At 60.8% G+C, this 108,846-nt stretch carries 114 protein-coding genes and 8 pseudogenes (1 of these 122 cut by a window edge); 74 read left to right on the forward strand and 48 right to left on the reverse strand.

The window, feature by feature from the left end; translation table 11 throughout:
• The 6 genes from ACPPVR_RS16705 to ACPPVR_RS16730 all read left to right on the forward strand — a co-directional run.
• Positions 1 to 11: the final stretch of a hypothetical protein gene (locus ACPPVR_RS16705; protein WP_426615283.1), read on the forward strand. The gene continues 310 nt to the left of window position 1, outside the view; only the last 11 of its 321 coding nucleotides appear in the window; its start codon lies beyond the left edge, outside the window; its stop codon occupies positions 9 to 11.
• A gap of 37 nt (positions 12 to 48) precedes the next feature.
• A complete protein-coding gene (locus ACPPVR_RS16710) occupies positions 49 to 669 on the forward strand; it encodes a general stress protein (RefSeq protein ID WP_426615284.1) in 621 nt (206 codons plus the stop codon).
• 69 nt (positions 670 to 738) lie between these two features.
• Entirely contained in the window at positions 739 to 1,194 is a 456-nt protein-coding gene (locus tag ACPPVR_RS16715) for a YidB family protein (RefSeq protein ID WP_426615285.1), read from the forward strand.
• A gap of 24 nt (positions 1,195 to 1,218) precedes the next feature.
• Positions 1,219 to 1,482 carry a GlsB/YeaQ/YmgE family stress response membrane protein gene (locus tag ACPPVR_RS16720; protein WP_426615286.1) on the forward strand — a complete coding sequence of 88 codons (264 nt, stop codon included), beginning with the start codon at positions 1,219 to 1,221 and terminating at the stop codon, positions 1,480 to 1,482.
• Between the two features lie 282 nt (positions 1,483 to 1,764).
• Positions 1,765 to 2,244 carry a hypothetical protein gene (locus ACPPVR_RS16725; RefSeq protein WP_426615287.1) on the forward strand — a complete coding sequence of 160 codons (480 nt, stop codon included), beginning with the start codon at positions 1,765 to 1,767 and terminating at the stop codon, positions 2,242 to 2,244.
• Positions 2,245 to 2,464: 220 nt separating this feature from the next.
• Entirely contained in the window at positions 2,465 to 2,686 is a 222-nt protein-coding gene (locus tag ACPPVR_RS16730) for a hypothetical protein (protein ID WP_426615288.1), read from the forward strand.
• Between the two features lie 11 nt (positions 2,687 to 2,697).
• On the opposite strand, the gene ACPPVR_RS16735 is transcribed toward ACPPVR_RS16730, so the two are convergent.
• Positions 2,698 to 3,342 (reverse strand): response regulator transcription factor, encoded by a 645-nt coding sequence (locus ACPPVR_RS16735; protein ID WP_426615289.1) that lies wholly within the window; start codon positions 3,340 to 3,342, stop codon positions 2,698 to 2,700.
• 102 nt (positions 3,343 to 3,444) lie between these two features.
• Between ACPPVR_RS16735 and ACPPVR_RS16740 the strand changes: the two genes are divergently transcribed.
• Positions 3,445 to 4,761 carry a histidine kinase gene (locus ACPPVR_RS16740; protein WP_426615290.1) on the forward strand — a complete coding sequence of 439 codons (1,317 nt, stop codon included), beginning with the start codon at positions 3,445 to 3,447 and terminating at the stop codon, positions 4,759 to 4,761.
• A 98-nt stretch (positions 4,762 to 4,859) separates the two neighbouring features.
• Positions 4,860 to 5,231: a nuclear transport factor 2 family protein gene (locus ACPPVR_RS16745; RefSeq protein WP_426615291.1), complete on the forward strand. Its 372-nt coding sequence runs from the start codon at positions 4,860 to 4,862 to the stop codon at positions 5,229 to 5,231.
• Positions 5,232 to 5,410: 179 nt separating this feature from the next.
• Here ACPPVR_RS16745 and ACPPVR_RS16750 read toward each other — a convergent pair whose 3' ends face one another.
• Entirely contained in the window at positions 5,411 to 5,644 is a 234-nt protein-coding gene (locus ACPPVR_RS16750; RefSeq protein WP_426615292.1) for a hypothetical protein, read from the reverse strand.
• 141 nt (positions 5,645 to 5,785) lie between these two features.
• Here ACPPVR_RS16750 and ACPPVR_RS16755 point away from each other — a divergent pair, with 141 nt between their 5' ends.
• Positions 5,786 to 6,130 carry a DUF1236 domain-containing protein gene (locus ACPPVR_RS16755; protein ID WP_426615293.1) on the forward strand — a complete coding sequence of 115 codons (345 nt, stop codon included), beginning with the start codon at positions 5,786 to 5,788 and terminating at the stop codon, positions 6,128 to 6,130.
• Between the two features lie 75 nt (positions 6,131 to 6,205).
• Here the strand turns inward: ACPPVR_RS16755 and ACPPVR_RS16760 are convergent, their stop codons facing one another.
• Both ACPPVR_RS16760 and ACPPVR_RS16765 read right to left on the reverse strand, forming a co-directional pair.
• Positions 6,206 to 7,096, reverse strand: coding sequence for an HWE histidine kinase domain-containing protein (locus ACPPVR_RS16760; protein ID WP_426615294.1), 891 nt, complete (start codon positions 7,094 to 7,096; stop codon positions 6,206 to 6,208).
• The gene (locus tag ACPPVR_RS16765; protein WP_426615295.1) at positions 7,018 to 7,560 is read right to left on the reverse strand and encodes an MEDS domain-containing protein; all 543 of its coding nucleotides are present in this window, start codon (positions 7,558 to 7,560) and stop codon (positions 7,018 to 7,020) included. Before ACPPVR_RS16765 ends, ACPPVR_RS16760 begins: the two co-directional genes overlap by 79 nt.
• 63 nt (positions 7,561 to 7,623) lie before the next feature.
• Here ACPPVR_RS16765 and ACPPVR_RS16770 point away from each other — a divergent pair, with 63 nt between their 5' ends.
• From ACPPVR_RS16770 to ACPPVR_RS16785, 4 genes are all read left to right on the forward strand, one after another.
• Positions 7,624 to 8,025, forward strand: a complete 402-nt coding sequence (locus ACPPVR_RS16770) for a hypothetical protein (RefSeq protein ID WP_426615296.1) — start codon at positions 7,624 to 7,626, stop codon at positions 8,023 to 8,025.
• 88 nt (positions 8,026 to 8,113) lie between these two features.
• Positions 8,114 to 8,422 carry a hypothetical protein gene (locus tag ACPPVR_RS16775; protein ID WP_426615297.1) on the forward strand — a complete coding sequence of 103 codons (309 nt, stop codon included), beginning with the start codon at positions 8,114 to 8,116 and terminating at the stop codon, positions 8,420 to 8,422.
• A 244-nt stretch (positions 8,423 to 8,666) separates the two neighbouring features.
• A complete protein-coding gene (locus ACPPVR_RS16780; protein ID WP_426615298.1) occupies positions 8,667 to 9,761 on the forward strand; it encodes a DUF1236 domain-containing protein in 1,095 nt (364 codons plus the stop codon).
• A 25-nt stretch (positions 9,762 to 9,786) separates the two neighbouring features.
• Positions 9,787 to 10,098, forward strand: coding sequence for a hypothetical protein (locus tag ACPPVR_RS16785; RefSeq protein WP_426615299.1), 312 nt, complete (start codon positions 9,787 to 9,789; stop codon positions 10,096 to 10,098).
• On the opposite strand, the gene ACPPVR_RS16790 is transcribed toward ACPPVR_RS16785, so the two are convergent.
• Entirely contained in the window at positions 10,047 to 10,346 is a 300-nt protein-coding gene (locus tag ACPPVR_RS16790; protein ID WP_426615300.1) for a hypothetical protein, read from the reverse strand. The two genes, ACPPVR_RS16785 and ACPPVR_RS16790, sit on opposite strands and share 52 nt — an antisense overlap.
• On the opposite strand from ACPPVR_RS16790, the gene ACPPVR_RS16795 reads away from it, so the two are divergent.
• From ACPPVR_RS16795 to ACPPVR_RS16825, 7 genes and pseudogenes are all read left to right on the forward strand, one after another.
• Entirely contained in the window at positions 10,339 to 10,899 is a 561-nt protein-coding gene (locus ACPPVR_RS16795) for a hypothetical protein (protein WP_426615301.1), read from the forward strand. The genes ACPPVR_RS16790 and ACPPVR_RS16795 overlap by 8 nt on opposite strands.
• Before the next feature lie 110 nt (positions 10,900 to 11,009).
• Positions 11,010 to 11,150 (forward strand): hypothetical protein, encoded by a 141-nt coding sequence (locus ACPPVR_RS16800; RefSeq protein ID WP_426615302.1) that lies wholly within the window; start codon positions 11,010 to 11,012, stop codon positions 11,148 to 11,150.
• A 35-nt stretch (positions 11,151 to 11,185) separates the two neighbouring features.
• The gene (locus ACPPVR_RS16805) at positions 11,186 to 11,383 is read left to right on the forward strand and encodes a hypothetical protein (RefSeq protein WP_426615303.1); all 198 of its coding nucleotides are present in this window, start codon (positions 11,186 to 11,188) and stop codon (positions 11,381 to 11,383) included.
• A gap of 1,291 nt (positions 11,384 to 12,674) precedes the next feature.
• Positions 12,675 to 14,136 (forward strand): annotated as a pseudogene (locus ACPPVR_RS16810) (glucan biosynthesis protein G).
• Positions 14,124 to 16,265 (forward strand): glucans biosynthesis glucosyltransferase MdoH, encoded by a 2,142-nt coding sequence (gene mdoH / locus ACPPVR_RS16815; RefSeq protein WP_426615304.1) that lies wholly within the window; start codon positions 14,124 to 14,126, stop codon positions 16,263 to 16,265. The pseudogene ACPPVR_RS16810 and the gene mdoH overlap by 13 nt, the downstream one beginning before the upstream one ends.
• Before the next feature lie 684 nt (positions 16,266 to 16,949).
• Positions 16,950 to 17,111 (forward strand): DUF2934 domain-containing protein, encoded by a 162-nt coding sequence (locus tag ACPPVR_RS16820; protein WP_426615305.1) that lies wholly within the window; start codon positions 16,950 to 16,952, stop codon positions 17,109 to 17,111.
• Between the two features lie 15 nt (positions 17,112 to 17,126).
• Entirely contained in the window at positions 17,127 to 17,726 is a 600-nt protein-coding gene (locus ACPPVR_RS16825; protein ID WP_426615306.1) for a sensor histidine kinase, read from the forward strand.
• Between the two features lie 98 nt (positions 17,727 to 17,824).
• Here the strand turns inward: ACPPVR_RS16825 and ACPPVR_RS16830 are convergent, their stop codons facing one another.
• Complete coding sequence (locus ACPPVR_RS16830) at positions 17,825 to 18,064, reverse strand: hypothetical protein (RefSeq protein ID WP_426615307.1); 240 nt, start codon at positions 18,062 to 18,064, stop codon at positions 17,825 to 17,827.
• 64 nt (positions 18,065 to 18,128) lie between these two features.
• Positions 18,129 to 19,409 (reverse strand): DUF892 family protein, encoded by a 1,281-nt coding sequence (locus ACPPVR_RS16835; RefSeq protein ID WP_426616125.1) that lies wholly within the window; start codon positions 19,407 to 19,409, stop codon positions 18,129 to 18,131.
• A gap of 1,176 nt (positions 19,410 to 20,585) precedes the next feature.
• Here ACPPVR_RS16835 and ACPPVR_RS16840 point away from each other — a divergent pair.
• From ACPPVR_RS16840 to ACPPVR_RS16850, 3 genes are all read left to right on the forward strand, one after another.
• Positions 20,586 to 20,813, forward strand: coding sequence for a hypothetical protein (locus tag ACPPVR_RS16840; RefSeq protein WP_426615308.1), 228 nt, complete (start codon positions 20,586 to 20,588; stop codon positions 20,811 to 20,813).
• Between the two features lie 100 nt (positions 20,814 to 20,913).
• Positions 20,914 to 21,447, forward strand: coding sequence for a cell envelope biogenesis protein TolA (locus tag ACPPVR_RS16845; protein ID WP_426615309.1), 534 nt, complete (start codon positions 20,914 to 20,916; stop codon positions 21,445 to 21,447).
• A gap of 77 nt (positions 21,448 to 21,524) precedes the next feature.
• Complete coding sequence (locus tag ACPPVR_RS16850; RefSeq protein ID WP_426615310.1) at positions 21,525 to 21,752, forward strand: hypothetical protein; 228 nt, start codon at positions 21,525 to 21,527, stop codon at positions 21,750 to 21,752.
• 114 nt (positions 21,753 to 21,866) lie between these two features.
• Here the strand turns inward: ACPPVR_RS16850 and ACPPVR_RS16855 are convergent.
• A pseudogene (locus ACPPVR_RS16855) lies at positions 21,867 to 22,133 on the reverse strand (hypothetical protein).
• Between the two features lie 426 nt (positions 22,134 to 22,559).
• Between ACPPVR_RS16855 and ACPPVR_RS16860 the strand changes: the two are divergent.
• Together ACPPVR_RS16860 and ACPPVR_RS16865 are read left to right on the forward strand one after the other, a co-directional pair.
• Complete coding sequence (locus tag ACPPVR_RS16860) at positions 22,560 to 22,979, forward strand: CopG family transcriptional regulator (RefSeq protein ID WP_426616126.1); 420 nt, start codon at positions 22,560 to 22,562, stop codon at positions 22,977 to 22,979.
• 5 nt (positions 22,980 to 22,984) lie between these two features.
• On the forward strand, positions 22,985 to 24,160 hold the full coding sequence (locus ACPPVR_RS16865) for an extracellular catalytic domain type 1 short-chain-length polyhydroxyalkanoate depolymerase (protein ID WP_426615311.1): 1,176 nt from the start codon (positions 22,985 to 22,987) through the stop codon (positions 24,158 to 24,160).
• A gap of 216 nt (positions 24,161 to 24,376) precedes the next feature.
• Here the strand turns inward: ACPPVR_RS16865 and ACPPVR_RS16870 are convergent.
• A pseudogene (locus tag ACPPVR_RS16870) lies at positions 24,377 to 24,908 on the reverse strand (alpha/beta fold hydrolase); the annotation flags it as partial.
• 399 nt (positions 24,909 to 25,307) lie between these two features.
• On the opposite strand from ACPPVR_RS16870, the gene ACPPVR_RS16875 reads away from it, so the two are divergent.
• Positions 25,308 to 26,153: a hypothetical protein gene (locus tag ACPPVR_RS16875; protein ID WP_426615312.1), complete on the forward strand. Its 846-nt coding sequence runs from the start codon at positions 25,308 to 25,310 to the stop codon at positions 26,151 to 26,153.
• Positions 26,154 to 26,162: 9 nt separating this feature from the next.
• The gene (locus ACPPVR_RS16880; RefSeq protein ID WP_426615313.1) at positions 26,163 to 27,125 is read left to right on the forward strand and encodes a hypothetical protein; all 963 of its coding nucleotides are present in this window, start codon (positions 26,163 to 26,165) and stop codon (positions 27,123 to 27,125) included.
• Positions 27,126 to 27,460: 335 nt separating this feature from the next.
• Here the strand turns inward: ACPPVR_RS16880 and ACPPVR_RS16885 are convergent, their stop codons facing one another.
• Both ACPPVR_RS16885 and ACPPVR_RS16890 read right to left on the reverse strand, forming a co-directional pair.
• A complete protein-coding gene (locus tag ACPPVR_RS16885) occupies positions 27,461 to 27,745 on the reverse strand; it encodes a hypothetical protein (protein WP_426615314.1) in 285 nt (94 codons plus the stop codon).
• Between the two features lie 536 nt (positions 27,746 to 28,281).
• The gene (locus ACPPVR_RS16890; RefSeq protein WP_426615315.1) at positions 28,282 to 29,091 is read right to left on the reverse strand and encodes a hypothetical protein; all 810 of its coding nucleotides are present in this window, start codon (positions 29,089 to 29,091) and stop codon (positions 28,282 to 28,284) included.
• Positions 29,092 to 29,713: 622 nt separating this feature from the next.
• Here ACPPVR_RS16890 and ACPPVR_RS16895 point away from each other — a divergent pair.
• A complete protein-coding gene (locus ACPPVR_RS16895; RefSeq protein ID WP_426615316.1) occupies positions 29,714 to 30,184 on the forward strand; it encodes a hypothetical protein in 471 nt (156 codons plus the stop codon).
• Positions 30,185 to 30,289: 105 nt separating this feature from the next.
• On the opposite strand, the gene ACPPVR_RS16900 is transcribed toward ACPPVR_RS16895, so the two are convergent.
• From ACPPVR_RS16900 to ACPPVR_RS16910, 3 genes are all read right to left on the reverse strand, one after another.
• Positions 30,290 to 31,441, reverse strand: coding sequence for a DSD1 family PLP-dependent enzyme (locus ACPPVR_RS16900; protein ID WP_426615317.1), 1,152 nt, complete (start codon positions 31,439 to 31,441; stop codon positions 30,290 to 30,292).
• Positions 31,442 to 31,680: 239 nt separating this feature from the next.
• On the reverse strand, positions 31,681 to 32,142 hold the full coding sequence (locus tag ACPPVR_RS16905) for a RidA family protein (RefSeq protein ID WP_426615318.1): 462 nt from the start codon (positions 32,140 to 32,142) through the stop codon (positions 31,681 to 31,683).
• 143 nt (positions 32,143 to 32,285) lie between these two features.
• Complete coding sequence (locus ACPPVR_RS16910) at positions 32,286 to 32,696, reverse strand: tautomerase family protein (protein WP_426615319.1); 411 nt, start codon at positions 32,694 to 32,696, stop codon at positions 32,286 to 32,288.
• Positions 32,697 to 33,093: 397 nt separating this feature from the next.
• Here ACPPVR_RS16910 and xylB point away from each other — a divergent pair, with 397 nt between their 5' ends.
• From xylB to ACPPVR_RS16975, 13 genes and pseudogenes are all read left to right on the forward strand, one after another.
• The gene (gene xylB, locus ACPPVR_RS16915; RefSeq protein WP_426615320.1) at positions 33,094 to 34,539 is read left to right on the forward strand and encodes a xylulokinase; all 1,446 of its coding nucleotides are present in this window, start codon (positions 33,094 to 33,096) and stop codon (positions 34,537 to 34,539) included.
• Between the two features lie 127 nt (positions 34,540 to 34,666).
• The gene (locus ACPPVR_RS16920; RefSeq protein WP_426615321.1) at positions 34,667 to 36,190 is read left to right on the forward strand and encodes a sugar ABC transporter ATP-binding protein; all 1,524 of its coding nucleotides are present in this window, start codon (positions 34,667 to 34,669) and stop codon (positions 36,188 to 36,190) included.
• Positions 36,183 to 37,223, forward strand: coding sequence for an ABC transporter permease subunit (locus tag ACPPVR_RS16925; RefSeq protein WP_426615322.1), 1,041 nt, complete (start codon positions 36,183 to 36,185; stop codon positions 37,221 to 37,223). The genes ACPPVR_RS16920 and ACPPVR_RS16925 overlap by 8 nt, the downstream gene beginning before the upstream one ends.
• Before the next feature lie 100 nt (positions 37,224 to 37,323).
• Positions 37,324 to 38,271, forward strand: a complete 948-nt coding sequence (locus ACPPVR_RS16930; protein WP_426615323.1) for an ABC transporter substrate-binding protein — start codon at positions 37,324 to 37,326, stop codon at positions 38,269 to 38,271.
• A gap of 169 nt (positions 38,272 to 38,440) precedes the next feature.
• A complete protein-coding gene (gene gmd / locus ACPPVR_RS16935; protein WP_426615324.1) occupies positions 38,441 to 39,511 on the forward strand; it encodes a GDP-mannose 4,6-dehydratase in 1,071 nt (356 codons plus the stop codon).
• On the forward strand, positions 39,492 to 40,448 hold the full coding sequence (gene fcl, locus ACPPVR_RS16940) for a GDP-L-fucose synthase (RefSeq protein ID WP_426615325.1): 957 nt from the start codon (positions 39,492 to 39,494) through the stop codon (positions 40,446 to 40,448). Before gmd ends, fcl begins: the two co-directional genes overlap by 20 nt.
• Before the next feature lie 265 nt (positions 40,449 to 40,713).
• Positions 40,714 to 42,102 carry an MFS transporter gene (locus tag ACPPVR_RS16945; protein WP_426615326.1) on the forward strand — a complete coding sequence of 463 codons (1,389 nt, stop codon included), beginning with the start codon at positions 40,714 to 40,716 and terminating at the stop codon, positions 42,100 to 42,102.
• A 121-nt stretch (positions 42,103 to 42,223) separates the two neighbouring features.
• Complete coding sequence (locus ACPPVR_RS16950; RefSeq protein WP_426615327.1) at positions 42,224 to 43,051, forward strand: 3-keto-5-aminohexanoate cleavage protein; 828 nt, start codon at positions 42,224 to 42,226, stop codon at positions 43,049 to 43,051.
• Between the two features lie 135 nt (positions 43,052 to 43,186).
• Positions 43,187 to 44,392 carry an MFS transporter gene (locus ACPPVR_RS16955; protein WP_426615328.1) on the forward strand — a complete coding sequence of 402 codons (1,206 nt, stop codon included), beginning with the start codon at positions 43,187 to 43,189 and terminating at the stop codon, positions 44,390 to 44,392.
• A gap of 183 nt (positions 44,393 to 44,575) precedes the next feature.
• Positions 44,576 to 45,805, forward strand: coding sequence for a CaiB/BaiF CoA transferase family protein (locus ACPPVR_RS16960; RefSeq protein ID WP_426615329.1), 1,230 nt, complete (start codon positions 44,576 to 44,578; stop codon positions 45,803 to 45,805).
• Positions 45,805 to 46,679: pseudogene (locus tag ACPPVR_RS16965) on the forward strand (3-keto-5-aminohexanoate cleavage protein). The gene ACPPVR_RS16960 and the pseudogene ACPPVR_RS16965 overlap by 1 nt, the downstream one beginning before the upstream one ends.
• Before the next feature lie 104 nt (positions 46,680 to 46,783).
• Complete coding sequence (locus tag ACPPVR_RS16970) at positions 46,784 to 46,999, forward strand: hypothetical protein (RefSeq protein WP_426615330.1); 216 nt, start codon at positions 46,784 to 46,786, stop codon at positions 46,997 to 46,999.
• A gap of 99 nt (positions 47,000 to 47,098) precedes the next feature.
• Positions 47,099 to 47,491, forward strand: coding sequence for a RidA family protein (locus ACPPVR_RS16975; RefSeq protein WP_426615331.1), 393 nt, complete (start codon positions 47,099 to 47,101; stop codon positions 47,489 to 47,491).
• A gap of 4 nt (positions 47,492 to 47,495) precedes the next feature.
• On the opposite strand, the gene ACPPVR_RS16980 is transcribed toward ACPPVR_RS16975, so the two are convergent.
• Positions 47,496 to 48,167: a TetR/AcrR family transcriptional regulator gene (locus ACPPVR_RS16980; protein WP_426615332.1), complete on the reverse strand. Its 672-nt coding sequence runs from the start codon at positions 48,165 to 48,167 to the stop codon at positions 47,496 to 47,498.
• 220 nt (positions 48,168 to 48,387) lie between these two features.
• On the opposite strand from ACPPVR_RS16980, the gene ACPPVR_RS16985 reads away from it, so the two are divergent.
• From ACPPVR_RS16985 to ACPPVR_RS17005, 5 genes are all read left to right on the forward strand, one after another.
• Positions 48,388 to 49,623, forward strand: coding sequence for an acyl-CoA dehydrogenase family protein (locus tag ACPPVR_RS16985; protein ID WP_426615333.1), 1,236 nt, complete (start codon positions 48,388 to 48,390; stop codon positions 49,621 to 49,623).
• A 148-nt stretch (positions 49,624 to 49,771) separates the two neighbouring features.
• Positions 49,772 to 50,830, forward strand: a complete 1,059-nt coding sequence (locus ACPPVR_RS16990) for a phosphotransferase family protein (RefSeq protein WP_426615334.1) — start codon at positions 49,772 to 49,774, stop codon at positions 50,828 to 50,830.
• A 64-nt stretch (positions 50,831 to 50,894) separates the two neighbouring features.
• The gene (locus tag ACPPVR_RS16995; protein WP_426615335.1) at positions 50,895 to 51,182 is read left to right on the forward strand and encodes a tetratricopeptide repeat protein; all 288 of its coding nucleotides are present in this window, start codon (positions 50,895 to 50,897) and stop codon (positions 51,180 to 51,182) included.
• Between the two features lie 436 nt (positions 51,183 to 51,618).
• A complete protein-coding gene (locus ACPPVR_RS17000; RefSeq protein ID WP_426615336.1) occupies positions 51,619 to 52,863 on the forward strand; it encodes a tyrosine-type recombinase/integrase in 1,245 nt (414 codons plus the stop codon).
• Positions 52,864 to 53,037: 174 nt separating this feature from the next.
• Complete coding sequence (locus ACPPVR_RS17005) at positions 53,038 to 53,409, forward strand: hypothetical protein (protein WP_426615337.1); 372 nt, start codon at positions 53,038 to 53,040, stop codon at positions 53,407 to 53,409.
• On the opposite strand, the gene ACPPVR_RS17010 is transcribed toward ACPPVR_RS17005, so the two are convergent.
• Positions 53,406 to 54,362: an IS481 family transposase gene (locus tag ACPPVR_RS17010; RefSeq protein ID WP_426612209.1), complete on the reverse strand. Its 957-nt coding sequence runs from the start codon at positions 54,360 to 54,362 to the stop codon at positions 53,406 to 53,408. The genes ACPPVR_RS17005 and ACPPVR_RS17010 overlap by 4 nt on opposite strands.
• A gap of 493 nt (positions 54,363 to 54,855) precedes the next feature.
• Between ACPPVR_RS17010 and ACPPVR_RS17015 the strand changes: the two genes are divergently transcribed.
• Both ACPPVR_RS17015 and ACPPVR_RS17020 read left to right on the forward strand, forming a co-directional pair.
• Positions 54,856 to 55,551, forward strand: a complete 696-nt coding sequence (locus ACPPVR_RS17015) for an alpha/beta fold hydrolase (protein ID WP_426615338.1) — start codon at positions 54,856 to 54,858, stop codon at positions 55,549 to 55,551.
• Between the two features lie 249 nt (positions 55,552 to 55,800).
• A complete protein-coding gene (locus ACPPVR_RS17020; protein ID WP_426615339.1) occupies positions 55,801 to 56,205 on the forward strand; it encodes a hypothetical protein in 405 nt (134 codons plus the stop codon).
• Positions 56,206 to 56,245: 40 nt separating this feature from the next.
• Here ACPPVR_RS17020 and ACPPVR_RS17025 read toward each other — a convergent pair whose 3' ends face one another.
• The gene (locus ACPPVR_RS17025) at positions 56,246 to 56,728 is read right to left on the reverse strand and encodes a phage terminase small subunit P27 family (protein WP_426615340.1); all 483 of its coding nucleotides are present in this window, start codon (positions 56,726 to 56,728) and stop codon (positions 56,246 to 56,248) included.
• Positions 56,729 to 56,888: 160 nt separating this feature from the next.
• Complete coding sequence (locus tag ACPPVR_RS17030) at positions 56,889 to 58,502, reverse strand: winged helix-turn-helix domain-containing tetratricopeptide repeat protein (protein ID WP_426615341.1); 1,614 nt, start codon at positions 58,500 to 58,502, stop codon at positions 56,889 to 56,891.
• A gap of 303 nt (positions 58,503 to 58,805) precedes the next feature.
• Here ACPPVR_RS17030 and ACPPVR_RS17035 point away from each other — a divergent pair, with 303 nt between their 5' ends.
• From ACPPVR_RS17035 to ACPPVR_RS17050, 4 genes are all read left to right on the forward strand, one after another.
• Positions 58,806 to 59,792, forward strand: coding sequence for a Bug family tripartite tricarboxylate transporter substrate binding protein (locus ACPPVR_RS17035; protein WP_426615342.1), 987 nt, complete (start codon positions 58,806 to 58,808; stop codon positions 59,790 to 59,792).
• 188 nt (positions 59,793 to 59,980) lie between these two features.
• Positions 59,981 to 60,544, forward strand: a complete 564-nt coding sequence (locus ACPPVR_RS17040) for a hypothetical protein (RefSeq protein ID WP_426615343.1) — start codon at positions 59,981 to 59,983, stop codon at positions 60,542 to 60,544.
• A 522-nt stretch (positions 60,545 to 61,066) separates the two neighbouring features.
• On the forward strand, positions 61,067 to 61,531 hold the full coding sequence (locus ACPPVR_RS17045; RefSeq protein ID WP_426615344.1) for a cupin domain-containing protein: 465 nt from the start codon (positions 61,067 to 61,069) through the stop codon (positions 61,529 to 61,531).
• A gap of 475 nt (positions 61,532 to 62,006) precedes the next feature.
• Positions 62,007 to 62,987 (forward strand): ABC transporter substrate-binding protein, encoded by a 981-nt coding sequence (locus ACPPVR_RS17050; protein ID WP_426615345.1) that lies wholly within the window; start codon positions 62,007 to 62,009, stop codon positions 62,985 to 62,987.
• A gap of 103 nt (positions 62,988 to 63,090) precedes the next feature.
• Here ACPPVR_RS17050 and ACPPVR_RS17055 read toward each other — a convergent pair whose 3' ends face one another.
• The gene (locus tag ACPPVR_RS17055) at positions 63,091 to 63,636 is read right to left on the reverse strand and encodes a cupin domain-containing protein (protein ID WP_426615346.1); all 546 of its coding nucleotides are present in this window, start codon (positions 63,634 to 63,636) and stop codon (positions 63,091 to 63,093) included.
• Between the two features lie 312 nt (positions 63,637 to 63,948).
• Here ACPPVR_RS17055 and ACPPVR_RS17060 point away from each other — a divergent pair, with 312 nt between their 5' ends.
• The 5 genes from ACPPVR_RS17060 to ACPPVR_RS17080 all read left to right on the forward strand — a co-directional run bounded on the left by ACPPVR_RS17060 (position 63,949) and on the right by ACPPVR_RS17080 (position 70,181).
• A complete protein-coding gene (locus ACPPVR_RS17060; RefSeq protein WP_426615347.1) occupies positions 63,949 to 64,941 on the forward strand; it encodes an ABC transporter substrate-binding protein in 993 nt (330 codons plus the stop codon).
• 237 nt (positions 64,942 to 65,178) lie between these two features.
• Entirely contained in the window at positions 65,179 to 65,763 is a 585-nt protein-coding gene (locus ACPPVR_RS17065) for a DUF1349 domain-containing protein (protein WP_426615348.1), read from the forward strand.
• Positions 65,764 to 66,786: 1,023 nt separating this feature from the next.
• Positions 66,787 to 67,431 (forward strand): helix-turn-helix domain-containing protein, encoded by a 645-nt coding sequence (locus ACPPVR_RS17070; protein ID WP_426615349.1) that lies wholly within the window; start codon positions 66,787 to 66,789, stop codon positions 67,429 to 67,431.
• Positions 67,432 to 68,050: 619 nt separating this feature from the next.
• Positions 68,051 to 68,173 (forward strand): hypothetical protein, encoded by a 123-nt coding sequence (locus ACPPVR_RS17075; protein WP_426615350.1) that lies wholly within the window; start codon positions 68,051 to 68,053, stop codon positions 68,171 to 68,173.
• Positions 68,174 to 68,306: 133 nt separating this feature from the next.
• Complete coding sequence (locus tag ACPPVR_RS17080) at positions 68,307 to 70,181, forward strand: sensor histidine kinase (protein WP_426615351.1); 1,875 nt, start codon at positions 68,307 to 68,309, stop codon at positions 70,179 to 70,181.
• A 195-nt stretch (positions 70,182 to 70,376) separates the two neighbouring features.
• Here the strand turns inward: ACPPVR_RS17080 and ACPPVR_RS17085 are convergent, their stop codons facing one another.
• Positions 70,377 to 70,541 (reverse strand): Flp family type IVb pilin, encoded by a 165-nt coding sequence (locus tag ACPPVR_RS17085; RefSeq protein WP_426615352.1) that lies wholly within the window; start codon positions 70,539 to 70,541, stop codon positions 70,377 to 70,379.
• 200 nt (positions 70,542 to 70,741) lie between these two features.
• On the opposite strand from ACPPVR_RS17085, the gene ACPPVR_RS17090 reads away from it, so the two are divergent.
• From ACPPVR_RS17090 to ACPPVR_RS17115, 6 genes are all read left to right on the forward strand, one after another.
• Positions 70,742 to 71,005, forward strand: coding sequence for a hypothetical protein (locus ACPPVR_RS17090; RefSeq protein ID WP_426615353.1), 264 nt, complete (start codon positions 70,742 to 70,744; stop codon positions 71,003 to 71,005).
• Positions 70,986 to 71,237 carry a hypothetical protein gene (locus tag ACPPVR_RS17095; RefSeq protein ID WP_426615354.1) on the forward strand — a complete coding sequence of 84 codons (252 nt, stop codon included), beginning with the start codon at positions 70,986 to 70,988 and terminating at the stop codon, positions 71,235 to 71,237. Before ACPPVR_RS17090 ends, ACPPVR_RS17095 begins: the two co-directional genes overlap by 20 nt.
• A 126-nt stretch (positions 71,238 to 71,363) precedes the next feature.
• Positions 71,364 to 71,843, forward strand: coding sequence for a DUF2441 domain-containing protein (locus ACPPVR_RS17100; protein WP_426615355.1), 480 nt, complete (start codon positions 71,364 to 71,366; stop codon positions 71,841 to 71,843).
• Between the two features lie 364 nt (positions 71,844 to 72,207).
• Positions 72,208 to 72,480 carry a PilZ domain-containing protein gene (locus tag ACPPVR_RS17105; protein ID WP_426615356.1) on the forward strand — a complete coding sequence of 91 codons (273 nt, stop codon included), beginning with the start codon at positions 72,208 to 72,210 and terminating at the stop codon, positions 72,478 to 72,480.
• Positions 72,481 to 72,578: 98 nt separating this feature from the next.
• On the forward strand, positions 72,579 to 73,013 hold the full coding sequence (locus ACPPVR_RS17110; protein WP_426615357.1) for a hypothetical protein: 435 nt from the start codon (positions 72,579 to 72,581) through the stop codon (positions 73,011 to 73,013).
• A 104-nt stretch (positions 73,014 to 73,117) separates the two neighbouring features.
• On the forward strand, positions 73,118 to 74,203 hold the full coding sequence (locus ACPPVR_RS17115; RefSeq protein WP_426615358.1) for a hypothetical protein: 1,086 nt from the start codon (positions 73,118 to 73,120) through the stop codon (positions 74,201 to 74,203).
• Positions 74,204 to 74,479: 276 nt separating this feature from the next.
• On the opposite strand, the gene ACPPVR_RS17120 is transcribed toward ACPPVR_RS17115, so the two are convergent.
• From ACPPVR_RS17120 to ACPPVR_RS17200, 17 genes and pseudogenes are all read right to left on the reverse strand, one after another.
• Positions 74,480 to 74,836 (reverse strand): hypothetical protein, encoded by a 357-nt coding sequence (locus ACPPVR_RS17120; RefSeq protein ID WP_426615359.1) that lies wholly within the window; start codon positions 74,834 to 74,836, stop codon positions 74,480 to 74,482.
• On the reverse strand, positions 74,833 to 75,225 hold the full coding sequence (locus ACPPVR_RS17125) for a hypothetical protein (RefSeq protein ID WP_426615360.1): 393 nt from the start codon (positions 75,223 to 75,225) through the stop codon (positions 74,833 to 74,835). Before ACPPVR_RS17125 ends, ACPPVR_RS17120 begins: the two co-directional genes overlap by 4 nt.
• Positions 75,226 to 75,261: 36 nt before the next feature.
• A complete protein-coding gene (locus ACPPVR_RS17130) occupies positions 75,262 to 75,639 on the reverse strand; it encodes a hypothetical protein (protein ID WP_426615361.1) in 378 nt (125 codons plus the stop codon).
• 82 nt (positions 75,640 to 75,721) lie between these two features.
• On the reverse strand, positions 75,722 to 75,985 hold the full coding sequence (locus tag ACPPVR_RS17135; RefSeq protein ID WP_426615362.1) for a hypothetical protein: 264 nt from the start codon (positions 75,983 to 75,985) through the stop codon (positions 75,722 to 75,724).
• A 56-nt stretch (positions 75,986 to 76,041) separates the two neighbouring features.
• Positions 76,042 to 77,034, reverse strand: coding sequence for a hypothetical protein (locus ACPPVR_RS17140; RefSeq protein ID WP_426615363.1), 993 nt, complete (start codon positions 77,032 to 77,034; stop codon positions 76,042 to 76,044).
• Entirely contained in the window at positions 77,031 to 77,210 is a 180-nt protein-coding gene (locus tag ACPPVR_RS17145) for a hypothetical protein (protein WP_426615364.1), read from the reverse strand. Before ACPPVR_RS17145 ends, ACPPVR_RS17140 begins: the two co-directional genes overlap by 4 nt.
• Positions 77,207 to 78,043, reverse strand: coding sequence for a DUF3102 domain-containing protein (locus ACPPVR_RS17150; RefSeq protein ID WP_426615365.1), 837 nt, complete (start codon positions 78,041 to 78,043; stop codon positions 77,207 to 77,209). The genes ACPPVR_RS17145 and ACPPVR_RS17150 overlap by 4 nt, the downstream gene beginning before the upstream one ends.
• 120 nt (positions 78,044 to 78,163) lie before the next feature.
• Positions 78,164 to 78,472 (reverse strand): helix-turn-helix transcriptional regulator, encoded by a 309-nt coding sequence (locus tag ACPPVR_RS17155; protein WP_426615366.1) that lies wholly within the window; start codon positions 78,470 to 78,472, stop codon positions 78,164 to 78,166.
• Positions 78,473 to 78,588: 116 nt separating this feature from the next.
• Complete coding sequence (locus ACPPVR_RS17160) at positions 78,589 to 79,257, reverse strand: hypothetical protein (protein WP_426615367.1); 669 nt, start codon at positions 79,255 to 79,257, stop codon at positions 78,589 to 78,591.
• The gene (locus tag ACPPVR_RS17165; RefSeq protein ID WP_426615368.1) at positions 79,254 to 80,606 is read right to left on the reverse strand and encodes an integrase arm-type DNA-binding domain-containing protein; all 1,353 of its coding nucleotides are present in this window, start codon (positions 80,604 to 80,606) and stop codon (positions 79,254 to 79,256) included. The genes ACPPVR_RS17160 and ACPPVR_RS17165 overlap by 4 nt, the downstream gene beginning before the upstream one ends.
• Positions 80,607 to 81,032: 426 nt before the next feature.
• A complete protein-coding gene (locus ACPPVR_RS17170) occupies positions 81,033 to 81,929 on the reverse strand; it encodes an alpha/beta fold hydrolase (protein ID WP_426615369.1) in 897 nt (298 codons plus the stop codon).
• A 209-nt stretch (positions 81,930 to 82,138) separates the two neighbouring features.
• Complete coding sequence (locus tag ACPPVR_RS17175) at positions 82,139 to 83,125, reverse strand: ABC transporter substrate-binding protein (protein ID WP_426615370.1); 987 nt, start codon at positions 83,123 to 83,125, stop codon at positions 82,139 to 82,141.
• Between the two features lie 200 nt (positions 83,126 to 83,325).
• Positions 83,326 to 83,830, reverse strand: a pseudogene (locus ACPPVR_RS17180) (transposase); the annotation flags it as partial.
• 124 nt (positions 83,831 to 83,954) lie between these two features.
• Positions 83,955 to 85,283 carry a sensor histidine kinase gene (locus ACPPVR_RS17185; protein WP_426615371.1) on the reverse strand — a complete coding sequence of 443 codons (1,329 nt, stop codon included), beginning with the start codon at positions 85,281 to 85,283 and terminating at the stop codon, positions 83,955 to 83,957.
• A 462-nt stretch (positions 85,284 to 85,745) separates the two neighbouring features.
• A complete protein-coding gene (locus ACPPVR_RS17190; protein WP_426615372.1) occupies positions 85,746 to 86,096 on the reverse strand; it encodes a DUF1330 domain-containing protein in 351 nt (116 codons plus the stop codon).
• 181 nt (positions 86,097 to 86,277) lie between these two features.
• Positions 86,278 to 87,288, reverse strand: a complete 1,011-nt coding sequence (locus tag ACPPVR_RS17195; RefSeq protein ID WP_426615373.1) for an ABC transporter substrate-binding protein — start codon at positions 87,286 to 87,288, stop codon at positions 86,278 to 86,280.
• A 281-nt stretch (positions 87,289 to 87,569) separates the two neighbouring features.
• Positions 87,570 to 87,857: pseudogene (locus ACPPVR_RS17200) on the reverse strand (transposase); the annotation flags it as partial.
• A gap of 326 nt (positions 87,858 to 88,183) precedes the next feature.
• Between ACPPVR_RS17200 and ACPPVR_RS17205 the strand changes: the two are divergent.
• The 5 genes from ACPPVR_RS17205 (at position 88,184) to ACPPVR_RS17225 (ending at position 90,589) form a co-directional block, all read left to right on the forward strand.
• A complete protein-coding gene (locus ACPPVR_RS17205; RefSeq protein WP_426615374.1) occupies positions 88,184 to 88,471 on the forward strand; it encodes a hypothetical protein in 288 nt (95 codons plus the stop codon).
• A gap of 99 nt (positions 88,472 to 88,570) precedes the next feature.
• Positions 88,571 to 88,948 (forward strand): hypothetical protein, encoded by a 378-nt coding sequence (locus ACPPVR_RS17210; protein ID WP_426615375.1) that lies wholly within the window; start codon positions 88,571 to 88,573, stop codon positions 88,946 to 88,948.
• Between the two features lie 46 nt (positions 88,949 to 88,994).
• Positions 88,995 to 89,258, forward strand: coding sequence for a hypothetical protein (locus ACPPVR_RS17215; RefSeq protein WP_426615376.1), 264 nt, complete (start codon positions 88,995 to 88,997; stop codon positions 89,256 to 89,258).
• A gap of 15 nt (positions 89,259 to 89,273) precedes the next feature.
• Positions 89,274 to 89,504, forward strand: a complete 231-nt coding sequence (locus tag ACPPVR_RS17220) for a hypothetical protein (protein WP_426615377.1) — start codon at positions 89,274 to 89,276, stop codon at positions 89,502 to 89,504.
• 332 nt (positions 89,505 to 89,836) lie between these two features.
• Positions 89,837 to 90,589 (forward strand): hypothetical protein, encoded by a 753-nt coding sequence (locus ACPPVR_RS17225; RefSeq protein WP_426616127.1) that lies wholly within the window; start codon positions 89,837 to 89,839, stop codon positions 90,587 to 90,589.
• Here ACPPVR_RS17225 and ACPPVR_RS17230 read toward each other — a convergent pair.
• Positions 90,526 to 91,725: an FAD-dependent monooxygenase gene (locus tag ACPPVR_RS17230; RefSeq protein WP_426615378.1), complete on the reverse strand. Its 1,200-nt coding sequence runs from the start codon at positions 91,723 to 91,725 to the stop codon at positions 90,526 to 90,528. The genes ACPPVR_RS17225 and ACPPVR_RS17230 overlap by 64 nt on opposite strands.
• An 83-nt stretch (positions 91,726 to 91,808) precedes the next feature.
• Between ACPPVR_RS17230 and ACPPVR_RS17235 the strand changes: the two genes are divergently transcribed.
• Complete coding sequence (locus ACPPVR_RS17235) at positions 91,809 to 92,852, forward strand: Bug family tripartite tricarboxylate transporter substrate binding protein (protein WP_426615379.1); 1,044 nt, start codon at positions 91,809 to 91,811, stop codon at positions 92,850 to 92,852.
• Between the two features lie 848 nt (positions 92,853 to 93,700).
• Here the strand turns inward: ACPPVR_RS17235 and ACPPVR_RS17240 are convergent.
• Positions 93,701 to 93,897 (reverse strand): annotated as a pseudogene (locus ACPPVR_RS17240) (IS110 family transposase); the annotation flags it as partial.
• Positions 93,898 to 94,096: 199 nt separating this feature from the next.
• Here ACPPVR_RS17240 and ACPPVR_RS17245 point away from each other — a divergent pair.
• Positions 94,097 to 94,481 (forward strand): annotated as a pseudogene (locus ACPPVR_RS17245) (IS256 family transposase); the annotation flags it as partial.
• Positions 94,482 to 94,676: 195 nt separating this feature from the next.
• On the opposite strand, the gene ACPPVR_RS17250 reads toward ACPPVR_RS17245, so the two are convergent.
• The 8 genes from ACPPVR_RS17250 to ACPPVR_RS17285 all read right to left on the reverse strand — a co-directional run bounded on the left by ACPPVR_RS17250 (position 94,677) and on the right by ACPPVR_RS17285 (position 102,763).
• Positions 94,677 to 96,281 carry a terminase large subunit gene (locus ACPPVR_RS17250; protein ID WP_426615380.1) on the reverse strand — a complete coding sequence of 535 codons (1,605 nt, stop codon included), beginning with the start codon at positions 96,279 to 96,281 and terminating at the stop codon, positions 94,677 to 94,679.
• Positions 96,282 to 96,701: 420 nt separating this feature from the next.
• Positions 96,702 to 96,923, reverse strand: a complete 222-nt coding sequence (locus ACPPVR_RS17255; RefSeq protein ID WP_426615381.1) for a hypothetical protein — start codon at positions 96,921 to 96,923, stop codon at positions 96,702 to 96,704.
• A 154-nt stretch (positions 96,924 to 97,077) separates the two neighbouring features.
• Positions 97,078 to 98,298 carry a VapE domain-containing protein gene (locus tag ACPPVR_RS17260; RefSeq protein WP_426615382.1) on the reverse strand — a complete coding sequence of 407 codons (1,221 nt, stop codon included), beginning with the start codon at positions 98,296 to 98,298 and terminating at the stop codon, positions 97,078 to 97,080.
• A gap of 12 nt (positions 98,299 to 98,310) precedes the next feature.
• A complete protein-coding gene (locus tag ACPPVR_RS17265; RefSeq protein WP_426615383.1) occupies positions 98,311 to 98,706 on the reverse strand; it encodes a hypothetical protein in 396 nt (131 codons plus the stop codon).
• Between the two features lie 117 nt (positions 98,707 to 98,823).
• Entirely contained in the window at positions 98,824 to 99,048 is a 225-nt protein-coding gene (locus ACPPVR_RS17270) for a helix-turn-helix transcriptional regulator (protein WP_426615384.1), read from the reverse strand.
• Between the two features lie 69 nt (positions 99,049 to 99,117).
• Positions 99,118 to 99,627 (reverse strand): hypothetical protein, encoded by a 510-nt coding sequence (locus ACPPVR_RS17275; RefSeq protein WP_426615385.1) that lies wholly within the window; start codon positions 99,625 to 99,627, stop codon positions 99,118 to 99,120.
• 179 nt (positions 99,628 to 99,806) lie between these two features.
• The gene (gene argE / locus ACPPVR_RS17280; RefSeq protein ID WP_426615386.1) at positions 99,807 to 100,994 is read right to left on the reverse strand and encodes an acetylornithine deacetylase; all 1,188 of its coding nucleotides are present in this window, start codon (positions 100,992 to 100,994) and stop codon (positions 99,807 to 99,809) included.
• A 983-nt stretch (positions 100,995 to 101,977) separates the two neighbouring features.
• The gene (locus tag ACPPVR_RS17285; RefSeq protein WP_426615387.1) at positions 101,978 to 102,763 is read right to left on the reverse strand and encodes an SDR family NAD(P)-dependent oxidoreductase; all 786 of its coding nucleotides are present in this window, start codon (positions 102,761 to 102,763) and stop codon (positions 101,978 to 101,980) included.
• A 134-nt stretch (positions 102,764 to 102,897) separates the two neighbouring features.
• On the opposite strand from ACPPVR_RS17285, the gene ACPPVR_RS17290 reads away from it, so the two are divergent.
• The 3 genes from ACPPVR_RS17290 to ACPPVR_RS17300 all read left to right on the forward strand — a co-directional run bounded on the left by ACPPVR_RS17290 (position 102,898) and on the right by ACPPVR_RS17300 (position 106,528).
• Positions 102,898 to 103,596 carry a histidine phosphatase family protein gene (locus ACPPVR_RS17290; protein ID WP_426615388.1) on the forward strand — a complete coding sequence of 233 codons (699 nt, stop codon included), beginning with the start codon at positions 102,898 to 102,900 and terminating at the stop codon, positions 103,594 to 103,596.
• 67 nt (positions 103,597 to 103,663) lie between these two features.
• Positions 103,664 to 104,431 carry an SDR family NAD(P)-dependent oxidoreductase gene (locus ACPPVR_RS17295; RefSeq protein ID WP_045008231.1) on the forward strand — a complete coding sequence of 256 codons (768 nt, stop codon included), beginning with the start codon at positions 103,664 to 103,666 and terminating at the stop codon, positions 104,429 to 104,431.
• Between the two features lie 129 nt (positions 104,432 to 104,560).
• Complete coding sequence (locus ACPPVR_RS17300; RefSeq protein ID WP_426615389.1) at positions 104,561 to 106,528, forward strand: AI-2E family transporter; 1,968 nt, start codon at positions 104,561 to 104,563, stop codon at positions 106,526 to 106,528.
• Between the two features lie 5 nt (positions 106,529 to 106,533).
• Here ACPPVR_RS17300 and ACPPVR_RS17305 read toward each other — a convergent pair whose 3' ends face one another.
• Positions 106,534 to 107,757 carry a serine hydrolase domain-containing protein gene (locus tag ACPPVR_RS17305; protein ID WP_426615390.1) on the reverse strand — a complete coding sequence of 408 codons (1,224 nt, stop codon included), beginning with the start codon at positions 107,755 to 107,757 and terminating at the stop codon, positions 106,534 to 106,536.
• 376 nt (positions 107,758 to 108,133) lie between these two features.
• On the opposite strand from ACPPVR_RS17305, the gene ACPPVR_RS17310 reads away from it, so the two are divergent.
• The gene (locus ACPPVR_RS17310; RefSeq protein WP_426615391.1) at positions 108,134 to 108,298 is read left to right on the forward strand and encodes a hypothetical protein; all 165 of its coding nucleotides are present in this window, start codon (positions 108,134 to 108,136) and stop codon (positions 108,296 to 108,298) included.
• Positions 108,299 to 108,846 lie beyond the last annotated feature (548 nt).

Below are 108,846 nucleotides of genomic sequence, written 5' to 3' on the forward strand. Positions count from 1 at the left end.
CCGCCAAGTGACCGATCGCTCAGCAGCGAAAACCGAGGAGGATTCGATATGACCATTACCATTTCACGTCTGTACGACAATTATGCCGATGCGCAGCGGGCCGTGACCGGTTTGGAGGCGGCCGGCGTGCCGCATTCGGATCTGAGTATCGTCGCGAACAATTCCGACAGCTGGTACAGCACTGACAGGAAGGTCGATCGGGATCGCGATGGTGTCGACGATCGTGCCGAAGGAGCGGCTACGGGCGCGGGCCTTGGCGCGGGTCTTGGAGCCGCTGCTGGTTTGCTCGCGGGCCTTGGTCTCCTGGCCATCCCCGGCCTCGGTCCGGTCGTCGCAGCCGGATGGCTTGCGTCGACGGCTCTGGGTGCGACTGCCGGGGCCGCCACTGGCGGGGTCGTCGGCGCCTTGACGCAGGCCGGCATCTCCGACGAGGAGGCACCTCTTTATGCTGAAGGGGTGCGGCGCGGGGGCACGCTGGTTTCGGCTCGCGTGCCAGATACGGATCGGGCGCGATACGAAGCGATCCTGAATCAGTCCGCCGTCAACCTGCGCGACCGCAGCGCGGCCTGGCAGAAGGCCGGCTGGAAGAGCTTCGATCCCGCCGCCCAGCCTTACGGCGCGGAGGAAGTGCGCAAGGAGCGTCAAATTTACGGCACTGGCGCGCGCTGACTTTCGCGGCCCGCTTAGGCGGGCCGCTTTTTTGGCTGCTGTAGTCTCCCTCGGATCAAGGAGTCGAAAATGAGCCGCGGAATGCCATCGATGACGGCTCTTTTGGGCATGCTTGCACTCGCCGGCTATCAAAATCGAGACAAGCTGGCGGAAATGTTTCGCAGCGCTACCGCGGGTCAACCGGCAAGCGGCGGGAACAATCCTTTGAGCGGCGCGCTTGGAAATTTAGGCGGGCTACTGGGCGGGGGTGGCGCGGGCTCGCTTCTCAACGGCGGGATCGGGGAGTTGCTCGAGCACTTCAAGCAGAACGGTCATGGTGAGGCCGCGCAATCGTGGATCGAGCAAGGCCCCAACCGGGAAGTGACGCCGCCCGACCTCCAGAAGGCCATCGGGCTGGACGTTCTGCAGAAATTGGAGGAGCAAACCGGCCTGTCTCAACAAGAGATCCTCGAGCGGCTGTCTCGCGAGCTTCCGCCCACCATCGATAAATACACCCCTGATGGGCGGCTTCCAGTTACGGGATAGCCACTTGCATTTTCGGAGAGAGACATGAGCATTATTTGGACGATCATCATTGGCTTCGTTGCAGGCGTTATAGCGAAGTTCGTCATGCCGGAAGACAACGAGCCGTCGGGATTCATTCTGACAACGATTCTTGGAATCGTCGGGGCTTTCGTGGCTACTTATCTAGGCCAGGCTCTCGGCTGGTATCGGCTGGGAGAAGGAGCCGGTCTCATCGGCGCCATCGTCGGTGCCATCATCGTGCTGTTCGTCTACGGTCTGATCGCCGGTCGAAGCCGTCGTGCGATCTAGCCGGCCCGGCTTAGCGCGAAGGGTGGTCATCGCCGAACGCCAAAGGATTTCGCGCGACAACGGTTCAGCGACCGATCCCGCCGCGATGCTCATCCAGCTTCTGAGCGGCGGTGCGCGCCTCTTGGTCCGGAGAGCGGGAGGCTATCGAGCGGCTCCTGTCGAACGACCTCGCTGTCGTGCTTGAACCGAGACCGGAAAGTGATTTCGATTTCGCGAAACACAAACGGCTTGAAACGCGGATGGTCTTCCCGTTTTTCGTATCGGAGCATGGAGGAGCCGAATATGAGCACAAGTCCAAACGCGACCTTGACGACTGCCTTGTTGGCCTTCGTCGCTTCGGCATCCGTGGTGTCGGCGCAGCCTGTAAGGTGGATGACCTACAACATCCCCGAGACCGGCACCTCCGTCGACTTCCCTGCCTCGATCTTCAACGAAGAGGCCGGCAGGCCCGACGGCCGGGGACAGCGCTTCCGAACGTCAGACGGCCGAGCCGACTTCACGGTCCAGGCAGCGCCGAACATCTCCAACGATTCGCCGGCGGTCTTTCTCGCGAAGAAGCATCCGCCTTCTCGCATCCAGTACAAGCGAGTGACGTCGCGCTTCTTCGCGGTCTCCAGCTATAAGGGCGATAAAGTGTTCTATGACCGCTGCAACTTTTCCGCTCGAATGGTCCACTGCGTGATGATCAACTATCCCGCAAACGAAGAGCACGATTGGGACGACGTCGTCACTCGCATCAGCCTGTCGCTCCGTGGCAGATAAAGGCTGCACTGGGCCGCATAGGCCGAACGATACCGAAGAGCCCCAAATGCGAGCGCAATCCGGGCAATGTCGCCAGATGAACCGAGCACGTCCTAGACCTCGGCTTGCGTCCCAGGCGGTGGTGCCCCCCGGCGGTCTCAAACGACGCATCGAAAACCTCGGTCCCTACCAGTCACTGTTTCTCTTGGCAGTGCCGACGGCAACGGTAGAGCCTTTGAAATTGGTCGCGGTCGCCATTGCCGGGGAGGGCCACTGGATCGCCGGGACGGCGATGATCGTGACGTGTTATCTGCTCAGTTTGGTCCTGATCGAACGGCTATTCGTCATCGTCAAGCCGAAGCTGCTGACCATTCCGTGGTTTGCGAAGGTCTTGATGACAATCCTCGCTGTGCGCACCTGGGCCGTCGCGTCGTTCCGGCGGCTGCGTGAAGGGACGAGCTGAGTGGCGCTTCGTCAGTGCAGATTTATCTCGACGGCGATGCGGACGAGGTCCGAGTGGCTTTTGGCGCCGAGCTTGGGCTTGAGCGCCGAGGTTATGTTCGCGACGGTCTTGTAGGAGATCCCAAGTTCGGACGCGACTTCCGATATTCTGTCGCCCCGACCCAACAGCCGCAGTATCTCGAGCTCGCGTGCGCTGATCTGTGTCAGGGGGCTGGCCTTGATCGCCGCGCCGGCGAAGGTCGTCGCTTCGGCCACGCGGGGCGAGACGAAGCGCTCACCCGCGGCGACCTTCCGGATTGCCTTCGCCAGGATCCGTGGATCGTCGCTCTTGGAGACGTATCCCTGTATGCCCATTTCCACTGCTCTTGCCACAAAGGCCGGATCATCGCTCACGCTGAGCATGACGATCCGTGCGGCCGGGTCGTCCTTGCGGATCCGGCGCGTCAGTTCGAAGTCTGTCAGGTCGGGGAGCCTGAGGTCCACGACGGTCACGTCCGGATGCTTCTGCAGGTATGCCCGATGACCTGTCTTCGCGTCGAAGGCCTCCTCGATCTCGATGGAAGGGTCCGATGCGAACAGAGCGCGACATCCCGATACGACCACAGGATGGTCGTCGACGATCAGCACTCGAACGACCGATTTTGCCTTATCCTGCACCAACGCTTCCTCGATTCACACGACAGGAACGCCGCGAGGGCGTCATTGGTTCGAAAATTACTCGCATAGAAGACTAGTGCACTACGCTCAAAGGAGTACGAATTGGGCAAGATCTGGAACGTACTTTCCTTCCGACAGCGGCTGTTGCTGCCGATCGCCGCCATGATCGTCAGCGCATTAATGTCCGGAGGGGTCGCGCTTCTCGTCTTCTCGCCGGACCAGTTCGAGTACGAAAACGAGCAGGAAGCCGGCTCCGCGCGAGCGGTAGCGAACGCTCTCAACGCGGCACTGAAGGCTTCCCGCAATCCCGAGGAGACGCTCGACGCCTTCGGCACCAATCTCGGAAACGTCGAGGCAGTCGGGTATCTTCCTGCAGGTACGGCCGCGCCTACGCAGACCGCGCGCTCTCACGGCGGTAGAGTTCCGGCCTGGTTTGTCTCGAACCTCGCTATTCCTGACCTCGCGAAGAGCTATCCGGTCGACATCGGCACTGCCCCGGTCGGCGCCATCGTATTCTCTCCGGACCTGTCGGCCGACATCTGGGAAAAGTGGATGGGCTTTCTTGCGATCGTTTCGACCGGTTCGCTACCGATGCTGTTCGCCGCATTCGGCACACATCTTGTTGCCGGAAGGACGATCCGGCCGATGGAGCTGCTCGGCGCTGGCCTCACCCGGTTGCGCGAGGGCGACTACGATACGGTCATTCCTCTTGCTGGTCCGCCGGAGATCCGTGAGTTCTGCCGCGAGGCCAACCGGCTCGCCGCGACCTTGAAGCAATTAAGTCGCGACAACCGAGATCTCCTGCGCAAGCTCGTCTCGCTGCAGGACGAGGAGCGCCGTAGGGTCGCGCGCGAACTTCACGACGAGATGGGGCCGCTGCTTTTCGCCATCCGTGCCAACGCGGCGGCACTCTCGGAAAACGCGTCCGACCCAAGCGTGCCGTCGCAAGGCCTCGTCGAGGCGGCCGAAGCCCTGCAGCAGGTCAATAAGCGTATCCTGCAGGGATTGAGTCCACTCTATCTCGAGGAACTGGCACTGTCCGGAAGCCTCGATGCACTGTTGCGCGACGCACGCAAACAAGCGCCCAACCTACGGATCCGATCGAATATTGGACGCGATCTCGATGCCCTCGACGGCCTATTGTCGCAGACGACCTACCGCGTGTTGCAAGAAGGCGTCACGAACGTGCTGCGCCACGCGAACGCGGCCCACTTGGAGGTTTCGGCGCTGCTAGACGGCGAAAATCTAATCATTGAAGTCGCGGATGACGGCCCCTCACTTCCGGACCTAAAGTTCGGTCGCGGTCTGACCGGCATGTCGGAGCGCGTTCGTGTGCTCGACGGCAAGCTTGAGCTTTCCGCGCGAGAACGGGCGCACGACAGTACGCTGCAGTCTTCCGATCCATCCCGCGACGCTTGATTGATCCTAAACGCAAGCAGAACGGACGGTTCATGCAGCGTTCAACCCGCTCGGTCTAACAAACTCCCGCCACCGGGGACAAGTACGCGAGGTGGAATATGTCGGATTCGGGAACGGATTTCGACCCCGTCGGGGTCGTGATCGATTGGCTTGATGCGTGCCGCCAGCGTCGCTTGGTGGATCTGTTGGAGCTTTATGCCGATGAGGCGACGCTCGATTGCTGCGACGGCGGACGCTTCGTCCGGCGGAGCGGCTTGCTTCGCTATTGGCAAGGCAAGCTGCAGGCCGCAACGTCGGCCGCTTTCGAACTCCACGAGGTGCTGCCCGAAGGGGATTGCGTTATCCTGGATTACCTAGATTACGACGGCACGGCGGCGCAGACCAAATTCTGGTTTGATGAAGACGGAAAGATAAGCAGAACACGCTGCACCCCGCTCGGTCGTGCTGGCTTGAGATCCAACGCTGCGTAGCTGGGCCGAAATCACGTGAGCTACGGTGAAGAGGTCGCCGCATTTCGGCGAGCCTCTTCACCGCCGCGTCGAGATCAGTGCATGTGACCGATCAGGTAGATGCCGCCGCCGACGAAAAGGACGGCCGGCACGCCCCACAGAGTCAGAACGGGCATCGTCGTCTCCCTGAGTTGCTTCGATTAGTTAGAGGAGCAGACCTTGACGGTCTTCATCCCGGCTTCGGCTTCCGTGCGGCTCTTGTAAACCGTGCCGGACGGGCTCACGACTGTCGTGGTCGTGTCGACGGGCTTCCTATCGACAATGGTGCAATGCTTGGTCTTGGCGTCCTGCACGACGTAGAATTCGACGGCCGCGAACGCCGGGGTCACGAAGGCCGCGATCAGTGTCGCAGCGGCAAGAGTCTTAAAGGTCATATCGTCTCCTCCGATGTTCCCGAGGCATATCCACGGGCGGTCAACAACGGGAAAAAGTGGCAACTTGTTCCTGCCCGTGAGGAACATTGCCATGGTGGAAAGGTTCTTCGCTGCGCCGCATCCAGCGGCGAGGAGAACGTGATGAAGAAGTTGTTGCTGATTTCCGCCGCCGCCGTGCTGGTCTCGACGAGTGCATTCGCTCAGACGACGGTCGTTACGACGACGGGAACGGGACATTCCGGCGCCGTGCAGATCGAACCGGAGTACCGCACGAAGATCCGGAGCTACGTCACCGAGCACAAGATCCGTCCGGTCGAGACCCGGGAGAAGATCGTGGTCGGCTCGCCGGTGCCGCGCGATGTCGAACTCGAGGCGGTGCCGACTGAGTGGGGCCCTTCGCTCACGAAGTACCGCTACGTATACTCCGGCGAGCGCGTGATGTTGGTCGATCCTGAAACCCGCGCCGTGATTCAGGAAGTCGAATAAGCCGTCGCGGCGGGTCGTGGAGGAGGCGCCCGCCGCGAACTCGATCCCGACGTGCTCGAAAGAGATCGGCTCCGCTCAAGCGAGCGGGATTTCGATCTTGGCCTTGAGCCCGTCGGGATCGAACTTCATGTCGACCCGGGCACCGAACTGATGCGGAAGAAGGCGTCTGAGAAGTTGCGTACCGAAGCCCATCCTGGCCGGTTGTGAGGAAAGGTAGACGTCCTTTTCGATCCATTCGAACGCCAAGCCGTTGGCAACTCGGTTCCAGACCACTTCGAGCTTTCCGCCGCGGGGCGACAGGGCGCCATGCTTGATCGCGTTGGTGGTCAGTTCATGCAGTGCCATGCCGAACGCCATGGCCGGCTGCGCTCCGAGAACGACATCAGGCCCAGCCATCGAGACCCGGTCGCGGTTTTCGTCGCTGTACATAGCCAATTCATTCTCCAGGAGCTCGCGCAAGGCGACATGCTCCTGGCCGCCCGCGGTGAGCATGGAATGCGTCCGCGAGAGCGCCCCGGTGCGGCCGTTTAACGACTTCTCGAACTCTTCCAGTGAATGCGCGCTGCGGATCGTCGAGCCCGCCAGTGCCTGAACGGTCGCTAGGCTGTTCTTGATCCGGTGTTCGAGTTCCTGAACCAAAAGAGACAGTCGCTGCTCGGTCGCGGACCCTCTCGCGAGCTCGCCGCCGCTGGCGGCCATCGCGGTCCACCCACCTCCGTTGCGACCGAGTGTCACGTCGTGTCGGCAGACCACGTCGAGAACGTCCCGAGGCCCGCAACCGTCCAGGCAGTAGCTGCACAGCGAGATCATGCGACGGCCCTTCAGGCCGCGCGATACCCGCGCTTCGTAATCCTGAAAGTCCGTCCACTGGTCGCGCCGCAGCCAGCCTATGTTGCCATTTGTCCGAAAGCCGTTGTAGCCGCCGTCACGCGCCTGCTCTTCGCTGCGCAGCAAGCCGTCGGCCATACGTTCGCTGTCAATGGCACCCGCGGCGTCGTACCATGTCCGTACGTCGTGGATCTCGTTTGCTTCTCCAACTCCCTTCGGTCGAGGTCGCCGACTGCCGCCCGCAATGCACTACGGGCGTCGTCGGCTCCGAAGGGAGCCATCGCGACGAGCAGACATCGCTCGTCGTTCTCGAGGCCCGCCTTGAAATAGGGAACGATCGCATCGCGAAGCTCGTCGCCGTTGGCGAAGAATTGGCAGAGATGCGAGCCCCAAGGCAGTTCATCGATGCCGGCAAGGCCGACGGGGGCGTGACCCGACATGCGCACTTTCGAAATTCCACGCCGCTCATCGGCGGGAATTTGTGGCAATTTATTGTAAGCTGGGAATATGGTCTGCGACAAATGTGCCGCAGAATCGCTGCGGCCGCTTGCACCCTCGGAATGCCGAAAGTTCCTGTGTTCACTACTCTGCCGACTCGTCATTGCGCGACCATCCGCAGACGGACTTACATCGGTTTCTTAGCCGCCGTTCCACAGAGCGACAAATTGAACTTTCAGGTCACGGTGTTGAAGATCCTGGTGAGTTACCCGCGAGGCCATGCCTCGATGGCCGACATCAAGCGCGATATGGCGATACTGGCGACGAGCGGGCGGGAGTGGGCCGAGCGCACCAGGCGGCTCGCGGCGCGGGTACCGGACCTCGACGTCTTCTCGCAAGGACTGGTGGAGCGTCTCGACGGCGGTTGGCGGATCACCGACAAAGGCCGGGCCGTGCTCGAGATGATGGAGGCACGACCGGAATTCGAGCCGCCCCAAGCGTCCGAGCCCGTCCGCGGATCTTTCCGCCAAACGGACGGCGACCCCCTTGCGCTGCGGAATCAGCGCAGGCAGAAGCGCCGTCGACTGCGCCGCGCGGCGGTGGCGAAGCGCATATCGTCGGCTCAATAAACTGGGATAGCCCAGCGCCGAGACAGGACATCCGGGCCGCAACCTTGTTCGATCTGATGCGTTCGCTTCGACCGAACCAGGAGGTCCCATGTCAGCCAAGCTGCGATTCTTTATTTCCGGCGTGGTAACGACCATCGCCATCATCGCCGCGGGCTTTGGCGGCGGCGCTCTGTTCGCTAGTTCAGCATCGAAGCAGGTGCGACCGGCCCGCATCCAACACCAAGCGACCGCGCCCACGCCCGCAGTACGCGTCGCTCTTCCCGCAACATCCGAGCCCATCACTCCACCGCCGGTCGTCGCGGTCGACCTTGCTGAGGAGAAGTCGCAGCAGACGCAGCTTCCGCCGCAGGCTCGGTATGAAGGGCAGACAGACGAACGTCCGAAGACGAGGCGGTAGTTGCGCGAGGAGCGTCGGAAACAGCGAGAGGAGCGACGTGCCGAGAGTCGGGAAAAGCGACATAATCGTAAGGCTTCGCAGCAGCAGGATGCGAGCGGGAATGGCGAGATCGCGCCTCAATAGGGCGCGCCAGCCGAACGCGGCGGAGTTCCCAAGGCTCCAAATAAAAACTGCCACTTTTTCCCGATTGTAGGAACGGTCGCCTGGACGCGCGGTTGGTGTGCGCTTTTTGTTGGAGGACACCATGATCAAACGCCAGTTGATGACGACGACTGCAGCCATTCTGATTTCGACCGCCGCTTTCGCGCAGAGCAATTCCAAGGACGTTCCGGGCTCGAGCCCCTCGGCACAACAAACCGAGAAATCGGCGCCGAGCCCGCAGACGTCCGACCCATCGACCACGACGTCGGCGCAGTCGCAGGCCTCGCCTCCGCCCGCTTCGTCCCAGACTCCATCCGCGCCTACCACCTCTCAGACGCAGCAGAACAGGGCCACCGACAGTAGCCGCACCAACCAGAACTCGACGGCCACGAACGGCGGCAGCAACAACACGTCCGCTCAGAACAGTCAGCAGCCGGCTACGGTCAGCCAGACCCACTCCGGCCAGCCGGCGAACAGCCAGCAGCAATCGACCAATCCGCCGCCAACTACGGGTGCCAACCAGGCCCAACAGACGCCAGCGACGGGCAACTCATCGAACCCTCCGGCGCAACGGCAGGATACCCAGCAGAATGCGACCGGGGGAACGGGCTCGGAAAGGACCAATGTTTCGGTCCAACTCAACGACACGCAGCGGACCCGCGTCAGCGAATCCGTCTCGCATGTGAACGTCCAGCCTCTCACCAACGTCAATTTCTCGGTGTCGGTGGGTACGGCCATTCCGCGCGACGTGCGCCTCCAGCAGCTTCCGGCCGACGTCGTCGAAATCGTTCCGCAGTACCGGGGCTACAACTTCGTCCTGGTCCGCGACGAGATCGTGATCGTCGATCCTTCGAGCTATCAGATCGTCGCTACGATGCCTTACTCGGGGCGATCTACGGCGGCGGCGCCGGCGCCCCGCGAGCAACGCAAAGTAACCTTCAGCGACCGTGATCGGGAGACCGTGCGCAAGCACGTTCGTGCGGCGCCGGTCGAACGGCGAACGACGACGACGGGAAGCACTGTGCGGACAGAGATCCGCAGAGGCGAACGCGTGCCCGACAGCGTCGAGATCGAAACCTTCCCGGAGGAGGTCTATCGGGATGCGCCGACGCTGCGGGAGTACCGCTACATCCACCGCGATAGCCGAACCTACATCGTTGAGCCGCAGGAGCGGCGCGTCATCGAAGAGATCGATTAACCATAGCCAACAGGAGGAGAGAACGATGAAGACCATTCTGCTCGTAGCCGCCGCGGCGGCATCGCTCGCAACCGCGGCTTCGGCCGCGCCGCTAAACGCCAGCGGCCTGGCCACCGCAGAGACGACAAACGTCGAACAGGTCCGCCTGGTCTGCGACGAATACGGCCGTTGCTTCCGGACGCGAGGCCCTCGCTACGTCCAGCGCTACTACGACGACGACGCCTACGTCGCGCGCCGCAGCTACGGCTTTTACGGTGGACCGGGCTATTACGATCGCGGCTACGGCTACTCCAGCGGGCCAAATATCGGCTTCAGCTTCGGCACCCGCGGCTGGTGATCGACGAGACCTTCGACGAAGGGGCTGCCCGCTCGGGCGGCCCCTATCGTTTTATCCACCTCGAGGCTCTTCAGAAACTTCACCCCTTCCACCGCCAACGCCTCCGCGCTCAGGCCGTCCGCGGCCGATCGCTCCTCGACGAACCGCGTGAGGGCCGCGTGGCGCACGTCGTCATCCTTCGCCGTCGGGTTGATCATCGTGTAGGCTTCCCATGCGCGGGCCGCCGCGGCGCTGCTTTCGGTGGACATCGACATCGCTCCTGATCGGAGCAACCCTGCACTATTTCCCGGATCGTTCAAACGGATATCGACCCCGACTGCGCCATCAAAAGGGAACGATTGCCGAAAATTCCCGTTGTTGCGCAGGCTCGACCGTCGGGCTCGTTCAGCGGGGGGGGGCATGCCGGTCTACAGATATTTCGTTTTCGTCGGCAGCGTGCTTTTCGGGCTGCTCTTGGCAGCCGATCGGTATTTGCCTGAGCCCGCAGAGCGCTCGGCCGCAATCGACGTGGATCGAAGCATCATCCGAATCCGCTCGGCGCGAAACCTCCCGGAGAAGATCGTTTTCGACACGGCGAGCGCGCCCATGGTGATGGCTTCCGGTCCGGCCGAGATCGAGAAGCACGAAGATCCGCGGCACGCACTCGCGATGATGCCGCAGAATAGTCGAGCCGCACAGCTCGCGCCGACCCTGGTCAGCCGCCTCGCCGAGCGTCGCGCTCCCCGCCCGCATCGTGCGATTCGAAAGCCGACCGAGCCACGCGTGGCGATGGACCGCCATGAACTGTTCGGCGGGTGGTAGCCCGGAATTGAAATTCGAACGTGTGGGAGTGCCCCGGACCCGCATGCTTGGCATCGCCCCGTTGGCCTCGACCCAGGACGATGCTGTGATTCAGGTGCGCGGCGGCGGCCATGGTTACGGCCATCATGGCTGGCATGGCGGTCGCGGTCACCACTACGGCTGGTACCGCGGGCGCGGTAACTGGCGGCATCGTCACTAACGGCGGCGACTGGGCCGGTCTCGACGGCTGGCCCGACCTCGATGCGACTTGAGTTTAGCGCGCATCATCGTTCTGCTGGAGAGCAATATGACCATGAAAGTGCGCGAACTAGTGCGAGAACTTCAGGCGTTGCCAGATCAAGACGCGATCGTTGTCATCGGCGAGGGCTCGAACCCTTTGGTTTGGCTTCTAGTGACCGGGATAATCGAAAGAGGAATTGCGTTCTTGGAAGAGAACCCGGACTTTGCTAGGCCCGGTCCCCGTCGCGCTTACGAAATCGTGTGACGCGTTCCGAGAAGCGGGAGCAGGTTTTCGACGGCGACAGCACCTTCGCTGCGAGACATTTGGTTGGGTCCGGTCGGGGCATCGTCGCGGCGATTTGCTGCACTTAACTCGGTCAATGGGCCAGGGCGCCGTGTGCAAACGATCGGCATCGCGCCAGACTTGGATCGCCTTTAAACCAGGTCATCTGGCCGCGTCCGGGGGTGGGAATGAAACCTGCTTCCATTTCACCCTTACACCTGACGCAAGATAATTGATCTGTCATCATTCGATTCCTTCGCTTGCCGTCCTGGCTTTCTTTGTTTGCCGTTCCGCAAACCGACATGTACCACCGCAAGCGCAAATTTCATTGACCGTGCGCAGCGACGTTCGCCATGAGCTAAGACATACCGCGAATCATTCATGTTTGGGCGACAAGCGCTGCCGGTCGCAACGCACCGTTGCTCAATCTGTGTGTACTTGGAATCGTATGCCACGCCTAAAGCATCCCAACCGACGTGAAAAATTAACTGCGACAAGCTGCTGTTTCTGGCCTGCAAGAGTTGCAGAAGTCTGAGATCTCGCATTGAGCACACTGCCGGTCACGTCGACCGCTCAGACGGCTGCGTTCTTCTGGACAACGACCCCGCCGCGACGACGTCGCCTAGGCGAAGAACCTAGACAGGCCGACGGTCGGCCGAAGCGCATTTTTGTGGGAGCGTCAAAAAATGTCGCAGCTGTCATCGTCTGGCGATTCAGCCAATCGGGAAAAAGTAGAAACTTTCGCGGTCTATCCGAGTTGGCGTCGAACCATGTTTCGCTGCCCGGACCGTTGAGATGGAGGTTCGCGGCAATAGAAACAGCGTGGTCCTTTCCGTGCCGGGCATCCAGCGTCCGGAAACTTCGCGCAGCCGGTAGGGAAGCGCGTAGTGCGGACGCCGAGGAGTTGACGGGCTTTGACATGGCCAATTTCGTGCGACTGGTGGGCGAGGGATGCTGAGGCGAATACAGGCGCTTGTGCGTCGGTTGGCCAACGAGACCGCACGATCAGATTGGACGTTGCTCGCTTTGTCGTTTGCGGCTTCCGCAGCCATCGTGTCGGCGCTGCGTGCGCTCTTTGGCTAGGGAGGAAGGCAAGAGGATTGCGCAGCTTGCCCCGTGACCGGCCGCATCACGGCCTAATGCCAGCTCAGTCGTTGGTTTTCCGCGGAACTCCAGGGAACAGCGGCAGTTGCTCCCTCGCTTCGAAACCGGAGGCATAAACTTGAATCGCCGACAACTTCTTCGTGCATCAGTGGCTGTTTCAGCTGCAGCTGTGTTGCCGCGGGCAGCGGACGCACAGTCCGGCGCCGCCCTAACGTTTAGCCCATCCTACGTGCGCGAGCTTGCGCGTGCGCTTGCGACCAAGGCATTCGTCCCCCCGGACGAGAAGTTGCCGGACGCGCTAAAGAATCTCAACTACGACCAATACCGATCTATCCGTTTCGCACCAGAGAAGGCGCTGTGGCATGACGAAAAGTTGCCATTCGAGGTGCAATTTTTCCACCGCGGCTTCTTTTACAAGAACAGGGTCGATATCTTTCAGGTCACCAACAGGAGCGTCACACCGGTCGCATACCGACGCGATGACTTTTCATTCGGCGAGGGACTGGGACAATGGCCAGATGCAGACCTTGGGTTTGCCGGCTTCCGCATCCACACTCCGATCAACAAGCCGGATTATTACGACGAGCTTTGTGTATTCCTCGGTGCAAGTTACTTCCGGGCGGTCGCAAAAGGACAGACGTATGGTCTGTCCGCGCGGGGTCTCGCTATGGATACCGGCGAGAGCAAAGGCGAAGAGTTTCCGGTGTTCAAGGCATTCTGGCTGGAGAAGCCGGCGCCTAATGCCTCCTCGATGGTGGTCCACGCGCTGCTCGACAGCAAGAGCGCGGCAGCAAGCTATCGTTTCACCATCCGGCCTGGCCAAACCACGGTTTTCGACGTCGAGATGGCGCTCTATCCGCGGGTCGACGTCGAGCACGCGGGGCTCGCGCCGATGACCAGCATGTTCTTCTTCGGCCCGAACGATCGGAAGGACTTCGACGATTTCCGCCCCGCCGTCCACGACTCGGATGGACTATCGATCTTCAACGGCAGAGGTGAGCAGATCTGGCGACCGCTTAACAATCCGCACGATCTGCAGGTCAGCAGTTTTGCCGATGTCAATCCGGGCGGCTTCGGCCTCATGCAGCGGGAGAGGAATTATCTCGTTTATCAGGATCTGGAATCCAGCTTCGAAACGCGCCCAAGCCTCTGGTTCGAGCCGATCGGCGATTGGGGCGAAAGGGGCGGTGAAACTGTTCGAGATACCGACCAAGGAGGAAGTCCACGATAATATCGCGGCGCTCTGGCAGCCGAAGCAGCCCCTGACGGCAAAGAGCGAACACATCTTTACCTATCGATTGCACTGGGGGCCGGACGCGCCGAAAGCCGACGCGCTCGCGCGATTCACGCGAACGGGAATCGGCAGCCGAGGAGATGACAGCAAGCTGTTCGTCCTGGAACTTATGGGCGACCGCCTCAAAGGCGTTGATCCCAAGGCCATCAAAGGGGTGGTGACCGCTGAAAAGGCTGAAATCAGCAACATCGTCACGCAACCAAATCCCGCAACGGGCGGATGGCGTCTGAGCTTCCAGTGCGCGATCAAGGGGCAGGCGTCGATCGAACTGCGGGCGTTCCTGGCTCAGAACGATGCGCCGGTCTCAGAAGTATGGATCTATCGATGGACGCCTTGAAGCAGTCGCAGGCGCCGCTGCCAAGCGCTCGCAACCGTCCGTTCCTGCCGCAGGAAAGCCCGCTGTCTATGCTGCCGTGCCGGCTAGACCGCGCGGCCGACGTCAGGCGATCGCAAGCGCTGACGAGCGCCAACTTGACGGTTCGCCGTCTCTTCATCTTTGCCGGTACGGCCTTGTTGACGCTTGCAGGCGGCTACGGCATGTACGACGTGGTGAAAGTTGGCGGTGTGACCTTTCTCGAGGCGCTGCTGCTTGGTCTATTCCTTTTACTGCTCGCCTGGGTCGCATTCTCGTTCATGTCCGCCTTTGCCGGCTTCTTCGTTCTGCTGACGCGCGGGCAGCCCAGCCTGCCGATCGACACGACAGGCCCGCTGCCTCACGTCACCGCGCGCACCGCCATGCTGCTGCCTACCTATAATGAGGACCCGCATCATGTGATGGCGCGGCTGCGCGCAATGTATGAATCCATTGAAGCGACCGGATACGGCACACAATTCGACTGGTTTTTGCTGAGCGATACGACCGACCCGAACATCTGGATCAGCGAAGAGATGGCCTTCATCCGGCTACGCCGCGCCTGCGGCGCAGATCGGCTTTACTACCGGCATCGCTCCGACAACACCGCACGGAAGTCCGGCAACATCGCCGACTGGGTCACAAGACATGGCGCGGCCTATGATCACATGATCGTCCTCGATGCGGATAGCCTCATGGAGGCTGACACGATCGTTCGCATCGTCCACGCGATGGAGCGCCACCCCACTTGTGCGCTGATCCAGACGCAGCCCGTCATCGTCAACGCGCGCACCCTGTTCAGCAGGCTGCAGCAATTTTCGGGGCGCGTGTACGGCCCCCTCATCACGGCGGGCAATGCCTGGTGGCACGGCGGCGACAGCAACTATTGGGGCCACAACGCCATCATCCGGCTACAGGCCTTCGCCGCGGAGGCCGGACTGCCGGAACTCCGCGGTCGCAAACCTTTCGGAGGACACATCCTCAGCCATGATTTTGTCGAGGCCGCGTTGATGCGCCGCGCCGGCTGGGCGATCTATATGGTGCCGGCCATTCGCGGCAGCTTCGAAGAAGTCCCGCCGTCGCTGCTGGACTTTGCGGGGAGAGACCGCCGCTGGTGTCAAGGTAACCTGCAGCATCTCGCGGTCCTGCCCGCGCGCGGGCTCCACTGGGTCTCGAGGCTGCATCTGCTCACCGGCATCGGCTCCTACGTGACGGCGCCGCTCTGGCTTCTGTTCCTGTTGCTCGGCCTGCTCATTTCACTTCAGGCACACTTCATCCGGCCCGAATACTTTCCGAAGGGCTTCAGTTTGTTTCCCACCTGGCCGCAGCAGGACCCGGTCCTTGCGGCCTGGGTCTTTGCCGCGACAATGGGGCTTCTGATCCTGCCGAAGCTGCTGGCCTATCTGGTTCTGATCAGCAATCGTGACGAGCGGACCGGATTTGCAGGAAGCTTTCGTGCCCTGGCGGGAGTCGTTTGCGAGACGTTCGTAGCGGCATTGCTTGCTCCCTGCATGATGATCCTCCAGACCAAGGCCGTCGTGGAAATTCTCGCTGGCCGGGACGCGGGCTGGCAAGTGCAGCGCAGAGGCGATGGACAGCCTGCCCGCGGCGAAGTCTATCGAAAGCTCGCCGGGCCAACACTCTGCGGCCTCCTCCTGTCGCTCTGCGCCTATGCAGTCTCTTTGCCCCTGCTGCTCTGGATGTCGCCTGTGGTGCTAGGGCTCCTGCTTTCGATCCCCTTGGGGATCATGACGTCTTCGCGGTTGAGCGCGCCCGGAGTTTTTGCCACGCCGGAAATTAACAGCCCGCCGGCCGTGGTGCTTCGCGCGAACGAGCTCGCCGCATCTGAGCCCACTAAAATGGCCGGGGCTCTACGCCAGCTTGGCCGGGATCCGGAATTGCTGGTCGAGCATCTGGGCTCGCAATCGCTTGCCAGCCCTCGCAGATTTGGTCCTGTCGACGTGCCCCTCGCGACTGCAACCGCCAAGGTCGAGCAATGCGAAAGCTTAGACGATGTCGTCGCTTGGTTCGACAAGCTGGAAATAGGCGCGGCTCTTGAGAATCCCACGCTGTTGAGAAAAATCCTTGAGCTCCCTCCCGGCGGCCAAGATTAGGATAGCGGCGCTCCGTTTGGTCCAACCCGCGCGGCTTGCGCCGAAACGACCGATGCGCCTGTTCCGCCGGTGCGTCCCCTCGCGGAGCGGGCGAAGTGAAGGCGGGAACGGCGCGCGCGCCGTCGCAAAGGTCGCGAGCGAACTCGAGCGACCGCGTCCTGAGGCGCGAGCGCTTCAGGAGGCTGTGAAGTCCAGGCCGTATCTCATGCGGCGACGAGTGAGACCAGTAGTCCCAGACAGCAGAAGATCGCGATGGTCTTAAAGCCCTCAAAGAGGCGTTGATTTCAACAGTGTCGAAGCGCTTCAGATAGTGCCCGAACCATTCCGGCTGTGGGATCTGGGCATAGAAAGTATCGCGCCATTTCCAGTAACGCCATCCGGAGCATCCAATATGAAGAGATTTCGCCCATTCGGGTAGACCCTTCGTTGCCCCCTCCATCTTGAGCCGGGCCGCATGCATTTTGGCCGCACGGTGTCGTTGTCCCCACGCTGTTTTTCACGCCGCAGGCGCCTTCTTCCCCGACGCTCTTCCCGCGTCAGATCTGCCCATGGGGCTGATGTGTTTCTGCGCGGCATGATCTTCTCCGAGGTCCTAACGCCTGACCAGCGGGAAGAAGCTCTTTCTAAAGGAACTTTGCAGTGAGAGCCGCATTCATCGCTCGTTCGCAAACAGGAGTGACAGCCATGGCCGGACCGACGGAAGACGAAATTCGTTCGCGTGCCTTTGAGATGTGGGAGGAGGCAGGGAGACCGGACGGCGAGATGGAACGCTACTGGTATGCGGCCGAGCAGGAATTAATGCAGCAGCGGGGCGATGGACCGCCGCCCGATGTGTTGCCTGGCTGACCGGGCGCACAGTGGATGGAGCGCTCCGGAACAGCGAATCCCAAGCAAGCGAAAGTGGTTTCGGAAATCAAGACCGCGGCGGGCCGCTCGACGCAAATTCTCAACGATTTGCTCGATCTTACGCGCTTATCTTTCGGCACAGAAATTCCGATAGCTAAAACGACAATCGACATCGCTTCGCTCTGTCAGGAAATCGCAGATGAGCTTCGTGCCATCAACGCAGATCGGCGTTTTGAAGTTAGGCATGACGGCGATCCAATAGCTTCATGGGACCGCGCGCGCCTGGGACAGGTGTTAACCAACCTGTTGGGCAACGCTGTTCAGTATGGCGACCTATCAAGCCCGATCACGGTGAGGGTCGCAGGCGCAGATCCTGATGTGGTTACTATAACCGTGCATAATCTGGGCTCACCAATTTCCCCTGAAACACAAAAGTTGATTTTTATATCTTGGGCACGCGGTCAGGACGTCAATAATCCGACTGAACACGGCACACACCTTGGCCTTGGCCTCTACTTCGCAAAATTGATCGTCGAAGCTCATGGCGGCGAAATTTCCGTCACCTCAAATGAACAAACAGGGACGACCTTCTCCTTTCGGCTTCCACGCATCTAAGTCTCACAAAATGCTGCGGCTAAAAGGAACGCGAGCATCACCTTGATACTTCGGTCCGCGCGCCGGGTGTCGATGATCGATTTCGACAGGGAATCGTATCAACGAGACAGCCGTTCAAAGTTGGCCGAGACGATCTTCCGGTAATTGTCGATGACTTCCTCGTAGTTTCCACCGCGGATGAGAATTGCGCCAGCATCCGTAAGAGCATCTGACTTTTCATCCACCAGCAAGAACAGCTCTTTGGAAGTCGCCTTCCCGGCGGCGACGAGGCGAAGTCGCATCTCTACGACCTGCATCGCGTCGATCATCAGGTTCAGCATCGGGAACCAGAGCAACATGGCAATCTCTCCGTGGAAGCAATGGGGCCGGCTCATGATGAACCGGCCCCGGGCGTTTTGCCGATTATTCCTGTTCTGCGCTTTGTTCGATCGCGTCGGGCATCTTAGCGACAGACATCAGGGTACGCGCCACTTGGTTTAGCAACTGGTCGGCGTTTTCTTCCTCTGCTAATGACTTCGACAGCAGCGATACGATGGCGCTGTGTCGAAGCTGCTGCGCCAAATTCTTAGCAGTAGTATAGCCGGATATCTCGTAGTGCTCCACGCGCTGCGCGGCACCAATCAACGCGAGGTCGGCGACCGCATCTTCCTTGTCTTCACCTTCAGCCATGACTTCCTGGCCCTCCTCAACGAGGCCCATCATACCCTTGCACGGCTTGGCGCGAGCGGTCTCACCGAGAAGCGAAAAGGACTCATTGAGGCGCTCGATCTGCCCTTCGGTTTCCACCAGATGGACTTCGAAGCACTCCCGCAAACGGTCAAACCGCGCCGCCTTTGCCATTTTGGGAAGAGCCTTCATCAGTTGCTTTTCCGCATGCAGGATATCCCTGAGCTCAACAACCAGCAGCTCGCTGAGACCTTCCGGCACCATCGGTGGTGAACTCTCCGTCTTAATTGCCGTCTCCTGATCTGTTTCGGGGGTCGATAGGGCGGGAGACGCAATGAACTCCCAGTCGCCGCCTTCATTCCACGGTCCGCGAGTATCAATCTCTCCTTCGTCCCCGGTTCCGGTCGAGTCATTGAAGAACTGATTCACGAGGCCGGGCGTGGGTGCGATCTTGCCGATCGAGAAAGCTGGCTTCTTCATGCTTTCCAGCGCCGCTGAAAAGGCCTTCATGTGAGTGATTTCGCGCGTCATAAGAAACTGCAACGCATCCTTGGTCCCCGCATCATCACAAAAATTGATCAGCCTTTCGTACACGATCTTTGCGCGTGCTTCGGCGGCTATGTTGCTGCGCAGGTCCACATCGAGCTCGCCTGTGATTTTCAAATAGTCGGCGGTCCAGGCATTGCCTTGCGAGTTGAACAGATTGACTCCGCCGCCGCCGGCGATAGCAATCAGCGGATCCGCTTCCGCCTTTTCGCGATCGAACTTCATGGGCTTGAGGTGAAGGCGGGCGAGCGAGCCTACCACTTCAAGGTGGCTCAATTCCTCCGTGCCGATATCCATCAGAAGGTCTTTGCGGTCGGGGTCTTCGCAATTCAGGCCTTGGATGGAATATTGCATAGCCGCCGCGAGTTCGCCGTTGGCCCCGCCAAACTGTTCAAGCAGCATGTTGCCGAAGTGGGGATCCGGTTCGTCGACGCGAACTGTGAACATGAGCTTCTTGACGTGATGATACATGGCGACCTCTAGGGCTGAGAATTGGGAAATACCGAGACCAATCGCGCCCTTCACCACATGTTCCTAATCGCGAACGCCGCGTCCGGGTCAAAACAAACGCGGGGTTGCCGGATGCCTCGTGGTTTCCAAAAAAAAGCGTTGTGTGCGCTCGTGCTCGTTCGGCAGGCCAGACAGTGTAGGAGCGGGCAGGCACGCGGTTAGATGATCTGCCCGCCGCCAGCCAAGCCGCGCAGCAATCAGCTAGCGAGTCTTATGGTCTGCGCCATTCGGTAGATCTTGAAACGCTTCTTCTAATACCAAAGCCAATTTGCGCTTTAGTGGGTCGCTCGGCTCGCGGATGGTCATCGAAGTTGCCCGCTGCTTGCGAGACGAGCACGAATAGCATCGGCCACCTGTGGAACGACGAAGTTAGGGCAGTGGTCGGAGGTCACACGCTGATGGCCCGAGAGATTCTCCGAAGGAGCCGCCAGCTTGGAACCTGCTAGACTCCTGCCGCTCAAGCTCGTCAGCCTCGGCGTGATACTGCGCAGAAATGGCCCTCAGCGTGCGGGACGCAGTGATATCGCTCATTGTGCTGGAGAGGCGCTCTGCTTGAAGGGCTTGTTCCCTCAAACGGTTTGACTGTTTGCTCGCAAATTGATTCCTCCCCAATGACTGTCAAACTTCAGTGGGCGGATTGGTTCCGGCTAAACAAGACCTTTGCACGAGATGTGCTTAAACTTCTCATCGAGGTTAGTCACTTACCGCCGGCATATTGCCGCGAGCATCGCGTACCATCTGCGAGGGATTCTTGACAGGTGTGAGCCTGAAGCGCCGTCTCTTCGGGAGCTCAGGCACTGCCAGCTGCGCGAGGTATTTGTCTCTAGCCCAATCATCCAGGGCCTACGGGGATGTCAGGCACTTGTAGATGAGGCGCAATAGGGATTGTTTTCAACCGCGTAAGCAGAAATGAGCCTCACGGCATCGAGCTGTTTGCGTGACGGCCCGTGAGCTCCCCGTCGCTCGATCCTTACCGTGCATCTGAGCCGGCGAAGAAACGGGAGCCCGTGCCCCTTCCACGTCCCGTCAGCAAGACGGTCATCGTCGGCTTCTCTAAGCGGTCGGAACACGGCGGAAGTCGGCTTAGGAACCGATAGGTCCCGAGGATGCTTGCTTCGGCAGACGTAGGAGGACTGTATGGATGCAAGCGAAACCGCGGCGATGAGAGAAGCCTCCGGGCTGACGAACGATCAGCACGGTTTTGAGAATCCTCTTCGGGAGAAGCCTTGGACGAAGAAGCAAGTGGACCTCGGACGCTCGGCGGAGGAATTGGCCGAGCGGCTCCGGCAGGTGACGGTGGAGGCGCCGTTGCGCTCGCTCTTGGCGGCTTTCGTGTTGGGAGTTTTGTTCGCACGTCGGCGTTGAGATCTAACGTGACGACCGCGCGGCAGGCTCCATGCCAAGAAAGCTGAGAACCTACCAGACCTCGCTGGGCTTTTATGATCTGGCGATCTCGGCACCTTCCATGAAGGCGGCGCTGGAGGCATGGGGTGCGGGCAGCAACCTGTTCCATCAGGGCGCTGCGAAGGAGACGGACGACCCCGACGTCGTTGCCGCGACTATGGCGCAGCCTGGCGTAGTGCTCAGGCGCCCCGCCGGATCGAACGGGTGCTTTGCGGAGCATTCCGACCTGCCGACCAACGAGGAAGTTGAACATCCTCGCGAGAGCCGATCGAAGGCGAAGAAGTCCGCAGGCCCGCAGATCGGCGAGAAAGCGGCAAGCAGGGCCGCGGTCGATTTCGAGCGGGAGCGGAAGCAACGTGATGCAGCGCGCCGGCGCGAGCTCGCTGAGGAAGCCAAGAAGCGCGAGCGGCGCGATCGGGCGGTCGCCAAAGCGCAGGCTGCTTTCGACAAAGCCCAGCGCGAACATGATGTCCGAGCAAGCGACATCGAAGCGGAGCGTGACGCCGTCGAGAAGAGGGCTCAAGACGAGGAGGCTCGTTGGCAGAGAGAGAAGGGGAAGCTGACCGATGGTTTGCGCCGCGCCCGGAACGAGTAGCGCCGATCCTTGCGTGTGGGAACGGAGTGCGTCCGGATCCGTTGGATTCATACATCATTCACGATCGGAGAACTCAGATGAAATGGATTTTGGCAACGGCTTGCGCAGTCGCGATTTCTCTCGCCGTGGCGCCCGCTGCGGACGCCAAGGGCTGCATTAAGGGCGCCATCGTCGGTGGCGTCGCCGGACACATGGCGGGGCACGGCAAGGTCGGCGCTGCGGCCGGCTGCGTTGTCGGTCATCACGAAGCGAACAAGGCCGATGCCAACAAGGCAAACGCTCAGGCACCTGCGGACCCGAAGTAATCGGCCTCCATGTTCGCGCGCCAAGTCGGCGCGCGGCTTTGGGAGGCATCTTCTAGTCTTAGACCCAAGCGCTTTACGGCACGGCAAGCCTGTCGTGTGCGCTCGCTTGCCCGCCTAGCGTTTGGGCGCGCATTCCGGGCAAGTGTCGCCGATTGATCCGAGCGCGTCGCCGATTTCCGTGACCGCGTCCTCCGGCGAGACACCAGACGGCGGGTCTAGGCGGGCGATGTCGAAGGCGCGTTCTCGGGCATGAGGATCGGCGCGATCCTGCGCTCAGCCGTGCTCTTCGCATTCGTGGATTGCGCCGGCCTCTTGCAATACACCGAACGCCCAGCCTCGCAACGTTCGGACCGCCGGGCGTCTCTGTTTCGTCATCAGCATGGCGTCGCTCCTGCCGGGACGAATCCTTCCGCCACCGCGGTCGTTCCGGCCGGTTAGCACGGGGCAGGGATTCAGAATCGGCATGGCGAAGGATTCTCCACCTGTTCCACTAGAGCGGTCGGCGTCGTCATGTTCGTTGCAGATGCGGAGTATCGGGAAATCACTTCCAAGAGGCTGCTACGGCGGACCTCGTTCAAAGCTACTAAGCAGAAGTAGGTTCGTCGGCCTTCCATGCCGGGGTCGTTATTGACGAGCGCAACCATCCGGCTAAGGCCGCACTTTCTGCTCAACCGCCTCGATCGTCGTCGAGAAGGTTTTCGCCGCAGCGGACCAAGCCCTCCAAAAGTTCCATCACGCGCCCCTCTTGTAAGGGAAGGTGCGCCATCCATATGCCATCCACGCAGATGGTATATGGATGGCAAAAAGATGCCCTCGAATGTTCAAGAACTGAGGCCGAAGTCCCCGGAAACCGAAAAGATCACCATCAATCTCGGCTTCGTCGACCTGGGCCACGTCGATCTGATGGTGAGGGATGGGTTCTATTCGAATCGCACGGATTTCATTCGGACGGCGATCCGCAATCAGCTCGAGCGTCATGCCGACGTGGTCAAGCAATCTACCGCCCGTAAAGGCCTAGATCTCGGCCTCCGGAATTACACGCGCGCGGATCTCGAAGCGGCGCGACGAGCCGGCGAGATGCTGCACATCAATGTGCTTGGGCTTGCCAGCATCGCGCAGGACGTCACGGCCGATCTCGCCCGCGCTGCCATCGGCTCGGTTTCCGTACTCGGAGCTCTTCATGCCACCCCCGCGGTCAAGGCCGCTCTCGCCGACAGAACAAGGTGAACACGATGTTGAATCAGGACACGCTGCGTGAAGCCACGCGGTTGACTCGAGCGGGGCAACTGACCGAGGCCACGGCGCTGCTGCAGCGCATGTTCAAAGGCGAGTATGCGCCCGCTGCTCAATCACTCACCCCGCAGCTCATCGATCTTCCGGGCGGCGTTTCGCCCACCGTCGACCTCAAGTCTAACCGCGTCGGCAGGGCCGACCTCAAAGCTCCGGCTACCACGGCACGTCGGCACCGGCCGCTGTTCGAGCGAACCAAGGACGGCACTTGGCTGGGCCTGCGGGGCGCCAAGCACGCGCCTGCTTCGATCACCGACATCGTGCCAGAAGGAACGAAGTTCATCGACGGCACCTACAGCAACGATGCCGGAAGCCGGACCTACAAGCTGTTCATCCCAAGTGGCTACCAACGAGGTCAGCCGCACTCGCTGGTCGTCATGCTGCATGGCTGCACGCAGTCGCCGGACGATTTCGCGGCCGGCACTAGAATGAACTTCATCGCGGAAGAACAGAACTGCCTAGTGGTCTATCCAGCACAGCCTCGCGGCGCCAATCCGTCCAAGTGCTGGAACTGGTTTCGTGCGGCCGACCAGCGCCGCGACGAAGGCGAGCCCTCGCTAATCGCGGGCATCACTCGCCAAGTCATGCGTGACTACTCGATCGATCCAAAGTGCGTCTTCGTCGCCGGCCTCTCGGCCGGAGGCGCCGCGGCAGCGATCATGGGAGCCACCTATAGCGATCTATACGCGGCGGTCGGGATTCATTCCGGACTCGCTTACGGAGCCGCCAGCGATATGCCCTCGGCGTTCACCGCCATGCGGCAAGGGGGCAAAGGCGCTCGTCCTGCGGCGGCCGGTCCGATGATCCCCACCATTGTTTTTCACGGCGATCGCGACACCACCGTGCATCCCGACAATGGCGCCCTAGTCGTCGAAATGGCTATCGGAGCGACCAAGACGCAGAAGAAAGTGCATCGCGGGCAAATTCCGGGAGGGCATGGATATACCCGAACGACCCACGTCGACGGCCAGCGCGAGATCCTGGAGCACTGGAACATACACGGCGCCAGCCATGCCTGGTCTGGGGGGAGCCCCGCCGGATCCTATACGGACGGAGATGGGCCGGATGCCACGAAGGAAATGTTGCGATTCTTTCTGGAGCATCCGCACGCCGGATGAATCCTGAAGCAGAGCTACTCCGACGGTCGTCGTTCACGCCGCAATGCACGACGGCTCTTTCGAGCTCTGGATTGCCGACGGCTGGTCGGATGTGCCATGCGTCAAGGCGTTGCCTAGAAGGTTGGAGAGTAGCGGACCGACACGCGTGCGTCGCAATCAACCGGCCGGTCGAGCGCGAAATCGGCAAGGATTTCGCTTCCGGGTGATCCCATGCGCAGTTCGTCGACGACCTGTTCGAGTTCGGGTTGGAGCGGCTTTCGGGTGTCGCATCGCGGGCGCCATCTGGGTCGACCAGCCCATGTGATTGGACTCGAGGAACTGCAGCAGTTCCTCCATCTGTGCGGCGCTGAAGCCGCCGACGTATCCATCGTCGTTGATGTATCGGGCCGAGGGACCGACGAGAACGAGCTTGCCGAACATGCCCGGGGCCTTCTGCGCGGCCACACCCCGATCATGCTGCTGACGGAGTGCCCGACGAAGATGGCGTCTTCCAGTTCGAGTTCGCGGCCGATTTCGATGAGGTCGTCGGCATACCCCGATAGGCTGGAGTATATAGTCTTATCGTAGGCGGCGAGATCAGAACCGCCCGCGCCGACCTGGTCGAACGTCCCTGTCTCGAAGTCGTTCTCGAACGCCGGAGCCACAAAACAGCACATGTTCTGGGCGCAACGAATCCATGCCGGAACACGACAGCCCGATCCCCGGTTCCTCGAACGTTCACGTTGTTCCGCTCGATTACGCCTGACATCGAATACCTCAGAACTCACGGCGCGATGCCGCTTCGGCACCTTATCCGGGATCAGGTCGGGCTTGTGAGTCCTCAGCACGAACCCTGTCATCGGCTGTTCGACCGACTGGTTCGATCCGACTGAAGCCGGCCAGGCCCTCCTTAGCCCTCGTTGAGTGCCATATTTGCAAACCGAGTTGTGGGTCTTTCCGCTGTCATCCTGGCGGCCGGGGTATGACCTTTGAAACGTCTGGTTGTTCGAACCCCTCGGCCTGTTGAAATTCGCACGGCATTCCCGCGCCGCATTGACAGCCCTTCTCATTCCAAGCTTGGAAAGGGTGGTTCTCGCACACTCAGCCCAGCCCAAAGCAGATCTGGCAGTCGGGTGAAAACCACTGGCAGGAGCTTTTCGCCCGCCAGATGGGTGTTGCGCCCCGCGGTTACGAGCAAGCAAGGCGCCGTGCCCGTTCACTCGGCTTCGACTATATTGAAAATGAGCAGCTCGTCGGGCTGTCAGCCGAGAAGCGCCTTGAACGACTGGAAGCTCTCGTTTCGAAGGGCGTTACTGGCGATGCTGGGGCACGCATGGCGGTACTAGGGACCGAACGACGTCCTCCCTTCCTCCTCTCGAAGCTGTTCGTCGAGTACGAGGCAGCCACCAAGGTTGAGACGAAGGATTTCTCTCCGAGCCAGGTCCGGGTCTGGCGCAACGGGCGCAGCCGCGCCGTGGCCGAATTGGTCAAGTTGATCGGCGATAAGGCGATCACCGACCTCACTCTCGATGACGGCCTCGACTACTGCGAATGGTGGAGAGGTCGGTTGGTTGCCGGCGAAGGTAATGCAAAGAACGCTAACAAAGCCATCGGCCAGCTTAGCCGCATGCTGAAGGAGATGAACATCCGGCGGCGGCTCAATTTGCCGGATGTGTTTAAGGGCTTGCGCCTCAAAGGCGAGGTCGAAAAATCTCGCAGCCCGTTCGAAGCTGAGTTTATTCAAGAGAGACTGCTTGCAACAGGAGCGCTCGATGGAATGAACGAGGAAGCACGCCTGATCCTGTATGTCGTCGCTAGAACCGGCTTGCGCCTATCAGAGGCCGCCAATCTTCAGCCCCATACCGTCCATCTTGACACAGCAATTCCATACGTTCGTACATTTTTCAGCCTGGAAGAGGATGGCGCGCGGTCGGACAGTGATAACTACAAGCGCACGCGCGCCTTGAATGTCGATATTTCCGAGAGGCGCATCACGCCGCAACGTCAGAGGTGAGGTTTTCGAATGAAGACATCGCAGAACGTATCAGGCCAATCTAACCGAAAAGCTTCTTGCTCTCGTCTGCTGAGCTTCACGCACACTGCAACGCTGGTCGCCTTCTATATGGTTGCTTTTTGGGCCGAAATCGGGCCGGTCCTCGCGCAGACGGGTAGCAAGGCTAATGGTGATCAGTTCATCACGGTCACTGGTCAATTGCTGCTGCTGCTAGGTGCCCTTTTGACGGGCGGTGGGCTTCGGTATTTTTTAGAGCCAAGGTTGCAGCGGAGACGACTCCGTAGAGTCATGGCGACCGGCCTTTGGCTTTCTTGCTACGAGCTCAGAAGCCATCTTGAGGCAATAAAGACCACCCTTGCAAGGGGTGGCGATACGGCATTTGAAATGCGTAAGTCGCTCACCAAAATACCCAGCTACGACGTCGAAGACAACCCGGACTGGTTTGTGAAGACCGGCTACTTCTGCATGATAACCGCCTACAAGATCGCCGCCTTCTCAGCCTGGATGAAAATTTATCAAACAGCGGTCTTGCGCGCGCTGTTGGTAGCAAAGGGGAACAAATTCATTTCCTATTTGTTCCAGAATTTCGATGATTACAAAGTGGCTGCAAGTAACGCGACGCCGCTATGGTACAATTACATCGACTCAATTGGCGAATGGATGATTGTGACCGAGGGAGACCTTGCAAGCCCTATCGGCTTTGGTCAGTTCTGCAGCAAGTATAAAAACGACAGGGAGTTTCTGATATTTTTTGACCAGCTTAAGATGTTTGTTCATTTTTTGGGTAGGCCGGAGGAGGAGTTTGCGCCGAAATACGAAAAGGTCATGACGCAAATGATCGCTGCCTTAAAGAGCCTGGAAAAGTTTCTTGGTGATACGCGCGAAAATCTTCTAACGGAGTATCGCCCGAAAGAGCGAAACATCATCGAAGGCGGTGACGATCTCGACAAGGCGGTTAAGCGCACTGGCTGAATGCCACTGAGGTTGGGGGTTTCGGAGGTGGGCACCATGCAGCGGGCACTCCGAACCGCGTTCCCGACCGAGATGTTCAGCAGCATGTCGTGCCGGCCATGGACAGAGGTTGGCTAAGTTTTTCTTCCTGATCCTTGATCTAGGCGAGCAGCACGGATTTTCGCGCGCAGATAATGCTCCCCAAGCGAAAGTGCGGAAGCCTGCGTGTGGCGATAAGGTTGTAAATCTTTCTGCGGGCCCTATCGCTTCCGTACAGAAACAAAGCGATAGCTTCTGCGCCGTGAAGAATGTCGACAAAGCAGATCGATTGAGGGCTTGTCGGATTTGCGGCTAGCTCATGGGCAGATCAACAAAGGAGTGCCCATGACTACGACCATCACCATCGGAAAAAACTGATACCGCTTGAACAGATTGCCTTGATAGAGCCATTTGATCCGGAGGCCGCTTCCAACATCCAGACCGATCGCGTTTTCAAGACGCGTATCGTGCTTGTCGACCGGGACAGCGTCTTGATGGAAGAAGGAGCTTTCCGAGTTTGCGGAGCGGCACGGTTTCCGCACGCTGAGCGAAGATGAGATTGCAACCAATCCTGAAGTCCACTTCAGCGTCGAGGCCTTCACGCCGAGCGCCGGCTTTGAGCCGAGGAAGCCTTACCAGAGCCGCCTCGTTTGGCGGGACCTGGATGGAGAACGCCAGAGCAAGCTGCTTCTAGCGGCGGCCCCTGACGTTCTTGCCATCACCGTACGCGGCGAGTTGGGATGGCCTACAAACACGCCGCCCGCGGCAAAGACCACTAATCGCCCTCGCAGGCGTCCCTCATCTCCCGCACCCCTTTGAGGGCGCGCCCTTCGGACCGGGCTCTAGGCGCTTTGCGCCCCGGTTCGCAATGGGTCTCGGCGCTTAGGATAACGATCTCTCGCGCAGCTTCCTTGCTTCCGGCCGATTTAAGCTTGGGGCAGGGGGCCTGCGGCCCCCCAACCGTCAAGGCTCAAGACGAGCGGAGGGCATTCGCCCTCCGGCCTTGACGGACCCCCCCGCCAAGAGGACTGCCATCGGGTTTGCTGCGCAAACCCGCTTTTGAAGAAAGCGGTTTTGAAACTGGGCAGCCAGGAGCAGGAAGAAATTCCGGATCGCCGCTCGATGTCCGTGAAATGCGCTATTCTTTTGTAACCATAAATCGGGTCCTCGCGACGCGCTCCTCTCGGGAAAGTTCATCAAAGCCGGAGAGGCTCTTGGGGTCTTTCCTAAAATCCGGGTTGTCGCTCCACAATTGCCGTCGCGGCTGGTAGAACTCCGAAAAATGGTACTTCTGGATTGAGGTGATCAGTTTTGCGCCTGAAAAGAAAGCAACATTGAAATTGAAGGGATCTGCAAAGATGTGTTCTGTCGACATGACGAACAGGTTTTTGTTCATCTCGCCGGTAATGTACTTTCGATCGCTCTCAGGGAGAGCGCGAATACTCAGATAAAGAACTCCGTTGTACCCAGCATGTTCAGCATGCATGCCGATCCAATTCGATATGGTTCCTCCGCCCTCCGACATTTCAAGCGATAAGCTTAGCAGATCACTGGGTTCTAATTCTCGTTTAAGCCCGGTTCGATTGAAATGAGCCGCCAAATCGGAAAACGCATGGACGTCGGTTAAGTTCAGTACATTGTCGACATGGGATAAGATGTGCAAAAGCCAATATTCGTTGTATTGGGCCGGCCCCACGTAGTGCGCTAGCTCCTTTTTTGCCGTCAGATAATAAAATGAAAGATAATGCGCGATGTTCCCGCCCGCGCCGGCGAACCGTTGCTGACCGTCCCATTTCCAATCGCCCTCTTGAAAGTTCTTCCAGAAATCCTCACCACGATGCGAGCGATCCTTTCGGTGCCAACGAAAGGCTTGGCCCGTTAGATTCAATGAGAATGGTAAAGAACCACGCTGGCGGTTTTCCTGCCAAAGTTCAAAGCGACTGCGCATATCGACGTTTCCTTGATTATTTTGCTTCTTAAATCGCGGAAAAAATCATGCTTGGGGAAGTAGGGTGCTATTGTAACTCCCAACAAAACGTCCAACACCCCGTCCAACATTTTTTTCTTTCAAAACTTTCACGTGAAGGTGCGTTTGCGATAATCATTTGAACGCGCTGAAGAATTTTAAAGGTGTTGTGGTAATTTTTGCAGCGAGGCTCTTCGGGCGCGCCACTTAAGCTCTTCACCCGCTCCAGCCTTTCCATCGACTTAGCGAGAGGGTCAGATTTCATTCTGACAAATGGGCTGCTTTACCCGTTCTGATGCTCGCTTTCCGATCAGATGGACTGTTTCGCGTGTCTTTTGATACGTCGTCCTATTCCCCGCAACCAAGCTGTGCGGGCGCCCGCCCCAGCACCGATTTCCTCCGCGAAGACGACATCCCGGAGGGATCTCGAGCCTGATCGGGTCAAAGGCCGCCGCTCAACGGGCGGCTTCTTTGTTCGTTAGCACGCGAAGGCAGAACCGGGAGGTATGTGCCTTATCGATCGGTCTGATCGCGGCTGTCTATTTCTCAAGCTCCCTTGGCGTCGCTGCGTCAACCAAACCGACAGATCGAAAGGAGCTCAACAATGATCTCTCGTCATTCAATATTCGCCGGCGTCGCCGCAATTGCCGTCCTCGCCTCCGCCGTTTCTTTCGCGGCGGATGGCAAAGCACAGATCTCGTTCAAGACCGAAATTGCATATCCCGAGAACGTCACCTGGTCTGCGAAGCGTGATGCGTTTCTGGTCAGCTCGGTGCGTCACGGCACTATTGGGATCGTTAGCCCGAAGGGCAATTACACGACGTTCATTACGGACGAAAAGCTGATCTCCACGGTCGGCCTTCTCGTCGATGATAAACGCAATGCGCTTTGGGTCGCGAATTCCGATCCCGGCGCAGGCGATCGCACCAGCACGGCCACCGAAGGCAAGCTGGCCGGTGTCGCCAAATACGATGCCACCACGGGGGGGCGGATCGTATATTATGACCTTGGCAGCCTCAGCGAAGGGGCCCGACGAAAACATTCATCAACTTGGGAAAGCTTTTTAACGATCTAACCGAAACGTTGGGAACCCAGCAAATACCAATCGGGTTCGTCGAAATACCAGCGGGCCCCATCCAACGACGGGACCGCAGTCGTTCACAGCCAAAACTCTCGTCAACTACTGCGATTGGCGGGCCGCCTCGATTTCGACGACATCGACAAGCGTGTCGCCTCGGACGAAGTGATACACGGAGTAGCGGTCGACGGTCGGATCGCAATGGGGCGGGGTGAGTTCAACCCGTTCTCCGAGCGCAATCCCGTTTCCGCCGGCAGGACGCGTCACCCCACCGTGCTCGTCGCCGAAATAAAAATATCCGTCGCTGGCGAAACGCGGATCGGTGATACGAGGAACGGGGCCGTCTGTCGCAAACGCTTTCAGGCCTGCGTCGACGGTGACCCATTTCTCCGCGTTGATGCCGACCACGCGCGCCTGGACGAAAAGGCTCTGCTGGAAGCCGCCATCCTCATCTTCCCCGAGCGCGTCGCGATACTGATTGTCCATGAAAATGTACGATCCCGGCTGAACCTCGTTCAGCACCTTAAGCGCTGCGTCAGCCGCAAACGTTCCGGTACCACCACCGGTGACGAGTGGCACCAAATGTCCGGATTCCCGCAATTCCTGAACAGTCGCGCTGAGCCTCGTCATACCGGCCGCCACCGCCTTTCGTCGCTCGCTCTCGCCGACGATGTGCTGCCATGTTCCCCCGTATCCCTGCACACCGACAAGCCGAAGCGAGGAGCGGTCGGCAATCTTGCCGGCAAGGCTTACGGCCGCCGGCGGGTTTGCGACGCCCGTGCGAGCCATGCCGACATCGACATCGACCAACACGGACAGGGTCAGCTCGGCGCTGCTTGCTGCCGATGCGAGGGCGTCGACCTGCTGCTCGTGGTCGACGACGAACATCACTTCGGGGTCGATGCGCGCGAGAGCGACTGCGCGCCCGGTTGTGTCGTCGCCGACGATCGGTGATGTAACGAGCAACTTCCGCAGTCCAGCCTTCACCAATGCCTCGGCTTCGCCGAGCTTGGTGCAGCAAACGCCGACGGCGCCGGCAGCGATCTGCCGACGAGCGATGGTCGCCGATTTGTGAGTTTTCGAATGAGGCCTAAGCACAAGACCCGCTGCCTTGGCGCGCCGGGCCATATGCTTGACGTTGCGCTCGAACGCTTCGACGTCGACGATAAGCGCCGGTGTAGGCAATTGATAACGCGAACCGGGGCGACCGATCAGCGCCCTGACTTGATCAACGGGGATCGATTCGGCCGGCATTGCTAGACCTTCTCGTTCATGCTGACCAAGTGCCCGAACTTGGCGATCGCGACATTTGCCGTGACGTAGAGAGGGGCCATTCAAGTCTCCTTTTGGATCAGTCCATTATGCAGTAGATATTGTAACTATCGTTCCCCAAGAGAGGTAGTCCTGCCTCCAATCGCGTAATCCGCGAACGCGACTTCTGAGTCCCCACGCCAGTGATCCTCACCTCGGCTTCAGGGAGACAATTATCGAGTTTATGTTACGTGGAAGACCAGTTCGATTTCTGTCGCGATATTGGCTGGCAAAGTAGCGCACCCGAGTGACGTGCGCACGGGTCCCGAATCGCCAAAAAGCTCCAGCGCGAGAAGTGAGGCTGCATCAGCGATCTCGTGCACCTCCGAAAACGAGGGATCACAATGCACATAGACGACCATTTTCGCACAACCGAGCACGCGTCCCCAGTCCCCACTTATAGCGTCTTTCAAGTAAAAGAGCGCATTCAAGAAACTAAGACGTGCGGACGCTTTGCCTTCCTCTTTAGACAACTCGCGCCCGACCTTACCGACGAATGCGAACGAGCCGTCCTCCGAAACAGGAGGCGCGCCTGCCAAGAACAACAATGAACCGGCCTGGTACCATCGCCGATAGGCGCTGGTATGGGATTTTGGCTGCGGAATGGAAAGACCCAACTGGGCCAACCTTTCTTCAATTTGCATTTGCGCCTCGCTTTACCGTCATTTCCTACCCAATCAGACGTCTGACGTTAGAAATGGGATCGAGTGAACGACGTTACAGCTTGCGACAATCGCCCCCTCCATCGACATTCCCATTTGGTTCAATCCGATGAACCCGGCGCCACTCAAGAGACGCCCCCTTTGCTCTGCGCACGAAGGCTTTCGGCCTTGAGGTGAAGTGAAGAGGTCTGCGGATTCACTTCATAAAAATACATCATCACATCAGACTCTTGAATCTTGAGGCGTTCGTATAGATTCGCGGTCGCCCGCTCTATGATTTTATGCTTCATTTGGTCCGGTCGTTGGGTGCCCACGACTATTTCGATAAGTAAATAATCGTTCGTTCGCGGTGTTTCCTCAAAGACCGGGTACGTCGGGTCTACGATGAGATTTGACTGTTCTAGCTCTATGATCCTTTGGAAGCGGTCGCTGCTCGGATATCCCGCATAGACAAGCGCGTCTTGCACGCAGTCCGCGATGATCTTCAGTTGGTCTTTGGAACGCCCCTTGAACAAGGTAATGGTCTGTACCGGCATGTGTTCATTCCCATGGTTTTTCAGTTAGCTCGAACGCCGCGCAAGACAAACGAACTTACAACCTCGACGAATACGAGGCCGTGCCTTCCTGGCGTACGGGTCGTCGTCGCATTGTACCTAGGTAGGTTGTAGGCTGGGGCGCTTGCGTCACGAAAGCGTGACGTTGGATCGACGTATTCGCGAACCAATCGAGCGCAAAGAATGCCCTGGACCGCTGCATGGTGGGGAAATGGAACCGGGCTTGTCCCGCGCAAGCGCCACAGACGGCGTCCGCTTTCAAAGACTGTGGTCCAATCAACTACGACTAGCAACCGTCAACTGCTGCATTGATGTAACATCCGCGCGCACTGCGACTTGCCAGGCTGTAGAGGCAAAGTTCTAGGGAGCCACATCCGTCATGTATCTCGGCATCGATCTCGGCACCTCGGCGGTCAAGACCGTTCTCGTCGACGGTACCCAGCGCGTGGTTGCAAGCGAGAGCCGGGCGTTGACGATCGCCTCGCCGCTATCCGGCTATTTCGAGCAAGATCCCGCGCAGTGGATCGACGCGACGTTTGCTACGCTGGATGCCTTGAAAGTGTCGCATGGAAAAGAGCTGGCGGCGGTCGAAGGCATCGGACTTTCCGGCCAGATGCATGGCGCCACGCTGCTCGATGCGCGCGACACGCCGTTGCGACCTTGCATCCTCTGGAACGACGGACGGTCCGCCGCGGAGTGCCGCATCCTGGAACAACGCTGGCCCGCCTTGCGTGCGACGACGGGCAACAAGGCGATGCCCGGATTCACGGCGCCAAAACTGCTCTGGATCGCGACGCACGAGCCTGGGATTTTTGCGGCCACGAAACGCGTCTTGCTTCCGAAGGCTTATCTGCGCCTGGTCCTGACCGGCGAAGCGATCGAGGACGTCTCGGACGCATCGGGATCGCTGTGGTTCGACGCAGCGCGACGGGACTGGTCGGATGCGGGCCTTGCCGCCACCGGCCTGTCGCGCGCGCACATGCCACGTTTGGTCGAGGGGTGCGCGCCCGCAGCAACGCTGCGCAGCGAACTCGCGCAGCGCTGGGGCATGGCGAGGTGCCCGATGGTCGCGGGCGGCGCCGGTGACAATCCGGCGGGCGCGATCGGCATCGGCGCGATCAGGCCTGGAACCGAGTTCATCTCGCTGGGAACCTCAGGCGCCTTGCTGGCGCCGACAAGCCATATTGCCGCCAACCCGGATCGCGTAGTCCACACGTTCTGCCATGCAATCCCCGGTATGTGGATTCAGGCTGGCGCGATCCTCTCCGCGGCCTCTTGTCTTGCCTGGGTTGCGCGACTGTTCGGCGTTGCCGAGGCGGAATTGCTGGCGCCGCTAGGGTTGCGCCCGCAGGCGCCGTCTGCTGTGAGCTTCCTGCCTTATCTTGCGGGCGAGCGGACGCCGCATGACGACCCGTCCGCGCGCGGCATGCTCGATGGTTTGAGCCACGGCACCGACCGCGCGGAGATCGTGCAGGCCGTGCTCGAGGGCGTCGCCTTCGCGCTCGCGGATTGCCGGGACGCGCTCGCTGATGCCGGCATTGCGGTTGCGGAAGCCGATGTCATCGGTGGCGGGTCACGGTCACGGTTCTGGCTGTCGGTGCTCGCCAATGTTCTGAATGTTCCGATCCATCGCTTCGCCGATGGTGAAACCGGCGCGGCGTTTGGTGCGGCGAGATTGGGGCGGCTTGCTGTCACGGGCGAGGCAATCGACGCCGTCTGCACGCGGCCGCAGCGCATCGAGACGTTCGAACCTGAACGCGTCCTGGCCGATGCTTATGCCGCGCGGCTTCCCGCCTGGCGCGAATTGTATCGGCCGCGCCACTAATATCGCTTCGGTTGCACATTTCTGATTGTTCGCTGTTGCCCTGTGCTGCGGCCTTTTGTTTAATGCGTGAACCGCGCTTAAAAAAACCAGACGCGGACAGGAAACGCATTGTGCGCCGGGAGGCACGATGAACGATCCGATCCTCGAGATGCGGGGAGTTTCAAAATCCTTCTTCAGCATCAAAGCGCTGCGCGCGGTTGACCTCACCGTCCATGCCGGTGAGATCCACGCCTTGATGGGTGAGAACGGCGCCGGCAAATCGACGCTGATGAAAATCCTGTCGGGGGCCTACCGGCCCGATTCCGGCGGCGAGATCCGCATCGAAGGCAAGCCGGTGCGGATCGAAGGCCCGCTCGGCGGCCGTGCCGCCGGCATCTCGATCATCTATCAGGAACTGTCTTTGGCCCCCAATCTGAGCGTCGCGGAGAATATTTATCTCGGCCGCGAAGTCTCCCATTTAGGATTTCTGGCGCGCGGCGCCATGCGGGTCGGCGTTGGCCCGATCCTGGAGCGGCTTGGCGCGGACTTCCTGCCGTCGACATTGGTGGCGCATCTCTCCATGGGCCAGCGCCAGCTGGTCGAGATCGCGCGCGCGCTGCACGCACGTTCGAAAATCCTGATCATGGACGAGCCGACCACCGCGCTGTCGGCTGGCGAGAGCGAGCGGCTGTTCGCGCTGATCCGTCAGCTCCGGGCCGAGGGGCTTGCCATCATCTACATCTCGCACCGCATGGACGAGGTCTATGCGCTCGGTGACCGCGTCACCGTGCTGCGCGACGGCCGCCTGGTCGGCTCGCTCGACAAGCAGGATATCCGCGCCGACACCATCGTCCGCCTGATGGTCGGGCGCGATGTCTCCTCCTTCTACAAGAAAGATCATGATCCCGAGGCCGGAAAGGGCCACCCCGTGCTCACCGCGCTCGATATGGCCGACGGGCAGCGCGTCAGGGGCTGCTCGCTCACCGTCCATGCGGGCGAGGTGGTGGGGCTTGCCGGCCTGATCGGTGCCGGCCGCACCGAGCTTGCACACCTCATCATCGGCGCGGCGCCGAAAACGTCGGGCCGTCTCGAACTGGAGGGACGGCCGATCGAGATCCGCACCCCCGGCGACGCACTCGAGGCCGGCATCGCCTATCTCACCGAGGACAGGAAGGCGCTCGGCCTGTTTCTCGACATGTCCTGTCTGGACAACATCAATCTCGCGGTGCTCGGGCGCGATGCCAAGCTTGGCTGGTTCCTGGACCGTGACAAGGCGCGCGAGCGCGCCGACCGGGCCTTTGCGGGCCTCAGCATCCGCGCCGCCAATGCCGGCGTCCCCGCAGGTGGACTGTCCGGCGGCAACCAGCAGAAGGTGCTGCTGTCGCGGCTTCTCGCCATTGCGCCAAAGGTATTGATCCTCGACGAGCCGACGCGCGGCGTCGACGTCGGTGCCAAGTCGGAGATTTATTCGATCATCGACAATCTCGCCAAGGCCGGCACCGCGATCCTCGTGATCTCGTCCGACCTGCCAGAGATCATCGGCATCTGCGACCGCGTTATCGTGATGCGATCGGGACTTGTCGCGGGTGAGGTCAGGCGAAGCGAGACGGCGCCGCTCAATCAGGAGGATATCATGGCCCTTGCCACGGGGATGGAGCATCTCGATGCCTGATAACGGATCGACCCAGGCGAAGGCTGCCACGGCCAACGGCCTTGCCGCCGCCCAGGCGACCAGGCGTCAGCGCATCAGGCTGCTGATCCGCGCGGCCGGCATGCTGCCGGTGCTGCTGCTGCTCTGCGCCGGCTTTCATTACCTGTCGGACGGCCGTTTCTTCACCGGGCAGAATCTCGGCATCGTCTTGCAGCAGGCCGCCGTCAACACCGTGCTCGCCGCGGGCATGACCTTCGTCATCCTCACCGGCGGTATCGATCTTTCGGTCGGCTCGATCCTGGCGGCGTCCGCGATGGCGGGCCTGACGATGTCGAAACTGCCCGAGCTCGGGGCGCTGTGGCTGCCTGCCGCCGTTCTCACCGGTCTCGGCTTCGGCGTCGTCAATGGCGCACTGATCGCGCTGTTGCGGCTGCCGCCTTTCATCGTCACGCTGGGCTCGCTCACGGCCGTGCGTGGTCTGGCGCGGCTGCTCGGCGCCGACACCACGGTGTTCAATCCGTCCATTCCCTACGCCTTCATCGGCAACGGTTCGCTGACGCTCATTCCCGGCGTCGCGTCGATCCCGTGGCTGTCGGTGATCGCTCTGCTTGTCATCCTCGTCTCATGGCTGGTGCTGCGCCGGACTGTGCTCGGCGTGCACATCTATGCGGTGGGCGGCAACGAGAGCGCGGCGCGGCTTGCCGGCATCAAGGTCTGGGCTGTGCTGATTTTTGTCTATGGCGTGTCGGGACTGCTGGCGGGGTTAGGCGGCGGCATGCAGGCCGCGCGGCTCTATGCAGCCAACGGCTTGCAACTCGGGCAAAGCTACGAGCTCGACGCGATCACCGCAGTGATCCTCGGCGGCACCTCTTTCGTCGGCGGCATCGGCTCGATCTGGGGGACGCTGGTCGGCGCGCTGATCATCGCCGTTCTCTCGAACGGCCTGATCCTCACCGGCGTCTCCGACATCTGGCAATATGTAATCAAGGGTCTGGTGATCATCGGCGCCGTGGCGCTGGATCGCTATCGGCTGCAAGGCTCCGCCAGAACCTAAAAGGCTCGGCGCGCACCTGGGTGCTCGTTGTGTGATGCGAGATTCCGTTACGGCAACTGGTCTGCCGTGCCGGGTTAAAGACAGACCAGGGAGGAAGCCAATGTTGAAGATGACCACGCTCGCCGGCGCCGCGATGGCGCTTGCCCTGAGCACCGCGCCGTCCTTTGCCAAGGAGCTCAAGTCGATCGGCGTCTCGCTGGGATCAATGGGCAACCCGTTCTTCGTCGCGCTGTCGAAGGGCGCCGAGTTCGAGGCCAAGAAGATCAATCCCAACGCCAAGATCACCGCCGTCGGCTTCGAATACGACCTCGGCAAGCAGGTGACCCAGATCGACAATTTCATCGCCGCTGGCGTCGACCTGATCCTGTTGAACCCCGGCGATCCCAAGGCGATCGGGCCGGCGATCAAGAAAGCGCAGGCGGCAGGCATCGTCGTCGTCGCGGTCGATACCGCGGCCGAAGGCGCCGATGCCACCGTGACCACGAACAACGTGCAGGCCGGTGAGATCTCGTGCCAGTACATCGTCGACAAACTCGGGGGCAAGGGTGATGTCATCATCGAGAACGGACCGCAGGTCTCCGCCGTGATCGACCGCGTCGTCGGCTGCAAGAACGTCCTCTCGAAGAATCCGGGGATCAAGGTGCTGTCCAGCGACCAGGATGCGAAGGGCTCGCGGGAAGGCGGCCTCACCGTCGCGCAGGGCTATCTGACGCGCTTCTCCAAGATCGACGCCATCTTCGCCATCAATGATCCGCAGGCGATCGGCACTGATCTTGCGGCGCGTCAGCAGAACCGCAGCGGCATCATCATCACCGCGGTCGACGGTGCTCCGGACATTGAGGCTGCGCTAAAAGATCCGGCGGCGCCGCAGATCCAGGCTTCGGCCTCGCAAGACCCGTTCTTCATGGCGCGGCGCGCCGTGCAGGTCGGCGTCGGCATTCTCAATGGCCAGAAGCCGGCCTCGACCGTCGAGCTCCTGCCCTCGAAGCTCGTAACCCGGGACAATATCGCCGAGTACAAGGGGTGGACGTCGGACCGTTCGCACTAACACCCTATATTTTTCGCAGGCTGCGGCCCAATTCAAGCGTGGCGTCCCGGGAAACCCGCCCGGGACGTTGACCCAAGCGACCGATATGTCCAAGAAGGGGGAGTTTCGACGGTGGCGTCAGCCGAATGGCCGCCGCCGGCCGGGGGCTGTCGCGGGAGCAAGGGCATATATGCGTGAGCGGATCGCTCTCATTACCGGCGTGACCGGGCAGGACGGCGCCTATCTCGCCGAATATCTGCTGTCGCTCGGCTATGTCGTGCACGGCATCAAGCGGCGTTCGTCCTCGTTCAACACCGCGCGCGTCGACCATCTCTACCAGGACCCGCATGTCGGCAACGTGCCGTTCCTGATGCATTACGGCGACATGACGGACTCGACCAATCTGATCCGCCTGATGCAGCAGATCCGGCCGACCGAGATCTACAATCTCGCCGCGCAAAGCCACGTCGCGGTCAGCTTCGAGAGTCCCGAGTATACCGCCAATGCCGACGGCATCGGCGTGCTGCGGCTGCTGGAAGCGATCCGCATCCTTGGCATGGAGAAGGAGACGCGGTTCTACCAGGCCTCGACCTCCGAGCTCTATGGCCTGGTGCAGGAGGTTCCGCAGAAAGAGACCACGCCGTTCTATCCGCGCTCGCCCTATGGCGTCGCAAAACTCTACGGCTACTGGATCACGGTGAACTACCGCGAAGCCTACGGCATGTTCGCGTCGAACGGCATCCTGTTCAATCACGAAAGCCCGATCCGCGGCGAGACCTTCGTCACCCGCAAGATCACCCGCGGCGTCGCGCGCATCGAGGTTGGGCTCGAGCAGACGCTCTATCTCGGCAACCTTTCGGCCAAGCGCGACTGGGGCCATGCCCGGGATTATGTCGAGGGCATGCACATGATCCTGCAGGCCGACAAGCCCGACGATTTCGTGCTCGCCACCGGCGAGACGCGTTCGGTGCGCGAGATGGTCGAATTGTCGTTCGCGCAAGTCGGTCGCCGCATCGACTGGCGCGGTGAGGGCGTTGACGAGACCGGCATCGATGCGAAGAGCGGCAAGACCGTGGTGAAGATCGATCCCTCCTATTTCCGCCCCACCGAGGTCGATCTCCTGGTCGGTGACGCCAGCAAGGCGCGCGAGGTGCTCGGCTGGAAGCCGAAGCGGACGTTCGCAGAGCTTGTTGCGGAGATGATGGCGAGCGATCTGACAGAGGCCAAACGGGATGTCGCAAATGGCAAGCGCACCGTTTGAGCTGAAGGGCAAAAGCGTCTACGTCGCCGGCCATCGCGGCATGGTCGGCAGCGCACTCGTGCGCCGGCTCGCGCAGGAGGACGTCAGGCTCGTCACCGTGGACCGCCGCGAGGTCGATCTCTGCAATCAGGCCGCCGTGTTCGACTGGTTCGCGAAGACACGGCCGCAGGTGATCTTCCTCGCCGCGGCAAAAGTCGGCGGCATCGTCGCCAACGACACGCTGCGGGCCGAGTTCATCTACGAGAACATCGCGATCGCGGCCAACGTAATCCAGGCCGCGCATCAAAACGGTGCCGAGAAGCTGTTGTTCCTCGGATCGTCCTGCATCTATCCGAAGCTTGCCGCGCAGCCGCTGCGCGAGGACTCGGTGCTGACCGGCCCGCTGGAGCCGACCAACGAGCCCTATGCGATTGCGAAAATCGCCGGCATCAAGATGGCGGAGGCCTATCGCAGCCAGTATGGCCGCGACTTCATCAGCGTGATGCCGACCAATCTCTACGGCCCCGGCGACAATTATCATCCCGAACTGAGCCACGTCGTTGCGGCCCTGATCCGCCGCTTTCACGAGGCGAAGCTCTCAGGCGCCACGCGCGTCGTCGTGTGGGGCACCGGCACGCCGCGGCGCGAGTTCCTCTATGTCGACGACATGGCGGATGCCTGCGTGCACCTGATGAAGACCTATTCGAGCGCAGAGTTGATCAACATCGGCACCGGCGAGGACATCACCATCGCCGAGTTCGCCCGTGTCGTCGCTGAGGTCGTCGGTTACAGCGGCGAGATCTCCTTCGATACGGCTCGCCCCGACGGCACGCCGCGCAAGCTGCTCGACGTCAGCCGTCTCGCCAAGCTCGGCTGGCGCGCGACGACGCCGCTTCACGACGGCTTGAGCCGCGCATATGCGGCGTATCAAGCCGGCCTGGTGGTTCCGGCAAAATAGTAGGAACCACCGCCCCCAGCACGACAAGGGAATCGGCGTTCGAATCCGCGGTGGCCGCCGCCGCCGCAAATAACATCATGTTAGGTTTATCGCATAACTGGGTAATTGTGTTAGCCCAGCGAAAGCCTATTGTCGCGCCCAATCAGACACTGATCGGCAGTGACAAGCGCTTGCGGAAACCCGCACAGCGCGCGGAGAGTGCTGCCCAATTTCTCCACGAAGCCCGCCAACGGGACGTCAGGAAACCAAGTGGAGGAATTTTGAAATGACCGCGATCCACGACATGAGTCAGTCCAGGAAGGCTGCTGCAAGCGGCTGGATCGGGTCGGCTCTCGAATATTATGACTTCTTCATCTACGCGACAGCCGCGTCGCTGATCTTTCCCCAAATCTTCTTCCCGTCGGAGAATCCCACTGTCGCCATCGTCGCGTCGCTGGCGACCTATGGCGTTGGATATGTGGCCCGGCCGATCGGCGCCTTCGTCCTCGGACATTGGGGGGACACCCATGGCCGCAAGACCGTTCTCATCGTCTGCATGTTCCTGATGGGTATCTCGACGATGGCGGTGGGTATCCTGCCGACCTATCAGCAGGTCGGCATTTTGGCGCCGATCCTGCTCGTCATCCTGCGCCTCGTGCAGGGGTTTGCCGTTGCCGGTGAAATCTCCGGCGCGAGCTCGATGATTCTGGAGCACGCGCCGTTCGGTCGGCGCGGCTTCTATGCAAGCTTTGCGCTTCAGGGCGTGCAGGCCGGACAGATTCTCGCTGCAGCGGTCTTCCTGCCGCTGGCGGCCTATATGCCGAACGAGGCATTCAACAGCTGGGGGTGGCGGATTCCCTTCCTGCTCAGCTTCTTCGTCATCGTCGCAGGCTACATCATTCGCCGCGAAGTCGACGAGACCCCTGCCTTTGCCCGCGAGGGCGAGCGCGGAGAAACGTCGCGGGCGCCGATCGTTCAGGCCATCAAGCTGAACTGGCGCGATATGCTCAGGGTCATCTGCATGGCTCTGATGAACGTCATTCCGGTTGTCGCGACTATCTTCGGTGCGGCCTACGCGGTCCAGCCGGCCTATGGCATCGGTTTTGCCAAGGACGTCTATCTGTGGATCCCGGTGCTCGGAAACATGCTGGCCGTGTTCGTCATTCCCTTCGTCGGTAATCTCTCCGACAAGGTTGGCCGCAAGCCTCCGATCATCGTTGGCGCGCTTTGCTCCGGCTTGCTCGCTTTCGGCTACCTCTATGCGATCAGCATCAAGAACGTGCCGCTTGCGATCCTGATGTCGCTGTTGATGTGGGGCGTCGTCTATCAGGGCTACAACGCGATCTTCCCGAGCTTCTACCCGGAGCTGTTTCCGACGCGCACCCGTGTGTCGGCGATGGCGATCTCGCAGAACATCGGAACGACCATCACCGCGTTGCTTCCGGCCCTGTTTGCGACCGTTGCGCCTCCGGGCTCCGCCAACATTCCCTTGACGGTGGGGGCGATCGCCTTCGGCATCACGGTCATCGCAGCGCTGGCGGCTGCCACGGCCCGGGAAACCTATCGGATCCGCATCGACGATCTCGGCAATCCCAAGGCCGTTCCGATGGCGCGGGCTGACTATGAGCGGCGGCGTGCGGAAGCGGCGAGCGGTGCGGCCGCAATTCCGACCTGACGGGACGGAAGAATGCTATGCCGCTGCGATCGATCATGTTTGCAGCGGCAGGGCTCGACGCGTTACGTGACGGCCTACTCGAACTCTGCGCGCGTGAGCGCGATAATCATGAGGTTACAGGATGAACCCCGCTGTCGTTGCTGTCGCAATCACTGGCTCCGTTCCGCGCAAGAAGGACAATCCGGCGGTCCCGATTCTGCCGTCCGAACAGATCGAGTCGACGCAGGAGGCCTTCGAGGCCGGCGCCACGCTTGCCCATATCCATGTTCGCAACGATGACGAGACGCCGTCCTCCGACCCGGAGCGCTTTGCCTTGGTGCAGGAGGGGATCAGGACGCATTGTCCGGGGATGATCGTGCAGTTCTCGACCGGCGGACGCGGCCGCGATCCCTCGGCGCGTGGATCATCTCTTTACCTGAAGCCCGACATGGCCTCGCTGTCGACGGGATCAGTGAACTTTCCGACGATTGTTTATGAGAACAGTGCCGCCCTGGTCGAGACTCTCGCCACCGGCATGAAGGCGGGCGGTATCCGGCCGGAAATCGAGATCTTCGATCTGTCGCATCTGCATGGCGCTCGCCGCCTGATCGAGGCGGGGCTGATCGACGCGCGACCGCATGTGCAGTTCGTCATGGGCGTCAAGAACGCGATGCCCGCGGACGAACACGTCCTCGATATCCTCTTAGGCGAGCTCAAGCGACTGATTCCGAAGGCGACGTGGACCGCGGCCGGGATCGGTCGCCATCAAGCCGAGGTCATGGGCTGGGCGCTTGCGCGCGGCGCCGACGCGGTTCGCACCGGGCTCGAGGACAATATCAGGATCGACAAGACGCGCCTCGCCGCCAGCAACGCCGAGCTCGTGACCGCGGCCTGCGAAGCTGTCGCGCGTCACGGCCGGCGCGTCGCCACTGCGGCCGAGGCGCGATCCCTGCTCGGGATCGCGCGGTAGGGACAACCGTCCTCCGACTGACATGCTCCCGGCCGCCTTCTGCCATTCGGCGGCCGGCGTTCCCGTGCGCTGAGTCTCCGGGTAAGAGAGGTGTCACAGGCGTGATCGGCGCCTGCCGGGCAGGCGACGGGTGGAATGCGGTTCTTGAAATCTGACAGCAGGCTCATCGGGGTCCTGCTGGTGCTTGCAATCACTCAACTCATTGGATGGGGTACGATCGGTCTTCCAGCCGTGGTCGGCCGCGACCTTGCTGCCGATCTCGGCCTGAGCCTGCCGGCGGTGTTCGCGGGCAGTTCGGTGCTTTATGTCACCATGGGATTGTGCGCGCCCTGGCTCGCCAAGGCCTTTACGCGGTACGGGGCACGCAAGGTGATGATGGTGGGTACGGTCGTTGCCGTGCCGGGCTACATCGTTCTGTATTTCGCCCGCGAGCCGATGCTCTATTTCGCCGCCTGGGTCATTCTTGGCATGGGCGGCAGCGCCACGCTGTCGACCGGCGCTTATATCATGCTCAACGAGGTCGCAGGGCGGCAGGCCAAGAACGCCATCGGCGCACTCATGCTGGTGACGGGCCTCTCCAGCAGCATCTTCTGGCCGACCACCTCGTTCCTGAGCGGCCATTTCGGCTGGCGCGTTACCTGCCTGGTCTATGCCGCCATGCTGATTCTAGTCTCGCTGCCGCTCTATGCCTTCGGCGCGCCGCGCCAGAACGTGCCGAAGGAGCGCGGCGGGGTGGCAGCAAAGGCTTCCAAAGCGCCTGCGATTGCGAGGAGCACGTTCAATCTCGTCGTCTGCGCGATCACCCTCAATGCCTTCGTCAATTTCGGCCTGAGCGCCATCCTGATCGAGCTGCTGCGGGCCGAGGGCCTGGCGCCGGCGCAGGCACTTGCCTTCGGTTCCATGCTGGGCGTGATCCAGGTCAGCGCCCGCGGGCTCGACTTCCTCGGTGGCGCGCGGTGGGACGGGATCACGACCGGTCTTGTCGCAGGCACGGCGCTTCCCGTCGCCATGCTGCTGCTGATGATGAGCGAGGGGTCGACCTGGGCGGTCGCGGTCTTCATCCTGCTCTATGGCGCCGGCAGCGGCGCGATGGCGGTGGCGCGGGCCACAATCCCGCTGGTGTTCTACGACCAGGCCGAGTTTGCCAAGGCGATGTCGATGATCGCGCTGCCGCTCAATCTCGCCTCCGCCATCTCGCCGCCGCTCCTTGCCGGCCTGCTCACGCAGTACGGCAGCCGTGGTGCGCTAGGCCTTACCCTGGTGTGCTCCTGCGCGACGGTGCTGATCCTGGTCCTGCTCGGCCGGCGTCGTCCGGGGATCGCCGCGGCTGCGGTGAGCTGAGGCAATCGTCACGACGCGGAAATTCGCTGCCGCGGGCTGCCTCCGTTGCCGAGCGGGGGATGGCCGTATGCCCAGAGTGCAGTGCTCAAGGCGCCAAAATGGTGTATCCGCAGGGAGCGCGGCTTGGCTGAGGCCGCCGCGCCAAGATCCAGATTAAGTTCCAGTTCCCCGGAGGAAATCGACATGTCGGCCTTGCCGCTCTCAGGCATCAAGATCCTTGATCTCACGCGCGTGCTCGCCGGGCCCTTGTCGGCCCAGATGATGGGCGATCTCGGTGCCGAGGTGATCAAGATCGAGCGGCCGGGCACCGGTGACGACGCGCGCGCCTTCGGCCCGCCTTACCTGACCGACCCCGAGGGCAAGGCCAACAACAACAACTCGTTCTATCTCTGCGCCAACCGCAACAAGAAGTCGGTCACGGTCAACATTGCCAAGCCCGAGGGGCAGGCGATCATCCGCGAGCTCGCGAAAGACGTCGACGTCTTCATGGAGAACTACAAGGTCGGAGATCTCAAGCGCTACGGCCTCGACTACGAGACGATCAAGGCGATCAACCCCCGCATCATCTATTGCTCGGTGACCGGCTTCGGCCAGACAGGCCCGTACGCGCCGCGCGCCGGCTACGACGCCATCCTCCAGGCGATGGGCGGCCTGATGAGCGTCACCGGCCATATCGACGGCGAGCCGGGTGAGGGCCCCATGAAGGTTGGCCCGTCGATCGTCGACTACATGACCGGCATGAACACCTCGATCGGGATTCTCTCGGCACTCTATAATCGCGACGCCAATGGTGGCGTAGGACAGCACCTCGACGTCTGCCTGTTCGATACTGTGATCGCCTCGCTCAGCCACTGGCTCCAGATCTACCTCGTCAACGGCAAGACACCGCCGCGTCGCGGCACCTGGGGCAATGGCGGCATGCCGGCCGGCGTGTTCCGCTGCACCGACGGCGAACTGATGCTGGTGGTCGGCAATGACGGCCAGTTCCAGCGCACCTGTGCGGTACTCGGCGAGCCCGAGCTCGCCAGCGACAAGCGCTTCGTCAAGAACAACGACCGCGTCGTGCACGGCAAGGAGATCATGGCGATCTTCGCCGGCCTGTTCCTTAAAAAGCCGGTGGCGTACTGGCTGGACAGGCTGGAGGAGGCCGGCGTGCCCTCGGGTCCGATCAACAATTTCGAGCAGGTGTTCAACGATCCTCACGTCCAGTCGCGCGGCATGCGGGTGAAGACCGAGCACAAGTTCGAGCCCGAGCTGTCGCTGATCCGCAACGCGCTGACCTTCTCGGAGACGCCGATCGAGACGTATCGCGCCCCGCCGCTGCTGGGCGAGCACACCCAGGAAGTTCTCGGCGGCAAGCTCGGCTATGATGCCGACAAGATCGAGACGCTGAAGAAACAGGGTATCATCTAGTGACCACCGGCAAGACCATCATCACCTGCGCCATCACAGGCAATCTGACAAAGCCCGAGCAGTCGCCCTATCTGCCGATCACACCTGAGCAGATCGCGACATCCGCGCTGGAAGCGGCCGAAGCGGGCGCTGCCATCGTGCACATCCATGTGCGCGATCCCGCGACCGGCCGGCCCTCGATGTCGACCGACCTTTACCGCGAGGTGGTGGAGAAGATCCGCGCCCGCAACAAGAGCCTGATCATCAACCTCACGACCGGCCCTGGCGGGCGTTTCGTGCCCTCGGTCGAGGATCCCCGCGTGGCCGGCCCGGGCACGACGCTGCTCCCCCCGGAAAAGCGCGTCGAGCATATCGAGCTGCTCAAGCCCGACATCTGCACGCTCGACCTCAACACCATGAATTCCGGCGGCGAGGTCGTGATACGCCGCGCAACGTCCGCATCATGGCCGAGCGGATGACAGCGGCCGGCGTGCTGCCGGAAATCGAGCTGTTCGATTCCGGCGACTGCCATCTGGCCCGCGACCTGTTCGCCGACGGCACGCTGAAGGGGCCCGGCCTGTTCTCGCTCGTGCTAGGGGTGAAGTACGGCTTTTCCGCCACGCCGGAGACGATGTTCTATGCGCGCGGCCTGTTGCCGCCGGGTGCGATCTGGTCCGGCTTCGGCATCGGCCGCGCCGAGTTCCCGATGGTCGCGCAGGCCTGGTTGCTCGGCGGCCATGTCCGCGTCGGCATGGAGGACAATCTCTATTTGTCGAAGGGCGTGCTGGCAAAGACCAATGCCGAGCTGGTTGCGCATGCCGCGGGCATCCTGAAAAGCCTTGGCGCGACGATCGCAACGGCTGCCGATGCGCGCGCGATGCTCGGACTTGCGTGAGGCTTGCGCGCAATCCCCAGATAAACCCGGTCCGTAGATACACAGGCTTCCGCTTCGCCCGCGACTCAGATTCGATCCCTCCACTGGGTTCGGGAGAGAAGTGCATGTCCTATACGATCGGGTTTCAAGCCAAGAACCAGAAGGCAATTCTGGCGACGGAGGCGGCAACGGCCAATCAGGCCGTCGCGATCATTGCCGCGTTGCGGCAAAGTGCCGAAGAAATAAAGTTCATCCGCTCGCCGCAGGAAGGCGACATGGGCATCGAGATGCTGCTGCTGCTCGCCAAGGAAGAAGCCGAGGAGATGCCGCAACGGGTCTAGCCCGGCCCGCGCAACCACACTTCGATCAGAAGCGAAGCATGCCGGCTGCAAGATAATGTAGTCAGGCATCAGTCTCGCTTGAACCGAAGGTGGCCGCCGATGAAACGCGAAGCGCTCCGCGTCGAACCGATCTCGTCCTATCTCGACCGCTGGAAGGCGCCGACCTCGCCGGTGACGCGTGCCGGCAACATGATCTTCGTGGCGGGACTACCGCCATTCGACCCCGAGACGGGCGAGCTTAAGGAGATGCCGATCGAGCGGCAGAGCGAGATCATCATGGAGCAGATGAAGCTGTGCCTGGAGACGGCCGGCGCATCGCTCGACAACGTCATGAAGTGCAACGTCTACTGCACCTCGACCAAGCACTTCGCCGCGTTCAACGCGGTCTATGCGCGCCACTTCCCGATTGATCCGCCGGCGCGGATCTTCGTCTGTACGCCGGAATGGTTCGGGCCCTTCGACGTCGAGATCGACTGCATCGCGATGATGTGAGGGATCAGCGCGCGTCTCTCGCCAGCGCGCGCGCTGGCGCCTTGGCCTCGATCTTTCCCATCGTCAGCGCCATCGTCGCCACGCTGACGACGCGCGCGACGACGTCCTCGACGTCGTCGAGATCGCATTTGCCTTCCGACAATTTCGTCAGCCGCTCGCTCTCGCGGATGGTGTGGTGCGCCATGGCGAGCGCGAAGTTCAGCCCCCAGTAGATATCGACATCGCTGCGGTCGGGCAGGGCGCGGCGCATCGCGCCGACGAACTTCCGCAAATGGTCGATCTCGCGGTTCTTGATGCGGCGGATCGGCGGCACGGATTCGATCGAGGCGCGGATCATGAAGCGCGCCGCGGTGGAGCGTTGGTTCTCCGGTCCGAGACAGCCGCGCAAGGTCGGGCCGACCAATGCGCGCAGGATCACCTCGATCGGCGCGCGGCCACCGCCTTGTTCTTCCGCCATTTTCAATTCGTGCAGGCGCTCGCGGTTGGTGGCGATCGAGCGGGTGACGAACAATTCCGCGATCAACTCGTCCTTCGAACCGAAATGATAGTTCACGGCGGCCAAATTGACACTGGCCTCCGCGACGATGTCGCGCAGCGTCACATCGCCGAAACCGCGATCGGCATAGAGCCGTTCGGCGGCGGCGAGTATGGATGTCCGGGTCTGATCGCTGGCCATGGGACCCCTCGGGGAGGGAGTTGCAATTCAAACAGTTGTATGAAACTATCGTTTGAAGGCCGGGAAAAGTCAATCCGCATGATGGAATTGCGCCGCACCCCGTGGCGAAGGTTCCATAGCTCGCATCCGCAAGGTGTTCGAATGGCGCTTGCGGGCCGTGCGCGGCGGGAGGACAGTCCGGCGCAAAAGCATTTGTGAGAAGAGAAACGAGGAGCGTCCCATGGATTTCGATCTGTCCCCCAAGCAGAAGGAATGGCTCGACCGCGTGCAGTCCTTCATGACCAAGCACGTGCGTCCGGCGGTGCCGATCTACAACGAGCAGGATCACAGCGGCGAGCGCTGGAAGGTGATCCCCGTTCTGGAGGACCTCAAGAAGAAGGCGAAGGCGGAAGGTCTCTGGAACATGTTCATGCCGCCGAACGAGCATGAAGACGACGAATTCCGCGGCGCGGGATTGAGCAATCTGGAATACGCACTGCTGTCGGAGCAGATGGGCCACATCTCCTGGGCTTCGGAAGTGTTCAACTGTTCCGCGCCCGACACCGGCAACATGGAAGTGTTCATGCGCTACGGGTCCAAGGAGCAGAAGCGCAAGTGGCTGCGCCCGCTGATGGACGGCGAGATTCGCTCCGCCTTCCTGATGACGGAACCAGCGGTTGCCTCGTCGGACGCGACCAACATCGAGACCAGCATCGCGCGCGACGGCGATCACTACGTCATCAACGGCCGCAAATGGTGGTCGTCCGGCGTCGGCGATCCCCGCTGCAAGATCGCGATCCTGATGGGCAAGACCGATTTCAAGGCCGCCAAGCATCAGCAGCAATCGCAGATCCTGGTTCCGCTCGACACCCCCGGCATCAAGGTTGAGAAGATGCTCCCCGTATTCGGCTTCGACGACGCACCGCATGGCCACGCCCAGGTGCTGCTCGAGAACGTGCGGGTGCCGAAGGAGAACATCCTGTTAGGGGAGGGCCGCGGCTTCGAGATCGCGCAGGGCCGTCTTGGTCCGGGCCGCATCCATCACTGCATGCGCACCATCGGCAAGGCCGAGGAAGCGCTGGAGAAGATGGTGAAGCGGCTGATGTCGCGCACTGCCTTCGGCAAGAAGATCGTCGAGCATTCAGTGTGGGAGCAGCGCATCGGCGAAGCCCGCACCAACATCGAGATGACGCGGCTGCTGTGCCTCAAGGCCGCAGACATGATGGACAAGGTCGGCAACAAGACGGCGCAGGCCGAGATCGCCATGATCAAGGTCGCAGCGCCCAACATGGCGCTGAAGATCATCGATGAGGCGATCCAGGCCTTTGGCGGCGCCGGCGTTTCCGATGAGGCAGGTCTTGCCAAGGACTATGCAGGCATCCGCACGCTGCGGCTCGCCGACGGTCCGGACGAGGTGCACAATCGCGCCATTGCCAGGCTTGAAGTTCGGAAGTATGCCAATTCTCCCAGTCATTAAGAGGGAGAGCCTGTCGGCGCTCCCGATCTGAAGAAACGACAGAGCATGATCCGCATTCGGAATGACCGCTTGACGCAAGTGCGCCAGCGGTTACCGATTAGGATCATGCCTGACCTGAAATGGTCAGGACTGAAGAGGGAGCGTCATCGTGGCTGACGGCGTCAGGAAAGACGAAGAGTTCTCGGGCACCAAGCCGGTCGAGGAGCGTCATCGCATCGACGAGATGCGGCTCGAAGCCTGGCTGCGCGATAACGTCGAAGGCTATGAGGGCCCGCTGGTCGTCCTCCAGTTCAAGGGCGGCCAGTCCAATCCGACCTACCGGCTCAACACGCCGAAACGATCCTATGTGATGCGCAGAAAACCGTTCGGCAAATTGCTGCCGTCGGCGCATGCGGTCGATCGCGAATACCGCGTGATCGCGGCGCTGGGAAAGCAGGGCTTTCCGGTCGCGCACGCCTATGCGCTGTGCCAGGACGACAGCGTCATCGGTTCCGCCTTCTACATCATGTCGATGGAAGAGGGCCGCGTGTTCTGGGATCCGTCGCTGCCGAGCCAGACGCCGGAAGACCGCCGAAAGATATTCACCAGCAAGATCGAGACGCTGGCACAACTCCACATGTTCGATCCCGTCGCGATCGGCCTTGGCGACTTCGGCAAGCCCGGCAATTATTTCGCGCGGCAGATCGACCGCTGGACCAAGCAGTATCGCGCGTCCGAGACCCAGACCATTCCGGAATTCGAGAAAGTCGCCGAATGGTTGCCGAAGACCGTGCCGGAGCAGGCGCGCGTCTCGATCGTCCACGGCGACTATCGCCTCGACAACATGATTTTCCACGCGACGGAACCGCGCGTGCAGGCCGTGCTGGATTGGGAGCTGTCGACGCTCGGCGATCCCATGGCCGACTTCACCTATCTGTTGATGCAATGGGTGATGCCGGGATTGCAGGGTGTCGATCTCAAGGCTCTGAACATCCCGAGCGTCGAAGAAGCCGCGCAGATCTACTGCAACGTCACCAAGATGAGCGTGCCGGATCTCAACTGGTACTTCTCCTACAATCTGTTCCGCCTCGCAGGCATCACGCAGGGAATCGCCGGGCGCATCCGCGACGGCACCGCCGCCAACGCCAAGGCGCTCGAATCCGCCAAGCGCACCGTGCCGCTGTCGAAGGCCTCATGGGACTATGCGCAGAAGGCGGGAGCGGTTTAGGGATTACGAAGGCGCGCCCGGTGGGCGCGCCTTTGCCATTAAAGTCTCCGACCCGGGAACACATTTGGCACGCACAGCTCTCGACTTATTGGAGCTCGAACAGCGCGCGCTCGGTGCCATGAACGCTGGGCACATGAAGGAAGCCGCAGCTCTTTATATCGAGATCATAGCGCAGGATTCGGGCTGGGAGCACGGAACCGCGCAATACTGTCTGGCGGGTTGTTACGAAGATTTGGGCGAACTCATTCTTGCCGAGGAGTGCTACCGTAAGGCATTGAGCTACGAACCGGAGAATCCGACCTTCGTGGACGGTCTTGCCTCGTTTCTGCATCTCCACGGTAGCAGGTCGTAGTCACTTCGTAGCCCGGATGAGCGAAGCGATATGCGGGGCAAGTGGTCCCGCATGTCGCTTTGCTCATGCGGGCTACGCGATGTTTCCGCATACTCCGTCATTGCGAGCGTAGCGACGCAATCCAGAATCTTTCCGCGGTGGCAGTCTGGATTGCTTCGTCGCAAGCGCTCCTCGCAATGACGAGGATGGAGCTCGGAATCCTCGCTAGCAGTTCGCGCAAGGTCCGTAGGGCGGATTAGCGAAGCTAAATAAATTCCTGTCTTGCAATGAGAACACGCGAGACAGCTTGAAACAGGATGCAACAAGTAAGTGCCTGCGGCAGTGGGCTAACTTGCATTTTCTGCCCTTTTTCTGCCGTCTCTCGGCGTCTCATTGCGAAGCAAGGTATTTCGCAATTTTGTTAGCACAGCTAACAGCACCCGAGAGACGGCACCCCATGAGAACGAAGCTAACCGACGCGGCCATCCGGTCCTATCAGCCGCGCGCCAGCGCCTACACGGTCGGTGATGCCACCTGTCCCGGCCTCTGCGTCAGGATCACGCCAAAAGGCGTCAAGACCTTCGCCTTCGCCTACCGCAACAGGGCTGCCGGCAAGGTCGAATGGCTCACCTTCGGCCGTTACTCCGACCTGGCTTTGACGCGGGCGCGCGAGCTTGCCAACGACGCGCGCAAGGTCGTTGCCAACGGCGGCTCGCCGCAGGCGGCCAGGGCCGAGCGGCTCGACGTCGAAAAAAAAGCCAAGACCTACGCTGAGGTCGTTGCGCTCTATCACGACGCCAAGCTGGTCCTGCTCCGCTCCACAAAGCAGACGCACAACACGCTGATCCGGATCGGGCGCGTCTACGGCTGGAACGACCGGGCGCTGTCCTCGATCACCGACGACGACGCCGCCGCCATGCTGCACGACATCGCCGTCGACCGGGGCAAGAAGGCAGCGGCGAACCAGACCAAGCACATCCTCCACACGCTGTTCAAATGGGCCAAGCAGCCCGGCCGCAAGTTCACGGCGGTCAACCCGTTTGCCGACCTTCCGGCACCAGGCGGTGTCAGGCCCCCGCGCGCCCGCTTCCTGCACAATGACGAAATCCGGCTAGTCTGGAACGCCCTCGACGCGCCGGAACAGTTTAAGGTGTCGCGCGATGCCGCAACCGCGCTGCGGCTGATCCTCGTGACGGCGGCGCGGCCCGGAATGGTGGCCGGCATGTTCGGTGGCGAACTTCACGACTTGAGCGGGCCGAGCGAGCACGGACCGCACTGGTCGCTGTCCGCCGAGCGCATGAAGGCCGGGAGCCCATTCATCACGCCGCTCACCGGCCCGGCGCTCGAACTTCTGCGGCCACACCTCAAGAGCGATCCGGACGCCCGACTGTTCAAGCAGCTTGGCGGACGCAACCAGTTGCACGAGGCGGCCCAGCGCATCGCTGACGGGCTCAGGATGCAGCGATGGACGCCGCACGACCTTCGCAGGACCGCCGCGACGATCCTCGATCGGTCGGGCTACTCGCTGGAACAGATCGGCGCTCTGCTCGCGCACACGCGCAAGGGCGTGACGGCGGTCTATGCCCGGTGGGACAAGTTCGACCTGCGGCGCGAGATGGCGATGGTGATCGAGCGGTCGCTGCGCGAGACGCTGGCCGAGACGCCGGAGAACAAGCCGGAGGCCGCACTGCTCGTCGCCTGATCCGGCGTCCAGTACAGGTGAAACAACATGAACAGGGGCGGCAGCGAGCGGCCCCTTTTATGTGGGCCGAGGTAGCGGGCAGCCCGAAATAACGCACCAGCGACTCGCGCTGTAAGCCTGCGTGGCCTTCCAGAACGGGTTGACCGCTCGCCGCAACGCGGCCACCGTCCACCCATGCGCAGCATGGTCACGGTGGCGCCTCAACTCTCCGGTTATGGCGCGGTGCTGCACGTCTACGTGTCGGTGCCGTTGATCGAGCCCTTGCTCGACGGGAGGAAGTACATGCTGCCGGAAGATGTGCCGCCGCCGCCGAGCCGCGATCTGCGACGGATGCGGCTGGAAAAGGCGCCGCGGGCGCCGAGCCTGCGCGTCATGGTGCGTTATGCGCTAAAGTGCCAATCGGCCGAGGATCTCGGCAAGAAACTGCGCCAGCGTTACGAGCGGCAGGAGCGCCGATCCGGCGGCAGCACCGCCCAGACGCGCCAGGCGGCGGCCGAGGTCGAGGTCGAGCGGCTGCTCGATCCGGTCTCCAGGCCGACGATCTAGGTGTGGAGCCTCAAGAGGTTGTCCCCGGTCAAACCGAGCCTGCTGATCGGCGTTTGAGATTTTATACCACCGTGGGGTCGGTGCCAGTTGTATTGGTGCAGCCAGATCGGCAGCTGTTGGGCGCGCCGATCTGATGTTGGATACGCTTTGGCGTAAGCCCATTCCCGAAGTGCGGTCTGGATGAAGCGCTCGGCCTTGCCGTTTGTTCTCGGCGTGTAAGGCTTGGTGCGGATGTGCTTGATGCCCAGGTCCCCGCAAGCATCGCGGAAGGCGAAGGACTGATAGCAACTGCCATTGTCGGTCATGACGCGCGTAACGGTGACGCCGAGGCTTTTGTAATAGGCCACAGCTGCCTTGAGAAAGGGAACAGCGCTGTCCGCCGTCTCGTCAGGCTTGATCTCGGAGAAGGCGACGCGGGAATGGTCGTCAATGCAGACGTGGACGAAATCCCAGCCGGCGCCGCGGCTCTTGTTCGGACCACTCGGATCGCCGGTGATGCGGTGGCCGACACGCTGGAAACGCCCGAGCTTTTTGATGTCGATGTGAATGATCTCGCCCGGGGTCTCGCGCTCGTAGCGGCGTTCCGGCTCGGCCGGCTGCAGATCCCGTATCCGGTTCAAGCCCAAACGGCGCAGGACACGGCTGACGGTGGCCGGCGACACCTCGACCTCGGCTGCGATCTGCTTCCCGGTGTGGCGCTGCCGGCGCAAGGCCTCGATGACCGTGCACGTGGCTGGCGGGGTTTGGCTCGGCGATGAATGGGGTCTGGAGGAGCGATCACGCAACCCTTCCACACCTTCTGCGCGGAAGCGCTTGACCCACTTGGCGACGGTCTTCGGTGTCGTGTTGAACAGGTCAGCTGCGTCGGCCTGGCTCAGCCCGCCCTCCACCACGCTTCGAACCATCGCCTCTCGACCTTTGGGTGTCAAAGGCGCATTCTTGTGGACGTTCATCTGGTCTCTCCTTGGAACACTGAAGCTTCGCAACCTCAGCTTCCTCGGTTCAGACCAGATGGACAACCTCCTGAAAGACCACATCTAGGGCGTGCAACGCCCAGTATAAACGGCATGAGGGGATGGGAACGAAGACCTCACCTTTTTCTCACGCGCTGGAGCGTTTCCTCGACGACATGCTGACGACGATCGGCGACACAGGCAAGCTGCGCGCTTGCGCGGCTATCGTCGCTTAGCATGACCGCGCGGTGGCGGCGGCGAAAAAGCAGATCGCCGCGCGCGAGCGCAAGTCCGTGGCCGCGATGCCAACCCTGCGCGCGGTGGGCGAGTAAAAGCAGCTGCATGTCCGTCGCGCATGTCGGCCTTCATTGCGGAAGTAGGTCCAGAGCTATTTTGAAAGGGACTTATCCTTGCCCGTGCTATTTCGGAAGACGCGCCTTACCTCCTTGTTCATCCTGTCGCACTTCAATTGTGATCAGGAGGGCAAGTCCCCATGAACGCCAAACCAACGATCGTTTTCTGCCACGGCATTTGGGCTGACGGCTCGTGCTTCAGTAAAGTGATCCCTGCATTGCAGGCCGATGGGCATGAGGTGATTGCCGTTCAATACGGCTTGGACTCTTACGAAGAGGATCTGGCTACGGTTAAGCGCACACTCAATCGTGTCGGCAGCCCCGTCCTCCTGGTCGGTCATTCTTACGGAGGGGCCACCATTACAGGCGCTGGCACGGATGAGCGCGTGGTTGGGCTAGTATACATTGCAGCGGTGGCTCCGGATGCCGGCGAAACCGTACAGCACCAGCTCGACAAGTATCCGTCGGACATTTTCTCTCGCGTCGAGGTGGCGGATGGGCGTGCTTGGATGCTTCCGAGCGGCACCGAGTTCTTCGCAGGTGATCTTTCCGAGGCAGACCAGAAGCTGGTTTGGGCAACCCATTACGCGCCCGTCTACGATCTGTTCCAGCAACAAAAGCTCAGCGCGGACAAAATCGCGTGGAGATCGAAACCAAGCTGGTACATCCTGGCCACGAAAGACCACACTGTGCATCCCGATCTGCAACGCTGGGTCTCGAAGCGCATGGGAGCGACAGTTACCGAGGTCGCGAGCAGCCACGTGCCAATGCTGTCCCAGCCCGGTGTGGTTATCGACGTGATACGCAAGGCCGCGGCCGCAGTTCAAAAAGGCTGATCGCTGTCACCACGCTGAGCACGAAAGAGAGGTCGCTCGCAAGCGACCTCTGTTGTTCAGTGTATGGCGTGCGACGACCGCTTTTGGCCCATCGCGTTCGTTGGCGAATGTCCGCTTTTGTGCCGGTTGTGGATGTTGAACGGACGTTCGCCCGACATGGCCGAACGGTCGCATTTCATCTGTGCACCTCCGAAGCTGAGCATACTATGCCGCCCGTGCGGAGTCTTCCCCCGCACCTGGCAATGTCGCGTGGATACCGCCCGCCCGCCATCCGATGATGACGGAGCCTGGCAACTGGTTGCTGCTGGGGGCCTGGATGGCCGCTCATTTCGGATACGCGGGACCTATCAACCCGGCGAGCGTTATGCCCAATTGGACGTTTGCATTCTCAACTCTGCATCATTTGTGGCGGTGCGTACCACGTCCGAGACGCCGCCGGGGAGCGATTGGCAGCTTCTGTGCGGACAAGGCAAGCGCGGACAGCCGGGCCCCCAAGGTGATCGCGGCGAGCGAGGTGCGTCTGGCCCCAGCATCAAGGGCTGGAAGATGGACCCCGAAAGCTACGTCTTGACGCCGATCATGGATGACAACGTCGAAGGGCCTGTGGTCAACCTCCGTCCCTTCTTCGAGCAATACGACCAAGAGCGCAGCTGAGCGGCCGAAACCCCGGACCCTTGATCGATCACTGAGACTGTCAGCCCAGCAGATCATTAAACTTTGAGGGCGGTGGCAGCGGGCCGATGCCACCAAGCCTTAGGCGGCCAGACGGCGTTAGGCCAAATTGGGTGCCGATGCGCCGCATGTCGGCCATAGCCATCGAAGCGATGCGCAGCAATGGATTCGTAACCTGACTGCCCGCGCTACCCTCAATCGTCAGGGCATGACCACGTGGGTCCTGTTTTGCCATTTGTTCGAGGGCCTCCTCGGCCTGCCGCAGTTGAGCCGCAGCGTTGCAGTAAACTGCGAGCGCGCTGACATCGAGGATGGTCAATAAATTCAGCCGATAAAGTTCCGGCGCGATGTGTTGCCATTCCTCTCTCGCATAGGCGTTCAGGTGGTCGGGCGGAGGAGGACATTCGTCAGCGCGTGCAGGCTCGGGCGGTGAGCGCGCCGGGCGCTTGCCGGGGTTGCCACGAAGCACATGTAGTTGCGGATGGTCAGGCGGCGGACCTGGCATGGAAGCCTCCCTTCGGCCTCAGAAGGAGGACTGTACCACGATTTCATTCAGTTCAGTCGAAGTCCGCTTCTGAGACAAATACGGTCGTCGGATGCTCACTGCGAGCACGTCGCGTTTGACCCGGAACGGACATCAAGTCGCACGGGCAGCCTCCCGCTGCTCACCCCTCCGGCACCCCGGCAATTCGCATGCCCTCACAGGCCCGCTCGCGCCCGGCGAGGTAAGCCGGATGGTCGCTCGCTACGCGGGCTCGGTAGCGGCGGAGGGTGAAGGTCGGATTAAGCACAACGGCCGCCTGCGCGGCGGCACGCGCCTCGCGCAGTGAGCCGAGCAGCGCCAGGGCGGCGGCGAGATAGTAATGCGGGACGGGATGATTTCGGTTGGCCTCGATGCTCCGGCGCATCCAGGCAGCCGCTTCCAAGTCAGCGCCGAGAAACAGCTTGGCGAGACCGGCAAACATGAACCACCGATAGGCGTTGTTATCGCGAGGAGAGAGGCGAAGCGCTTCGTAAATATGGGCCTCGGTCTCTTCGCTGCGACCGAGAAAAAACTTGGCAAGACCGATGAAGGCATGAGCGTCGGCCAAATTGTGATCCAGCGCCAACGCCCGTTCACATTCAGCGATGCCTTGGACCGCGCGGTTGGTCATTGACCGGACCAGGCCCAAGACGCTATGGGCCCGAGCGTGGTTTGGCGCAAGGGAAAGAGCCTTGATCAAGATTGCCTCGGCCGCCACGAAGTGCGCGGTCCAGTCGTCGCCCATTAAGTTGGCGCCAAACGCCGCCTTGACCCGCGCCGAACCGACAAGCGCCTCAATATTCCCGGGATCAAGTGCCAAGGCCTGGTCGAAAAAGGACTCCGCTTGCGTCATGTATTCCGCTGTCGTCCCATTGTTCTCGCAAGCCCAGCCCTGGAAATACAGATCCATCGCGTCGGGATGGGATAAATGCCCCGCTCGCCGTGCCTCAACCTGAATGAGCTGAGCATTTAGCGTGTTTGCCAGCCGCGATACGATTTCGTCTTGTGTATCGAACAGATCGGCGACCGGTTTCTCGAAGCGTTCGGCCCAAAGGTGATTGCCTGTTTCGGAATCGATTAGCTGAACATTCACACGAAGCCGGTTGCCGCCTCGCTGCACTGAGCCTTCGAGCACATAGCGGACGCACAACTCGTGCCCGACTTGCTTCACATTGACGGCTTTGCCCTTGAAGGTGAACGCGGTGTTCCGTGCGATTACGAAGGATCCGCTGATGCGCGAAAGGTCGGTGGTCAGGCTCTCGGTCACGCCATCGACGAAATAGTCTTGTTCGGGATCGCCTCCGATGTTCGCGAATGGCAGCACGACAATGGAAAGACGCGGCGTTGCGCGCGAAATTGACATCGTACCGCCGTTGGGAGCACGGGTGATATTTTGAAAGCTCTCGTCAGTAAAATCGGCAGTGAGAGCCGCGGCCGCGGGCGTCTGGGCTTCCCGCACCAATCCAACAAAACGCCACCCCTTTCGCGGCAGTGTTTTTATCAATCGCTGTTCCTCACCGGAATCGCCGATCGCGCTGCGGGCGACCCGCAGGCGGGTTGTGAGTGCCGCGTCGGTCACCGCGCGCCCGTTCCAGATGGCGTTGGTGAGCTCCTCTTTGCTGACGACGCGCTCCCTGTTGCGGATCAGGTAAAGCAGCAGATCGAATACCTGTGGCGCGAGAGGGATAACGCCATCTCCGAGATGCAGCTCGCGCCGGTCGGTGTCGAAGGCGTACTCCTCGAAGAGATAGCGCAAGCCCTCAATCCTTTGAGTGTCCCAATTGCCGGGATCGCTCCAGCGCAGCCTGGAATGCAAAGAGTATGCGGTTGGTCAGGAAAATGTAAGCCGAATGTCAAGCGCGCCCAGCGACGCTTTGGTACCATCCTTTGGGTAGCGACAAATTGCTTGAGAGGTAATCCATAAGCACTGCCAACGGCTTGCCTCACTGCGCAGCAATGCCGCGCGACTCGATATTGAACGTAAGGCTGGCCGGTAAAGACCGGCAGTACCGCGCCCGCGATACGCATCCTCGAATGGGAAGTACGATGGGAGGTCGTCATGGCATTGAAAATCACACGCCGCGGCTTCATCGGGACCGGCGCTGCCACAATCGCCTTTTTTCGTCCGGATAGCGGGTGGACCCAGACGTGGCCATCCAGGCCGATCAAAATCGTTTGCGCCTATCCTGCCGGCGGATTGGTGGACTCCTGCGCGCGCATCTACGGCGAATATCTCTCCCAGAAACTAGGCCAGCCGGTCATTGTTGAGAACAAGGCGGGCGCCAGCGGTTCGATCGGCGCAGCAGCCGTGAAGCAGGCGCCGCCGGATGGTTACACGCTACTTTTCGCCACCACAGCGGCTCTCGCGCAAAATCGCGTGCTCTTCAAGAGTTTGCCGTACGACCCCGACAGGGATTTCGTGCTGATTTCCAGCATGTCTGCAGGACATCTGCCGTTCGTCGTTGGCAAGGCGACCAACGTCACGAACTTGAAGGAGTTCGTCGAATACGCTCGCAATAACCAGACGAATGTGGGGACTTGGGGCCCAGGCTCCTACGCGCATATCGTCGTTGCGGAACTCAACAAGCGCTACGAGCTGCAGATGAAAGCCGTGCACTACCGCGGTGAATCGCCGATGTGGCAGGACTTTGCCGCTGGCGTGCTTCAGGCGGCGATGGGGAGCTACGCCAATGCCATCAACGCGCTGGAGTTCGGAGCCGGAAAAGCCATCGCCGTGCAAACGACCGTGCGGAACAGAAAGCTTCCCGACGTTCCAACGTTTATCGAACAGGGTCTCGACTCCAAGGTCTTTGCTCTTGCCGGTTACCTGTTTTTCGCTGGCCCCATCGACATGCCGCGCGAAATCGTTGAACGCCTTTCGGGCCTGATGGTAGAGGCAGGCAAGACTGAGAGGATACAGAAGCTGCTCGACAAGTATGGCATCGACGAGTCCGCCGTGGGGCACGTCGCGTTCAGGAAGCTGTACGACGACGAAACGCCCATTTGGGTGGATGCCGCCAGAGCATTGGGGCTCGCACCTGAATAGCGTGGGCAAGGAAGGTTGCTGTGGAGCGAACTATTGGCTGGGAAGTCGGCTGCGCCATAACTTGTCGTTCGAGGGGATGGCGTCATGGCGGCATTCTCTTGATCGCGATGCTTTGCATCACGTGCATCGTCCTGTCTGCGAGCTCAGCCAGTGCACAATGCACGGCGCAGGACGCGATACGGAACCACTTGACGTTCAACAAAACTCCCTCAGCCAATATTCCGCCAATCCCGATCAGATCGGCCGCCGCTGTTCCAGTGTGGAAGACGATTACAGTAGGAAATTTCGCAAATTCGTTTGCCCTCATTAATGCGTTGGATGCAGCAGGTTGCAGCATCGGAGACTCGGCTGGAGAAATTCTCGCTCGGCCGGCCTTCACGCTCAGCGCCAAGAAAATAGACGTGCAGCTTTTTTTGGTGTCCGCGGCCGAACTCGGCTTTCAGGATGATACGGCATCGCTGGCGGACATTTATGCGCGCGCCCAACAGCTGGGTTTCGGGCTTGCGACAGCAGAGGTCGCCCCGCAACTGAGGCTTCAATATTTTGAGCAGCCGATCGGCGAATTTCTCATCATCGGAATGGAGCCGATCAAGACTTGGAAGGGAGAGCCCGTCATTTTAAATGTGGCCAATGGCGGAGCGGGGCTGATCATCATCGGCCAGGATGGTAGCGCCCACGCACAAATATCTGTGGCGTGCCGTTTTCTGTTCGTGCGACCCACGGAAGCCGTTTTCGTCCATGGGCTGCGATGAGCCCCGCAGCGCTCGTCGATCGTCCAATTTCCAGGGTTGAACGCGTCGAAGATACTGCGCAGCCCCAATCGAGTGACGTCGGCTAATGGCCGATATTGTTGCAAAAGTCTTTTTGGGGTGGTGAACGAAAATTCTTAGGGCCGCTGACGCGTCTTACGCGCGACGATGTGAGGGACCGTATGGCTTCATCCAAAGTCGACCCCGAACCTTCGTAGTGGCGTTCAAAGGCAATGCAGCTGCGGAGAGGTCTAGAAATCGACTTCGGCGAGATTTCTAGGGTTGTTCAATTTTCGACTTTTGCAACACAATCGGCCCATCTCGGAACTCCGCGCCGCTCCGACCAATGTCTGCTTCTGAGGGATAAGCTGACGATCCGCGAACTGGTCGCCACCTCGCGTTTTGACCCAACTGAGACATTTGGCCCATCAAAGAGCTATGCTCACATTCCCCGAAAAAGGCGGGCGATCTTTCCTTGGTCGGTATGGCTAGGTATTGGCGTCTCGCAAGTTACTGGAGGGTGAAGTGAAAGCTCAAACTGAAGCGCATGGATACGTGATGGGCGTAGCCGAGGGCGAACATCTCATTCACTACCGTAATCCTGGCAGTATCATCATCAAGGTTGATCCCATCAAAGGCTCCAAGAATTTGGCCTGCGGCACTCAGGAGGTGCCGATGGGGGCTGGCATTCCGATCCACATACACTTTGACTCGGACGAAGCGTTCTACGTTTTAGGCGGAAGCGGAACATTTATACTCAACGACGTGCGTCATCCCTTCGAGAAGGGTTCGACGATATTCATCCCGAAAAACTCGTGGCACGGGTTCGCGAACCCGGACAGTGAGCTGCTGCTCCTTTGGATCGTCACGCCCACCGGCTTGGATGCGTTCTTCCGCGAAACCTGCAATCGACCCGGCGAGCCGCGAAGGGAATTGACGCGGGAGCAAATCAACGCGATCAGTTTCAAATATGGTACAAAATACCGGTAGGCTCAACTCGAGCGTTTTCCCAAAAGAGCTAACACGCTCGGCCGTTTCTGCTCTAACGATGATCCCATTGGAGCGGCCCGGACGCCGTCCGTAAACCGGTGCCGGCCTGACCAACCTCACGGGGGAAGACTCCGCGCAGGGGCTAGCTGGATTATGCTCCAGCTTCGAAATAGAAAAAAGGTGAGCGCTTCGGTCCCAACCGCGCGTCCCCGTTTACACTCGACGACACTTCCTCTGTTGGCCCGCTGCTGAACTTCACGCGAACCATGGCCGCGTCCGCTATCCGGTGTAGACCGGACCGGCCCTGAAGAAGCGTTGAAGTCGCAGTTTGACCCAACTCGGACATGCGTCTCGCACTACCTGTTGCTCAAACGTTTTCCCCTCTTCCAAAGCTCTAGCCGGAAAGGTAAAATGGTTTGATCCGGAAGGTGCATTTGGACGGTCGAATTTTGGCGCCGTCCCGACAAGGCGACAAATGAGACGTCGTGCTCTCATTTTTGGTGGAGCTGCCACACTTGGATGTTTTGCGGCCATATGGCCGGCGCCAGCGCGGACGCAGCAACAACAAACCTGGCGCGTCGGGGTTCTGATCCCGGGCTTTTTGACCGGCCCCACCGGGGATTTGGTCGAAGTCTTCAGACAGGAGTTGCATAGCCTCGGCTACATCGAAGGCAAGAACCTCCATATCGACCGGCGGGCAGCTGAAGGAAACAACGAGCGCTTACCCGTCTTGGCAAACGAACTTGTGGCGTTAGGTCCTGATGTAATCGTTGCTGTAGCGACGCCAGCAATTGCTGCAGCGCAACGTGCGACATCATCCATTGCAATTGTCATGACCCCGGCAATCGATCCTATTGGGTCCGGCTTCGTGAAAAGCTTTTCGCATCCCGGAGGAAATATCACCGGTCTGGCAAATATGTACGGAGACAGCATCACCAAAATTTTCGACGTGCTTCAGTCCATTCTCCCAAATGCTAAAAAGATCGCCGTCTTGATGTCATCCAACCCGACACACCCAGGACAGGTTGTGGTCTCGAGAGACGCGGCCAAAGTTCTGGATCTTTCAATTGTTCCAATAATGGCTGCAACGCCCGCCGATCTGGATCGAGCGTTCCGAGATATCACGAATGAACGGTGTGACGCCGTATTCGTTCTAGCGGACTCCATTCGCCCGTCGATCGTCGCCTTTGCTGCAGCCGCTCGCATTCCTGACATCTATCAAATCAGCGAATTCGTCGAAGCTGGCGGGCTGGCAAGCTACGGTCCACGTTTGTCGGCGATGTGGAAGCGCTCGGCGCAGTACGTAGTTAGAATATTCAAAGGTGTTGCTCCTGCCGAATTGCCAGTCGAACAACCGACCAAGTTCGAGCTGGTGATTAACCTAAAGACAGCGAAGGCGCTCGGCCTCGACCTGCCACCGACGCTGCTCGCCCGAGCCGACGAGGTAATCGAATAGAGATGTTAATTTGCTGCAGTGCACGAGTCCATTTCGTGGGCCCTTCGCGGTCACTAGACTAGTTACAATCGTGCTTTAGCCACGCAGAAACTCGATCCTGCGCCTACCGAAGAGGCGGCCCCACGACTTGCATGTGGTGCTTTGCCATCAGCTTCTGGTTCGTATCAGCATCCACACCTTGCCGCTCCGCGAACATCTTTTCGAAACCACCGGGCGCCACTCCGAACAGCAATACACCGGGCTCCGTCCCGGTGTTCTGGAACGTGTGCGGAGTAATGCGAGGAATGAAGACAAAGGCCCCGGCAGGCGCGCTCACAATGCGTTCGCCTAGTTTGAAGTTAAACTGACCGCTCACAACGTAACAAAACTCAGCTTCCATTTCGTGCAGGTGCGTAGGGGGACCGCTCTTGGGTGCGATGGTTTGACGAAAGAAGCCGAGCACACCTCCAGTTCTATCAGCCGTCGCCAACAGTTCGGTGAAATCTCCCTCTCGGCCTTGCTGTCCGCTGTAGCGGGATGCTTCGCCGGGCAAGACGATGAACGCCTCATCGCCCGCGGAGACCTGGCTTGAGGTGGAGGGCAGAGCGACAACAGCGGCGAGAAGTGAGCAAAGAATTCCAAAGCGTGTCTTCAGGAATTTCGCGTGCATGGCAGCCTCCGTCTAGATATGTGACGGGTGCGGGCGAGATCAGAACGCTCGCTTCCAGCGTGCAGGTATAGGCGCACTTTCGCTTCCTCCTAACACTCAATTTCCCATTGCCAGGTCCGATTCTGGCCCTTCCGAGGCATGCCGGGCTCGCTTTGGAATGTCCGGTCTCGGGGGCAAATCTGAAGTGGCTCAGACAGCTTGCGACTTCGCCCTTTGACCCGAAGCGGTCCCCTAAAGCCGGAAAAGAGCCAAGGCCGACGTTCAGGACGTGCTAGCTTGGACGCATTGCTTAGGACGAACTCCGGAGACGCCATGCGACGACGCGAGTTCATCACGATTCTTAGCGGTACAGTCGCTGGTTGGCCATTGTGCGCACTTGCCCTGCCGGCCGGGAAAATCCCGCGCATCGGCTGGATTATTCTTGGCTCGCCCACCGGAGGCCTTGCCGACATCTTTTCATACTATGACAGCTTTCGAGCGGGCCTCAGTGACGTTGGCTATGTCGAAGGCAGCACCATTCATTTGCTGGCGCGTTCAGCCCTGGGCGTGCCCGAGGCGCTGCCAGGCCTTATCGAAGATCTGTTGCGCGAAAACGTCACGGTTATCGTCTCGCCCGGTCCAGCAATCCGGGTCGTTCGAAAAAAGGTCAAATCGACGCCGATCATCTTTGCCTTTAGTGGCGATCCAGTGGCGGCAGGCTTTGTCGATACTCTGGCACACGGTAAGGAAAACCTCACGGGATTGTCTTATATGGCCGTTGAGCTGAATGGCAAACGGCTTGACCTAATGAGGGAAATACTTCCAAGCGCATCACGGATCACGCTTCTTACAAATCCCATTCACCCTGGCGAACATTTAGAGGTTGCTGAGTCCCAGCGCGTCGCGACGGCATTGGGAATGTCTCTGCAATATCTTCAGGTGCGAACACCCGCCGAGTTCGATTCTTCCTTTCGCGCGATGAGCGATAGCAAGACGGAAGGCATCGTTGCCGTCCCTGACAATCTCATTATGTTGGAGCGCACACGACATGCAGAATTCGCGAGGGATCGGAAAATACCGGTGATTTCCGGGTGGGGTGAATTTGCGGAAAGTGGCGGACTGTTGACCTACGGACCCAACTCAAAAAAGTTCTTTCGCCGATTGGCTGGTTACGTCCAAAAGATCACGGCCGGGGCAAAACCCAGCGAAATTCCAATCGAACAACCAACGACGTTCGAGTTGGTGATCAATCTGAAGACTGCGAAGTCGATTGGTCTGACCATATCTCCGGCGCTTCTCGGTCGAGCCGATCAGGTCATCGAGTAAGCAGCCTACTTCCGAATATGGCCCTTAGCTGTCTACCACCTCAAACGCCGCGATGTCGGCCTTAGGACTGTGAGCAGACCAAGGTCAGACGGCGGCGGAATGCCGGTTGTTGACCCCTTAGCTGACATTAAACGGGTTAGGCTGCTACCATCGCCTCTTGATAGGCGGAACGCAGCCGTTTCGGTATGGTTGCCAAACGACTTCATCTCGACCAGAACATATTCGCTTGAGGCTATGATGATGCTTGGCAGAACGGACGGTATTTGGCTGAATGAGCCGAAACACTGGACCGAGAACGGCAACAGCCTCGAAATGGTCACGGACAATGCCACGGACTTCTGGCGCGAAACTCATTACGGCTTTGTCCGCGACAACGGACATTTTCTCGGCTTTCAGGCACCGGAAGCATTCACCGCCGAAGTGCGCGTCCAAGGTGACTTCCAAGCGCTCTACGATCAAGCCGGCATCATGGTGCGCATAGACGCGGAGCGATGGCTCAAAGCAGGGATCGAATTTGCGGATGGGCGCGCGATGATTTCGAGCGTATTGACCGATGGGCTATCGGACTGGGCGACTGCACCTTACGAACATGACGCACGAGACTTCCGGTTGCGGGTAACGGTTGCACAAGGCGTTATTCGTTTACAGGCATCGGACGATGGCAAGCTCTGGCCTCTGATGCGGCTTGCGCCGTTTGCTAAGAACTCCTCCTACCTTGTTGGACCAATGGGCTGCACGCCGGAACGGGCAGGGCTGCGGGTGGTTTTTTCGGAGTTTCGCATAACCCCGCCGCTCGGCAAGGACCTGCACGACCTGGAATGAGAAGGGCCAGCGAGGAACGTGGTCAGAGCCACCGCTGAGGTCTGTGATTGGGCCGATATTGTTGCAGAAGTTGAATGGTTTTACGGAGTATCGCGAATTACCGTGTAAAATAAAGTACTTAACGTGATTTTTGAATGATCGTGGACTGCCGAAATCGCGTTTTGGGCTACGGCTGGGGCTACTTTCGACGCGGCCCGGTCGATAACCCTCTCAGGGAAGCCCCTATTGCGCTGTCCCGACCCGCGCGCTGTCCCGTATTCCACCCGTCTCGGGCGGCTGTACGACGCTCCCAGCGAGCCCTCGCGCGCCCTTGTGCGCTGATCTCACCCCGCATCGCAGGGACGCGCGCTGATGCGCCCGAGCCGTCTCGATGTCTCGATGCACGACGGGGCAGCTCGCCCGCTGACGACGCGCCCCTGATCGTCGGGGACAGCATGCGGGACACTGGGCATCTACTCTTAAAGCGAAGGGCGCAGTCGGGCGTCGGAACGGAGGAGCGGCGGGCGATTGATCTGGATCAAGCATCGGACCACGTAATCCCGTGTCTAAGTTATTGCTCGACGCAACTTCAGCATCAGGAGGTTGGTTGTGGGGGTTATTTTGACGGGGGCAATCGCTGCCTTGGTTGTCATGATGTTTGCTTTAACGGGCTCGTCTTACGCACGGCGAGTACTTGCAGGCATGTCAGCGGTGTTAGCGGCAGTATTGCTGGCTATCTGGTTCTTCCAAACCCCGTGAAGCTGTCTTTCAGAATACAGCACGCGGGTTGTGATCGGCGCGACACGCCTTCGCCCTGCACGGCAAAGCCGGTGCGGGCCCGCCCTCGGCCGGGCTTGGGGGCTCGAAGGCCAAGGGCGGGTATCCACCGGATCGATCCGTTGATCAACGGCGTGCCAATCATGAAGCGAGCCCCCCGCGAGGGACCAGGAACCTCTCCCCACTGAGTGTCCATTGGTACAATGATGTGGCGAGGCAAGCATCCCATACACTCCGCTGAGCTCGACGTATCAAGGAGATCGAACCATGCTTGTGCGCATCGCCACACATTGGGCGGATCGTCGAGACGCGCTCGGCATAAGGGAGTTCACTTACAACAAAGGAAACAAAATCTATGGTGAAAACGAGCCTGCCGAGGACGTCTACCAAGTAAGAACGGGAACAGTGCGACGTTACAAGGTTCTTTCGGATGGCCGCCGACAGATCGGCGCGTTTCATTTACCTGGCGATATTTTCGGACTTGAGAACGGTGATGCTTTTCGTTTCAGCGCTGAAGCCGTTGTCGATACCGCGGTTTGCCTGATCAGACGACGAGGCCTTGAGGCCGTGGCCGAGGCAGACCCTCTCGTCTTCCACAACCTACTCAGTGTGACTACGACCAACTTGCAGCATGCGGAAAGCCACTTGCTGCTGCTCGGACGCAAATATTCGATGGAGAAGGTTGCCGCGTTCCTGATTGAGATGGACCAGAGGCTGTCAGCCGCCGGAGTGTTGTCGCTGCCGATGACCCGTCGTGATATCGCGGATTACCTTGGCGTGACAATTGAGACTGTGTCTCGTGCAGTGTCACAACTGCACAAAGAGGGCATCCTTGATTTCGTTGACAAAACTCAACGCCACATCAAGATCCTAAATCGAGCACGGCTCGCAAGCTTCGATCAGCCAAGCTAAGTATGTCCACGGCGCTCCCTGCGCCTGCGAGACTGAGGCTAAACGGCAAGCCGATGGGGTCCCGCCCTCGGCTGGGCTGGGGGCCAGGAAATAGCCAAGGGCGGGTCCACCGTTGTGTGAGTTCAATGTCAACGGCGTGCCGATCATGCGGATCGAACCTACAATGGACCATTGTCCCATGGGACAGGACATTTACTTGACATAACTCAACGGCCCCGTGCGGCTTTGTCTGTCCCGATTGCGTGCGTGAAACGCAAGAAAGGGGCACACGATGACGCTACGTCACTGGCCGCCTTGGTTGTCTCATTTATTGGTCTGGTTATTGACTTCAATCGGGCTGATCGCGCTTGCAAGCATGCTCTTGTGAGCTTGGCGTGCTGCACCGCTGTTCGCCGTGCGCCGCTCAGAAACCCCGCGCTTCGCGGCTCCTTGTGCCGTCGCTGCTATCGTTGCCCGTTGGCGTCGGAGACTGTCACGGGTCTTCAAGTTACTTTGGGGCGCGCAAAGGGTGCCGGGTAAGCGATACGGTGTCGTATCAGCATATTTGACCCGGATAAAAACGGAGTTGCATAGTTTTCCCGAATGCACGTCGGGAACACACAGGTTCGCGATGTGGCGGATGTTGAATGCTCAGGCGCTGGTCTTCATCGCGCTGGTGGCTCTCATGTTGGCGCTGGCGCTGCTGCTGGAGTTGATCGTGCTGCCCTGCCACGAACCGCGTGTGAGGTCCGCTCCAGCGTAGCGGACCAATTGTGCTCAGACCGAGTTCTTAGCAGCCGCGCCGTCTAAGTTTGCGCGACCCGCGCGCATGACGTAAAACGCTCGGATTAGGCGGATGGGCAATTTTCGGTTGCTCCGGTGGGGTATGCATAACCTTGGCGGCATTGAGAAACAGGTTTTCATTTGCACCTTGGTTCGCCGTGCTCTTCTTCTGCGTTACGGCTGTACTTCTCTCGTCCGGTCCGTCGTTCGGTGAGGGCCACAAGCACATCGTGGTCCTTCATTCGTTCGGGCGCGAGTTCAGGCCTTGGAACGAGTATGCGAAGGCCATTCGCGCAGAGCTGGATCGGCAGTCGCCTTGGGTCCTTGATGTCCAAGAGCATTCACTGGTATCTGCTCGCTCTGACGACCCAAAGGCTGAACTCGCGTTTGTTGAATATCTTCGTGCATTGTACAGCGTAAACCTGCCTGATCTGATCGTGGTGATAGGTGCGCCAGCCGCCCTGTTCATTCAGCGCTATCGAGACCAATTATTCCCCAACACTCCGATGTTGATCACTGCGGTTGAACAGCGCCGCGTTCAATTTTCGACCCTGACAGAAAACGATGTAGTCGTCGCGGTGAAGCACGACTTTCGGTTCCTTTTTGAGAGCTTCCTGCGCATCGCGCCAGAGACGCGAATTGTTGCAATGGTGAACGGCAATTCGCCCAATGAACTTTTTTGGCAAAAAGAGATGCGTAGAGAATTAGCGCCTCTGGAGCATCGCATTGAAATCAGGTGGTACGACAAACTTTCGTTTGAGGAGATATTGAAGCAGATCGCGGACTTGCCGCCGCACTCCGCAATCTTCTGGTTTCAGATGATCGTGGATGGAGCTGGCGTAGCGCACGAAGGGGATCAAGCGATCACGCGATTATATGCCGCTGCCAATGCACCAATCTTCACCACTGATCAGGCCTTCTTTGGGCGCGAAATTATCGGCGGCCCGATGCATTCACCACTTGAACTGGCCAGACGAGCTGGCGCTGTAGCCATGCGTATTCTCGGCGGCGAGAAGGCGGGCAGTATAATAGACGAACCAAGCACCTTCGCAAAACCGAGGTATGATTGGCGAGAACTTCAGCGCTGGGGCATCAGCGAAGCTCATCTTCCGCCAGGAAGCGAGATCTACTTTCGCGAACCCGGGATGTGGCAACAATACCGTTCGCAAATCGCGCTCGTTGCGGGGATAATCTTGGCCCAGGGCGCGCTGATTGCGGGCTTGTTGTTCGAGCGTCGGCGGCGCGTCCATGCCGAAGTTCAGGCGAGACAACGCTCCGCGGAATTGGCTCACATCAACCGCGTATCCATGGCCGGTGAACTGACCGCAACGATTGCGCATGAACTCAACCAGCCGCTCGGCGCTATCTTGACCAACGTCGAGACGGCGCAACTGATGGTCAAGTCTCCCGTGCCCGATCTGCGGGAAATCGATGAAATTCTCGCTGACATTCGTCGCGACGACGTGCGCGCGAGCGAAGTTATCGGTCGATTGCGAGCCGCGCTGAAAAGAACACCACTTGAACTCAAGGATATTGATCTCAACGACGTTGCCGAAGACGCCTTGCGGTTTCTCTCGGCTTTGGCGGTTGCGCGAAAAGTTGCTCTGACCAGTTCCGTTGCGCCGACGCGACTTCCTATCAAAGGCGACGATATTCAGCTTCAGCAGGTCATCGTGAATTTGATCGTCAACGCCATGGATGCGATGGCGGCCATTCCGCCCAGCGAACGCAGGATCGCAGTCTCGACCGCGCGTGACGGCAATTCTGCTCACTTGGCGGTATCGGATGTTGGTCCCGGCATTCCCGCCGACACGCTCGACAAAGTGTTCGAGCCGTTTTTTACGACAAAGGGTGAAGGCATGGGCATGGGGTTATCGATAGCGCGGACCATTGTCGAGGCTCACGGCGGGCAGCTAACGGCACAGAACGAAGCCGGACGCGGTGCAACATTTCGCATTGCGCTGCCGCTCACGAAGCAGGCTGGTTGACTGCTGTCGGCTCTTCTCGGACCGCCGTTTTCGTTCCCGTTGTGCCCGCCAAGTTGTCCACCGCAAGCTGTAGCGGCTTGCCTCGCCTGCCACTCTGCGACCGACGAAGGTTTCCGCGAACGATCCGCCGTCAGCGCCGCCACAAAAAGGGCCGCCCGGAGGCAGCCCTTTTTCGCTGGTCATCTTTCGCTGGCCTTACTTCAGCGAACTGCTGATCGAGCCAAACTTGTCGTTCATCGTCGTGCCGAGGCTATTAACGACGGTGATGATCGCGAGCGCAATACCCGCCGCGATAAGTCCGTATTCAATTGCGGTGGCACCACTGTCATCTGCGATAAAGCGCTTAACCAAAGTCTTCATTCTCTTCCCTCTGCCTTAGGTTGATAATGCCAGCCAACCTTAAGATTTTCGACTTTCATTGAGGTCAATTAACTGGTTCAAATCTTAACAATGCCGGTTGCTTGGGTTCAAGATGAAGATCGATCTCAGCGGCCATCGCCGGATGATGCCCTGATGATCGTGGCGCGCGGTACTGACAAAGAGGAAAAGGCGGCAACCGCATGAAGCTCGCAACCGACAGGCCCTTCGCGGACCCGGAGAAGGCCGCCCGCAAGCTGCTCGAAATCGCAAACGAGACCGAAGCCGTGCAGGACGGGCGCATCTACATCGAGAGGATCAACGGCCCGTTCCTGTTCACCCACGGCGGCAGCGCAGCGGAGTACGGCGCGGGCCTCGCGCTCTGCATCGAGCGCGGCTGGCTGTGGTACCACGAGAGCGGAACTTATGTGAAGTTCACGCAGGCCGGTGCGGACCTATTCGCATGATCGTCCGGCAATGATCGGGCGGCGCGGCTTCATCGCACCGTGCCTGCCGTCGAAGGTCACACGGCCACCGACCGGACCGGATTGGGTCCACGAGATCAAGCATGACGGCTACCGGCTGATGGTGCGCCGAGACGGTGCGCGCGTACGCTGCTTCACGAAGGGCGGCCGTGACTGGGCCGACCGCTTCCCTGCCATCGTTGACGCGGCGCTGCCTTTGCGCGGGCCATGCTGATGAGCCGAAGGCTTCGCCATCGCCAGGTTATCCACCGCAATCGGTAGCGGCTTGCTTGCCTGTCGCGCTGCGGCCGACGAAGGTTCCGGCGAGCGATCCGCCGTCAACGTGGTGCCCGAGCGAGCGATGAACATCGAACCCTATTATTACCTTGCTTCTCTCAGCCTTGAGCCCGGCAGTATCATTCGGCCCGGAAATTGGGGACGCATCATCGAAAGATACGAGACACCCTCTGCGGTCCGCCAGACTTTCGGCAACCTGAACACTGTGGCTCGCGAACTGCTGTTCGAAATGGTCAGGCTTGAAACTTTCCCTGACCGGCCAAGTCGGCTTCGAGCCGCCTTTTGCTGTCCAGCTCTCGCCGACATGCAGTTTTACCGTGCGAAGATTGACCCGCATGGCTTCCAGATCATTTACGAGGTCGAACTGCTCGAACCTGACCAGCCCACCCATATTGCGCCACTGGCGATGGTCGACTTTGCGGAAGGCAGCCTATTTTTGTCGGAGACAAGTGCCCGCGCTCAACGATATTGGACCGGACATCCAGATGGTCCGCAGGAAATCGTGACACTGTCGCCACTCAAGATCAGGTCCGTCATGCCGTAACGCGCGTCATCACCCGAATGGGACATTGCGGCAGACAAAGAGCGCGACGTTTGGAGGCGAGCACCGTGAGATGAGGCCAAGGCGCTGCAACGGCCACTGCCGGACGATGCTCTGAGGATCGTGATGCGCGGGGCCGACAAAGAGGATCGCGCGGCGGCAGCATGAAAGCGGCGCGTGGCTTCATCGAGCCGTGTAAGCCGTCGAAAGCGGCACGAATTTGACACGTAGGGACGGCGCGCGGGTTTCAGTTGCATACAATTTTAAAAAGACAATTCGTCTGACTTTTAATGAACTCGCGATGCGGTACTCTGCACCTAAATAGTCGCCGGATTTTATTGTCTAATTTTTTTTGGGGAGTGATCCGATGATCGAGCGTAGAGCCTCAATTCGCTCTGAAATTAATCGTCTCGCGTTGCTTCAAGTTGACGGTGTTCGGGGCGTTCACCCATGCAAGGTAGAAAATATCAACGACCGGGGTGCGAAGCTGCAAGCCGCCACGTTTCATATTGCCGCCTTTGAGTTTAATCTGTCGCTGGATGGTTTCAACACGACCAAGCGCTGCCACGTGGTGTGGCGCAACGGCAATACCTGCGGTGTCGAATTTGTTGAGCCACGCCCGGCTGCCCCCCTCAGCTAATCGCGTCCGAGGCCCTTCGCAGACCTTGCCAGACCGCGCGGGCCGTTCTCACGCTCCAGCGAGGCGGGCGCGAGCGCGAGGAGGAGTGGCACTAGGCATTGCCTGCATTGCGTCACTGCTGCGTGTCGCTGGTTATCGTCGCGATCATGAGCGACGATATTGTCTCGGCAAGAGAAGCAAGCAGGGGACAATGGTCGAGCGCGCGTCGGATCAGTCAACGGCGGCGTGGCTGCATCGGGTGCGCAACGACCGCGCGCTTGCATCCGACCGGCCATCTCGCCGCCTGCGGCATTGCCCGGGCCATCGGCGGCTCCAGCGAAGCCGGGCTGACGCCCGACGACATTGCGGCTCGTAGCGGCGGCGCGCTGTCAGACGGCACGGCCAAGCGCGGGATGCGTGCGCTGATCGAACGCGGGCACATCCGGGCGCGATGGGATCGCGAGGCGTGGATGGTGCACCTCGTAGAGCGCGTGGGCACGGGCGCTGATCGCCGAGCAGGCGGCGCGGGCGACGGCGAGCGACGCGACTGCTGAAGGCGCGCCCACATCGCCCTTGTGGGCGCGGGCCTTCGACCGGGGGCTTTTGATGGCCCAAGCGCTCTGGCAGCCTGCCTCCTCCACATCGAGCGAGGCGGCAAATGGCAAACCCTAAGATGTTCGAGCGCGTTCCCGCAGACGCAGGCTTCGATCAACTGAGCGGCGGCCCGGCGCTGGGCCTCTCGGTGCTTGCCATCGGCGATGCAATCGATGCGCTGCCCGGTGAAGCCTCGAAGGAGAGACTGCGGGCGCTTCGTCAAAGATCGCAGGATGCGAGGTCTGTCTACCTCCCGATCAGCGATCAGGTTCGCGAGACGAGGACCGACTTGCAGAAGGCGCAGGGTCGATTGAAGCACCTCACTCTCGCCAGAATGGCGGGAGGGTTCGGCTTGAGCGAGGGAACCGCGAATGAGCCCGCCGATCCCCAGGTCGCCGACATCAAGCGCGTCATCGAGCGGCTGCAAGGCGAGATGCAGCGGTTGGGCGCGTTGGAGCAATCGCGCGGCGCTGCTCTTCAGAACGTCGGCATGCTGGTGCGCCGGGCGGAAGATTGGCTGCGGCAAGGCAGAGCTGGCACGAAGCTGGTCGAGGTCGCGCCGGTCGAGGTCAGCGACATCCTGAAGAAGAACGAAACCCGGCTCGCCGCGCTGACGCGCATTCAATTTCGCCTTCGAGAACTCGACGCCGACCGCCACCGCGTCATGTCGGCCCCGGTGCCATCGAAGGACGCCAAGGCCAAGGCGCACGCCGAGATCACGGCGTTGGCAGACCGTGGCATGCCCTTGGTCGAAGGCCTGATTGAGTATCCTGACGGCAGGCTCGGTTGGCCGATGACGACGATGCGCCTGCCGCTGGGCGCTGCGATTGTGGGCAAGACCGGGGACAGGTTGGTAGGCGATGCCACGGGCGAGCTACCTGATGTCATAGCTCTGGTCGCGTGGTTGCTGCGCCCTCAGTTGTTGAAAGCCGTCAATGACCTTCTCGACGCCTCAGCCGACGACAGTACCGCTCTTTCGGCGAGCGACCGCGACGCGAAGGTGATCGAGATCGCAGCCGATAAGCTCGCGACAGAGAGAATTCAGGCCGCACTCATTTGGGCCATGCAATCGTCCGGAGATGCCGTCGAGCACCCCAGCGATGCGGATGTGGCCGCTGTTCTGTCCGTCGAGCTGGCGGCGCGATCATGAGGATTTCCCAACGGCGAGACCGGGGCGCTTATTTGAACCTTCGGGTCTCGGCCTTGTCGCGGGGGAATGTCGGGTGCCGGGTTGTTCCTACGCCAGCCCGGCACTCAGCCAAGAGGTTCTGGCGTCACGTCCGCGTCGAGCACGGGCGGAATGCTGGGAGGTCGGCGAGGCTCACGCTGCCTGCGGAGGAGCCCCGCCGTCGTGTCCGCCGATCATCGGCGGGCAAGTGGGGCGGGCTACTCGGTTTTGCTCCTTGGCCGGTAGCCCGCCTTTCGCTCATGCAAAGCCCCGCTCACGCCGCCCGTCAAGCCGATCTGCAAGAGCGCGGCGAATGGAACGCTCAGAAATGATGTTGTCGGCAGCCTTGAGCACCATCCAGCAAAATTCGTTGATCGTGCCTCGGTGTCGGGCGGGACAGGTCGCCTCGGTTCTATCCCGACGCCAAGACCCGGCTCTGTAGCGAACGATCTTGGTGTGCAGCCATGCGGCCGCTGCACGACCTGACAGCCCAATGCAGTAGCGATCCGCAGCCGCTCGCAGAAAACGCCCGCGCTCATCCAGCCGCAACATCGTCTCCGCGCGGCGATGTCCGCGACCATCGAGCGCTTGCAAAAGTTCGCGATCCAGCTTCATCGCCGCCCTTCCTCGAACCAGCCACCCGGCACCGCCTCATTGAGCGCGGTCGCACAAGCGCGATCCAGCGCAGCATCGGGCAGATCGGCGTCCCAGCACTGACAGCAAATTCCGCAAGTGCTCGCGCTCGTCGGCTTCGCGATGCCGGGCATCGCGAGCAGCATCGCGCCGACATGGTCGCGGTTCACCAGCCATGCCGAACAAACGATGCAGCTTCTGACCCGCGTCGAGAGCGAGGCGAGCCAACCGTGTGCGGCGACCTTCAGCAGCGGTGCTTGGCTCAATCGGTTATCGCCCGGTTCAACCAGATAGGTCAGCAGCGATGCGCTAGAAGCGCGACGGAAACGGGCGAGGTCTCGTCTGCGAGCGTGTCGGTTTCGGTTGATCATGGTGGCCGCCTCATAACGGCGCTGGGACAGTTGCCGCTATCCCTGAGCCTTCGACCTCATCCAACGCATGGGCGGGCGACCCGCGTACCGGCAAACGGCCTTCTCGAACGGTCGGTACGGCGCGAAGCGCGGTCCTGCCGTTTGCGTCTCACTGAGCGTCCACTTCGCCAGCTCACCGATCTGGCCACTCATAGCCGCGACGGTCGAACCGCGATGCCGCATCACGAGGCGCTGCTCGGGACGGTAGCCGCGCTTCAGCAGAACCCTTGCAGCATCGAGCAGTGGTTGATGCGATGACGGCAGGATCACGACACCGTCGAGCGTGGTGACAAAACGACCATGGCGCTCGTCGGTCTCTGCCACTTCGATGATCACCGCGCCGTCGCTCTCGATCTCGGCAATCTCAATACGCATGCCTCGTTCCATTTGGTTGGTTCCCAAGGTTCACGGTGCGGATCCCTGACGTTCGATGCGGTCAGCGCGGCGATCCGCGTGTTCATGGCGTTGGGCTTCCGTCATGCGCGCGAACAAGTGTCCAATATGGCGCTTCAATCGCGTCGTATTCCTTGAGCAAAGCTAGAGCTCGGGAATTTGTGATTGGCGACGCCTTGGCGATGAGGTCATGGAGCAGAAACGTCCATCCTCCGCCTGCCTCGATGATCGGTCTCGTCAGTTCGCCGATGTCGAGGCCGAGATCGGCCGCCAGCAGCATGACGATCTCGTCATATAGCTCCCACAAACGTTTGTGGTCTTCGAGCATCCCGATATCGAACAGTCCTCATCCGTGCTCATGCTCTCGCTCCTCTCCGTGGTTCGTCATTGCGTGCGCTCCTGCACGACCTGTCTGCGCGCGATGATCATCAACGCATCGGCGAGCGGTGGAAAATCATCCGCGCCGCGCTCGCGAACAAATTCAGCGACGGCCTTCACGACGTCGGACGGCGACCACCCAGCCAGATCGTCGTCAAATATCCAATAGGCTTTGGCTTCGTCGCCAATGCAGTCGGCCGGATACTCGCGCAACACGTCGGCGAAGCCGGGCTCCGCGTCCGCGCCGCTCGCGTTCGCGGGAGTACCCGTATTTAGATCGTCGCGTGAATGTGGTGGTTGATGATCGCCAAAAGGATCATCGATCAGCGCGAGAGCGCGCTTGATCGGTGGCGCGTTGGAGATTGTCGCGCTGGCAGTTGATGCGCTCTCTCTATCGGCATCGGCAGAGCACACGGCGGCTTCGCCGTGTTCTATATTCCTCTGGTAGTTATCTCTTACTGGTAGGTCATCGCCACCGGTGGCGATTTGCGGAGGGTGTTTTTGGCGATTTACGGCGGGTGTTTTTGGCGATTTGCGCACCTCATCTAAATCACCACCAGTGGAGATTTGAGGAGATCGCCCGGCATCGTTTAAATCACCACCGGCGGCGATTTGCGCCAACTGCTTCTCGATTTTGGCCCTCGGCATGGTGAGCCGGTAGATCGTGGTATGGCTGCCGCGTCCGCGTCGCCCTGGCTGAACAATCTCGATCAGTCTAACCTCCACCGCAGCTTCAAATCCTCGCCTGACGTTCGACGCGGACATGCCGATGGCGGCACCGAGTGTTTCGGGGCTCGGCCATGCAAGTCCGGTGCGACGGTTCGTCATCTGGGTGGCGAGCCTGATCGCGACGTGAGCGAACGCATGCGGGACCATGCCTGCCGCGATGCACTCGTCCACGCGTTCCAGCCAAGTCAGCTTATCGACCGCGCCCATGATCGTGCCCCACAGCTCGACCGGGAGGGAGAGATCGCGCCGATTTGGTTTCCCGCGCGTCACGGCGCATCCCCCAGCGCCTGGGCCATCACCGCTTCGTAAGCGGCGACCCGGTCACCGCATCCGGGGACGCCGCGAACATTCGGCATGTCGTCGCGCTGCCCACAGAACTGCTGTCCGTCACGCCACCAAAAGGTCGCGACCGGACGTGGCGGCTTCTTTGGCGGGGTGAAAATCATGACTTACCCCGCCTGCGGCGACCCGTCGTTTTGGCGGCTTTGGCGGCAGCCTGCTCCGCCTCCCATTCCTGAAATTTCCCCAAAGGAATGCCACGCGCCGCATAGAGTTTGTCGATTGCCAAGTGGCCGCAGCTTCCCTCCCACGAGCCATAGTTGAATGTGTCCGGGTATTTGGAATGCATCTCGATGAGCCACCACTCAATCGTGCTGGTCAAACCGCTTTGGAATTTTCGGTTGAACGACCTCAGCCCGAGCACCAAGAGGAAATCGACATACTCGGCCACCGGCACGCCGAGATAACTACCGAACTTAATAAGACCTTCACTCCAATCTTCCTTGAGCGTCACGGTCAGCCCTGGGCTCGATGTCGGTGGAGTGTCGGTGTTGTCGCGCATGGCGACGTGGTTCGCCGCAGCGGCAACAGCGGGCGCAGGCTTGCGCTTGGCGGTGTCGATGGTCTGGGTGATCTGCGCCGTCGTCAGCTTCTCGCCGTTCGCGGCGCGCTCGATGATCTCGACCCGCGCCGCTTCCGGCGTCGATGGTGCGGCGAGGGCGTAGATCGCGCTGACCGGCAGTTCCAAATTCAACAGGCTGTGGGATTTGCCCGCAAGTTCATGGACGTTCATGAACCGGCGTGCCGTCTCATCCGTCCACGCGAACTCGCGCTCAAGCCACGGCAGCCAGTTGCCGTGACCTACAATCTGCTTCACTTCGGTAAGGAGTCGCCCGATCTCGATCACGTCACCGATCACCCGCTTGCCGAGCGTGCGGATCACAGCAGCATGTTCGGCAAGGATCGGGTCGACTTGGATGGTGTCGGGTTTGGATGTCATCACTCGGTCCCCTTGGGTTGGGGGCCGGGCTCTTGCGGCAGATAGCGCGCCGATGATATAGGAGCCATTCGCGTGCACCTATCAGGCCGGGCGTGCTGTCACCGCAGCAGCTCGGCCTTTCTATGTCGCGTCGGCTTCAGCCGGTACGCGGCGCGGTCGGCCCCGGCGCGCTGCCCCTTGCAGCTTCTTTGGTTTGTCGCGCTCGCTGAGCATGCGCTGCTGCGCGGCCCGGCACTCATGGCCAAGCCAGCGAACCACGTTCGCGGACACATTCACCGGCTTCGGATAGAGATCGCTATGGATGCCGCGATAGAGTGTGCTGATATGAATGGGCTTGCTGCCGCCGAAGAACCGCAGGACGGTCTCGCAGTCCCAGAGTTCAAGTTCGGGTTCGGGCTTCGGGGTTTTGTCGGTGGGATGATCTGTCATCGGGCCGCTCCATCTTTCGGGCGACCTCTTCTATATGCAGATATTCTCGGTCACGCATTAGACTTTCAAAGCCAAGAAACGGGGCTTGTTTGTCGTAGTCACGGGCCAACCCGGCATTACCGGGTAGCCGGACGCGGACCCTTCTTGGTGACAATCTTGTTGGCGACGGCCTTGCTCTGGCGACGTTCGAGCCATCTCATGACCGACGTGATGTCCGGCACCGCGCTGCCCATTACCGGCTTCGACGCAGCTCCGAGGAAACTCGCTGCCGCCTTGCCGCTCGCCTTGCCGCCGAGCTCACACCAGATCGCCAGCAGTTCGTTCCAGTAATCATCGCGGTCGGCCTTGCGTGCGTTGTCGCCACGCTGATTAGCCTTCTCGATCTCGCGGTCGAGGTTCTGCAACAGCTTGGCGAAGTAGTCGCGAGTTGCGGTCTCCATGTCGCCATCGACGCTCTGTCGCAGCACCAAGCGCACGGTGTCGTCGTGTTTGCTGCCGACCTGTACGGCCAGCGCATCAAAGATGCGGGCGCTCAGGTTTTCGGCGTTCTCGCGAACGGCGATAAGCTCCGCACGGCGCGGCCTTTGACGGGTGTTGGCACTCTGGAGAAGATACACGCTCGCCGCGATCTCGATGCGCTCTCGCAGCGACTGCATCGCGGTGAGCCCGGAAGCGGCAAGCGGTCGCCGCTCGATCTTATCGGCATCGAGGCCAAGTGCATCAACGGCGACCTTGATCCGATCCCACTGCTGATTTGTGTAGGCGAAGAGTTCGAATTCGATCATCGCCGCCGCCTCGGCAGCTTGACGACCTTGGCGGGCGCGGCAGGCTCCGGGTTGACGATGGACGCGATCCGCTGCGCCCACGCTTCCAGCGCCTCGCGCTTCTCGTCCTGATATTCGTGAACGTCATAGGTGCCGACGATGCCGCCCTGACGGTGCGCGAGGACGGCTTCGGCCACATTGTGCGGGACGCGCAGGCTCGACATCCCGCTGCGGATCGTCCTTCGCAAATCGTGGTTGACCCAATCCGGCAGCGTGACGTGCTCATGATCCTCGCCGCGACGCCGGGCCATCGCCTTGAGCGTCCTCAACATGCGCTTGTCGAGGTCGGCCTTGATCGGGCCGGTCATCGCCAGCGGTCGCTTGCCCGCACTGAGCGAGAACAGGAACTTGCCGCCTCTGATGCGCGGCAGCGAGGCGATGATCTCAAGCACCGCCGACGACAACGGCACCAGATGCTCGACCGCCTTGCCGTCCTTGGCCTTCATCCGCTCGGGCGGGATGATGATGACCTCGCCCTGGACTTCCGGCCACGATAACTGCGCAGCCTCGTTGAGCCGCAGCCCGGTGAGCGCCAGCATGCGATAGACCGAACCGACCGGATATTTCATCCGCTCCGTCGCACGCCAGAATGCGAATAGCTCGATGTCGCTGAGGCGTCGGTTGCGCTTCGGCACCGGGCCGATGATGCTATTCGGCTTCAGCCGGTCGCACGGCGAGCGATCAAGCCCGAAGGTGTGCTGGTCGAGCGCCCAGTTGAAGAACCGCCTGATCAGGACCAGCAGCGCGCGGGCCATCTGCGGTGCGCCGCTGCGCTTCTTGGAGTTGATGACCTCCAAGACATCGAACTTGCTGATCTCGCTGATGGGTCGCTCTCGCCAAAGGGCGACGAAGTTGACGCGGAAGTCGCGCTCGGCAATCGCGCCACTGCGCTCATGCTTCAGCTTGTCGGTGATGAATGCCTCGGCGGCGCTGCCGAAGGAATGCTTGATCCGCTGCGCCCGCTCACGGTCGGCCTTCTCGCGGGCCTCGGCCTCAACGATGGCGGGATCGATGCCCTTGGCGATCAGGCTGCGCCATTCGCCTGCGGTACGCCGAGCGTCCTCCAGCGTGATCGCGCCGTAGGTGCCGATGGGACGCCGGGTCGGTGAGGCTCCTGATTGAAATCGGCCGCGCAGGATGAAGGTGATCTTTCCCGCCTTGCCGCGCCGCGCCGGGTCGGCATCCTTGGCGTCGCTGACGCGCACGCCGAAACCTGTGACGCGGCTGTCCCAGACCTCGTCGCGCTTGCCGCGCGGTGCAGGGGGAAGTGCGCGAAGGTAGCGGTCGGTCAGCAGTCTCTTGTCGGCCATCTGGGGTCTTTGCTCCGGGTTCTGGGGCTACGCTGGGGCTACATACTAGCCCCGCACTGGCGAAAATGCGTGCGAACGCCTGAGCACAGAATAAGTCGGAAATGTCGCTGGGGAAAGGGTTTTCGCGATTTTGAGCGAATGTCAGAGAATTGTTGAAAACGTCGATTAGCTACTGTTGCAAAAGTCGAAAATTGAACAACCCTAGAAATCTCGCCGAAGTCGATTTCTGGACCTCTGCGCAGCTGCATTGCCTTTGAACGCCACTACGAAGGTTCGGGGTCGACTCTGGATGAAGCCATACGGTCCCTCACATCGTCGCGCGTAAGACGCGTCAGCATCCCTAAGAATTTTCGTTCGCCACCCCAAAAAGACTTTTGCAACAATATCGGCCAACAGCCGACATATCTCCCTCAAGCAAGCATGTCGCTAGTGCTTTATCAGGAACGCGAGGACAGCTTGATCGTAGGCGTTGGGATTATCTACTGTAACGGTATGTGAGCTCGCGGGAATTTCAACTCTCTCGCGGTTTGGCAAGCAAGCTTCCAACTGATCTACGACGCGATGAAACAAACGCGGGCTATGTTCGGCGTTCGACAGGAGCGTGGGGGCCGTGATCACTTTAGCCATGTCGCAACTGAAAACTGGTCGCGGCCGTTTCGAGGTCGCATCCGCCTGATATGACGCTACGTTGTCCAAATTCATCTTCTTGTCATCATCCGAACGGCGCTCATAGGCTCCCGGACCGCCGACGACATTTACGAACAGAGGAATGCCGCGCTGCACATCGCCGGCCTTGAGAGCTTCTCTAGCGGGCGCTAAGCCAGCGAATTCTTTTAAAATGTCCGCGCTATTTGGGAGGCCGTTTAGCATACCCAGTGCAGGCGGCTCATTCAGTGCCAGACTAACGACCATATCCGGATGTTTGGCGGCGAAGAAGAGCGCCGCGTGCGCGCCCGACGAGTGCGCCACGACCCTAATTTTTGAGAAACCGAAAGCGCGCGCCAAGGCAGCGAGATCTTCGCCGTGCACATCCGCTGCGCCATCCGGCGTTCCTTCCGGACTCACTTCATTCGGATAGTTATTCCGACGACTGTACGCGATGGCGCGATTGCGCAGCGCAAATTTTGGAAGCTGCTCGTTCCACATACGATAATCTTGCAGCCCACCGTGAACGAAGATAACCGGCTCGCCCTGACCCTGCTCGACGTAGGCAAGCTCGTAGCCGTTGACCGATATCCGCTTGACTTCATCGGCCATGGCGGTGGTAAACGCCAAAACAATCACAGCAAAAACAGGATAGGAAAGGGCTTTGCTAATAGGCATTGCGGCCTCACTGAAAATTCGAAGTGAACTTCTTTCCTTTTTGAAACTTATCAGATTTCGCGGAGGTTGTCTCCTAGGGGTCAAAATCCGAAAAACTCGCACTGAGGAAAACGAGTCCGCTCCTGCCTTGAGTGCCGACATGCAAGCGGACATGGATTTCCGTCGCTAAGGGCCACAACCGGACTCATGCACCGAGGCAAGTGACATCGTCACTCGATCACCTCGTCGGCGCGGGCAAGCAGTGTCGGTGGCACGTAGAGGCCGAGGGCCTTGGCGGTCTTCAGATTGATCACCAGTTCGAACTTGGTCGGCTGTTCGGCCGGCAGGTCGGCAGGCTTCGCGCCCCTGAAAATCCTGTCAACGAAATCCGCGGCGCGACGATATAGATCCGTAAGATCTGCCCCGTAGCTCAGAAGGAAACCCGCCTCGGCCAACTGTCTCGCGACAGCGGCGGATAGCAGCCGATTCCTTAAGGCCATTTCCGCAATCTGGCCTCGATACTCATGCAGCACGGCGTCTCCCTGCAGGACGAACGCCTGCGCGCGCGCGCTCGTCATTGTCGCGAACGCCTGCTCAAGCGTGTCCGCCCCACGCACTTCGACCGGAATTGTCGTCAGCCCGAGCGTCCGGGCGGTCTCCGTCATCGCCGCCTGCCGGCCTCGATTAACCGAAACGTCCGGATTCCACATGACGCCCAAGCGCGAGAGGTCCGGCAGCATTTCCTTCAGCAGCTCAAACCGCTTGCCCAATATCTCGCCGCCCGCATCGACAGCGAGTCCAGTCACATTACCCCCGGGACGTGCCAGACTGGCGACCATCCCGGTACCGACGGGATCGACAATACTGACCATCACGATCGGGATCGTCGCGGTCGCCGTCTTGCTCGCTATCGTGGCTGGATTGGACCCGGCGACGATGATGTCCACGCCGAGCCGAACCAGCTCCGCCGCAAGCGCAGGCAGCTTAACCATTTCGCCGTTGGCAAAGCGGTACGCGATGGTGACGTTCGATCCAACGCGGTAACCCAGCCTTCGCAGGCCATCTTCGAACGCAGCGACGTAATGGAGTGTTTGCTCACGGGAAGCTAGCGATAGGTAACCTGTCCGATAGACCCGTCCTGCCGGCTGCTGCGCGTGGGAGGCGCGGGGCAACGTAGCTGCTGCGCCAAGGCCCGCAATAAATTCCCGCCGCTTCATGTGCGATTGCTCCGAGCCCAAACGGGGCCATTTTATTCTGCAAGTGTAGGCCAGCGAGCGTGACCTTGTATACGAGCTTGGATGTCCGCTCGGGGTCACAAGCAGCGGTTAGGGCAGGCGTGCCCCGGCGTCCAGTCTGCCACCGATAGCCGACATCGCAACGGGCTCAACTTTGTTCGGCTATGGGCCAACAACGGAAGCCGCGAGACGCTCTCCTCCAGTTGGGCACGCCGCCGTTCCACCTTCGCCCGCGTGAAGTTCTTGTCGCGGTTGTTCACGGCTTTGAACTTGCTGCCATCGATGGCACACTCGCCGTCGCGAGGAGGCCCATCTCGCGGCAGAGTTCGACAAAGCGAGCACATACCTTGCGAAGCGCCAGGCTATTGATCGTCTTGTGATCCGGTGCGAGCCGACCCAGCAGCCACATCACTTCGACATTGCGTCCGGCCTCGCGTTCTAGCAGTCGGCTCGACTGCACCCGGTTCAGATAGCCGTAAATGTAAAGCTTGAGGAGAACTGAGGGATGGTACGATGGCCGACCAGTCGCCGCCGGCTCCACTCCCTCCAAGCTCATCGCAGCCAAATCGAGCGCATCGACAAACACGTCGATCACGCGAACAGGGTTGCTCCCGTCAATGAAATCATCGAGGCATTCCGGCAATAGCGTCCGTGCCCACGATCCGCCTGCTTAACGAAGCGCCTCATCAGCTTCCCCCGCAGAATCACGAGGGAATCATAGCAAAGCAGCGGCGTTTGCACACGGCCAGGGTCATTCGCAGACATTGCAGGACCAGTTACCAAGGTCCGCTATGGGCCAATAAGACTCTGATCACGGATGGTCGGTTCGGTCAGCGGGGATCGTAAACTGAAAGAGAGCCCCCTGCGGTTCGCACGGGATCGCCCACAGCCGTCCGCCGTGGGCTTCGATGATCGAGCGGCAAATCGAGAGCCCCATGCCCATGCCATCGGGCTTGGTCGTGTAGAATGGCTCAAACAGACACGGGAGGCTCTCGGGGGGCAGCCCCGGACCCGTGTCCCGCACCCCGATGCGAACGCCACCTTCGGAAGGGACGGTCTCGATACGGATCTGTAATTCGCGCGCGCCTTCCTCAACACTACTCATAGCCTGAATGGCATTAACCATCAAATTCAGCATCACTTGTTGCAGTTGGACCCGATCGCCTTGGACAGGCGGCAGCTCCGGCGCGGGTCGTGTGCTTATCGTGACACCGCTTTTGATAGCTTCACTGTAGGTCAGGGCTATTACGTCAGCGATGGCCTCGTTGAGATCCACGACCTCCACTCGCGGCGCGTTCTGCTTCGTGAGATCACGCAAGCCAGCAATGATGCGGGTGGCCCGGTTGGCGTCGTTGATCATGCGCTCGACACAGCTTCTTGCTTCGTCGATGCTTGGCGTCTGCCTCGCGAGCCACCGCAAGGCGGCGCTCCCACCTCCCGCCACAGCAGTGAGCGGCTGGTTGAGTTCATGCGCGAGAGAGGCTGTGAGCTGCCCGATTGTGGCGACGCGATTCGCGTGCGCCAGCGCCGTCTGCATCTCGCGATATTGCCGCTCGCGACGGGTGCTCTCCAAGGCAATGGTGGCTTGCGCGGCGAAGTCTCTACATAAGGACATCTGTTTGTCGGTGAACGGTTCCAACTGTTTGCGGAGGAGAGCAATTATCCCAACTATTTCATCGTCTTTGACCAACGGCACAGTTAGGGCCGTCCGAACACCTATGTTCTCCAGCGCGGTCCAGTAATCAGCCCGACGCGCGCGTTCAAGTGCTGTCAAGTCGGGAATGTGGGTGGGTAACCTGCTTGTGGCTAATCGACTTGGAAAGCCCCCCTCATCTACGAGCACGGGGATTGATGACACCGCCTGACTAACCCAAAGGGGGTCGCCTCGCACCGCCACGCGACGAAGGCCGCCTACTTCGAAGAGACGCAAACCGCCTATGTCAGCACGACAAAGGCGTGTGGCGTTGTCGAGAAGGGCGTCGAAGATAGGCTGCAAGTCGTGCGGCGAACTCGCAATGGCGCGCAGCACTTCCGAGATGGCCGTCTGTTGCTCAATGAGTTCGGCCACCCGATCTTGGAGTTCGGACACCCGATCTTGCAGGTCAGAAGCGGCCCATTCGCCGTGGATGCTCTCGTTCATGCAGAACGGTTTCCTCGCTTAGAGTGAGGACAACATAACGGATCCAACCGCAGTTTGCGACCGCTCTCAGGGCCGTCTAAACAGAAGATGTGGCCAAACATCCAACGTCCGCTATGGGTCTTGGTCGTCTAAAAACGCCTCCCCGGGAGGGGGTGAGAAGCCAGGACGGTTTGGTGTGGTGTAGTCGAACGGGTCTCCGACTGAAACCACAAGCTGCCAGCCGCCTTGCGGATCGGGCTCAATCGGCTGCATCTCAAACGACAAACGAGACTTGATCATGCCGCACTCATTCGGCCAGAAGCAGAAATGCGCTTCGCACGGAGCGGTCACTGATTTGAGGCCGGAAGCGGAATGGCGGCTTTCGGGATGATTAGGCTGAAAGGCAGACCTTCACATTGGTGAAACGGGCGTTGTTAAACGCTAATCCGGAAGCCCCGAAAGTGGGGGATGGTGTGCAAACCATCACGCACCTTTCACAGTCTTACGGATATTGTTCGCGAACGCCTTAATGGTGAACCCTGCCGGCAAAGAATCGATCAAGATAATATCGGAGATCGCACTCTTGATCCGGAGAGGGCGAAGGGCGGTGTAAGCGGCCGAGTTGTACCACTGGTCAGCCGCCTCGCGGGTCGGGAACTCCATCAGCACGACAGCGCCAGGCCAAGCTCCCTCGATTACGTCGCCTGGACCCTGCGCTAGCCATTTACCGCCATAGGGGGCAACTGTTGCCTCAACTTGGTCGAGGTAGTTCAAGGCATCGTTGCTCGGGACATCGCCCGGAATCCGCAGATGATTTACGAGGTAGGTTGGCATCGTGGTTGCCTATGGTTGCTAATAGAGATCGATAGCACGTGAAGACATAGCGAGATTCCCGATTTGAACGAAAATCAAACGAATCGAACGCGCACAATTTGAGGCGTTGTCTTTGCCTGCCGCCAAGCATGGCCGTCTTGGGTCAAAACGCGAAGTGGCGGCCATCTCGCGGCCCGTCAGCTTATCTCTCAGCAGCAGACGTCGGTCGGCACGATGCGGAGGTCCGAGAAGGGCCACAACCAGACTCATGCGCCGCAGCAAGCTGCACGTGCAGCTCGCGAGCTATTCGGAGATCGATCGAGAGCTTATGTTCAGTGACCACTTCAATAGGCAAGTCGCCTGGTCGCGCGCCCTTAAGGATGCGGTCTACCAGGCTCGCCATCCGCATCATCGCTGCCGACAGACTACTCCCGTACGAGAGCATCGGACCGTAAAAGAAAGAGTCTCCGGGGAACATCGTCGGCAGCCGCGCCGCCGTCGCCAGAGCGATGATCCGCTTGGCGTGCGGGCCGACGGCCGGCACCTCGAGGGCCAGCACCGCGCCCGCATGCTCGTCCCTGATGGATGCGAAGACCGCATCGATATCCTCAGCTGCTCCTTGCAAGCGAATCGATTGAGGGCGCAAACCTTCCGCCTCCGCCGCCTTCCAGTTGGCCCTGTCGAGGATATTGGGTACGCCGGCGTCACCCAAGATCGCCACCCGCGCCAACCCGGGCACAATCTGTTTGAGCAGCCGCATCTGCGCCCTCGGCTGCGCAGGGTCGAAATTCGTCGCTCCTGTGACGTTTCCGCCTGGTCGCTGGGCGTCAAGAACCAATCCGTCCTCGACAGGGTCCAGCACGACGGTGAAGACGATGGGAATGGTCGTCGTTGCCTGACGGGCAGCCTGGACGGTCACAGCGCCGACGACCGCGATGAGATCAACCTGGAGTGCGACCATCTCCGCTGCGAAGCCCGATAATCGATCGAGTTGGCCAGCGGCAAAGCGCGCCTCGATGAGGACGTTTTGTCCTTCAACGTAACCGAGTTGCTTCAGTGCTCTGCCGAAAGCTGCGTACCCTGGATAGGTGCTGGCGGTGGTCGAGATTACGCCGATGCGCGGCACTTTCGCTGAGACCTGCTGGCCCGCGACCCTCGAAGAGCACAGACCAATCCCGGATGCCAGGATGAGCGTTTGACGTCGAGTAATCATACAACCCATCCAAGACGAGGGCGCGGACCTTCCATAGTAGAACGTGCTCGCGTTCCCACTCTCTGTCAAAGATAAACTCTTGCCGGACGAAGCGCGAAGTCAGCTCTGGGTCTTGGTTGCGTGATAACGCGCTGGCGCAGTCCACGATCCGGTCCAATGTAGTCCGACACTGCCGATTTGAGCATTTTTTCCTGTTGGACGATCAGGGGCTGCCTCTGAGTCATTGTGGGGAGTGTTGGGAAGGTCTGGTTCAAGATCGGCACGTAATGGGGTCTCCACGCTCACACCCTGATCGCTGCCAGCAATGCCCTTGTACCAACGATATTCATGACGCGCGTCAGATTGTAGGCGAGCACGCTGAGCGCCATCTCGCTCGCGACCTTCGGCAGCGTCTTCATCAGGAAGTGCGTCGCGCCCATCCGCATCTTGAGCGTACCGAAAGGATGCTCAACCGTCTCGCGCCGGCGGCGCATGGCCTGGGGATCTTGATCCAGCCGCTGCTGCACGGTTTCGAGAACGTGCTCGTGCTCCCATCGCGTGATCCGGCGTTCTTTGGCTGTCCGACATCGAGCCGCGCTTCATCTGTCGCGCCTGCGGCCAGAGAGGCGCTGACGTGCGGCCCAACTTCCATTGGGAGGCAAAGCCGGTCGGCGGGATGGGGTATCGCTGATCAGCATCTCATCGCAGCCTCGACAACCGGCTGGCGACCGGCGAAGAGATTTCTGCGAGCGATCCGCCTTTGACGCGTTGGCCGGGCGAGGGGTGAGGTCGTCCGCAAATCGCCAAGGCTGTGTATAGTCAGGAATACCGAGCGTTTCCCGCACAACACACGCCGACCTGTGCCACTCTCGCCTCTATCGACGATTCGGTTTGAGGAGGGGCGATGAGGGGGTTCTTGGTTTTCCTGTTGCTGCTTGTAGTGTTTATGGCTGGCGTTTTGGTCTCCCCGAAGATCACTGCGCTGAACTGGCTCAAGATTGACTGGCAGGCCACATGGAAAGAAATCGACTATTGGGCAGATCGGTACCAAACCTTTCTCGGCGTATTGGTCGCAATCATGGTGGCTTACCTTACGGTCTCGGCAATGGGCGTGCAGAACGCTCTCTCCGAGCGGCAATTTCTCTCTGGACAGGTGCAGTCGTTGATCGCTGATCGCGCCAACCTCCAGTTCGTAATTTCGTAGCTTACAGAGCTGCGGTTTCAGAGAAGACTGTTCGAAAATAACATCGCGTTTCTCGATACGGAGGCCGAAAAAACTTCGGGCTGGCAGAACGGAGACAACTTGACGAGGACTGCCTTTACAAATGTCGAGGGCTTCCGAAACTTAATTTCGGCAAACACTGCAAAGTTTTTGGGGCTTGCTAGCGCACGTACCGACTTAATTTCACAGCTCGATGCCATCGTAGATTCTCAGGACAAGATGCAAGCGGCCTTCCTGAGCTGGGCAAACCTCAATCGACAGGCAAATGCAGACCCGACAGCTCCCGTTCCTCCGCAGCGAGCTACTTATCTTCAAGCAAAGGCAGCCGTGCTTGCAAAGTTCGACGAACTGGCCCCCACGGCTGGGGAAGCCGTGGCCCAGTTGGCCAAAAAGCTGGACCAGACCGAAAAGGATATCGTCGAACTTCAGAAGTTGATCGACAGCAAGACATCCGAGTGAGACCGGGCGCGCGCGGGACTGACAAAGAGGACAAGGCGGCAGCCACATGATTTACACCACTGACCGGCCCTTCGCAGACCCGGAAAAGGCCGCCCGCAAGCTCCTCGAAATCGCCAACGAGACTGAGGCCGTGCAGGACGGTCGCATCTACATCGAGAGGATCAACGGGCCGTTCCTGTTCACCCATGGCGGCAGTGGAGCGGAATACGGTGCGGCCCTCGCGCTGTGCATCGAGCGCGGCTGGATGTGGAAGCACGAGAGCGGAACCTATGTGAAGTTCACGCAGGCCGGTGCGGACCTGTTCGCATAAGGGGCTGAAAACCAGATGCGCGTTTTACTAATGATCATCGTCGTGTTGCTCGCGGCTCTCGCCTATTCGGTCGTCGCGGTAGCCAAGCTTGAGAACTATCGATACGCCAATTTTGTCGGGCTCTGCGCCGACGGCTACGACATCAAAAACCCGACCTCGGGGATCAAGCGCGAGGATTGCTTGATGCGCACCGACACTCGCGCGTCTTGGCTGTGGAACGCCGCTTACGGTCTTGGCATCTTCTGAGGGCCAAACCCGACCGCCCCGCAATTCGGCATCGGCGCGAACCGGAATGTTCTCGGTAGGACTACGGACCCGAGGCTCGATGTTCTCGGTAGGACTACGGAGGAGCGCACGATTGCCCGGCCCACCCCGAACCCTATCATGTGTTCAATGATTACCCTCACCGGCTTCATCGAACCGTGTCTGCCGTCGAAGGTGGCGCTGCCGCCATCCGGCCCGCTCTGGGTTCATGAGATCGAGCACGACGGCTACCACCTGATGGTTCGTCGGGACGGCTCGCGCATTCGCTGCTTCACGCGCACAAGGGGCACGACTGGGCCGACCGCTTCCCGGCCATCGTTGATGCTGCCGCCCGGCTCAAGGCGCAATCGTTTCTTATCGACGGCGAAGCGGTTATTCCCCGTGAAGACGGGACATCGGATTTTCACGCGCTGCGAAGCCAGCGCCGGACCCATGAGGCGATGCTGTACGCCTTCGACCTGATCGAGCGCGACGGCGATGATCTGCGCGACCTGACGCTGATCGAGCGCAAGCGGCGGCTCAAGCGGCTCATCGGCAGGAGGATTGAGGGGGATCAACAACGCCGGACCTGTGACGATCACCAACAACGGACAAATCCCCGGTACCGGCGGCCCCGGAGCGCTTGTCAACGGTCCCGGCGGACCATTAATCGTTCCGGCGTTGAAGACAGTGCCGGCGGCACCCGAGACAGAAAGCCCGTTGTTGAGTGTTCCGGCATTGTTGATCGTGGTCTGGCTGCCAGAGATAATGCTTTGATTGATGAATGCGCCGCTCACCTATGCGGGCGCTATTGGAGGAAGCGGCGCCCTGAGGATATGGCGGTCTTGCTTTCCATGATGAGCCTGCGGCCGCCTCGTCATGACCCGATATGGCGTGTCGGTGCGAGCCAGGCCGGTTCGCCGCGCAGTCATGACCGCCCAAGCCGCGCCGCCGCAGCGACAAGTGCGAGCACCTCATCGGTCAGATTCCCCGCACGTTCCGGCGAGCCTTCGCCCGGGAATACTTATGGGTTTACGACCCGCATCAGCGCGACCGCCGCCGCTTCTGCTTCCGGGACCACGTCGTGATCGTAGAGTCTTCGCCGAAACGCCGCATGCGCGGCAATCTCGGCGTCGCGCACGCCGAGATCAGTGTAGGAAGAATCGTAGCGCATGCCGTTTTCCCGCGCGCCGCGCTGGACCGCCGCCACCCGCTCGCGTCGCAGGCGTTCGTAGGCCAGCAACGCCGTTGGCGCGTTGTTGGAATCTACGCGCGCCAAAATCGTCGCGAGCGCCATGCCATCCTCGATTGACTGATTGGCGCCCTGGCCGAGATGCGGAAGCATTGGATGCGCGGCATCGCCGAGCAGGGTCAGCCGGCCCGTGGTCCATGCCGGCAACGGCTCGCGATCGTAGAGCGCCCAGCGGAATGTCTTTTGAACCTGGCTCAACAGGGCCCCGATGCGCGGATCCCAGCCCTCGAACTCGGAGCGAAGCATGCCGGGATCGCCGGGTGCCGACCATGATTCCTTCATCTCCGCATCCGCCGGCACAAAGCCGACATAGTTGATGAGTTCGCCGGCGCGCACCGGGAAGGTGAGGAAGTGGCGCGCCTTGCCGAGCCACATCATCCAGCGATCGGTCGGCCAGTGCGGGATCAGCTGATGCGGCAGCACGCCGCGATAGGCGACCGATCCATGGAACACCGGGCGTGACGGCGGCGCCGCGTAATGCCGCAATTCGGAATGGATGCCATCCGCCGCAACGACGATATCGCCTTCAGCGGTCGCGCCGTTGGCAAACGACACACGCGCGACATCGCCTGCCTGCTCAAACCCGGTGCCGCGATGGCCGGTGCGCACCACGCCTTGGGGAAGCGCTGCCGCCAGCAGTTCGACCAGATCGGCGCGGTGCATGCCGAACGTCGCGTTCCAGCCGACCGAGTCCGTTACCTGAACTGGCGCAATTGGCGCACCGTCATGGCGGAAATAATGCGAGCCGGTGCCGACCCGCGCACCGGCCTTCTCGACCGCCGGCCCAAGGCCCACCCTTTGCAGTTGGCGAACACTGTTCGGCGTCAGAAATACGCCTGCGCCGATTTCGCTCAGCGCAGGCGCCTGCTCGTAGACGGTGACATCGAAGCCGCGGGCGATCAGCGCGTTCGCCGCGAAAAGGCCGCCAATTCCGCCGCCAACGACGACAATCCTGAGCCGATTCCGGTGCATCGTCCCATCCTTGTCCGATACTTGGGTTCCGAAAGCCGCGCCAAAATGCTTCAGAGGCCTGTCGGTTTTCAGGCTATCCTCCCTTGCGGGAAACACCAAGCGCCGGCGCCGATGGCGGAGAGCTGGCAAAGGGAAGCGATAGTGGGAGCATCTCAATGCACGGCGTTGCACGAGCACTGACCCCTGCAAGCTGGCGTTTGGCGGAGCTGTTTTTGCTTCTGACTTTCTCCACGCATCTTAGTGCAGCCGCCCTCGCCGGGGATTATCCGGACCACACAGTCAAGATCATCGTTCCTTTCCCCGCGGGAGGGACGGCCGATGCGGTGCCCCGGATCGTCGCCGATTGGCTGTCACGCAAATGGGGCCAGCCGATCGTGATCGAGAACCGCACGGGGGCGGCCGGAAACATCGGCTCCGAACAGGCTTTTCGTTCGGCGCCGGACGGCTACACCCTGCTGTCGTCGCCGCCACCGCCACTTGTGATCAATCAGAACCTGTACCCGAAGCTCGGCTTCGATCCGGTCAAATTCGAACCCATCATTGTGATAGCGCAGGTGCCGAACGCGTTGATCGTCAATCCGAACAGTGTGAAGGCATCGAGCGTGGCGGAATTGAACGAATATCTGCGGAGCAACCCCGACAAGATCATTTGCGCCACACAAGGCAATGGCACGACCTCGCATTTGACCTCCGAACTGTTCCAGCTTATGGCCAAGGTGAAGCTGCGACACATTCCCTATCGCGGCTCGGCGCCGGCACTGCAGGGTCTGCTCGCCGGCGACGTCGACGTGATGTTTGACAATCTCGGCGTCTCGCTGCCGCTGGTCCAGGCCGGAAAGTTGAAATTGCTCGCGGTGGCCTCACCCGCACGTCTCCCGGCGCTGCCCGATGTGCCGACGATCGCCGAAACGCTCCCCGGCTTCGAGGCCGTCGCCTGGTACGGCATCGTGGCGCCCCGAGCACGCCGAGGAGCATCGCTGAGAAGATCAATGCCGACGTCAACGAGGCGCTCCGTCAGCCGGAAGTGCAGGATCTGTTGCGGAAATTATCCGCCGAGATATTTGGCGGCTCGATCGACAAGACATCGAAATATATGCGGGAGGAAGTCGATCGATGGGCCGCGGTGATCAAGGCGGCCAACGTCGAGCTGAAGTGAGATCACGCGTCATGCCAGCGATGGCGTCCCCGACCGATTTTGTCGCTGAGCGGCGCAACTTTGGCAGCCGCGGGTTGAATGAGACCATTACTGAACAAAGTCAACTCAACGAACGGTCACGTGAAGACCTTGCAATTTCCCCAGCAGTGAGATTCAACGCGTTGCGTCGACCGGTTGAGCCGACAGTCAAAAAGCGACGTGCCGGAGCGCCGTGTGGATTTCCGTAATTCCCACAGGAGCGGACATCGGCCTTCCACTTAACCGGTACCGGTACCTTGGTCGCTTTCAATCCCGGCTGAACGCCCCCGGGGTTAGCCGCCCCCTCATCGACGGCTGTCCACCGCAAGGGCCGACAAAGCCACTGTGCGCATGCGTAGGGCGCTCGGCCATCCATTCCATGATGCGCGGCTGATGTCGCGTAGTGCGCTCTCCAGCGCGTCGAGCAGAACTGCCCAAGACATCAGCGCCGGCCACGCAATTACCTCCGACCTTGCGCAAGCCCGAGCGGACGCTTCAATCGCCCCACGCGAGAGCGCGCCCTCGAATCCCAGAGTGGATGTACGACGACGAATGGTAGCGATTCGTTCATCAGCGAAGTCTCGTTCTGCACAACGCCTCGATGCATTCCCCGCTTCCCTCCTTGCTCGCGCCGATGAGCGGGTCACGTCGCTTCGATGGGGTAGACGGTCCTAGTGACGACCACCCTGACGGCGGTGGTGGCGCGGGGCAGGAGCCATCGCCATTGTGGATCCGAACATTCCCAGCGGGGGTACGACGGCCTCCGTCGGCTGGAAGAGCGGCAGCATCGGCGCCGCTGCGCCGCATGTTTGCCCTGGTGACCGCTTCGCACATTGCCTCGGCGTCGGCAGCGTCATTCTTCTGCCGCTTGACGTACGGCTTCACGTAAGCCGGCGGCATCAGCCGTACCGTATGGCCGAGCGCCGTGAGTTCGCGCGACCAATGGTGCGAAAAGGCGCAACCTTACCGACCAGACACGGCGACAGCTTCTGAAAGAAACTGAACAGGTTTTCTTGAAGTCGTAAAAAAGATTGTCAGTCCCATTCTACCGGCCATGCTTTTCCGGCTTTAGCAATGCCGCCGGCGCCCGGGCGTTAGCATTGAGCGATGCTGATGCCACTGGCGTCTCTCTCTTGGCCGGTTCAGGTCCAATTTCGCGTCAGCGGCCAAGCACAATCGTCGGCGCGACCGGCTGGCGCCGACAAAGCTGAAACATTGATCCGCATTCTCGCCCGTCGCCTCGACCAACAATGGCCCGGTGTAGCGGCCAGCATCCTCGAAGGCCTCGACGAATTCCTGACGGTCGTCCGCTTGAAGCTGCCGAAGGAGCTTCGACGATCGCTCGCCTGTACCAACATCGCCGAGAACACGATGGGTACCATTCGCCACGTCACGCGCAACGTCAAACGCTGGCGGGATGCCGGTATGGCCTTGCGATGGGTCGCGGCCGGCATGATCGTCCAACAAGGGCTTCCGGCGATTGAAGGCGCATAAGCAATTGTCGGTTCTGCGTGCGGCCCTTCAAGCTCGCGACGATCACATGACGATCGACCCGGTTACCCACGTCGCGAGGGCCGCCTAACATTCTGGAAACGTTGGCCCGACGTAGTGCAACAGCGATGGGACATTCCCTTGATTGGACGGCCGGGACCGCGTTTCGGCTCGTGTCGACCACGTCAAGTCAGGCCAACAGTCGCGCCACAAGGGCGTCTAGCCTGCAGTTCGATCGCGATCAGCGGTTGGCCTTCATCGAGCCACCCGGCAGCGCCCGTGGCACTCAAGCGATCATTGCCGCAATCTCGACCTGCGGCACCGATGCCTTCATCGCACCGACCGCCATCACAGCAGCAACGGCAACATCGACCCGGCCATAAGCTTTGGCTTTGTCGAGCTTTCGGTTACCGGCCGCGTCGCGGATCACCACGGCGTTGCCAAAACACCACTTCAGCAGCGGATGGGCGCCGTGGCGGAAACGCCGCATCGATACGGTCTTCTCGAACTCGTCGACCGCTGGCGCCATGTCTTTGTAGCCTTGACCGTGCGGTACCAGCGGCACCGTCAAGCCCTGCCGGGCTAGCGCCTGCTCGAGCAACGAGATGCGCCAGCGGTCGTAGTTCACCTGGACGATGTTCATGCGCGCGGAGAGTTCGCCGATCTCCTGAGCTACGAAGTCGAGGTCGATAGCCGCGCCCGGCACCGCGATCAACTGGCCCTTCCGCACCCACACGTCATAGGGCGCACGATCGGTGATGGTACGTTCAGTGATGGTCTCGGCCGGTGTCCAGGCGCGCGGCATCATGTGAATGACGCCGCCATCGTCCGCGGTGCACAGCACCAGCGCCGTGAGGTCGACACACGCCGACAGGTCGAGGCCACCGTACACCGGGCGCCCATCGGTGAATATGCTCTCATCGATCGGCTCGTCACCCGCCGCCCAAGCCTCCGCGGTCATCAAGAGGTCGCGGCCGAACGGAGCAATGCGTTGGTTAAGTCGCAGATTGCGGAACGCGCTCTCGAATGATGGCAGCCGGCGGGCACGCTCCGCCTCGGCGAAAATGTCGCCCTCGTCGAGGAAGTTTCCAAGCGCCGGATTGCAGGCGCGGATTACGTTCTGATCGAATGGATCCGCATCAACCGGCGCCGTTTTTAGGTGCACCAGGATGGACGAGTCCTTGCCGCGTAAGCCGTCATCGATCAGTTCTGAAAGCGGGTGGATATCGCTTGCCGCCTGGGTCGAAATGATCACACCCAGCGAGCGCCGCCGTTTGCCCATCGCGGTTTGCAGATTGTCGAGCAAGATCCTGTCCTTGACGCCGGCGAGTTCGTCGAAACACCAAAAGCTTGGGGCAAGACCATGGGCGCGGCGGCCGTCAGCAGAAAGTGCTTCGTATTTGGACCCGGCACCATCGCCGCCCAGGACTTCGATGACTTTCCGAAACCGCTGGATGTTGGTGTGTGAGGCGAATTCAGGCACCGCATGAATGATCGCCTCCATCTCGTTGAAGATCAGCGAAGCCTGCAGCCGGTCAATGCCCGCTGAATAGCATTCACCGCGCGGCTCGGACTCGGGGCCGAGCAAATGGCAGAGGGTGAGGCCGGCAAGCATCCCCGTTTTGCCGTTGCCCCTGGCCTGACTGAAGATGGCGAGCCGAACTCGCCGTTTCGCCGAGCGGCCGTACAGTTCACGCATGAAGGCCGCCTGGTCCGGCAACAACCGCATTTTCTTACCGACCTTCTTTCCCTTAGTCACCGGCAGAAACTGCAAAAATGCGATGACCCGCTCGGGCCGCGACAACCCTGGCCGTTTCCACGGCAACTGCTTCACCGGCAACCTGACCGGAATCGGATGCTCTGGACCGAACTGCTTGCCGTGCAGACCCATCACTGACCTCGCCGAACCAAAACCCTACCGCGCTTTTACGCTCCCTTCCGAAGTAAATCTCTTTTCGACTGCAGCGCCGCTCCGAGGCGATGGGGGCATAAGGAAAACACATCCCCCCCGTGCGTTCTAGCAATCGAACAACTACAACGCGCGAGGCTCAGCCCGTTTCAGCGCGTTGCGGCTTGTGACCATGGTGTAGCCGTCGTCCGCAAACCCCACGCAGCAGCTGTTCATGCTGCCGCGCGTCAGCACCTTGCAGGGACTGGCCTTTGCGGCCCTGGCGGTCCCAACGATAGACGCAGATCGTGGCTGCCTCAGTCGTTGGCTGCTGGCGCCGCGATACCGCTTTCGGAGGGGCCACCATCCCCTGCACCTTGACCCCGCCGACCCATGTTGGCGGTAATACGCGCCGGCGCGGAATCACCGAAACGCACCCAGGCACCGAGCGATCTGCGCCTTTGTCTCCTCGCGGCTCATGGTGGTGCTGTCCGCCAGCGCGTCGAGGAGACCGCGCAGGCCGGCCGAGATCTTCGAGGTCTGCGACAACCCCGAGGCCATCAGCACGTCATACGTCTTGTCGCGGGCGCTCTCCCATTGCTCGTCACCGCCGCCGTCGAAATTGATGTAGTCGTTGGCGTTCATGGGTGCCTCCTGTCGCCGACGGTCCGCGCTGCAACGGTACCATTGGGTAGAAAACACGGCGCACACGGCGGACCCGGCGCATTTCCCTATGACTACTGCCAATCTTTTCAAGAGCCATATGAGAGAATGCGCCGTGGTGTGCCGTGTGCCGTGGTCATCGAGACCAGAACCGTTTGCCTTCCCAGTCCTTCGGCAGTCGTCGCCAGCCGAGCAGTTCCAGAATGCTGGTGATGCGACGCTGATCCGCGGTGCCGATCTTGGCTGTTTCGATGAACAGCGCCTGGTGAGCCACCTGCCAGACGGTAACCTTCATTTGGGTGGCGAGATATTTGGCGATCAGTTCTTCCCAGGCGTCGACGTCAAAGCGCGCTTCCTGCTCGGGCTTGATGTATTGCTGCTCGAAGGCGCGATCTGGCCACCATGCCTCGCCGAGCCGATACAGGTGCACGGCCTCTGCGAATAGCTGATCGCGATCCTCGGCCAGGCCGTCGATATCGATCACGTTGGTCTTCACGGGCCAGAACCTGCGGCCGCCGCTCTCATCCTTCAAATAGGTCTCGCGGTTGGTCGTGCCGATGAAGATGCATTGCCTCGGTTCTTTGACCTCGAAATGTCCGTAGCTCGGCCGATACCTCTCGACCTGGCGAGTAATGAAGCTCTTGAGCAAGGTCGCTTCGGCGCGGCCCATGGCGTGCATTTCCGAAACCTCGACCAGCCATTTGCCGCGCAAATGCTGGTTGACGTCCTTGCCGCTGCCGACTTCCGGCAATGCGTCGGAAAACCACGGGCCGCCGAGCACCGCGCAGGCCGACGACTTCATGAGGCCCTGGGCGCCCTCGAGGACTGGCATGTGATCGGACTTGCAGCCGGGCTCGTAGATGCGCGCCACCATGGCGATCAGGAACATGCGGCCGATCGTGCTGGTGTACTCGCCGAGCTCGGCGCCGAGCCGCGTCGTCAGCCAAACGTTGGCGCGCTTGTGGCCGTCCCATTGCAGGCTGTCGAGATAGTCGCGCACCGGGTGAAAGGAATTTTCAGTCGCGCGGGCACCGATGGCGTCGCGCACCACGCCGCTGCCGACGTGCTTCAGTCCGGCCTGTTGCAGATATTCGGCAACATAGGCCACGTCACCGTCGATGATGCCGCGCGGCTCGAATGGCGCCATGGGGTTGCCGATTGCATGCATCAGCATCGCCGTCCGCGCCATCTCGTCAAAGGCGAAGGCGTCCTGCAAACCGCTGTCGCGCCGCAACGCCAGCAGCACGTTGGCGATGATCGGCAGCGGCCGGCCGCTCTCGCCCTTGATGCAGTCGTTCTGCCACTTGCTACGCCGCGCCTTGGCGATATCGATCACGTCGGGATCATCGTCGGTCATGGCTACACCCGCTCAGAACGGAATGTCGTCGTCGGGCGGACTGTCCTTGGCCTGGCTCAAGCGGCGCGGGGGCGCCTGATCCTTATCGCAGGCGCGGGCGCGGATCATGGCGACCATCTTGAGCTCGCCGGTCTCTTTGTCTTTGATTTGCGTCGGGACGGGATAGATTGTGATCCAGCGATCGATAAAATCGTCGAAGTCGTCGGCGCCGAGCACCTGCTTGATGTCAAAGGCCAACGCGCCGGTGAGTTGCAGTGCGAGCGGATCGCCGACCAGATCGACGAAATAGCGATCTTTCCCCCACGACTGCCCCTCGTGCCAGCCGCCGATCAAGACGGACTTGCCTTCGGCGGGAAGTTCGCTGCCGCGATAGGTCGGGGTGGAAAAAATGGCGCTGACGCGTGGCATGGGTCGGCTCCTTCGGGTTGGGGCCGGCTTGCACAAAAGCGACGACAGGAATATCTGGAGGTCGTCAGACACCCAAAACGTATTCCGGCCGGCTGCTTTCTGCGCAGACCGGCCGTTTTATTTTGCGGTGGCGGTGTCTTCCGGCAGACCGGCTTGCGCGCGAAGCTCGGCCTGATGGCGAGCAATGTCGCGCTCGAACCAGCCGACGGTGCTTTGTGTCAGGCGCACGCTTTTGGGAAACAGGCCTTCGCGCTCACGCCGCCAGAGGGTGGCGCGACTGATGCCGAGAATTTTGCAGACTTCGCGCGCTCTCAGAACGCGGTCGATGAGGGGTGCGGTCATGTGATCGCCTCTGAAAAAATGGGCGACCGCATGAGTAGACCTGTATTTGCGGGAAACTAGTGCCGAAAGTTATTTTGGTTTTGGCACACCGCGCTTGCGCTTCTTGTAAATGCGCCGTGCCAGTTTTTCGGTCTCGCCGTCCAGGTCGGTGGCCTGATCAGCGCTCTCGTCACGTTCGCGGCGATAAGCATCGGCAGACACCACCCATCGTGCACCCTTGGCCGGCGTCATTCCAAAAACGTTTACCCAGAATTCGAGGTCGGTCGTCAGCTTGTCCGCTGGTCGGTTCGCCGGACGATCCTGCCGCATCGGGATCTGAGCGAGGATTGCTGCGGCCAGGTCGATGACCCAGAGCGGCAACTTGCGCGCAGACCGCGAACGCGTTTGAAGCCAGAACTCGCGGGCCTCGTCGGGATCAATACCGGGCCGTGGCGCCAGCGATGGATTGGCACCGTACTGGCGCAAGAAATTGACAGCCAACCGCGCCTCACTTCCCAACGGCAAACGCGAGCGATCGACGACCAGCGTGGCGCGCGGCGTGGCCTTGCGTTTTGCGGCTTTCTTCGGCTTCTTCGCCATCCGCCGAAGTTAGCATGTTAGCTTGGTGTCAGCGCGGATCAGGCGCCGTTTCGCTATATCTTTGATAACTCAAGGCAAAATAACGCTTGCGTTGTTTAGCGAAGCGTAATCCGCCGGTCACACGGCGTGACAAAAGTGGTGGGTTACGCTTCGCTAACCCACCCTACGCAGAGCTACGGCTACCCCTTCGCGCAATGCGCGATCAGCTTCTCGACAAATCCCGCGCATTTCACCAGCTCCGCCATCTCCACGAATTCGTCCGGCGTATGCGCCTGCGCGATCGATCCGGGGCCGATCACGACCGACGGGATGTCGGCCATGCTGGCGAACAAACTCGCCTCGGTGCCGAAGGCGACCTTGGCGTGGTCGTTGCGGCCGGCGAGTTGCTTTGCCAGCGTCACGATCGCTGCGTCGGCGGCCGTGTCGAGGGCGGGATAGTCGAGGATCTCCTCGAAATCGATGCCGCACGCAGGATTTCTCGCCTTCATCTCAGGCTCGAGCTCGACCTTGGCCCAGGCGACGATCGCATCCGTCACCTCCCTGGACTCGGTGATGCCGATGCCGCGGCATTCGAAATCCACCGTGCAGGTATCGGGCACGATGTTCAGCGCCGCGCCGCCATGCACGATGCTGGTGAGCAGCGTCGAGTGGGGAACGTCGTAGAGGCTATCGTTTGATCTTGCGGCCGCGAGCTTCACCGCGCGCCGGCGGATCTCGGTGATCAGCTCGGCGGCATATTCGATCGCGTTGACGCCATCGGGTGCGATCGAGGAGTGGCGGGCGAGGCCCTTGAACGTCGCGCGCACGCCGTGCTTGCCCTTGTGGCCGATGATGACCTTCATCTCGGTCGGCTCGCCGACGAAGCAGCCGAGCGGTTTTATCCGTTTCTTTGCGACTTCGGCGAGCATCGGCCGCACACCGACACAGCCGATCTCTTCGTCATAGGAGATCGCCAGATGAATCGGCGTTATCAGCTTCGCCTCCAGCATCTCCGGCACCATGGCGAGGCACACCGCGACAAAGCCCTTCATGTCGGTGGTGCCGCGGCCGTAGAGCCTGCCGTCGCGTTCGACCAGCTTGAACGGATCGTGGCTCCAGTCCTGGCCCACGATCGGCACCACGTCGGTATGGCCGGACAGCACCAGGCCCGGCCGATCCTCCGGCCCGATCGTAACCCAGAGCGAGGCCTTCTTGCCCGTCTCGTCGGTGATGCGCTCGCCCTTGACGCCGAGGAAGGCGAGATAGCTCTCGATATGCGCGATCAGGGGCAGGTTGGAGCGATCGCTGATGGTGTCGAAGCCGACGAGGTCGGCGAGGAGGTTGCGGATGCGATCGGGGCGTGCACTCGGGAAGATCGGGTTGGGCATTGTCTCGTTCTTGTCAGGGGACTGCGGAGGTTGAGCCCGCTTGTATGAACCATACCAACGTCGCTGCCCGAGGGGCAATCAATACCGTTGGTCTGTAGTCCCGTAGCCGGGTGAGCGAAGCGATACCCGGGGAACGGTCGTGCTTACGAATCCCGGATGTCGCTTCGCTCATGCGGGCTACGACAGCTTGCGTTGCCCGTCGGGCAAAATACCCACATCGTCGGTCAAGGCGCGCTGCCGAAAATATTCCACTTTACCGAAATTCGGAATTGACGGATATTGCGCGCACTCCGGCCCAAGGAAGAGGGGCGTATCGCGATCGTCACGAACGCGGGCCGGGCGGCGGTGGACGTGGCCACATCGGTGCGAAGGTGATCGCAGGGCGGAGAGCCGTGAGCGATGGCGTCGCACGCACGACCGGTGGTGCTCGCGTACGGCCAAATCGTGTGGTCCTGGCGCCCGGAGTCTGTGCGCCAAGTCTTGCGGTGATGTGGGTGGCCCGACCGGGTACGCACATCAGCCATCTGCAAGGTGACGGGGGCAATAGTGTATCGCTCCCCGGGGAGAGCACGACATACGCCGTTCCAACCACTGCGCAGGGAAGGCCGGGATGTCCTGGCTACACCTGTATGCCGCTGTGCAGATTTCTCACTGCAACTTCGCACAGTGGACCGCGGGTGCCAGCCGGCTCCCGGCCTTCCCTGCGCCCTCTTTCAATTGAGGGTGAAGAGATAAAGCAAAGCTCGGGCGAAACAAGCCGCGAGGCTGCGAAGGTGTGTCTGCAACTGGGAATGCAAATTGAAAGAGCGGCGCTGTCACCCACACTCCGTCATTGCAAGCGCAGCGAAGCAATCCAGACTGCCACCGCGGAGAATTCTGGATTGCGTCGCTGCGCTTGCAATGACGGTGTTGAGGCAGTCGACGAAATATCTGCCCACCGTCGTCCCGGCCTGGTGCGCAATAGGCCGGGACGACACCGAGTGCTAGACCGGCTTGCCCGCATACGGCATCGACGCCGTCAGACCACCGTCCACCGGGAAGGCCTGGCCGTTCACATACGACGCTTCGTCGCTGGCCAGAAACAATCCCATCGCGGCGAGTTCGTGCGGCTGGCCGGCGCGCTTGAGCGGGTTGAGCTGGCCGATCTTGTCGGCGGTGCCGCGCTCCTTGGCGCGGTCGAACACTGGCTTGGTCATGCCGGTCTCGATCAGGCCGGGACAGACCGCGTTGATGCGCACGCCGGTGCCAGAGAGCGAATATGCGGTGGTCTGCACCAGGCTGATCACGCCGGCCTTGCTCGCAGCATAGGGGTGGCCACTAGCGCCGGCCTTGAGACCTGCGACCGACGCGGTCAGCACGATCGCGCCGGACTGCTGCTTCACCATATGCGGCATTGCATGCTTCACTGCGAGGAACGGTCCGATCAGATTGATGCGCAGCACTTCCTGCCACTGCTCCACGGTTTGCTCGCCGAGCGGGACGAGCCCGCCGGAGACGCCGGCATTGGCCCAGATCACGTCGAGCCGGCCGTGCGTCTTCACCGCCTTGTCGATGACGGCGATGACATCCTGCTCGGAGCCGGCATCGGCGATCATCGCTTCCGCGACACCGCCGGCCTTCTTCACCTCGTCGACGGTCTCCTTCACCGCCTCGGTACGATCAACCGCGATCAGCTTTGCGCCTTCTCTGGTGAAGAGCAGCGCGGCGGCGCGACCGATGCCGCTGCCGGCGCCGGTGATGATGACGGATTTGCCTTGCAGGCGGCCCATGCGTTTCTCTCCTGTGCTGCTCGCGCGACGCTTGCCGCGCGACGGAATTTCAAACAAGATTTCAAACGGTAAAGTGTCTTGAGACAGGTTCGCTACTGACGTACAGCGACATCACACGGGATGGAAGGGTTTCGATGGCAGCCGCAAACAAGCCCAATGTGGTCACGACACGCTGGTGGTGGGTCCGTCACGCGCCGGTGCGCAATGACGGCGGCAACATCTACGGGCAGAGCGATCTCGCCTGCGACACCAGCGACACCTACGTGTTCAATGCTGTTGCCAAGGTGCTGCCACGCAACGCGGTCTGGTATTCGAGCAATTTGATGCGCACGCACCAGACTGCGGAGGCGATCTGGGCAGCCGGCTTTCCAAAACCTGCGACCATGACTTGGGAGGCGGACCTCGCCGAGCAAAATCTCGGTCAATGGCAAGGCATGAACCGCGCCGCCTTCATCGCGAGCCGCCCGGTCGGCTCGAGCTGGTTTGCCGACATCAACGAGCCCGCGCCCGGTGGCGAAAGCTTCATGGACCTCTACAACCGCGCGCGCCGCATCATCGAGCGGATCAACAACGACGCGGCCGGTCGGGACGTGATTGCGGTTGCCCACGGCGGCACCATCAAAGCCGCGCTCGGGCTTGCGCTCGACGGCCAGCTGGAGAAGGCGCTGTCGTTCGACATCGACAATTGCTCGATCACGCGGCTGGATTATTTTGCAAGTCCCGAGCGCTCGGTCTGGCGATTGCCGATGGTGAATCAGCAGCCGTGGATCGCGGATGATGCACACGCGGAGATGCACCAGCCCGCGGGACCGGAAGTCAAGAAGCTCGCCTGAGCTGTTGCCCGCGCGCGAGCGCAGCGTAAGCTCCAGGCCAACTCAAATCATACTCTGGGAGAGAAGCATGACCTTGTTCGACATGAAGGGAAAAGTCGCCGTCATCACCGGTTCGACGCGCGGCATCGGGCTCGCGATCGCCGAGCGCATGGCCGAGCACGGCGCCAAGGTGGTGATCTCCTCGCGCAAGGCCGACGTCTGCGACCAGGTCGCCAAGGGGATCAACGACAAGTTCGGCAAGGGCACGGCGGTGGCGATCGCCGCGAACATCTCGTCGAAGGAAAATCTGCAAAACCTGATCGACGAGAGCAACCGCGCCTTCGGCAAGATCGACGTGCTGGTCTGCAACGCGGCATCGAACCCGTATTACGGTCCGCTCGCCGGCATCTCCGACGATCAGTTCCGAAAGATTCTCGACAACAACATCGTCGCCAACAACTGGCTGATCTCGATGGTGGTGCCGCAGATGATCGAGCGCAAGGACGGCTCGATCATCATCGTTTCTTCGATCGGTGGGCTGAAAGGTTCGACCATCCTCGGCGCCTACGCGATCTCCAAGGCTGCCGACATGCAGCTCGCACGCAACCTCGCTTGCGAATACGGCAAGGACAACATCCGCGTGAACTGCATCGCGCCCGGCCTGATCAAGACGGACTTCGCGAAAGCGCTGTGGGACAATCCGGAGAATTTGAAGGCCTCCACCGCTCGCTCGCCGCTGCTCCGCATCGGCATCCCCGACGAGATCGCGGGTGCGGCGGTGTTCCTTGGCTCGAAGGCCGGTGACTTCATGACCGGCCAGACCATGGTGATCGACGGCGGCGCGACAATTAGTTGAGGCACTCGCCGATGCAAGGAAGGCGGTTGGCCGAGCCGGGGTCCGGCGAGGAACCAACCACTTTCCGGCTCGTTGGGCTGCACATTCATCGTTGAATGGCACAGCAGGCGAGGGCCGGAAGCGAGACAGATGATCCCAACGGTGATCAAGCCGCAATCTCCCGACGACGTCTCCGCAATGGTTTTCACGGTGGGCGCGGCGATCCTGGGCATCATCATCGTCTCGGCTCTCTATTTGGGACGGGAAATCTTCGTTCCCGTGGCGCTCGCCATTCTGCTGAGCTTCGTGCTCGCTGCTCCCGTCAGGTTGCTGCAGCGTCTTCACGCCCCGCGCGGGCTGGCCGTCGTCGGGGTCGTGCTTTTCGCCTTCGCGATCATTTTCGCCTTGGGAAGCGTGATCGCGACGCAGCTCAATGGCCTGGCCGGCGATTTGCCGAAGTACCAGGCTACTATCTTGTCCAAGATCCAGTCGGTGCGCGGCGTGGCAGGTGGCAGCTCCACGCTAGAGCGCGCCGCCGAGATGCTTCAGGACCTCGGTAAGGAGCTGGACAAGCCCAAGTCGGCTGCGCCCGCCAATCCGCTGACCTCCGGCACGCCGGCCCACCCTGGCGTCAAGCCGGTTCCTGTGGAGGTCTTGCAGCCCGATCCCGGTGCGCTGGAGAGCCTGCGCTCGCTCATCGCCCCCTTGGTCTCGCCGCTGGCGACGACAGGGATCATCGTCATCTTCGTGATCTTCATCCTGATTCAGCGCGAGGATCTTCGAAACCGTCTGATCAGGCTGGCCGGCTCCCACGATCTGCAACGCACGACTGCGGCGCTCGACGACGCCGCTTCGCGGTTGAGCCGGCTTTTCCTCAATCAGCTCATGCTCAACACGGGCTTTGGCGTGCTGATCGGCACCGGCCTTTGGCTGATCGGAGTCCCCAGTGCGGCGCTGTGGGGCATTCTCGCAGCCGTGCTGCGCTTTGTGCCTTATATCGGCTCGATCATAGCTGCGGCGTTTCCGCTCGCGCTCGCCGTGGCGGTCGATCCAGGCTGGTGGATGCTGGCTTGGACTGCGGCGCTGTTCTTCATCATCGAACCGCTGGTCGGACAGGTCGTCGAACCGCTGTTGTACGGCCGCACCACGGGTCTTTCGCCCGTGGCTGTCGTCGTCTCGGCGACGTTCTGGACGGCGCTGTGGGGGCCGATCGGGCTGGTGCTCGCAACGCCGCTCACCGTCTGTCTGGTCGTGCTGGGCCGGCACGTTGAAAGGCTGTCCTTTCTGGATGTCATGTTCGGCGATCGCCCGGCGCTGTCGCCTCCGGAGATCTTTTATCAGCGCATGCTGGCCGGGGATCCGACCGAAGCCGCCGAGAAGGCCGAGCAGTTTCTCAAGGAGCGGTCGCTCGCGGCCTATTACGATGAAGTCGCGATCAAGGGCATGCAACTGGCCCAGTCGGACTTCGACCGCGCTGCTCTGGACCAGACGCGGCTCGCGCGCATTCGCGATACGGTGGTTGAATTCGTCGACGATATCTCGGAACAGGACGATGGCCGTCCTGTCGGAAATGAGCGGACCGTGGATGCCGAAGCGGTCGATGCCGTCGAAACCGTCGCGCCGGCCGATGACCGGCCGGATATCCCCGTGCTCGATGAAGCGGCCCTCGCGGAACAATTTTGCTGCGAAAATGCCGTGCTCTGCATTGGAGGCCGAACCATGCTCGACGAGGCCGGTGCGATCATGCTCTCGCAGCTGTGCCGTGCGCATGGCGTCGGCAGCCGCGTCGAAGGCCCGGAAGCGTTGTCGACCGCCAATATCTTTCGCCTTGATACGTCAGGCGTGGCGTTGGTCTGCCTGAGCTATATCGGCGTCACAAGCCCGGCGCATCTGCGCTATGCGGTGCGCCGGCTTCGCCGCAAACTGCCGCAGGCATCCATCATGGTTGGATGCTGGGCCGAGGGGGTCGCAAACATCGACGAGCTGCGGGAGACGGCGAAGGCCGACCTGTTTGCCACCTCGCTCCGAGAGGCGGCGCAAATCGTGGTCTCCATGGCGCAGGGCCATGTTGGCTCCGCGCCGTCCGTCGAGGAGCCTGTCTTGTTGGCGCGTGCCTGACGAAACTAATCCACCGCCGCGTAAACCAGATCCCGCACCAGGGTGCGCGTGTAATCGCGTTGTCCCGGGCCCTGGCTCATGAACACCACGAACAGATCCTCCTTCGGATCGATCCAGAAGAACGTCCCCGCAATACCGCTCCAGAAATACTGGCCGACGCTGCCGGGGAACGGCGCGATGCCGGCCTCGCGGCGCACGGCGAAGCCGAGACCAAAGCCGTGGCCGGGCGACAACAGCGTGCCGTTGGTCTTCACCTCGGGGCCGAGGTGATCCGACGCCATCAGCTCCAGTGTTTTGCGGCCGATGATCCTGTTGCCGTCGAGCGTGCCGCCGTTGCGCAGCATCAGCGCGAAGCGCGCGTAGTCCATCGTGGTCGAGACCAGGCCGCCGCCGCCGGACTCCATCACCGGCTGTTCCAGCATGCTGAACAGCGCGACCTTGTCGCCGGTCCAGGGATCGGCCGCGAACGGCTCTGCGAGCCGGCCGGCATTGGCCTCAGTCGTCGAGAAGCCGGTCTCGGTCATCTGGAGCGGGGCGAGGATGCGCTCGGTCAAAAATGCCCCGAGCGATTTGCCGCTGACGATTTCGATGATGCGGCCGAGGATGTCGGTGGAGCGGCTGTAGTTGAACTCGTCGCCGGGGTGGCAGACGAGGGGAAAGCTCGCCACCAGCGCGGCGTGCTCGGCATTGGTGATCTTGCGGCTGCGCACGCGGGAGTCCTGGTAGAGTTTGTGCACGGGGCCATCGCCCTGGTGCTCGTAAGTCAGGCCCGACGTATGGCGGAGCAGGTCCTGCACCGTCATCGGCCGCTTCGGCGGAACCAGTTCCAGCTTGCCGCCGCTGGCGACACCGACTTTCTGTTCAGCGAACTCCGGGATGAATTTCGCGACTGCGTCGCTGAGGAGGAGGTGGCCGTCCTCGACCAGCGCCATGATGGCGACCGACACGATCGGCTTGGTCATCGAGAAGATGCGGAAGATCGAGTCATGCGCCATCGGCGCCGAACTGGCCGGGCTCTGCTTGCCGATCGCTTCGAACCAGCCGACCTGGCCGCGGCGGGCCACCAGCACGGTGATTCCGGGTACGGTTCCCTTGTCGATCTCGCGCTTGAACGCATCCGACATCGCCTGGAGGCGGGACCTCGACAAGCCCAGCGTTTCCGGCTTGGCCTCGGGCAGGGATGGGGTTTTTGGCGCGATCGCGGCGTGAGGGGCGGCTGTGGCGGTCATGTTCACTCCCGGGGGCACATTATTATCGGGGATGAACTCTGGCCCAGAAGCCGTGGCACAAACAAGCGAGGCCAGCGCGCTTCACCCTTGCAATCCGTCCTTGCAATCCGGCCGCGCCCTGTGCTTGAAAGCGGCCCTGATCCTAAGGCGACGCAGGGTCCGTAGGAGTGTAGCTCAATTGGTAGAGCACCGGTCTCCAAATTCTGGAGCGGGCATACCAGTCACTCCTACCTGACCCCTTATCGTGCTGAAATACTGGGAATTTTCCCAAGGTCAGCTTGCTTCCATCCCCGCCTATCTCACGTCGTCCCAACAAGTTGGGTAGCAATTGCGGTAGCAAACCGGCTTGCCCCAACCCGATACTGGGGGACGGGCAGTGGAAGCACTTGTCGGGCTTATTGTCGGAATGGCGCTCGGCATCATAGGCCGTGAGTTGTGGCCGCGGCGCCGTGAGTTGCTGATGGCTGCCGTTCTACTGCTGATCTGGACGCCCGTCGTCTGGTTCATCGTTGAGCTGTGGTTACGGATGCCGAAGGGCTGAGTCAGAGATGCAATCCGATGATAAACCGGATGGCAAAGAAGGCGCCGCCGGCGACAATAGCCGCCGAACTAATTGCGAAGACTACTCTCCAGGTCTCGTCCAATGGGCGCCTCGCACAAAGAAAATAGGCCCCAGCATCGGGCCGGGGGGCATGATGATGCTGGGGCCTCCGGACAGCCAGCCTCGTGGGACAGAGGCAGCCACCGCAAACACAAGCCGAGTAGCAATCAGGCTGTTCCAACCTTGCCGAATATTGCTAGAGATGTGTCCTAATCCCCACAGGCCACGCTCCATCATGTGGAAGGGTAAAGCCGCACGGGCTGCTCTGGAAGATCTCCCCGCAGCCTGATCGCCGGCATCGATTGCCCGAGGACGCGCGGGATTTAAGCCGCGCCGTCCTCGGGTGCAACTGTCCAGTCCGGCCGGATTCCGTCGCCGTGGGTAAACTAGCCGATTCCGGCGACGAGCAGACCGCAGCGACAGCTTTTCCACACCCACGACCGGCAGTAGCTCGCGCTCAATCCGAGCCGCTAGGAATCGACGATTTG

The organism is Bradyrhizobium sp. McL0616 (assembly GCF_049993385.1).
Taxonomy (GTDB): Bacteria; Pseudomonadota; Alphaproteobacteria; order Rhizobiales; family Xanthobacteraceae; genus Bradyrhizobium.

What these genes read in the sequence shown, in the direction of transcription:
- ACPPVR_RS16710 (WP_426615284.1), top strand. Translation starts at nt 49, where the DNA reads ATGACCATTACCATTTCACGTCTGTACGACAATTATGCCGATGCGCAG.
- ACPPVR_RS16715 (WP_426615285.1), top strand. Translation starts at nt 739, where the DNA reads ATGAGCCGCGGAATGCCATCGATGACGGCTCTTTTGGGCATGCTTGCA.
- ACPPVR_RS16720 (WP_426615286.1), top strand. Translation starts at nt 1,219, where the DNA reads ATGAGCATTATTTGGACGATCATCATTGGCTTCGTTGCAGGCGTTATA.
- ACPPVR_RS16725 (WP_426615287.1), top strand. Translation starts at nt 1,765, where the DNA reads ATGAGCACAAGTCCAAACGCGACCTTGACGACTGCCTTGTTGGCCTTC.
- ACPPVR_RS16745 (WP_426615291.1), top strand. Translation starts at nt 4,860, where the DNA reads ATGTCGGATTCGGGAACGGATTTCGACCCCGTCGGGGTCGTGATCGAT.
- ACPPVR_RS16750 (WP_426615292.1), bottom strand. Translation starts at nt 5,644, where the DNA reads ATGACCTTTAAGACTCTTGCCGCTGCGACACTGATCGCGGCCTTCGTG.
- ACPPVR_RS16755 (WP_426615293.1), top strand. Translation starts at nt 5,786, where the DNA reads ATGAAGAAGTTGTTGCTGATTTCCGCCGCCGCCGTGCTGGTCTCGACG.
- ACPPVR_RS16760 (WP_426615294.1), bottom strand. Translation starts at nt 7,096, where the DNA reads ATGGCCGACGGCTTGCTGCGCAGCGAAGAGCAGGCGCGTGACGGCGGC.
- ACPPVR_RS16765 (WP_426615295.1), bottom strand. Translation starts at nt 7,560, where the DNA reads ATGACGAGTCGGCAGAGTAGTGAACACAGGAACTTTCGGCATTCCGAG.
- ACPPVR_RS16775 (WP_426615297.1), top strand. Translation starts at nt 8,114, where the DNA reads ATGTCAGCCAAGCTGCGATTCTTTATTTCCGGCGTGGTAACGACCATC.
- ACPPVR_RS16780 (WP_426615298.1), top strand. Translation starts at nt 8,667, where the DNA reads ATGATCAAACGCCAGTTGATGACGACGACTGCAGCCATTCTGATTTCG.
- ACPPVR_RS16785 (WP_426615299.1), top strand. Translation starts at nt 9,787, where the DNA reads ATGAAGACCATTCTGCTCGTAGCCGCCGCGGCGGCATCGCTCGCAACC.
- ACPPVR_RS16790 (WP_426615300.1), bottom strand. Translation starts at nt 10,346, where the DNA reads ATGTCCACCGAAAGCAGCGCCGCGGCGGCCCGCGCATGGGAAGCCTAC.
- ACPPVR_RS16800 (WP_426615302.1), top strand. Translation starts at nt 11,010, where the DNA reads ATGGTTACGGCCATCATGGCTGGCATGGCGGTCGCGGTCACCACTACG.
- ACPPVR_RS16805 (WP_426615303.1), top strand. Translation starts at nt 11,186, where the DNA reads ATGACCATGAAAGTGCGCGAACTAGTGCGAGAACTTCAGGCGTTGCCA.
- mdoH (WP_426615304.1), top strand. Translation starts at nt 14,124, where the DNA reads ATGGACGCCTTGAAGCAGTCGCAGGCGCCGCTGCCAAGCGCTCGCAAC.
- ACPPVR_RS16820 (WP_426615305.1), top strand. Translation starts at nt 16,950, where the DNA reads ATGGCCGGACCGACGGAAGACGAAATTCGTTCGCGTGCCTTTGAGATG.
- ACPPVR_RS16825 (WP_426615306.1), top strand. Translation starts at nt 17,127, where the DNA reads ATGGAGCGCTCCGGAACAGCGAATCCCAAGCAAGCGAAAGTGGTTTCG.
- ACPPVR_RS16830 (WP_426615307.1), bottom strand. Translation starts at nt 18,064, where the DNA reads ATGTTGCTCTGGTTCCCGATGCTGAACCTGATGATCGACGCGATGCAG.
- ACPPVR_RS16835 (WP_426616125.1), bottom strand. Translation starts at nt 19,409, where the DNA reads ATGTATCATCACGTCAAGAAGCTCATGTTCACAGTTCGCGTCGACGAA.
- ACPPVR_RS16840 (WP_426615308.1), top strand. Translation starts at nt 20,586, where the DNA reads ATGGATGCAAGCGAAACCGCGGCGATGAGAGAAGCCTCCGGGCTGACG.
- ACPPVR_RS16845 (WP_426615309.1), top strand. Translation starts at nt 20,914, where the DNA reads ATGAAGGCGGCGCTGGAGGCATGGGGTGCGGGCAGCAACCTGTTCCAT.
- ACPPVR_RS16850 (WP_426615310.1), top strand. Translation starts at nt 21,525, where the DNA reads ATGAAATGGATTTTGGCAACGGCTTGCGCAGTCGCGATTTCTCTCGCC.
- ACPPVR_RS16860 (WP_426616126.1), top strand. Translation starts at nt 22,560, where the DNA reads ATGCCCTCGAATGTTCAAGAACTGAGGCCGAAGTCCCCGGAAACCGAA.
- ACPPVR_RS16865 (WP_426615311.1), top strand. Translation starts at nt 22,985, where the DNA reads ATGTTGAATCAGGACACGCTGCGTGAAGCCACGCGGTTGACTCGAGCG.
- ACPPVR_RS16875 (WP_426615312.1), top strand. Translation starts at nt 25,308, where the DNA reads ATGGGTGTTGCGCCCCGCGGTTACGAGCAAGCAAGGCGCCGTGCCCGT.
- ACPPVR_RS16880 (WP_426615313.1), top strand. Translation starts at nt 26,163, where the DNA reads ATGAAGACATCGCAGAACGTATCAGGCCAATCTAACCGAAAAGCTTCT.
- ACPPVR_RS16890 (WP_426615315.1), bottom strand. Translation starts at nt 29,091, where the DNA reads ATGCGCAGTCGCTTTGAACTTTGGCAGGAAAACCGCCAGCGTGGTTCT.
- ACPPVR_RS16895 (WP_426615316.1), top strand. Translation starts at nt 29,714, where the DNA reads ATGATCTCTCGTCATTCAATATTCGCCGGCGTCGCCGCAATTGCCGTC.
- ACPPVR_RS16900 (WP_426615317.1), bottom strand. Translation starts at nt 31,441, where the DNA reads ATGCCGGCCGAATCGATCCCCGTTGATCAAGTCAGGGCGCTGATCGGT.
- ACPPVR_RS16905 (WP_426615318.1), bottom strand. Translation starts at nt 32,142, where the DNA reads ATGCAAATTGAAGAAAGGTTGGCCCAGTTGGGTCTTTCCATTCCGCAG.
- ACPPVR_RS16910 (WP_426615319.1), bottom strand. Translation starts at nt 32,696, where the DNA reads ATGCCGGTACAGACCATTACCTTGTTCAAGGGGCGTTCCAAAGACCAA.
- xylB (WP_426615320.1), top strand. Translation starts at nt 33,094, where the DNA reads ATGTATCTCGGCATCGATCTCGGCACCTCGGCGGTCAAGACCGTTCTC.
- ACPPVR_RS16920 (WP_426615321.1), top strand. Translation starts at nt 34,667, where the DNA reads ATGAACGATCCGATCCTCGAGATGCGGGGAGTTTCAAAATCCTTCTTC.
- ACPPVR_RS16925 (WP_426615322.1), top strand. Translation starts at nt 36,183, where the DNA reads ATGCCTGATAACGGATCGACCCAGGCGAAGGCTGCCACGGCCAACGGC.
- ACPPVR_RS16930 (WP_426615323.1), top strand. Translation starts at nt 37,324, where the DNA reads ATGTTGAAGATGACCACGCTCGCCGGCGCCGCGATGGCGCTTGCCCTG.
- gmd (WP_426615324.1), top strand. Translation starts at nt 38,441, where the DNA reads ATGCGTGAGCGGATCGCTCTCATTACCGGCGTGACCGGGCAGGACGGC.
- fcl (WP_426615325.1), top strand. Translation starts at nt 39,492, where the DNA reads ATGGCAAGCGCACCGTTTGAGCTGAAGGGCAAAAGCGTCTACGTCGCC.
- ACPPVR_RS16945 (WP_426615326.1), top strand. Translation starts at nt 40,714, where the DNA reads ATGACCGCGATCCACGACATGAGTCAGTCCAGGAAGGCTGCTGCAAGC.
- ACPPVR_RS16950 (WP_426615327.1), top strand. Translation starts at nt 42,224, where the DNA reads ATGAACCCCGCTGTCGTTGCTGTCGCAATCACTGGCTCCGTTCCGCGC.
- ACPPVR_RS16955 (WP_426615328.1), top strand. Translation starts at nt 43,187, where the DNA reads ATGCGGTTCTTGAAATCTGACAGCAGGCTCATCGGGGTCCTGCTGGTG.
- ACPPVR_RS16960 (WP_426615329.1), top strand. Translation starts at nt 44,576, where the DNA reads ATGTCGGCCTTGCCGCTCTCAGGCATCAAGATCCTTGATCTCACGCGC.
- ACPPVR_RS16970 (WP_426615330.1), top strand. Translation starts at nt 46,784, where the DNA reads ATGTCCTATACGATCGGGTTTCAAGCCAAGAACCAGAAGGCAATTCTG.
- ACPPVR_RS16975 (WP_426615331.1), top strand. Translation starts at nt 47,099, where the DNA reads ATGAAACGCGAAGCGCTCCGCGTCGAACCGATCTCGTCCTATCTCGAC.
- ACPPVR_RS16980 (WP_426615332.1), bottom strand. Translation starts at nt 48,167, where the DNA reads ATGGCCAGCGATCAGACCCGGACATCCATACTCGCCGCCGCCGAACGG.
- ACPPVR_RS16985 (WP_426615333.1), top strand. Translation starts at nt 48,388, where the DNA reads ATGGATTTCGATCTGTCCCCCAAGCAGAAGGAATGGCTCGACCGCGTG.
- ACPPVR_RS17000 (WP_426615336.1), top strand. Translation starts at nt 51,619, where the DNA reads ATGAGAACGAAGCTAACCGACGCGGCCATCCGGTCCTATCAGCCGCGC.
- ACPPVR_RS17005 (WP_426615337.1), top strand. Translation starts at nt 53,038, where the DNA reads ATGCGCAGCATGGTCACGGTGGCGCCTCAACTCTCCGGTTATGGCGCG.
- ACPPVR_RS17010 (WP_426612209.1), bottom strand. Translation starts at nt 54,362, where the DNA reads ATGAACGTCCACAAGAATGCGCCTTTGACACCCAAAGGTCGAGAGGCG.
- ACPPVR_RS17015 (WP_426615338.1), top strand. Translation starts at nt 54,856, where the DNA reads ATGAACGCCAAACCAACGATCGTTTTCTGCCACGGCATTTGGGCTGAC.
- ACPPVR_RS17025 (WP_426615340.1), bottom strand. Translation starts at nt 56,728, where the DNA reads ATGCCAGGTCCGCCGCCTGACCATCCGCAACTACATGTGCTTCGTGGC.
- ACPPVR_RS17035 (WP_426615342.1), top strand. Translation starts at nt 58,806, where the DNA reads ATGGCATTGAAAATCACACGCCGCGGCTTCATCGGGACCGGCGCTGCC.
- ACPPVR_RS17050 (WP_426615345.1), top strand. Translation starts at nt 62,007, where the DNA reads ATGAGACGTCGTGCTCTCATTTTTGGTGGAGCTGCCACACTTGGATGT.
- ACPPVR_RS17055 (WP_426615346.1), bottom strand. Translation starts at nt 63,636, where the DNA reads ATGCACGCGAAATTCCTGAAGACACGCTTTGGAATTCTTTGCTCACTT.
- ACPPVR_RS17060 (WP_426615347.1), top strand. Translation starts at nt 63,949, where the DNA reads ATGCGACGACGCGAGTTCATCACGATTCTTAGCGGTACAGTCGCTGGT.
- ACPPVR_RS17065 (WP_426615348.1), top strand. Translation starts at nt 65,179, where the DNA reads ATGATGCTTGGCAGAACGGACGGTATTTGGCTGAATGAGCCGAAACAC.
- ACPPVR_RS17070 (WP_426615349.1), top strand. Translation starts at nt 66,787, where the DNA reads ATGCTTGTGCGCATCGCCACACATTGGGCGGATCGTCGAGACGCGCTC.
- ACPPVR_RS17075 (WP_426615350.1), top strand. Translation starts at nt 68,051, where the DNA reads ATGTTGAATGCTCAGGCGCTGGTCTTCATCGCGCTGGTGGCTCTCATG.
- ACPPVR_RS17085 (WP_426615352.1), bottom strand. Translation starts at nt 70,541, where the DNA reads ATGAAGACTTTGGTTAAGCGCTTTATCGCAGATGACAGTGGTGCCACC.
- ACPPVR_RS17090 (WP_426615353.1), top strand. Translation starts at nt 70,742, where the DNA reads ATGAAGCTCGCAACCGACAGGCCCTTCGCGGACCCGGAGAAGGCCGCC.
- ACPPVR_RS17100 (WP_426615355.1), top strand. Translation starts at nt 71,364, where the DNA reads ATGAACATCGAACCCTATTATTACCTTGCTTCTCTCAGCCTTGAGCCC.
- ACPPVR_RS17105 (WP_426615356.1), top strand. Translation starts at nt 72,208, where the DNA reads ATGATCGAGCGTAGAGCCTCAATTCGCTCTGAAATTAATCGTCTCGCG.
- ACPPVR_RS17115 (WP_426615358.1), top strand. Translation starts at nt 73,118, where the DNA reads ATGGCAAACCCTAAGATGTTCGAGCGCGTTCCCGCAGACGCAGGCTTC.
- ACPPVR_RS17120 (WP_426615359.1), bottom strand. Translation starts at nt 74,836, where the DNA reads ATGAAGCTGGATCGCGAACTTTTGCAAGCGCTCGATGGTCGCGGACAT.
- ACPPVR_RS17125 (WP_426615360.1), bottom strand. Translation starts at nt 75,225, where the DNA reads ATGATCAACCGAAACCGACACGCTCGCAGACGAGACCTCGCCCGTTTC.
- ACPPVR_RS17130 (WP_426615361.1), bottom strand. Translation starts at nt 75,639, where the DNA reads ATGCGTATTGAGATTGCCGAGATCGAGAGCGACGGCGCGGTGATCATC.
- ACPPVR_RS17135 (WP_426615362.1), bottom strand. Translation starts at nt 75,985, where the DNA reads ATGCTCGAAGACCACAAACGTTTGTGGGAGCTATATGACGAGATCGTC.
- ACPPVR_RS17145 (WP_426615364.1), bottom strand. Translation starts at nt 77,210, where the DNA reads ATGATTTTCACCCCGCCAAAGAAGCCGCCACGTCCGGTCGCGACCTTT.
- ACPPVR_RS17150 (WP_426615365.1), bottom strand. Translation starts at nt 78,043, where the DNA reads ATGACATCCAAACCCGACACCATCCAAGTCGACCCGATCCTTGCCGAA.
- ACPPVR_RS17155 (WP_426615366.1), bottom strand. Translation starts at nt 78,472, where the DNA reads ATGACAGATCATCCCACCGACAAAACCCCGAAGCCCGAACCCGAACTT.
- ACPPVR_RS17160 (WP_426615367.1), bottom strand. Translation starts at nt 79,257, where the DNA reads ATGATCGAATTCGAACTCTTCGCCTACACAAATCAGCAGTGGGATCGG.
- ACPPVR_RS17165 (WP_426615368.1), bottom strand. Translation starts at nt 80,606, where the DNA reads ATGGCCGACAAGAGACTGCTGACCGACCGCTACCTTCGCGCACTTCCC.
- ACPPVR_RS17170 (WP_426615369.1), bottom strand. Translation starts at nt 81,929, where the DNA reads ATGCCTATTAGCAAAGCCCTTTCCTATCCTGTTTTTGCTGTGATTGTT.
- ACPPVR_RS17175 (WP_426615370.1), bottom strand. Translation starts at nt 83,125, where the DNA reads ATGAAGCGGCGGGAATTTATTGCGGGCCTTGGCGCAGCAGCTACGTTG.
- ACPPVR_RS17185 (WP_426615371.1), bottom strand. Translation starts at nt 85,283, where the DNA reads ATGAACGAGAGCATCCACGGCGAATGGGCCGCTTCTGACCTGCAAGAT.
- ACPPVR_RS17190 (WP_426615372.1), bottom strand. Translation starts at nt 86,096, where the DNA reads ATGCCAACCTACCTCGTAAATCATCTGCGGATTCCGGGCGATGTCCCG.
- ACPPVR_RS17195 (WP_426615373.1), bottom strand. Translation starts at nt 87,288, where the DNA reads ATGATTACTCGACGTCAAACGCTCATCCTGGCATCCGGGATTGGTCTG.
- ACPPVR_RS17215 (WP_426615376.1), top strand. Translation starts at nt 88,995, where the DNA reads ATGATTTACACCACTGACCGGCCCTTCGCAGACCCGGAAAAGGCCGCC.
- ACPPVR_RS17220 (WP_426615377.1), top strand. Translation starts at nt 89,274, where the DNA reads ATGCGCGTTTTACTAATGATCATCGTCGTGTTGCTCGCGGCTCTCGCC.
- ACPPVR_RS17230 (WP_426615378.1), bottom strand. Translation starts at nt 91,725, where the DNA reads ATGCACCGGAATCGGCTCAGGATTGTCGTCGTTGGCGGCGGAATTGGC.
- ACPPVR_RS17250 (WP_426615380.1), bottom strand. Translation starts at nt 96,281, where the DNA reads ATGGGTCTGCACGGCAAGCAGTTCGGTCCAGAGCATCCGATTCCGGTC.
- ACPPVR_RS17255 (WP_426615381.1), bottom strand. Translation starts at nt 96,923, where the DNA reads ATGAACGCCAACGACTACATCAATTTCGACGGCGGCGGTGACGAGCAA.
- ACPPVR_RS17260 (WP_426615382.1), bottom strand. Translation starts at nt 98,298, where the DNA reads ATGACCGACGATGATCCCGACGTGATCGATATCGCCAAGGCGCGGCGT.
- ACPPVR_RS17265 (WP_426615383.1), bottom strand. Translation starts at nt 98,706, where the DNA reads ATGCCACGCGTCAGCGCCATTTTTTCCACCCCGACCTATCGCGGCAGC.
- ACPPVR_RS17270 (WP_426615384.1), bottom strand. Translation starts at nt 99,048, where the DNA reads ATGACCGCACCCCTCATCGACCGCGTTCTGAGAGCGCGCGAAGTCTGC.
- ACPPVR_RS17275 (WP_426615385.1), bottom strand. Translation starts at nt 99,627, where the DNA reads ATGGCGAAGAAGCCGAAGAAAGCCGCAAAACGCAAGGCCACGCCGCGC.
- argE (WP_426615386.1), bottom strand. Translation starts at nt 100,994, where the DNA reads ATGCCCAACCCGATCTTCCCGAGTGCACGCCCCGATCGCATCCGCAAC.
- ACPPVR_RS17285 (WP_426615387.1), bottom strand. Translation starts at nt 102,763, where the DNA reads ATGGGCCGCCTGCAAGGCAAATCCGTCATCATCACCGGCGCCGGCAGC.
- ACPPVR_RS17290 (WP_426615388.1), top strand. Translation starts at nt 102,898, where the DNA reads ATGGCAGCCGCAAACAAGCCCAATGTGGTCACGACACGCTGGTGGTGG.
- ACPPVR_RS17295 (WP_045008231.1), top strand. Translation starts at nt 103,664, where the DNA reads ATGACCTTGTTCGACATGAAGGGAAAAGTCGCCGTCATCACCGGTTCG.
- ACPPVR_RS17300 (WP_426615389.1), top strand. Translation starts at nt 104,561, where the DNA reads ATGATCCCAACGGTGATCAAGCCGCAATCTCCCGACGACGTCTCCGCA.
- ACPPVR_RS17305 (WP_426615390.1), bottom strand. Translation starts at nt 107,757, where the DNA reads ATGACCGCCACAGCCGCCCCTCACGCCGCGATCGCGCCAAAAACCCCA.